The following is a 112,582-nucleotide window of genomic DNA, read 5'->3' as shown; positions in this document are numbered from 1 at the left end:
GCCGCGTTCGCCCCGACCACGTCGACGACCTTGCCGGCCACCGAGGCCCCGAGCGCGACGCCGATCGCCAGCGCGGTGCCGATCCAGGTGAAGGCCTCGGTGACCACCGCCCGGGGCACCAGCACCTCGGCCAGGGTGAACGCGCTGATCAGCGACGGCGAGACGGCCAGCCCGGCCAGCACGACGAACGGGATCATCAGCCACAGCCCGCCCACCACCAGCAGCGGCAGGCTGGTGAGCACGAACAGCCCGAGGACGGCGAGCAGCCGGCGGCGCACCGGGGATCGGAAGTGCACGGTGCCCCAGCCGATCCCCGACACCATGGACCCGATGGCCAGCGCGGCGATGAGCACGCCCGAGTAGGACTTGGCGCCCACCTCGTCGGCGAAGGCGACCAGCGCGATCTCCAGCGTGCCGAGCATGGTGCCCACGGCCAGGCCGACGACGAAGAGCACCCGCAGCCCGGCGGTGCGCATCGCCGAGGGACCCTGCCGGGACTCGTGGCCGTGCGCCGGCGGCTCGGTGCGGCCCTGCGCGGCGAAGGCGAGGCTGCCGACGACGGCGAGGGTGAACGCGGTGACCACGCCGGAGGTCGTGTGCCCGGTGGTGGACAGGAACGTGACGAGCACCGGGCCGACGATGAACACGAACTCGTCGACCACCGACTCCATCGCCAGCGCGGTGGGCAGCCGCGGCGTGCCGCGCAGCAGGTGGGTCCAGCGCACCCGGATCATCGACCCCACCGGCGGGATGCAGGCCCCGGCCAGGGCGCCGGTGGCGAACACGACCCACAGCGGCCAGCCCTCGCGCACCGAGAACAGGAAGCCGAAGCCGGCCAGCACGAAGACCACGAGCACCGGCAGCAGCACCCGGCGCTGGCCGAGGGTGTCGGCCAGCCGGCCCAGGACCGGGCCGCTGATCGCGGTGGCCACCGCACCGGCCGCGGCCACACCGCCGCCCAGGGCGTACGAGCCGGTGTAGTCCTGCACCAGCAGCACGCTGCCCAGCCCGATCATCGACAGCGGCAGGCGCCCGATGAACGCCGCCGCCACCATCGGCAGCACGTGCGGCGTGCGCAGCACGTGCAGGTACGGGTTGGGCACGGGGAGGTGGCCTCCGGCGGGGGTGGGGGATGCGGACCCGACGCTAACCGCCGGGCGGGCCCGGTGCCCGCAGGAGGGTCAGGACGGCGGCAGCGGCGGGCGCTGGTAGGGCTCGGCCCGCGGGTAGGCGTTCGTGCTGGACTCGGGTGAGCGCCAGGCCTGCGGCTGGCCGTCGGGCACCGCGGTGAACCCGTCGTCCTCGTCGTCGTCCCGGCGGCGGGGACGACGCCCCTGCGGGACCAGCGACAGCAGGACGAGGACGCCGCCGACCACCAGCGCACCGCCGAGGGCGCCGAAGGTGCGGAGCCCGTCCAGCGCCGCGCCGGCCGCGGGGAGCTCGGTCCCGGACAGGGTCCCCGGGGCCACCTGGGCGAGCACGCCGAGGGCGAGGAACGGGGCGCCGGCGAGGAAGGGCACGAGCGGGGACACCCGGCGCGCGGCCGCGGCCAGCCCGAGGACCCCCGCCCCGACGGCGAGCCAGACGAAGCCCTCGGTGCTCGTGGCGTTCGCCGCCACGGCGGTCGCCAGCCGCACCACGCCCTGCCCGACGGCCAGCAGGGCGCCCGCGGCGAGGACGAGCCCGAGGACGAAGCCGGCGACATGCCTCATGCGACGGACCGTAGCCGCGCCGGGCCCGACCGTCGACGCGAACGGCCCGGCCCGGCGTGGCGGTCAGGCGAGGCGGCTCCGGAGGATCTCCAGCTCGTCCCACATCGTGGTGGGGAGCTTGTCGCCGAACTTCTCGAACCACTCGGTGATCTGCGGGATCTCCTCGCGCCACTCCTCGGGCCGCACCGCGAGCGCGGCCTCGACCTGCTCGGGGGTCATGCCCAGGCCCTCGACGTCGAGGGAGTCGGCGGTGGGCACGTGGCCGACCGGGGTCTCCACGGCCGAGGCGGTGCCCTCCAGCCGTTCGACGACCCACTTGAGCACGCGGGAGTTCTCGCCGAAGCCCGGCCACAGGAAGCCGCCCTCGTCGTCCCGGCGGAACCAGTTGACGTAGAAGATCGCCGGCAGCTTGGTGGCGTCGGCGGACTTGCCGGTCTCCACCCAGTGGTTGAAGTAGTCGCCGGCGTTGTAGCCGATGAAGGGCAGCATCGCGAACGGGTCGCGGCGGATGACGCCGACGGCGCCGGTGGCCGCCGCGGTGGTCTCCGAGGACAGCGTCGCGCCCATGAACACGCCGTGGTTCCAGTCCCGGGCCTGGGTGACCAGCGGGATGGTGGTCTTGCGGCGGCCGCCGAACAGGATCGCCGAGATCGGCACGCCCTTCGGGTCGTCCCACTCGGGGGCGAGGATCGGGCACTGAGTGATCGGGGTGCAGAACCGGCTGTTCGGGTGGCTGGAGGGCTCGTCGGACTCCGGCGTCCAGTCGCGGCCCTTCCAGTCGGTGAGGTGGGCCGGGGGCTCGTCGGTCATGCCCTCCCACCAGACGTCGCCGTCGTCGGTGAGCGCCACGTTGGTGAACACCGAGTTGCCCTGCTCGATGGTGCGCATCGCGTTGGGGTTGGTGTCCCAGCCCGTGCCCGGCGCGACGCCGAACAGGCCGAACTCGGGGTTGAGGGCGTAGAGCCGGCCGTCCTCGCCGAACCGCATCCAGGCGATGTCGTCGCCGAGGGTCTCGACCTTCCAGCCCGGGATGGTGGGCTCCAGCATCGCCAGGTTGGTCTTGCCGCAGGCGCTGGGGAACGCGGCGGCGATGTAGTGCACCGCGCCCTCGGGGTTGGTGAGCTTGAGGATCAGCATGTGCTCGGCCAGCCAGCCCTCGTCGCGGGCCATGACCGAGGCGATCCGCAGCGAGTAGCACTTCTTGCCCAGCAGGGCGTTGCCGCCGTAGCCCGACCCGTAGGACCAGATCATCCGCTCCTCGGGGAACTGGACGATGTACTTGGTCGTGCTGCACGGCCACGGGACGTCGGCCTGGCCGGGCTCCAGCGGGGCGCCGAGGGAGTGCATGGCCGGCACGAAGGGCCGGTCGGTGCCCATGGCCTGCAGCGCTGCGGTGCCGATGCGGGCCATGACCCGCATGGAGACCACGACGTACTCGGAGTCGGTGAGCTCGACGCCGAACATCGGCGACTCGGCGTCGATGGGGCCCATGCAGAACGGGATGACGTACATGGTGCGGCCGCGCATGCAGCCGCGGTACAGCCCGGTCATGACCGACTTCATCTCGGCCGGGTCCATCCAGTTGTTGGTGGGACCGGCGTCGGCCTCGTCGACGGAGCAGATGTAGGTGCGGTCCTCGACCCGGGCGACGTCGCTGGGGTCGGACTGGGCCAGGAAGGAGTTGGGCTTGGCGGCCAGCCGGGTGAAGGTGCCCGCGGCCACCAGCTGCTCGGTGAGCCGGGTCCACTCCTCGTCGCTGCCGTCCACCCACACCACGCGGTCCGGGGTGGTCAGCTCCGCCATCTCGGCCACCCAGGCCAGCAGCCGGGAGTGGGTGGTGGGGGCGTTCTCCAGACCGGGGGTGGCCACGGACGTCACGGGCGTCTCCATCCATCGTTGCCGCCGGTGCGGAGCTCGCCCCGGCGCTGGTGCGATCGGACGAGGCTAGCGCCGCAGCAGGGCCACGGACAGATGGAACGGGTGAGACGTATCTGACGTCTTGTCCGTGACCAGACGTCTGGGACGTCTTGCAGGTCCGGTTGGCGACGGCCCTGCGCGGGCACGGGGTCGGCCATGACCGTCACCGACCCCGACGTCCCCGACCCCGCCGCCGACCCGCGCACCACCCAGGCCGACCCCGGCGCCCTCGCCGAGGGCGCCGACCTCGCCTCCGCCGAGGACGACGACCTGGCCGCCGGCGAGGACGAGCTGTCCGACGACCCGGCCGGCGAGGCCGACGAGCAGCTGACCGAGCAGCAGCCCCCGGGCTAGGCCCGGGCCAGCGCCGCGAGCGCCCCGGCCACCTCGGCCGGGGCCTCCAGCGCGGTCAGGTGCCCGGAGCCGGGCACCACCACCGCGGTCGCGTCGGGCCGCAGCGCGCGCAGCTCCGCCAGCCGGTCCTCCGGCGGGGTGGGCGCGTCGTGCTCGCCGAAGAGCAGCAGCACCGGCGCCGGGAGGTCCCGGACGGCGGCCGAGGTGTCCGGCCGCGCGGCCAGCGCGCGGCAGACCCAGGCGACGTCCGCCGGGTCCTGCGAGCGGATCATCGTGGCCACCCGCTCGGCCAGCTCCGGGCCGGCGTGCGGGCCCAGGCCCTCGGCGACGGAGTCCAGCACCGCCCCGATCCCGTGCTGCTCCAGGTCGTCGGCGACGGCGAGGCGGTCGGCGGGCACGTCGGGCGGGCCGACCTCGGTGGTGGTGTCGCACAGCGCCAGGGCCGCCACCCGCTCCGGGGCGCGGCCGGCCAGCATCGCGGCGACGTACCCGCCGGTGGAGAGCCCGGCCACGACCGCCCGGTCGGCGCCGAGCTCGTCGAGCAGTTCGAGGACGCCGTCGACGGCGAGCTCCAGCGACGGCTCGCCGGAGGCCGGGGAGCCCAGGCCGGGCAGGTCGACGGCGACCGGCCGCAGCGGGGCCGGCAGCAGGGCCGCGACGTCGTCCCACAGGCGGTGGTCCAGCGGGAAGGCCGGCAGCAGGACGACGACCGGGCCGGGCCGGTCGGGGAAGGGGTCGGCTCGGTTCAGCACCGTCGGCCACTACCCGGCGGCTCAGAACCGGAAGCGGCCGACCTCGTACGGGTACCGGACGACGACGTCGCCCATCGAGACCTTGCCGCGCACCACCAGGTGCAGCTGCCCGTGCTGCGGCCCGGCGGGCACCTTGCTCTTCACGCTGCCCATCCCCGCCGAGACGCCGTCGACGTCCGCGGTCGCGCCGTCGGGGAGGATGAACCTGGCGGTGCCGGCGCCGAGCTTGACCCGGACCTCGACCACCTGCTGGGGCAGCACCGCCCGGGTGAAGTCCAGGACGGCGTCGCCCATCGTGCTCTGCACCTCGAGGACCGGGGGCACCTGCCAGGCGCCGGTGCGCTTGATGTCGCCCATCCCGGACTTCAGCACCACCGGCGCGGGGCCCGCGGGGGGCGCGGGCTGCCAGGTGGTCGGGGTGGCCGGGGGTACGACGGCCAGGCCCGACGGCGCCGGGGGGTGCTCGGGCGGGAGGTCGGCCAGCGGTGGCTGGAGGTCCTCGGCGTACCGGGCGGCGTAGACGGTGGTCAGCCGCTCGTCGAGCTCGGCGAAGCTGATCCGCCCCTCGGCCATGGCGGTGTGCAGCCGCTGCGCGGCCCGCTCCCGGTCGGCGTCCGAGATACGGATCCGCGGCGTCCCCTCCATGACCGCGACCCTAGGTCACACGGTGCAGCTGTCGCCCTCGCAGCCCGCGGCCGGCGGCACGGTGGCCAGCGGGTGGCTGTCGGCCCAGGCCCGCTCCAGCAGCTGCAGCAGCACCGACGGGTCCTGGGCGCCCGCGGCGCCGTAGGTGCGGTCGACCACGAAGAACGGCACGCCGGTGGCGCCGAGGGCCTGCGCGGTGGCGATGTCCTCGCGGACGGCGTCCAGGTACCGGCGGTCGGTCAGCGCGGCGCGCACCTCGTCGGCGTCCAGGCCGACCTCGGCGCCCAGGCCCACCAGCGAGTCCAGGTCGAAGACCGACACCTGCTGCTCGAAGTGGGCGTGCAGCAGGCGCTCCTTCATGGCGTCCTGCTTCCCCTGCTCGGCGGCCAGGTGGATGAGCTGGTGGGCGAGCAGGGTGTTGCCGCTGACCCCGTTCGCCAGGTCGTAGTGCAGGCCCTCGCGCAGCGCCAGCGCGTCCAGCGAGGTCATCTGCTCGCGCATCTCGTCCTCGGAGCGGCCGTACTTGCGGGCCAGCGCCGGCAGGGTCGGGTGCACGTCGCCCTCGGCGACGGTGGGGTCGAGCTGGAAGCTGCGCCAGACCACCTCGACGGCGTCGGCGTGCTCGAACCGCGACAGGGCGGTCTCGAACCGGCGCTTGCCGATGTAGCACCAGGGGCACACGACGTCGGACCAGATCTCCACCTTCACGCGCGGCCCAACACCCCTTCCGCCCGCGGTGTTCCCCGGGCCAGGATCGGGGCCGTGCTGGACCACCTGGGCATCCCCTGCGCCGACCCCGAGGCCGCGCTGCGCTTCTACCTGACCGCGTTCGCCCCGCTCGGGTTCCGGGAGGCGGCGCGGTTCGGCACCCCCGCCGGGCCGGTGATCGGCGTCGCCGGCGCCGACGGCGTCCCGCACTTCTGGCTGGCCCCGCACGGGGGCCGCACCGACGGCGAGGTGCACCTGGCGTTCACCGCGCCGGACCGGGCCGCGGTCGACGCCGTGCACGCCGCTGCGGTCGCGGCCGGCTTCGAGGTGCTGCACGCGCCGCGGGTGTGGCCCGAGTACCACCCCGGCTACTACGGCACGTTCCTGCGCGACCCCGACGGCAACAACGCCGAGGCCGTGCACCACTCCGTCGGCTAGCGCACGCCGACGAGGTCGACGACGAAGACCAGCGTGGCGCCGGGCTTGATGACCCCGCCCGCGCCGCGGTCGCCGTAGGCCTTGTGCGGCGGGATGGTCAGCCGGCGGCGGCCGCCGACCTTCATGCCGGCGATGCCCTCGTCCCAGCCGGTGATGACCATGCCGACGCCGAGGCGGAACTCCAGCGGGTCGCCGCGGTCCCAGGAGGCGTCGAACTGCTCGCCGCCGTCGTGGGTCACGCCCACGTAGTGCGCGGACACCAGGCTGCCGGGGGTGGCCTCGGCGCCGTCGCCGACGGTGATGTCCTCGACGACGAGGTCGTCGGGGGCCGGGCCGGTGGGGGGCTCGACGTCGGGACGGGTCAGCTCGGCCACGCGGTTCTCCTCGGGTCGGGTGCCGGGGAGGTCCCGGCGTCCGTGGACCACCCAACCAGACCTGCCGGTGTGAAGCCTGCGTTACGTCTGGTCGCGGGGCCTTGCCGGCTGCCGGGACCCCGGTTCGAATGGGCCGCAGAGCCGCGGCAGCTGCCGTGCGGCCACCCCTCGGGGGTCCCCACCATGAGCACGCCCACCCTGTCCGAGCTGGCCCGCGAGTCCCGGATGGGTGCCCCCGGCACCCTGACGACCGACCGCGAGGTCCGCCGCATCTCCCTCGCCGACCTGGCCACCCGCCGGGCCGAGGTCACCGAGCAGCTGTGGTCGGCCGCGACCGACATCGGCTTCTTCCAGGTCGTCGACCACGGCATCACCCCCGCGGAGGTGGACGGCGCCTTCGCCGCCGCGCGGGCGTTCTTCGCGCTGCCCGCCGAGGTCAAGGCGCGCTACCCGATGAAGAAGGGCCTCAACGCCGGCTACGAGTTCAAGTCCCAGGTGCGACCCTCGGTCGGGACGCCGGACCAGAAGGAGTCCTGGCAGCTCACCCGCCCGCACATGGAGGGGCTGTGGCCCACCGACGGCGAGGTGGCCGGGTTCCGCGACACCGTGCTGGCCTTCGAGGCGCACTGCCACGAGGTGGCCATGACCGTGCTGTCCTGCTTCGCCGACGTGCTCGAGCTGCCGCGCGACTTCTTCGCCGGCGTGCACGACCCGGCGAACCCGCAGTACCAGTCGTGCCTGCGGCTGATCCACTACATGGCGTTCCCGGACGAGCTGGTCGGCGTCCCGGGCACCTGGCGGGCCGGCGCGCACACCGACTTCGACTGCCTGACCCTGCTCTTCCAGCGGGCCGGGCAGGACGGCCTGCAGGTGCTCCCGGGCGCCGAGGCGGCCCGGCCCTCGGCGGTCGGGTACGCCTGGACGCCGGTGCCGGCCACCGACGAGGCCATCACCTGCAACATCGGGGACATGCTGGAGCGCTGGTCGGGCGGGCGGCTGCCGTCGAACTTCCACCGGGTGGCCGCACCCGGCCCCGGGGACCCGACCGACCCGCGCTTCTCGATCGCCTACTTCGCCCAGGCCGACAAGGACGCGGTGATCGAGGCCCCGGGCGAGGAGCCGATCACCGCCGGGGACTTCCTGCTGCGTCGCATCCAGGCCAACTTCCGCACCTGAGCACGCCTCCGCCCCGGCCCCCGTGCGGGGGCCGGGCCGGAGCGCAGGGGGTGGATCAGTCGCCGAGCCCGGCGCGGTCGACCTTGCGGTGGAACCGCATGCCGGCCAGGCCACCGAGGACCGAGCCGACCAGGGCGACACCGGCGACGACCAGCGCCACGACGATCGCGGTGGTGCTCAGGTCACCCTCGTTGACGGGCAGTCGGGGGAAGGCGTTGAGCTGGCCCAGCACGTCGTACTGGTTGCCGGCGACGGCGGCCAGCACCGCGACGACGACCGCGACGACGACGGCCCAGACCCACACCGCGATGCCCTGGCGGGCGCCGTGGAAGCGGGCCATGCGGCCGGCCACGTAGCCACCGGAGTAGTAGGAGAGGAACAGGATCACCAGGAGGGCGATGCCCCCGGCCCAGCCCACGGCCTGCGGGTTGTTCGTGGCGTCGTCGGCGGCCTGCGACAGCGAGGTGTCGGTGGCCAGGCCGACGGCGGTGCCGGCGGCGGCGACGAGGGCGGTCAGCAGCACGGCCATGCCGGTGGCGGTCAGCCAGCCGAAGAAGGCCGAGCCGATCTTCACGCCGCCGGCGCGCTGCTTCTCCGCGGCGACGACGTCACGACGGGTGGGGGTGGCGGCCACGGTGGTGTCGGCGGGCGCGGCGTGGGCGCCCGGCGTGGTCGCGGGGCGGGGGTTCGGGTCGATGGACACGGTCACTCCTGGGACGGGTTCCCGCTCCGGGCGGGGGTGGACGGGTGGACGGGTGGTGCGGGGCCGGGGCCGGGCGGTCGTCGCCCGGCCCCGAGGGCGGCCTACTTGAAGACGTCCTTGACCTTCTCGCCGGCCTGCTTGGTGTTGGCGGAGGTCTGGTCCGCCTGGCCCTCGGCCTGGAGCTTCTCGTTGTCGGTGGCCTTGCCGATGGCCTCCTTGGCCTCCCCGACCAGCTCCTCGGCCTTGTTCTTGATCTTGTCGAGACCGCTCATGGCGTTGCTCCCGTGGGTCGGGCACCGTGGGTGGTGCCGGTTCCGGCAGAGCGGTCGCCCTGCCGGGCCCGGAGGGACGGATGAGTCCGCAACCGGATCGTCCGCAATGGTTCCTACGTCGTAAGCGCCCTGCGGACAGGGCTTCATTACGCCGTAAGCGCGCCGGCCAAACATGTGCGGGACAGATCACACCCCCCGCGTCTCGACGTGCGGCGCCCCCGTGTGCAAGGCAACCTCGACCGGACGGCACGACGGAAGGTGGACCAGTGGCAGCCCCCGGGGACGACCAGCCGGGTACGGACGTGGGTGCGATCCAGGACGGCGGGCTCGAGGCGCCCGACCACCCGGACGACCCCGACCTGCCCGAGAACCGGGGTCGACGCGCGGCCGAGGACGCCACCGGGCCCCCCAGCCTGGGCACCCGGGTGCCGCTGGACCGGGAGCGGATCATCTCCGCGGCCATCGACTACATCGACGCCCACGGCCTGCCCCTGCTGACCATGCGCCGCCTGGGGTCCGCGCTCGGGGTCGAGGCGATGAGCCTGTACCGGTACGTGCCCGGCCGCGACGACCTGCTCGACGGCGTGGTGGACACCGTCGTCGACGAGCTGTTCGCCGACGAGGAGGTGCTCTTCGAGCCGAGGTTCGGCTGGCAGGACTACCTCCAGCGGCTGGCCCACGGCGTCCGGCGCATCGCCCTGGCCCACCCGGCGCTGTTCCCGCTGGTGGCCACCCGCCCGCCGGCCGCCCCGTGGGTGCGCCCGCCGCTGCGCAGCCTGAAGTGGGTCGAGTCGCTGCTGCGCGCCCTGCACACGCACGGGTTCACCAGCGTGCAGGCCGTGGTGGCCTACCGTGCCTACACCAGCTTCCTGCTCGGGCACCTGCTGCTCGAGGTGGCCCAGCGCGGGGTGTCGGTGCACCCGGAGGACGACCCGGACGGCAAGCCGTCGACCAAGCAGCTGGACCTGGTCGAGTTCCCGCTGATCACCGAGCTGCAGCCGCTGCTGTCCCTGGACGAGACCCTCACCGAGTTCGAGGAGTCGCTGGAGAGCCTGCTCGACCGGCTGCAGACGATGCTGGAGACCGGCGCGCACCACCTGCCCCCGCCCACCGAGGACGCCGAGCTCCTCACCCCGCCGCCCACCGGCATCTGACCCGATCCGTCCGGACCGGTTCCGAACCCCGGGGGTCCGGGTAGGCCCGGGCGATGAGTCTCCTGGGCTTCCTCGACCGCATCGCCGACTCCCCCGCCCTCGACGGCGCCGACCGCCCCGCCCGCGCCGCCGTGCAGCGGGCGCTGCGGCCGCGCGCGGTCGAGGACGCGCTGCACGGCACCTGGCTCGGCCACCCGCTGCACCCGGTGCTGGCCCAGGTGCCGGTCGGCAGCTGGGTGGCCGCCGGCCTGCTGGACGCCGTCCCTCCCCTGCGGCCGGCCGCGACCCTGCTCATCGGCACCGGGGTGGCCGCCGCCGTCCCCACCGCCCTGGCCGGGTCGGCCGACTGGTCGCAGCAGGAGGTGGGCGTGCGCCGGGTCGGGCTGGTGCACGCCGCGCTGAACTCCGTCGCGCTGGGCCTCTACGCCGGGTCGCTGGTCGCCCGCAGGCGCGGCGCGGGGACGGCGGGGCGGGTGCTCGCCTACGCCGGGCTGGCGCTGGCCGGCGGCTCGGCCGCGGTCGGCGGGCACATGAGCTACGCGCAGAGCTCCGGGGTCTCCCACGCCGCCACCGCCGCCCGCTCGCTCGGCCACGACTGGGTGGACCTCGGCCCGCTGGAGGACCTGCCCGACGGCCGGCCCGCCCGCCGCACCGGCCCGGGCCAGGGCACCCCGGTGCCGCTGGCCGTCGTCCGCCGCGGCGACCGGGTGGACGTGTTCCTCGACGCCTGCGCCCACCTGGGCGGGCAGCTGTCCGACGGCGCGGTCGAGCAGGTCCGCGGCCGGGACTGCCTGGTGTGCCCGTGGCACGACTCGGCCTTCGAGCTCGACGCCGGCCAGCCCACCCGCGGCCCGGTCGCCGTCCCGCAGGAGAAGCTGCTGGTGAAGCAGGAGGGCGGCCGCGTGCTGGCCCGCCTGGCCGGCCGCCACACCGGCGACGACTGACCCGGCTCAGCCCAGGGCGGCCCGGGCGGCGGCGCGGACGGCGTCGGCGAGCGCGTCCAGGCTGGGCGAGCGCAGCTTCCACTGCTGCCACCACAGGACGACGTCCACCGCACCGGCCGGGTCGAGCTCCACCAGGCCGTCGTCCGGGCCGGTCTGCAGGTCGGGCACCATGCCCCAGCCCAGGCCGAGCCGGACGGCGGCCAGGTAGTCCGCGCTGGCCGGCACGAAGTGCGTGGGCGGGGTGGGCCGGTCGTGGGTGCGCCGGCGCAGGTAGGCCGCCTGCAGGTCGTCGGTGCGGTCGAACACCACCACCGGCGCCCGCCGCAGCTCACCCGGCGTCGCACCGCCGGGGAACCAGGCGCGGGCGAAGGCGGCGGTGGCCATCGGCCGGTAGGTCATCGACCCCAGCCGGTGCACCGAGCACCCGGGGACGGCGACCGGGTCGGCGGTGACCGCGGCCATCACCGTGCCGTCGCGCAGCAGCGCGCTGGTCAGCGACTGGTCGGCGACCCGGAGGTCGAGCTGCACCCGGTCGGCCAGCGGCGCGACCGCCGGCAGGAACCAGGTGGCCAGCGAGTCGGCGTTGACCGCGACCGGGAGCGCGGGCGCCCCGGGCGCGGTGCTGCCGCCGAGCTGCGCGGTGGTGTCGGCGACCAGCAGCTCCACCTGCCGAGCCAGCCGGAGCACCGCGGCACCGGCCTCGGTGGGGACGACGGGCCGGCTGCGGACCAGCAGCACCTGGCCGGTCGCGGACTCCAGGGCCCGCAGCCGCTGGCTGACCGCGGACGGCGTGACGTGCAGCAGCCGGGCGGCGCCGTCGAGGGTGCCCGCCTCGACGGCGGCGGCGAGCGCCTGCAGCTGGGCCAGGTCCATCGACAGCACAGCTTACGGTGCCGCAGAACCGTGCGCGGAACTGTTGCGCCGGGCCGCCTAGCGTCGGGCCCGTGGGAACCGCTGTGCTCGCCGGGCTGGGCCTGGGTCTGTCGCTGATCGTCGCCATCGGGGCGCAGAACGCCTTCGTGCTGCGCCAGGGCCTGCGCCGGGAGCACGTGGCCGCCGTCGTGGCCGTCTGCGCGGTCTCCGACGTGGTGCTCATCCTCGCCGGCGTCGGCGGGACCGGGGCGGTGCTGACCCGGGTGCCGTGGCTGGTGGACGTGGTCCGGGTGGCCGGGGCGCTGTTCCTCGGGGGCTACGCGGTGCTCGCCGCCCGGCGTGCGCTGCGACCGGCCGCGCTGGCCGCCGACGCCGGTGGCTCCCGGGCCGGGGCGGGTGCGGTGGTGGGCACGGCGCTGGCGCTGACCTGGCTGAACCCGCACGTCTACCTGGACACCGTGCTGCTGCTCGGCAGCGTCGCCGGCACGCACGGCGGGGACCGCTGGTGGTTCGCCGCCGGCGCCTGCGCGGCCAGCCTGCTGTGGTTCACCGGGCTGGGCTCCGGCGCCCGCGTGCTGCGCCCGGTGTTCGCCCGCCCCGCGGCCTGGCGGGTCCTCGACGGCGTCATCGCCGTCGTCATGGCCACCCTCGCGGTCTCGCTGCTGGTCGGGCCTGGTGGGATCACCGGGTGAGCGAGCTGCGCTGGCTGACCGACCCGGCCGAGGTGGACCCGTCGCTGCGCGCGGCGCTGCTGGCCTGCTGGCGGGACGTCACCAACACCGGCGGCGCCGTCGGGTTCCCCGTCGTCCCGGTGGACGACGCGACCGTCGCCCCGGTGCTCGACGCGCTGGTCGGCTCGCTGTCCGGCGGCGTCCAGCTGCTGGTCGCGACCGGGGACGGCGGCCTGGCCGGGTGGCTGGTGCTCGAGCGCAACCCGCAGCCGATCTTCGCGCACTGGGCCACGCTGAAGCGGGTGCAGACGCACCCGACGGCCCGGGGCACCGGTGTCGGCGGCCGCCTGCTGACCGCGGCCGCCGACCGGGCGCGGGGGCTGGGCCTGCACTCCCTGCACCTGACCGTCCGGGCGGGCACGGGCGCCGACGGCTTCTACGCCCGGTACGGCTACCGCGAGGTGGGCCGGTGGCCGGGCGCGATCCGGCTGGGCGACGGCGAGCTGCGCGACGAGCTGCTCATGCACCTCCCGCTCGGCACGGACCAGCCCGGCTGATCAGCGTGCGTCCTGGGTCACCGGCTCCGGCGCCCCAGGACGGACGTCGGCGGTCTCCGCCGGTCTCCGCCGGGCCTCCAGCAGCCGCCGCCCCACGGTCAGCACCAGCACCACCCCGGCCACCGACACCGCGTGCTGCACGTCGGCGATGCCCTGGTCCAGCACCAGCCCGCCGACCATCACCAGCGCCAGCGCCGCCCCGGCCCACCGCCGCCACCGCCCGGCCGGCAGGGTCACCACCAGCGCGGCGACCAGCGCCCAGCAGCCGGCCGAGGTGCCGCCGTCGACCTCGTGCAGCTGCAGCCGGGCCGGGTCGAAGCCCAGCGCCGCGGCCACCCGGGTGCCCACCAGCACCGGCACGGAGCCCAGCAGGTCGCCGGCGAAGAACCCGACGGCGGTCCACCGGCTGCCCAGCCGCGCCTCGGCCACCGGGAGCACCGCCAGGAGCAGCACGTTCACCCACACCAGACCGGGGCTGGCCTGCACGACCGGTGAGGTGAGCAGCCGCCAGACCTGGCCGTGGGTCAGCAGGTCCCACGACGACCCGGCGGCCTGGAAGAGCTGCTGGTGCACCTGCGGGTCGTAGGCGCTGGACAGCATCAGCCACAGCTGGACGGCGACGGCCGCCGCGGTGACCGGGAACCGGCGCGCCAGGTCGGCGGCCCGCACCAGCGGGTTGCGGCGGTCGGGGAGCTCGCCGAGCCGGGCGACCGCCACGGCCACCCGCGGCAGCGCGCTCTCCGACGTCGTCACCAGGTAGCGGGGCTCCCAGCGCGGCGCCCACTTGTCCTTGAACGACCGCAGGCCGGCGTAGTCCAGCAGCGCGCCGCCGTGCTCGTAGAGCAGGCGCATCACCCGGGCGGGCACCCCGGGCTGGCCCTCCAGGCCGGTGAACGGGGCCAGCCCCAGGTTCATGCCGGTGCCGCCGTCGGCGCGGAACCGGTCGGCCATGGCCACGAAGAGCTGGTCCATCACGCCGTTGACCGAGCCGGGCCGGCGGCGCATCAGGTCGAAGCTGCGCTCGCGGCCGCGGTAGGGCGGCAGCGTGTTGGCGAAGGCCTGCACCCGGTCCTCCGCGTCGACGACGGCGAGCACGGGGGTGGCGCGCAGCTGGTCGGCGTCGAACTGGCCGAGGGTGAAGGTGCGCTCGCGGTGCTCGCCGTCGGCCGACCAGGCGTCGGAGACCTCGCGCAGCCGGGCCAGGTCGGCGTCGGTGAGCGGGTGCTCGAGCGCGACCACCCGGTAGCCGGCCCGCTCGCAGCGGCGCACTGCGGAGCGGATGGACTTGCCGAGCCGCCCGGCCGGGGGCACCTCGGCGTCCAGCGGGACGACGGCCTCCTCGCCGATCTTGTACGCGCGTAGGCCCAGCGCGGCCAGGTCGTCGAGCTCGTCACCGGTGACCTGGTGGAACCCCGCGGTCCACCCGTTGCGGCGGCACAGCTCGAGGAACTCCCCGGCCACCGCGCGCCGGCTGCCCGGGGCGCCGACCGGCCCGCCGAGCGCGACCGCCGTCCGGCCGCGCAGGCCGTAGCCGACGAAGGCCTGCCCGTCCCGGCCGATCAGCCACCGCTTGTCCGGCAGCAGCTGGAAGTGCGCCAGCGAGGTGGTGGCGTGCTCGGCCAGCAGCCGGGCGACCACCGCCCGGTCGGCGCCGTGCTGCCGGCCGCCGGAGACCGCGGCCACCAGCAGCCCCGCACCCACCAGCACCACGGCCAGCGCCGCGCCGCGGGAGGCCGACACCAGCCACTCGGCGTGCCGGGTCAGCGGTTCGTCGTCCACCGGCAGCATGAGCAGCAGCCGGGCGGCCGAGCGGACCGAGCCCAGGAACGTCGTCCCGCCGCGGAACTGGCCGTCCAGCTCGTAGAGCCCGACGGTGGCGACGACGCCCACCAGCGCCGCGCCGCCGACCAGCACGGCGCCGCCGCGCCGGACCAGCATCGGGTCGCCGCGGGCCACGAACGACCGGCCGTTGAGCGCGACCCCGACGGTGAGCAGCGCGAGCACCACCGACACGGGGAGGTGCCGGTGCACCACCAGCGACCCGGCGGTGGCGGCCACCAGCGCCGCGACGGCGGCCACCCAGGCGGCCCGGCGGCCGCGCAGCAGCGCCCGGACCACCAGCAGCAGCACCAGCCCGGCGCCCAGCAGCAGGTACCGCCCGCCGTCGACGGCGGCCACGGCGCTGTCGAGGGGCCGCAGGCCCGGGGGGCGGCGGTGGTGCGGCTGCGGCAGCACGGCGGCCACCGAGGCCAGCGCGGACAGGCCCACGACCAGCGCCACCACGGCGTTGCTGCGCCGGACCCAGCGGCCGGCGGACACGACGTTCACGACTCCTCCTCGCGCAGCGCGACCCAGGCCAGCCCGCCGACGGCGAGCGGGACCCAGAACTCGGCGACCCGGAACAGCAGGGTGGCCGCGGCGGCGGTGCCCAGCGGCACCCCGGCGACGGCGAGCGCGGCGGCCGCGCCCAGCTCGGCCGCGCCGATGCCGCCGGGCAGCGGGCCGAGGATCGCCGCGACCGAGGCCAGCACGTAGGCCGACAGGGCCAGGCCCAGGTCGCGGGGTCCGCCGACGGCAGCCAGCGCCGCCCAGAGCATGAGCACCCCGGCCACGTCGACCGCGGTCGCCGCCAGCAGCGGCGGCACCGCCCGCACCGGGCGGCGGGTCAGCACGTCGGCGGCCTCGACCAGCTCCCGGGTGCGCGCCTGGTCCGGCGGAGCGGCCGGACGGCGCAGCACGGCGGCCCGCACCCGCGCGGCCCGGGCGGCCAGCGCCTCCAGGGCGGCCGGGCGGCGGACGGCCAGCACGGTGAGCGCGACCCGGGCGACCGACAGCAGGCCGAACAGCCCGCCGGCCAGCCGGTCCAGGCCGGTCAGCTCGCCGCGGGCGCCCAGCACCCCGAACCCGGCCAGCATCACCAGCAGGAAGCCCAGGTCGGTGACGGTGGCGGCCAGCAGGTACCCGGTGGCCACCTGCGGGCCGGGCATCCCGCGGCGCCGTCCGGCCCGGGTCATCGCGGCCAGCCCGGCCAGCCCGGCGGAGGTGACGACGGAGTTCAGCGCGACGGCGGCGACCGCGCCGCCGGCGACCGCGGGCAGGTCGGCGGCGCGCACCCGGGTGACCCCGGCCAGCGCGGCGGCGTGCAGCGCGGTCCAGGCGGCCCACCACAGCAGCAGCGCGGCGCCGAGGACCAGCAGCCAGCGCGGGTCGGCCAGGTGCACCCCGCGGACGACGCCGGCCAGGTCGCGCCGCTGGGTCCAGGCCGCACCGAGCACCACGGCGGTGACGACCGCGGCGACGGCCAGCCGCCGGCCCGTCGTCGTCCCCCGTGCGCTCACGTCGGGCGACGGTAGGTCGCGCGCAGCCGTTCGACGCCCGCTCCCAGGAGACCCACAGCCGGATCTGCCCGGTTGGCAGCGTTCTCCCAGGCCCCGGGCGGTAGAACGGGGCCATGAGCAGCAGCAGGAGGCAGTTCCTGGGCCGCGCCGGGCTCGGGATCGGCGGCCTGGTGGTCGGCGCGGCGGCCGGCGGGACGATCGGCACGGTCGTGGCCCGCGACGACGACCAGGTCCGCGACGAGGCCCGGCAGGCGGCCGAGGCCCGCTTCGCCGAGGCCGGCGGCGCCGCCGACGAGGGCGAGGCGGTCGCCCGGCTGGGCACGCACCGCGTCGTCTGGAGCACGACGGTGACCTCACCCGTCGCCTGCATCAGCTTCGACGACGGCCCGACGCCGGAGTTCACGCCGCGCATCCTGGAGGCGCTGGCCGCCGCCGGGGTGACGGCGACGTTCAACGTGATGGGCTACAACGCCGTGCAGCACCCCGACCTGCTGCGCGAGGTGCTGGCCGCCGGGCACGAGATCGGCAACCACACCTGGACGCACAAGGACCTGACCACGCTCACCGCGGCGCAGACCCGCGACGAGCTGGTGCGCTGCCGCGACGAGGTCGCCGCGCTGGTCGACCAGCCGTTCACCAGCTTCCGGCCCCCGCGCGGGGAGATCACCGGCTACGCGCTGCGGGTCGCCGCCGAGCTGGGCTACGACACCTACATCTGGTCGGTCACCCGCGGCCCCGGGGACAAGAAGGAGGTGCGCGAGATCGGTGACTACATGGGCGCGACGGTGGTCGCCGGCGACGTGCTGGGCCTGCACGACGGCATCGGCCAGGGCACCTTCGACCCCACCGCCTCCTTCGCGCAGGCGCTGTCGGAGCGGCGCGAGCTCGAGGTGCGGGCGCTGCCCTCGGCGCTGCAGCAGATCGCCGACCGCGGCATCACCCTGATGAGCGCGAACCGGCTGCTGGCGATGAGCGAGGCCGAGCCGGTCGGCGGCCAGCCGGCGACGACGGTCGACTGACCGCGGCGCAGCGGGCCCCCAGGTCGGCGAACGCCCGGGCCAGCTCCGGCGGTCGGACGTCGGAGACGTCGGCGTCCAGGCGCAGCAGCGCGGCCGCCAGGCCCACCCAGGACCAGGAGCCGGCCGAGACCCGGCAGCGGCCGCCGTCCAGCGGCTCGACGGCGCCGTCCCCCAGGTACGGCGCGACCGCCTCAGCCGGCGCGGCCAGCACCACCCGGCCCCGGCACGGCCACCCGGCGGCCGGGTCGCGCGAGCCGCGGAAGAGCGCGGCGACGAACGCGCCGGGGTCCCCGCCGGGCACCTCGCGCGGGGTGAACCGGGCGCCCAGCGGGGTGCGCGGGGTGATCCGGTCCAGCCGGAAGGTCCGCCAGTCGTCGCGGTCGAGGTCCCAGGCCAGCAGGTACCAGCGACCCTCCCGGGCGAGGACGGCGTGCGGCTGGGTGCGGCGCACCGCGTCGCCCAGGTCGAAGCGCAGCTCCTGCCGGGCCCGCACCGCGGCGGTGACCGCGACCAGCACCTCCTGGTCCACCTCGGCGACCGGCCGGCCCGGGACGGCGGCGACCTGCACGGCGTCCAGCCGGTGCCGCAGCCGCGACGGCATGACCTGGCGCAGCACGGCCAGCGCGCGGTGCGCGGCGTCGTCGGCGGACAGCTGCAGCGCGAGCGCGACCGCGACGGCCTGCTCGTCGTCCAGCAGCAGCGGCGGCAGGTCGGCCCCCGCGGCGAGCCGGTAGCCGCCGTCCGGGCCCATGGTGGCCTGCACCGGGTAGCCCAGGTCGCGCAGCCGGTCGACGTCCCGGCGCACCGTGCGGGGGCTGACCTCCAGCCGCTGCGCCAGCAGCGAGCCCGGCCAGTCGCGACGGGACTGCAGCAGCGACAGCAGGGACAGCAGCCGGCCGGGGGTTCCGCTCACCGGTCCAGGATCGCGCACGTATAGGTCAGGACCTGACCTACACTGCCGTCAGGCTGGGTGCATGAGCATCACGACGACCACCCACCTCAACTTCCGCGGCCAGGCCCGGGCGGCCCTGGAGCACTACGCCGACGTGTTCGGCGGCCAGGTGCAGGCCTTCACGTTCGCCCAGGGCGGCACCGACCGGGACCGCGCCGACGGCGCCGTCGACGACCAGGTCATCTGGGGCGGGGTGACCGCGCCGAACGGGTTCTCCGTCATGGCCTTCGACGTGCCGCCCGGCCGCTCGTACGACCCGGGCACCGACGCGGTCTACGTCTCCGTGCGCGGGGACGACCCGGAGGAGATCACCCGGTTCTTCCGCGGCCTGGCCGAGGGCGGCACCGTGCGCGCCGACCTGGGCCCGGCCGGGTTCTCCCCGCTGTACGGCATGGTGACCGACCGCTTCGGCGTGACCTGGGTCCTGGACGTCGCCGCCTCCTGGTGACGCCTGCCCGGGGCACGATGGCGCGGTGAGCACCTGGGACCACGCCCGCAACGCCGAACGTCGAGCAGCCGTCCGGGCCGTGGCCGCCGTCCTGGGCCTGCTGCTGGTGGTCTCGCTGTTCTCGACGTGGCTGACCGACACCTCGGCCGAGCCCGTCCAGGACGTGCTCGGGCTGGGCTACGGCCCGGCCGCGAGCGCGCGGGACGCCGACGGGTCGGTCGCCGCGGCACTGGCGTCGTCGCTGCCGCCCGTGCTGGTGCTGGCCACCGCCGTGGCCGCCGGCCTGGTGTCGAACGACCCGGGCCGGCGGCGCTGCCGGGCACTGGCCGGACTGGGCGTCGCCGCCACGCTGGCGCTGCTGCTGGTCGTCCTGGGTGTGGCGGTCGACGACGACGTCGTGGGCGGGCACCCGGGTCTGCCCCTCGCCCTGCTCGGCTGCGCCGCGGCCGCCGTCCTGGGGTTCCGGGCCGCCGCGTTCCCGCTGACCCGCAACCGCGACGCGGTTCGCTGATCGCCGGGGGGCGACCGGGCCCGGCTCAGACCCGGACGACGACCCCTCGCCGGGCCAGCACCTGGCACACCGCCCACACCACGACGACGGAGAACGCGGCGTACAGGTAGGCCGACGCCGTCGCGCCGGCCAGGTCGGTCAGCCACCGGTCGACGGCGGGCTGCACGTCGTGCCGGAGCACCGCACGGAACAGCAGCTCCGAGGTCACGAACGCCACGATCGCGTTCAGGCCCAGCACCTCGGCGGGACGGACGGGCCGGCGCACCCCGCGGACGTCGACCAGCCAGAGCGCCGCGGCCAGCACCACCAGCCCGATCCCGCCGGTGACCAGCACGAACGACGGCGTCCAGAGCCGCTTGTTCACCGGCAGCAGGGGGGCCAGCGCCAGGCCGAGCACCAGCAGGACGGCGGCGCCGGCCAGCATCCGCGGGAGCGTGGCCCGCACCCCGCGCTCGAGCAGCACCCGGCCGGCCAGCACGCCGATGAACACGGTCACCGCGCTGGGCAGGTAGGAGTGCGGGGCCTCGGCGGAGAAGTCCAACCCGAGGGTCTGGTCGAACCAGTGCGCCCACGACAGGTCGGGGTCGACCGCCGTCCGGCCGCTGCCGGGGACCGGCACCCACACCGCGACCGCGGTGAGGACGGCGAGCACCGCCGCGGCCGCGGGCACCTGCGCCCGCCGGGGCAGCCGCAGCAGCAGCCAGCACAGCAGGTAGGCCCCGGCGACGTGCCCGAGCACGCCGGCGCCGACGGCCCCGAACCCGTACTTGGCGGTGACCACCCCCCAGCCGAGCAGGCCGAGCTTGAGCACCCGGACCAGGACGGCGCGGGACCGGTCGCCGCGCCGGGAGAACGGCATCGACACCCCGACGACCAGCAGGAACACCGGGAACACCACGTCGGCCAGGTGCAGCCCGTGCCACGGCGCGTGCACCAGCTGCTCGCCGATCTGCGCGTTGCCGCGGTTGTCGACGAACAGCATGCCGACGACGGCGAGGCCGCGGGCGACGTCCACCCCGTGCAGCCGTGTGCGTTCCACGGTCCCCATCGTGTGCGCGCACAGGCGTCCTGCACCGGCCCGGCAGCGAGCTCGGAGCAGGTTCACAGCCCGTTCCCGGGTCCGGGGCGTCAGGTTGACCCGTACCACCGATCCGAGGGAGGACGTCATGCAGTCGACCACCACGATGCTGCGCGAAGAGGCCCGCGTCGTCCCGCTGGGCACCGCCCCCGACCAGCTCGCCGCCACCCTGGACGCGCTGGCCGGCTACGAGCAGGTGGCGCTGACCAGCGTCGCCACGCTGATGGGCGACCCGAGGGTGGCCGAGCTGCGCACCTGCGTCGCCGCCACCCAGGACGCCGCCGACCTGGCCGCGGTGTGCCGCCGGGTGCTGGCCCGCAACACCCCGGCCGCCAGCGCGGTGTGGCGCTCGGTGCTGGGCACGACCGTGCACGCGCTGGACCGCGCCGCGCACCTGGGCGCGCAGAACCTGGAGTGGCGCACCTGCCGGTTGCAGGCCGAGGCCGCCGCGGAGACCGCGCACCGCTGCCGCCAGCTGCGCGCCCAGCTCACCTGAACGGTCCGCCGGCCCAGCGTTGATCAGGGGAATTGATCGACGTCCGTCCTGGTGCACGAGATCTGGTGGACCAGGACGGAGTTGGATCAACCTCCCTGATCAACGCTGGCCAGGGAGCAGGAGGGCGGGGCGTCAGGTGAGGGGGGAGCGCGGGAGCATCCGGTCGCTGATGATCCGCTTCTGGATCTCGCTGGTGCCCTCGAAGATCGTGGTCAGCCGGGCGTCGCGCCAGTGCCGCTCCACCTGCCGCTCGGTGGTGTAGCCGTTGCCGCCGTGCAGCTGCATGGCCTGGTTGGTCACCCGCACCGCCATCTCGGTGGCCTGCAGCTTCACCATCGCGGCCTCGCGCTCGCACGGGACGCCGACGTCGAGCAGGTGCGCCACCTGCCGGTAGAACGCCCGTGACTCCTCCACCTGGGCGGCCATCTCGGCCAGGGCGAAGCGCAGCGCCTGGAAGTCGCCGATCGGGTGGCCGAACTGCTCGCGCTCCTGCAGGTAGGTCGTGGAGTCCTCGACCGCCGCGCGAGCCAGGCCCACCGCGCGGGCGGCGGTGTGCACCCGGGCGGTGTTGAGGAAGGCCTGCGCCTCGGCGAACCCGGCCCTGGACCCGCCGTCGCCGTCGCCGTCCCCGGGGCCCACGATCAGGTCGTCGGCGGGGATGCGGACGCCGTCGAACCGCAGGTCCCAGGTCAGGAAGCCGTGGTAGCCGACCTTGTCGATCGGGTAGCCGGACAGGCCCTCCGGGAAGGAGCCGCGCTCCTTGGCCAGCAGCACGTTGCGCAGCCCGCGGGAACGGGACTCCCCCGGCTGCGGGTCGGCCACCCGCACCAGCACCTGGATGAAGTCGGCGGCCTTGGCGTTGCCGCACCAGCGCTTGTGCCCGGTGATCACCCACTCGTCGCCGTCGCGGACGGCGCGGGTCTGCACGTTGGCCAGGTCCGAGCCGGCGTCGGGCTCGCTCAGCGCCACGGCCCCGATCCAGGAGCCCGCGGCCGACTTCGCCAGCAGCTCCGCGCGCCGGGTGGGGTCGGCGACCGACGTCCCCATGCCCTGCGAGCGGGCCAGGATCGAGGCCACGCTCATCCAGGCGCGGGCCAGCTCCTCGCTGACCATGCAGTACTCGAAGACGCCGAGGCCCATCCCGCCGTGCTCGCGGTCGATCGTGATGCCGAAGTAGCCCAGCTCGCCGAGGCGCTCCAGCAGGTGCTGCGGGATCTCGCCCTTCTGCGGGTCGAGCTCGTCGGCGACCGGGAGCACCTCGTCCATCGCGAACGCCCGGGCCTGCAACTGCAGCGCCTCGCGCTCGGGGGTGTGCCACGGCGGCAGCAGGTCGGGCCGGCGCGGCTCCATCTCGACGGTGCCGGTGGTGGTCTCGTCGGTCGTCACAGCGGTCTCCTGCACGTCGTCGGGCGGGGTCGGTGCCAAGTTACCGGCGGGTAACCGTCCGGGCACCCGCTCCGGCGAGGATCACACCGGTCAGCGGGCGCCGCGCTCCCGGGCGAGCTGCACGTAGTGCTGGACCACGTCGGCGTCGTCAACGGCGCCGAGGTTGAGCGCCTTCTCCGGCGGGACGCCCTGGAACAGCCGCTTGAGCGGGACCTCCAGCCGCTTGCCGGTGCGGGTGTGCGGCACGCCGGGGACGACGACCACCTCGTCGGGCACGTGCCGGGGGCTGGCCTCCCGCTTCACCGCCCCGCGGATCTCGGCGACCAGCGCCTCGGTGAGCTCGAACCCCGGCGCGAGCTGGACGAACAGCGGCATCCAGTAGCCGCCGTCGCGCTGCTCCACGCCGAGGACGACGCAGTCGGCGATCGCCGGGATGCTCTCCACCGCGGCGTAGAGGTCCGCCGTCCCCATCCGGACGCCGCCGCGGTTGAGGGTGGAGTCCGAGCGGCCGGTGATGATGCAGCTGCCGGTGGGGGTGATCTCCAGCCAGTCGCCGTGCCGCCACACCCCGGGCCAGGGCTCGAAGTAGGCCTCCCGGTAGCGCGAGCCGTCCTCGTCGCCCCAGAACCGCAGCGGCATGGTCGGCATCGGCTCGGTGACCACCAGCTCGCCGAGCTCGCCCACCACCGGGTGCCCGTCCTCGTCCCAGGACGCCGCGGCCACCCCGAGCATCGGCCGCTGCAGCTCCCCGGCCACCACCGGCAGGAGCACCGACGAGCCGATGAACCCGGTGGCGACGTCGGTGCCGCCGGACAGCGACCCCAGGAACACGTCGGGCTCGACCGCGGCGTACACCCACTCGAAGGTCGAGGCCGGCAGCGGTGACCCGGTCGACCCGATGCCCCGCAGCGCCGACAGGTCGTGGTCGTCGCCGGGGCGCAGGCCGGCCTTCTCGCACGCGGTCAGGTAGCCCGCGCTGGTGCCCAGGTAGGTGGTCCGGCAGGCCGCCGCGACGGCGAACTGCGCGTCCAGCGTCGGGAACCCGGGGGCGCCGTCGTGCACCACCAGCGTCGCGCCGGTCAGCAGCGAGCAGGAGGCGATGTTCCACATGATCCAGGCGGTGGAGGCGTACCAGGAGAACCGGTCGCCGGCCCCGACGTCCAGGTGCAGGCCACCCTGCTTGAGCTGCTCGAGGGCCACCCCGCCGTGCCCGTGCACGATGCCCTTGGGCAGCCCGGTGGTGCCCGAGGAGTAGACGATCCACAGCGGGTGGTCGAAGGGCAGCTCCTCGAACACCGGCTCCTGGACGTCGGCCACCGCCTCGGACCAGGCCAGCGCGCCGTCCGGGAGTTCGTCGCGCAGGCGGGGCAGCGCGATCGTCGTCCGCACCGTGGACAGCGAGCTGCGCAGCTGCTCGACGACGTCGCGCCGGTCGTGCTCGCGGCCGCCGAACCGGTAGCCGTCGACGGCGACCAGCACCACCGGCTCGATCTGGGCGAACCGGTCGAGGACGGCGCGGGGGCCGAAGTCGGGCGCGCAGGCCGACCAGACCGCGCCGACGGAGGCGCAGCCGAGGAACGCGACGACGGCCTCGGGCACGTTGGGCAGGTAACCGGCCACCCGGTCCCCGCGCTGCACGCCGAGCCGGCGCAGGGTCGCGGCGAACGCGCCGACCTGGCCGCGCAGGTCCGCCCAGGACAGCTCCTCGGGGGCGGACAGGCCGTCGGCGGTCTCCCGCACCGACACGATCGCCGGCCGGTCGGCCACCCCGTGCCGCAGCGCGAGCCGGGCCAGGTTCGTCGTCCGGCCGGGGAACCACTCGGCCCCGGGCATGGCCCGGGACCCGAGCACCTCGTCGTCGTCCACCGGGGTGTCGAAGACCTCGAACCAGGTGGCGACGTCGGCCCAGAACTGGTCGAGGTGCTGCGTCGACCATGCCCAGACCGCGTCGTAGTCGGTGCCGAGCGAGAGCCCGCGGCGCCGGTCGACCCAGGCGGCGAAACGGCCCAGCTGGGAGGCGGCGGCGGACTCGGGTGTCGGGGACCACAGCGTCACCCCGGGCACCCTGCCAGAACCGCGGCGGTTCGGGAGGCCCTCACCCGGGCAGGGGCTGGCCGTGAAGCGCTCCTTCGTCGTGCTCGGTGGTTCCGGAGACCTGACCGGGCGGTTGCTGCTGCCCAGCCTGGCCGAGCTGTACGAGCTCGGCGTGCTCGACGGCGACGTCGAGGTCCTCGCGGTCAGCCAGCAGGAGTGGGACGACGAGCGGTACCGGGAGTGGGCGCGGGAGCGGCTCACCGCGCACGCCGCCGACCTCGCCGAGGACGCCCGGGAACGGGTGGTCGCCCAGCTCGGCCACCAGCCCGGCGACGTCACCTCCCCCGACGACCTGCGGACGGCGCTGGCCCGGGTGGACGGCGTCCCCGTGGTGTACCTGGCGCTGCCCAACACCGTCTTCCTGCCCACCCTGACCGCGCTGCGGGAGGTGGGGCTGCCCGAGGGCGCGCGGGTGGTCGTGGAGAAGCCCTTCGGCACCGGCATCGAGGACGCCCACGAGCTCAACGAGGTGCTGCACGGCCTGGTGCCCGAGGAGGCGGTCTTCCGGATCGACCACTTCCTGGCCAAGCAGACCGTGCTCAACGTGCTGGGCCTGCGGTTCGCCAACCGGATCTTCGAACCGGTGTGGAACGCCCAGCACGTCGAGTCGGTGGACGTCGTGTTCGACGAGGACCTGGGGCTGGAGGGCCGCGCCGGCTACTACGACAAGGCCGGTGCGCTGCGGGACATGCTGCAGAACCACCTGCTGCAGCTGCTCGCCGTCGTCGCCATGGAGCCGCCGCAGGCCCTGGACGCCGCCACCCTGCAGGCCCGCAAGGCCGACGTGCTGCGCGCGGTGCGGGCCGACCCGGCGCACAGCGTGCGCGGCCGGTACACCGCCGGCCGGATCGGGGACCGGGAGCTGCCCGCCTACGTGGACGAGGACGGCGTGGACCCGGCGCGGATGACCGAGACCTTCGCCGAGTTCACCGTCACCGTGGAGAACTGGCGGTGGAGCGGGGTCCCGTTCCGGTTGCGCACCGGCAAGGCGCTCGGGACCAAGCGCAAGGAGATCGTGGTCCGCTTCAAGCCGGTCCCGCACCTCGCCTTCACCGACGAGCAGCCCCAGCCCGACGTGCTGCGCCTGCAGCTGTCCCCCGACGGCATCGCGCTGGAGATCAACCTCAACGGCGCCGGCGACCCGTTCGACCTGGAGCGGGAGGTGCTGCGGGCGGCCTCGCCGGAGCAGGACCTGCCCGCCTACGGCCTGCTGCTGCGCGAGATGCTGGCCGGTGACCCGACGCTGTCCATCTCCGACGTGGAGGCCGAGCAGGGCTGGCGGATCGTGCAGCCGGTGCTCGACGCCTGGGCCGCCGACCGCGTGCCGATGGTCGACTACCCGGCCGGCTCGGACGGCCCGGCGTGAGCGGCCCGTTCGTGCCCGGTCAGCTCAACGTGCTGGGCGGGCCGCTGGAGCAGTGCGGCACCGACCCGGTGACCGGCTTCTACCGCGACGGCTGGTGCTGCACCGGCACCGAGGACATCGGCAGCCACACCGTGTGCGCGGTGGTGTCCGCGGAGTTCCTCGCGCTCCAGGCCGGCCTCGGCAACGACCTGACCACGCCGCGGCCGGAGTTCGGCTTCCCGGGGCTCGAGCCCGGGGACCGGTGGTGCGTGGTCGCCGTCCGGTGGCGGCAGGCCTACGAGGCCGGCGTCCCGGCCGGGGTGGTGCTGGCCGCGACCAACATCGCCGCGCTGGAGGTCGTGCCGCTGGAGATGCTGCGGGCGCAGGCGGTCGACGTCCCCGACGACCTGTCCGGGCTGGAATCGCCGCCGCCCCCCGCGGGTTCGCCCTGACCATGACCGACCTGAACGCCGCACCCGTCACCACCCTGCAGGGCGAGCCGACCACCCTCGGCGAGCTGACCGGCCGCCGTCCGGCGCTGGTGGTGAACGTGGCCAGCCGGTGCGGGCTGACCCCGCAGTACACCCAGCTCGAGCAGCTGCAGCAGGAGTACGGCGACCGCGGGTTCACCGTCATCGGCGTCCCGTGCAACCAGTTCGCCGGCCAGGAGCCGGGCACGGCCGAGGAGATCGAGGAGTTCTGCTCGGCCACCTACGGGGTCACCTTCCCGATGACGGCGAAGGTCGAGGTCAACGGCCCGGACGCCGACCCGCTGTTCCGGTCGCTGACTGCCGCCCCGGACGCCGCCGGCGAGGCCGGGGACGTGCAGTGGAACTTCGAGAAGTGGTTGGTGAGCGCGGACGGCGAGGTCGTCGCCCGGTTCCGGCCGCGCACCGAGCCCACCGCACCCGAGGTCCGCGCCGCGATCGAGGGCCTGCTGACGACGTAAGTCACCTCGCCGCGGACGATTGCGCGCGACCCATCCGGGGCATGGGCGCGGGGACCGGCCCCGGACCAGGGGCCCGCGAACACGGAGGCCCCGTCCATGATCCCCGCTGGCAACATCCGCGACTGGCGCGGCGAGAACGTCGTCGACCCCGAGGGCCACAAGATCGGCACGCTCGAGTCGATCTACGTCGACGTCGTCAGCGACGAGCCCTCGTTCATCGGGGTCGAGGTCGGCGGGTTGATCGGCGGGAAGTCGCTGGTGTTCATCCCGCTCAAGGACTCCACCGTCGGCCCGCGCGAGGTCCGGGTGGCCTACTCCCGCGACCTGGCCAAGGCCGCGCCGAGCATCGACACCGACGGCGAGCTCACCGCCGCCGACGAGCCGAACGTCTTCGCGCACTACCAGCTGCCCTACGCCACCGGCCCCAACGGCGAGCGCCAGCTGGCCCGCCGCTGAGCTGAGGGGACGGCCCCCTCGCAGGGCCCCGCCGCGAGCGTGCTCGGGTCGGGGGCGAGGGGGCCCTTCCGCCGTCAGCCCTGCAGGGCCGACGGGTCCATCCAGACCGCCTCCCAGACGTTGCCGCTGGGGTCGGCGAAGCTGGTGCCGTACATGAAGCCGTGGTCCTGCGGCTGGTTGAACTGCCGGCCGCCGTGGGCCACCGCCTTCGCGAGCAGGTCGTCGCACTCCTCGCTGCTGTCGGCCGACAGCGCGTTCATCACCGACACGTGCTGCGCCGGGTCGCCCGCCGTCACGCCCTCGGGCAGGAAGCCGGCGAACTTCTCGCGGCTGAGCACCATCGCGGTGATCGTGTCGGAGACGACGAAGGACGCCGTGGTCTCGTCGGAGAACTGCTCGTTGAGCTGCCACCCGAGGCCGGCGTAGAACGTCCGGGCCGCGTCGACGTCGGACACGGGCAGGTTCACGAAGATCATGCGCACGGGGTGCTCCTCGGATGCTCGGGCCGGCCCTCCCGGCCCCGTCACACCCTCTGACGGGCCCACCGCCGAGAACTCATCGCCCGGGCTCAGCCGATGCGCACCAGCTTCTTGTTCACGAACTCCTCGGCGGCCAGCAGGCCCATCTCGCGGGAGGTGCCGCTGCGCTTGATCCCGCCGAAGGGCAGCTCCGGGGAGTCGGCGAGCACCAGGTTGACGTAGACCATGCCGGCCTCGATCCGGTTCGCCACCCGCTCGCCCTGATCGGCGTCCGTGGTGAACACGTAGGAGCCCAGGCCGAAGCCGGTGTCGTTGGCCAGCTCCACCGCGGCGTCCTCGTCGGGGACGGAGTGCACGACCGCGACCGGGCCGAAGAACTCCTCGCCGTAGGCCGGGTTGTCCGGGCCGACGCCGGTGAGCACGGTGGGCTCGAAGAACGCACCCTCCCGCTTCCCGCCGGCGACCAGGGTGGCGCCGGCGGCCACCGCCCGCTGCACCTGCTGGTCCAGGGTCTCCGCGGCACGCAGCGAGGACAGCGGGCCCAGCTCGGTCGCGGGCTGCGTCGGGTCGCCGGGCCGGATGGCGGTCATCCGCTCGGTGAGCTTGGCCAAGAACTCGTCGTACAGGTCGGCGTGCACCACGAACCGCTTGGCCGCGTTGCAGGACTGCCCGCTGTTGTCCATCCGGGCGTCCACGGCCGAGCCGACGGCGGCGTCCAGGTCGTCGGTGGACAGCAGGATGAACGGGTCGGACCCGCCCAGCTCGAGTGCCACTTTCTTCAGGTTCCGCCCGGCGACCTCGGCCACCGCGGTGCCCGCGCGCTCGGAGCCGGTGAGCGAGACGCCCTGCACCCGGGGGTCGCCGATGATCGTCGCGGCCTGGTCGTTGCTGGCGTAGACGTTGACGTAGGCACCCTCGGGGAACCCGGCGTCGAGGAAGACCTGCTCGATCGCCGCGGCGGACTCCGGGCACTGCGGGGCGTGCTTGAGGATGATCGTGTTGCCGACCACCAGGTTCGGGCCGGCGAACCGGGCCACCTGGTAGTACGGGAAGTTCCACGGCATGACGCCCAGCAGCGGGCCGAGCGAGGCCCGCCGGATGACCGCGGTGCCCTGCGAGCCCTCGGCCAGGTCGATGGGCTGGTCGGCGGTGATCCGCTCGGCGACGTCGGCGTAGTACTCGTAGATGTCGGCGGCGAAGTCGACCTCGCCCTCGGCGGCGGTGATCGTCTTGCCCATCTCGCGGACGATGAGCGCGGCCAGCTCGGCCCTGCGCTCCCGGTGCAGCTGCGCGACCCGGCGCACCAGCTCGCCGCGCTCGGCGGCGGTGGAGCTGCGCGACCAGCCCCGGTGGGCGGCGGTGGCCGCGGCGATCGCTGCCTCGACCTGCTCGTCAGTGGCGGTGGGGTAGCTGGCCACGGTCTCGCCGGTGGCGGGGTCGACGACGGCGTACTCGCTCATGGTGGGCTCCGATCGGGGGGACGACGCGGCTCGACGCCGCCGCTGGCAACGGATAGCGTCGCTGCAGCACACCGTATCGACGGTTTCCGTCGTGAGCTAGGGGGAGAGATGGCGCGCTACGGTCCGCAGTTCGGCCCGGACATCACCTACCTCGGCGTCGACCGGTGCGACCACACCGACCCCGCCTCGATGGCCGGCGCCGACGTCGTCGTCCTCGGCGCCCCGTTCGACGGCGGCACCTCCCACCGCCCGGGCACCCGGTTCGGCCCGCAGGCGATCCGGATGACCGACTACCTGCCGCACGACGGCTCGCGGCCCTCCCTGGCGCTGCGCACCGACGGGCTGCGCGACCTGCGCGTGCTGGACGCCGGGGACGTCGAGATGTACTCCGGCGACATCGAGACCGCCCTGCCCGCGCTGCGCGCCGCGGTGGCCGACGTCGTCCGGGCCGGGGCGATCCCGGTGGTGCTGGGCGGTGACCACTCCATCGCCTTCCCCGACGCCGGCGGGGTGGCCGACGTCCTCGGCCACGGCCGGGTCTCGATGATCCACTTCGACGCGCACGCCGACACCGGGGACATCGAGTTCGGCTCGCTGTGGGGCCACGGCCAGCCGATGCGCCGGCTCATCGAGAGCGGCGCGCTGCGCGGCGACCGGTTCCTGCAGATCGGGCTGCGCGGCTACTGGCCGCCGCCGGAGACGCTGGACTGGATGGCAGCCCAGCGGATGCGCTCCTACGAGATGACCGAGATCGGCCACCGCGGCCTGCAGACCTGCCTGACCGAGGCGTTCTCGATCGCCACCGACGAGTGCGACGGCGTCTTCCTCTCCGTCGACATCGACGTCTGCGACCCCGGCCACGCCCCGGGCACCGGCACCCCCGAGCCCGGCGGCCTCACCGCCCGCGAGCTGCTGGACTCGGTGCGCCGGATCTGCCTGGAGCTGCCGGTGGTCGGCATCGACGTCGTCGAGGTCTCCCCGCCCTACGACCACGCCGACATCACCGCCGCCCTGGCCAACCGGGTGGTGCTCGAGGCGCTGTCCGCCATCGCCCGCCGCCGCTCGGCCCTCCCCCCGTTCGACCCCTCGCTCCCCCTGCTCGCAGATCGGAACCTGCCGTGACCGCACACCCGCTCGACCCGCTGTCCGCCGACGAGTTCCGCGCCGCCGCGGCGGTGCTCCGCCGCGACAGGGGGGTCGGCGACGGCTGGCGGTTCGCCGGCATCGAGCTGCGCGAGCCCGCCAAGGACGTCGTCCGCAGCTGGGTGCCGGGCACCGTCGTCCCCCGCGAGGCGCGGGTGACCTGCTTCGACCGGGCGTCCAACTCCGCCTACAAGGCCGTCGTCTCGCTCACCGACGACGCCGTCCTCGAGTGGACGCCCGTCCCGGGCGAGCAGCCGAACATGACCGTCGACGAGTGGCACGAGGCGCACGAGACCCTCATCCGCGACGAACGGGTGCTGGCCTCGCTGGCCGGGCGCGGCATCACCGACCCCGAGCTGGTGCTCATCGACACCTGGGCCTACGGGCACTCGCTCATCCCGCAGCAGTTCGCCGGCCGCCGGGTCGGCTGGACCGACGTCTGGGTGCGCGAGACCCCGAACGGCAACCCCTACGCGCACCCGGTCAACGGCCTGCACCACGTGGTGGACCTCAACACCATGGAGCTGCTGGACATCGAGGACACCTTCCGCGTCGAGGCCCCGACCGGCGCGATGGGCGAGTACGTCCCCTCCCTCGTGCCCGGCCTCGTCGAGCGCACCGACGTGAAGCCCTTCGAGCTCACCCAGCCCGAGGGCGTCTCGCTGTCGATGGAGGGCAACGAGCTGCGCTGGCTGGACTGGTCGATGCGCATCGGGTTCAACCACCGCGAGGGCCTGGTGCTGCACCGGGTGTCGATCGACGGCCGCTCGGTGGCCCACCGGATGAGCTTCGCCGAGATGGTCGTGCCCTACCGCGACCCCAGCACCGACCACTACCGGCGCACCGCCTTCGACATCGGCGAGTGGGGCCTGGGCTTCATGACCACCTCGCTGGAGCTGGGCTGCGACTGCCTGGGCGAGATCACCTACCTCGACGCCGTGCTGCACGACAGCCACGGCGAGCCGTACACGATCACCAACGCCGTGTGCATCCACGAGGAGGACGACGGCGTGCTGTGGAAGCACGTCGACGAGCACGCCGGCGCCGAGGTGCGGCGCTCGCGGCGGCTGGTGGTCAGCTTCCACGCGACCGTGGCCAACTACGAGTACCTGACCTACTGGCGCTTCTACCCCGACGGCCAGATCGAGTGCGAGGTCCGCGCGACCGGCATCATGGTCACCTCGGCGTTCGAGGGCACCCCGCCCGAGCACGGCACCGTCGTCGACGACCACACCTACGCCCCCGCCCACCAGCACTTCATCGTGGCGCGGCTGGACTTGGAGGTCGACACCCCCGACAACACGGTGGTGCAGTCGCACACCGAGGTGCCGCCGATCGGCCCGGACAACCCCTACGGGATGGCGCTGACCCCGCGGAAGCAGCCGATCACCACCGAGGGCGGGTTCGACCTGGACTGGGCCTCGCAGCGCGGGTTCTCGGTCACCTCGGCGTCGCGGCGGAACGCGTGGGGCGCGCCGACGTCCTACAAGCTGGTGCCGACGGCGGCGATCCCGGCGCTGGCCGGGCCGGAGTCACCGCTCATGCAGCGGGCCGGCGTGGTGGCCCACCCGGTGTGGGTCAGCCCGTTCGACCCCGAGGAGCGCTGGCCGTCGGGCGAGTTCTGCAACCAGAGCTCCCGGGACGCCGGCCTGCCGGAGTGGACCAGGGCCGGGCGCTCGGTGGAGGCCACCGACGTGGTGCTGTGGCACGTGTTCGGCCTGCACCACGTGCCGCGGGTGGAGGACTGGCCGGTCATGCCGGTGGACGTCGTGCGGTTCGAGCTCAAGCCCACCGGGTTCTTCGACCGCAACCCCACGTTGGCCATGCCCCCGTCGGCGTCGGGCAAGCCGCACTGCCACTGAGCCCGGGTCAGGCGGTGGGGTAGCGGACCACCGCGCCGGGCTCGCCGAGGCGGGCCAGCACCAGGCCGAGCGCGGCCAGGCGGAGGACGTCGGGGGCGGCCCGGTCGGCGGTCACCGGGCACAGCCCGGCCGACGCCCCCGACGGCAGCGCCGCCAGCAGCCGCGCGGCGGTGGCCGGCATCGGTTCCTCGGTGACGACGGCGAACGCGTCGGCGCCGTGCCGGGCCAGCCACTCGCCGGGCAGCAGCGCGGCCGACAGCGCGGCGGCGGCCTCGACCAGCTGGGCGGCGCCCAGCGGCAGGCCGGCCGGGGCCGGCAGGCCGACCAGCACCAGGCCGGTCGTGGGGGTCGCCGGCGGGGTGGGCCGGCGCAGGGCGAGCACGTCCAGCAGCGCTGCCCGGCCGGGCAGCAGCGTGGTGGCGTCGACGTCGAGAAGAGCGGTCACGCCGGAGATGTCGGCCCGTCGCGCGGGTCCTGCAGGGCGCATCCCCCGCAGGGGTGATCAGTCGGAGGAGGCGGTGACCGGGCGGAACGCGCCGGTGGCGGGGCCGGGCCACAGGGCCTCGAGCACCTCGACGGTCTCGTCGCGCGACGCGGAGGCGGCGCCGACCGTGCGGTACCGGGTGGGCGGCCGGCCGTCGACCATGTCGTCGAGGACGTCGGCGACCACGACGGTGACGTTGTCCGAGGCGGGGGCGGCGAGCGCGGCGCCGAGCAGGGTGGCCGCCGCCTGGTCGGCGTTCTCGGCCACCGCCAGCAGCTCGGCGATGACCTGCGCGGGCAGCGCGCCCGACAGGCCGTCGGAGCAGACCAGCAGCCGGTCGCCGGGGCGGACGTCCAGGGCGAGGACCTCCAGGCCCTCGACGTCGTCGGTGCCGCCGTGCAGCGCCGCGTAGACCGCCGAGCGCTGCGGGTGCACCAGCGCCTCCTCGGCGGTGATCGAGCCGGCGTCCATGAGGGCCTGCACCAGGGTGTGGTCGCGGGTGAGCTGCACCAGCTCGGGCGCGCGCCAGCGGTAGGCCCGGGAGTCCCCGATGTGGGCGAGCACGGCGGTGTCGCCCTGCACCCCGACGGCGCACAGCGTGGTGGCCATGCCCTCCAGCCGGGGCCGGTGGGTGACCGCGGTGCGGATGCGCTCGTTGGCGGCGGCGATCAGCCGGGCCAGGCCGCCGTCGGGCTCGTCGGCCATCAGCCCCGTGCCCAACGGCGCGAGCCAGGAGACGACCAGGCCGGACGCCGCCGCACCGCCGACGTTGCCGCCGACGCCGTCGGCGACCGCGACCAGGGCCGGGGAGACCAGCCCGGAGTCCTGGTTGTCCGGCCGCGGCCCGGTGTGCGAGCGGGCGGACGCGTGCAGCGACAGCGCCACGTCCACCCCCGTCCCGGCCGCACCCTGCGGCCGGTGATCAGTAGACCAGCCAGGGTGCGCCGTCGCCCGCGCGCCGGGCGCGGGTGCGACCCGGTGGGGGTGGGTCAGGGGGCCGGGCTGAGCACCCAGAGCACCTCGGCGGGCTCGTCGGTCGACCCGTTGCGCCAGGTGTGCGGGGTGCGCCCGGGGAAGGTCAGCGCGTCGCCGGGGCCCAACGAGACCGTCTCGTCCGCGAGGACGACGTCCAGCCGACCTGCGACGACGTAGACGAACTCCATCGTGGAGCGCAGCGTGTACAGGTCGGCGCCACCGGTACCGCCGGGGTCGAGGCGGGAGTGGATGACCTGCAGCTCGCGCTGGGTGCCGGGGGTGAGCAGCGTCTCGTGCACCCGCTGGCCGCCGAAGGCGATCGGCGGGCCGGTGCCGGCCCGCACCAGCTGGGTGGTCGGCGGGTCGAACAGCTCGCCCATGCTGATGCCGAGGACGCCGGCGACGGCGACCAGCGAGGCCACCGACGGCGACACCTCGTCGCGCTCCAGCCGGGACAGGAACCCCTTGGTGAGCTCGGCCGCGGCGGCGACCTGCTCCAGGGTCAGCCCGCGGGCCTGCCGGGCGGCCCGCAGCCGGCCGCCGATCCGGGCCTCCGGCGGGGTCACGGGGCCAGCTCCATCGCCACCGCGCGGACGGGGGCGCCGTCGGCCCCGGTCAGCCGCAGCGGCAGCAGCGAGACGAAGGGGTCGGCGAAGTCGACCGCGGCCAGGTTCGTCAGGTTCTCGCAGATGACGCCGCCGGCCGCGGCGAGCAGGTGGTGCACCGGGTAGCCCTCGCCGGGGTCGTCGTCGGTCGGGGTGAGGTCGAGGTTGGGCGCGTCCAGGCCGATCGTGCGCACCCCGGCCTCCAGCAGCCGGCGGGCGGCCCCGGCGTCGAGGTACGGGTGGTCGAAGTAGGCCGGGGTGCCGTAGTGCGCCGACCAGCCGGTGTGCAGCAGCACCAGGGTGCCGGGGGCCAGGTCGGGTTCGCCGAGGTCGGCCCAGGTCAGCCGGGTGCGGGGGGCCCGGCCGCGGACGTCGAGCAGCACCGCCGGGCCGGTGAACAGGGCCAGGTCCAGCTGGTCGATGCGCGGGCCGTCGTCGGCGAAGTGGAACGGCGCGTCGACGTGCGTGCCGGTCTGCGAGCCCATGCTGATGGCCTGCACGTGGAAGCCGTCGGCGGCGACGGTGGCGTGCGGGTGCGAGCTGAACACCGGGTCACCCGGGTAGACCTGGGTGCCGGTGTCCACGGGCACGGAGAGGTCGACCAGCCGTGTGACGCGCACGTGTCCTCGTTTCGCGCTGGTGAACTTTCGTTGCCTACAGGGCAACCGGGGCTCTACGGTACCGCTCGGTGGCCCCCGTCACCCCGAGCGAGGAGAGCCGCGATGGCCAGTACGCCCACCCCGACCCGCCGCCCGCGGGCGCTGGAGGTCGAACAGCACGGCATCGACACCATCCCCGACGCCGAACGGACGTCGCGGCCGCTGGACCTGCTGCGCATCCAGTTCGGCGGGGCCAACACCTTCGCCACCATCATCCTGGGCACCTTCCCGGTGCTGCTGGGCCTGTCCTTCGCCCAGGCCGCCGCGGCCACCGTGCTCGGCGTGGTCCTCGGCGGGCTGATCCTCTCGCCGATGGGCCTGTTCGGGCCGCGCACCGGCACCAACAACGCGGTGTCCTCCTCGGCGCACTTCGGCGTCCGCGGGCGGATCGTCGGGTCGTTCCTGTCGCTGCTGACCGCCATCGCCTTCTACTCGATCTCGGTGTGGGTCTCCGGCGACGCCCTGGTCGCGGCCGGCAACCGGCTGTTCGGCCTGCCGGACGGCGACCTCACCCGCGCGCTGGTCTACGCCCTGCTCGGCGGCCTGGTCATCGTGGTCGTGGTCTACGGCTACCAGTTCATGCTGCTGGTCAACAAGGTCGTGGTCATCGGCAACACCGTGCTGATCCTGCTCGGCCTCGTCGCCTACGCGGGCGTCTTCGACGCCGGCTACGACCCCGGCCCGGACGCCTACGCGCTGGGCTCGTTCCTGCCGACCTTCGTGCTCAGCGTGCTCATCGTGATGGGCAACCCGGTGTCCTTCGGCGCCTTCCTCGGCGACTGGTCGCGCTACATCCCGGCCGCGACGTCCCGGACCCGGCTGCTGGGCGCCACGGTCGCCGCGCAGCTGGCCACGCTGGTGCCGTTCCTCTTCGGCGTGGCGACGGCGACGCTGGTGGCCGGCGAGGTCGACTACGTGTTCGCGCTGGTCCAGCTCTCCCCGCTCTGGTATGCCCTGCTGCTCATGGTGGTCGCCGTCCTCGGTGGCCTGTCCACCGGCGTGACCTCCCTCTACGGCACCGGGCTGGACTTCTCCTCGGTCTTCCCGCGGCTGGGCCGGGTGCGCGCCTCGCTGGTCATCGGCGCGCTCAGCTTCGCCTTCATCCTGGTCGGCCGGCTGGCCTTCGACCTGGTCGGCAGCGTGAACGCCTTCATCGGCGCGATCGTCATCTGCACCACGCCGTGGATGGTGATCATGGCGCTGGGCTACGTGGTGCGCCGCGGCTTCTACGACCCGGCCGCCGTCCAGGTGTTCAACCAGGGCCGCGAGGGCGGCATCTACTGGTTCTCCGGCGGGGTCAACTGGCGGGGCATGGTCGCCTGGATCCCCTCGGCGGTCATCGGCCTGCTGTTCGCCAACTACCCGCCGCTGATCGTCGGGCCGTTCACGAACGCCTTCGGCGGGGTCGACGTCAGCCTGCCGGTGGCGCTGCTGCTGGCCGCGGTCATCTACCTGGGGTCGCTGTACGCCTTCCCCGAGCCGCGCTACGTCTTCGGCCCGCAGGGCCCGCGGTGGGTGCCCAGCACGCCCGGCGAGGCGCCGCCGATCACCGACCCGGTCCGCCCCGCCGGCGCCGAGACCCCGGCGTGACCCCGCTGGAGGCCCTGGACGGCCTGGTCGCGGCGTTCGCCTCCTCCGACGAGGACGCCTACTTCGCCTGGATGCACCCCGACGCCACCTTCGTGCTGCCCGGCAGCCCGCGGTTCGGCTCCCGCGAGGAGTACCGGACGGCCTGGCGGTCGTGGGTGGCCGACGACGGCTTCCGGGTGCTGGCCTGCACCTCCGCCGACCAGCACGTGCAGCGGGTCGGGAAGACTGCGGTGGCGACCCACGCCGTCCTCACCACGGTCGCCACCCACGGGGGCGAGGTGACGACGCACGAGCGGGAGACCGTCGTCCTCGTCCCGGACGGCGACCGCTGGCTGGTCGTCCACGAGCACCTCTCACCGTCTGGAGCAGCGCAGTGACCACCCCCATCGGCCCGGTCGACGCGACGAAGGTCCCCCGCTACGGCGGCCCGGCCACCTTCGCCCGGCTCCCCCGGCTGGACGAGGTGTCCCGCGCCGACGTCGCCGTCGTCGGCATCCCGTTCGACTCGGGCGTCAGCTACCGGCCCGGCGCCCGGTTCGGCCCCGGCCACGTGCGGGCGGGCTCGAAGCTGCTGCGGCCCTACAACCCGGCGCTGGACGCGATGCCCTTCGGCACCCAGCAGGTCGCCGACGCCGGTGACCTGGGGGTGAACCCGTTCGACATCGAGGAGGCCATCCAGACCATCGACGACGGCATCTCCGCGCTGCGGGCCGACGGCGCCCAGGTGCTCACCCTGGGCGGTGACCACACGGTGGCGCTGCCGATCCTGCGCTCGGTGGCCCGCGACCACGGCCCGGTCGCCGTGCTGCACCTCGACGCGCACCTGGACACCTGGGACACCTACTTCGGCGCGCCCTACACGCACGGCACCCCGTTCCGGCGGGCCAGCGAGGAGGGGCTGATCGACCTGGAGCGGTCGATGCACATCGGCATCCGCGGCCCGCTGTACTCGAAGCAGGACCTCGAGGACGACGCCGTCCTCGGCTTCCAGGTGGTGCGCAGCGACGACTACGAGGTCGACGGCGTCGCCAGCGTGGTGGAGCGGATGCGCCGCCGGCTGGGCGACGGGCCGGTCTACGTGTCGGTGGACATCGACGTGCTCGACCCCGCGCACGCGCCGGGCACCGGGACCCCGGAGGCCGGCGGGCTGACCAGCCGCGAGCTGCTGCACACCCTGCGCGGGCTGGTCGGCCTGGACGTGGTCGGCGCGGACGTCGTCGAGGTCTCCCCCGCCTACGACCACGCCGAGCTCACCGCGGTGGCGGCCTCGCACACCGCCTACGAGCTGCTCAGCGTCCTGGCGCTCAACCGCCGCTGAGCTACCCGACCGCGCCGCCCACCAGGGCGCCGATCCCGAACGTCACGGCCATCGCGATGGCCCCGCCGACCACCAGCCGGACGACGGCGGTGCGCACCCTGGACCCGCCCAGCGTCGCGCTGACCGCACCGGTGAGCGCCAGGGCCAGCAGCACCACGACGAAGGTGACCGGCACCCGGACGCCGGTGGGGGCGAGCAGGATCGCGGCCAGCGGCAGCAGCGAGCCGAGCGTGAACGACAGCGCGGAGGCGCCGGCGGCCTGCCACGGGTTGGTCAGCTCGTCGGGGTCGATGCCCAGCTCGGCCTCGACGTGGGCGGCCAGCGCGTCGTGCTCGGTGAGCTCCTCGGCGACCCGGCGCGCGGTGCCCGGCGACAGGCCCTTCGTCTCGTAGATCGCGGCCAGCTCCTCGAGCTCCTGCTCGGGCATCTCGGCCAGCTCGCGCTTCTCCTTGCGCACCAGCGCGCGCTCGCTGTCGCGCTGGCTGCTCACCGACACGTACTCGCCCAGGGCCATCGACACCGCACCGGCGACCAGGCCCGCGGCGCCGGCGGTGAGCACCGGGCCGTCGGCGGCGGTCGCCCCGGCGACGCCGACGACCAGGCCGGCCGTGGAGACGATGCCGTCGTTGGCGCCGAGCACGCCGGCGCGCAGCCAGTTCAGCCGGGAGCTCAGGGCGCCGGCGTGCGGCTCGCCCTCGTGGGTCGGTGCGTCCTGCGTGGTCACGGCGGCGACGGTAGGTCGCGGATGATCACCGTGCCAGCGAGGGAAGGCTGGGCTACCGGGAGCTCAGGCCTCCGGGGGACGGGTGCCCCAGGCGTAGGTCTGCTTGGCCAGGCCCAGGTAGAGGAAGGTCTCGGTGGACTCCACGCCCTCCACCGCCCGGATCCGGCTGACGACGTCCAGCAGCTGGGTGTCGTCGACGCAGACCACCTCGACCAGCAGGTCCAGCGAGCCCGCGGAGATGACGACGTAGTCGACCTCGTCGAAGGCGGCCAGCGCGTCGGCGACCACCCGGCTGTCCCCGCGCACCCGCACGCCGACCATCGCCTGCCGCGGGAACCCGACCTGGCGGGGGTCGGTGACGGCGACGATCTGCATGACCCCGGCGTCCAGCAGCCGCTGCACCCGCTGCCGGACGGCGGCCTCGCTGAGCCCGACGGCCTCGGCGATCCGGGCGTAGGGACGGCGGCCGTCCTGCTGGAGCTGCTCGATGATCGCCCGCGACGTGTCGTCCAGGGCCACCGCGTGCCGCTCGGCCATGCTTCCCCCTACGGATCCCGTCGTCCCACCGTGCCCGGACGACGGGAATCGTAGCCGTCCCGGGTGGCTCAGTCCCGCAGCGTGGCGCGCCGGCGGACCCGCCGCTCGAAGCGGTCCAGCCGCCCGCCGAGGGGGCGGCCGAGGTAGCGGCCGAGCACGACGCCGGCGGCCAGGGCCAGCCCGACGGCGGCCGCGCCGACCAGGCCGGAGGTGCCGGCGGGGACGTCGCCGTCCACGACGACGGCGAACAGCCCGCGGTAGATGGCCAGCCCCGGCAGCAGCGGCACGATGCCGCAGACCGCGACCAGGAGGGGCGGCACCCGGAGCCGGTCGCCCAGCGCCTCCCCGGCGAACCCGACGACGGCGGCGGCGACCGCGCTGGACACGGCGGGCCCGGCGCCGAGGACCGCGGCGCCGGTGGTGGTGGCCCAGGCCAGCCCGCCGGCGAGGACGGCGACGGCGAGCCCGCGCGGGCCGGCGTAGGAGGCCAGCGCCCACGCCCCGCCCATCACCGCGGCGGCGGCCAGGGAGACGGCGAAGGGAACGCTGACCGTGGCGGGGTCGACCACCCGCAGCGGCACCTCGAACCGGCGGGCGACGTCCAGCACCGCGGCGATGCCGACGACGATGCCGGTGGTCAGGGTGACCACCTCGAAGGCGCGGGCGGCGGCGGTGACCGGGAAGCCGCTGATGGCGTCCTCCGCGGCGCCGACCAGCGAGAGCCCGGCCAGCAGCACCACGATCCCGGCGGCGACCACCAGCGACGCGCGGATCTCCACCCCGGCGACCACCAGCCCGACCGCGGTGCCCGTCGCGATCGCGGCGCCCGCGGCCTGCTGGAAGAACACCGGCAGCCCGCGCCGGTTGAGCGCCCGGATGGTCCGCTCGACCACCGCGGTGGTGACGGCGGCGACGAGGGCGACCAGCCAGCCGCCCCCGAGCAGGAAGGCCACGCTGCCGGCCACCCCGGGCCAGCCCAGTGCGTGCAGCGCCCGCCGGTAGGGGTGCGGCGCGGCGAGGACGTCGTCGAGCCGGCGGTGCGCCTCGTCCAGGCCGACCCGGCCGGCGGTGACCTCCGCGGTGAGGTCGGCGACGCCCTGCAGCCGGGTGTAGTCGACGCCGCGCGGCCGGACGATCCGCATGAGCACCAGCGGCGGGACGTCGTCGGGGTCGTAGCCGATGGTCAGCGAGGTGAACGTCATGTCCACCTGGCAGTCGGTGAGGCCGTAGGCGGCGGCCACCCGCAGCACGCCGGCGGTGACGTCGGCCGCCGACGCCCCGACGGCCATCATCGCCTCGCCGACCCGCAGGCCGAGGGAGAGCACGGAGCGGGCGGTGTCCTCGTCCACCCCGCCGGGCCCGGCCCGCAGCGCCAGCGGCTCGGTGGGCGGGCCGGAGCCGCTGACCGCCCGCCGCGCCCGGTCGGGCAGCCGCCGTCCCCACCCCTCGCCCGCCACCCCCGCAGGCTACGGAGACCCGGTCAGGCGGCCGGGTGGTGGCACACCGCCTCCAGGTTGATCCCGTGCGGGTCGTCGACGAAGCCGCCGTAGTAGTCCGGGTGGTACTCCGTGCGCACGGCCGGCGCCTCGCGCGCGGTGGCCCCGGCGGCCAGGGCCGCGCGGTGGAAGGTGTCGACCTCCGCGCGGGTGTCCACGGTGAACGCCAGGTGCATGTTGGTGCCGACGGTCCCGCCGTCGACCAGCCAGAAGTAGGGCTTGCGGTCGGGCCAGCCGTAGCCGGTCATCGCCGGGCCGTGGTCACCGGCGGGGACGACCAGCATCTGCGCGATGCCGATGGAGGCGAGGACGGGCCGGTAGAAGGCCATGGCCGCCCGGATGTCGGGGACGGCGATGTTGAGGTGGTCGATGCGGGATCCGGAGCGGTCGGTCATGCGATCACCTTCGGAGGCATCGCGGACACCGGTTGTCCGCGACACTGACCGCGTGCCGACCACATCCGCCCGGGCGCTCACCCTGCTCTCCTTGCTGGCCACCGGTCGACCGCGCACCGGCGCCGAGCTCGCCGGGCGGCTGGAGGTCAGCGAGCGCACGGTGCGCCGGGACGTCGAGATGCTGCGGTCCCTCGGCTTCCCGGTCGCCGGCACCCCGGGCCCGACCGGGCGCTACCAGCTGCGGGCGGGCAGCACCCTGCCGCCGCTGCTGTTCGACGACGAGCAGGCGGTCGCGGTCACCCTCGCGCTGCAGACCGCGCCGGTCACGGTGACCGGGACAGGGGACGGCGCGGCCCGCGCCCTGGCCACCCTGCGCCAGGTCATGCCGGCCCGGCTGCAGCCGCAGGTCGACGCGCTGCGGGTCACCGCGGTGCCCAACGCCTGGGACTTCGGCGCCCCACCGGTCGAGCAGTCCGTGCTGGCCGCGGTGGGCGACGCCGTCCGCCGCGGGCACCTGCTGCGGGTCCGGCTCCCGGGTGCTGGCGACCCCGTGCTGGTCGAGCCGCACCACCTGGTCGTGTGGGCCGGCCGCTGGTACCTGGTCGCGCACGGGCCGTCGGGCTGGTGGGTGCACCGGGTCGACGCCCTGCACGTCCACGGCCCGACCGGGCTGCCCTTCGCCCGGCGGGCGCTGCCGGCCGACGACGTCGCCGAGTACGTGATGGGCCGGCACGACCGCGGGGACACCGTCGGGGCCTGGCCCTGCACCGGCCGGGTCACCATGGCGCTGCCGGCCGACGTGGTGGCCCGCTGGGTGCCGGCCGGCGCCGTCGTCGAGGCGCTGGGCGACCGGTGCCGGGTCACCCTCGGCGCCTGGTCGTGGGCCGGCGTCGTGGGCATCCTGGCCACCTTCGACGCCGACCTCACCGACGTGGCCCCCGCCGAGCTGCGCGACGCGATGGCGCACACGGCCGCCCGGTTGTCCGCGGCCGCGCAGCCGGGCGGGTCAGGCGAGGCCGAGGGTGGCGCGGGCCTGGCGGGCGACGGCCTCGTCGAGCAGCTTCCCGTCGGCGCCGACCGCGACCCCGGGTGAGGCCTCCAGGCGGGCGAGGACGTCCCGGGCGGTGGCGACGTCCTCGGCCGTTGGCCGGCAGACCCGCTCGACCACCTCGACCTGGGCGGGGTGGATGCAGGCCCTCCCCCGGAAGCCGAGGGCCGCCAGCCGGCGGGTCTCGGCCTCGAAGGCGGCCAGGTCGCGGAACTGCGTCGACACCGCGGCCGGCGGCGGCGCGATCCCGGCCGCGGCCGAGGCCAGCACCACCGACGACCGGGCCAGCAGCAGCTCGGCGCCGTCCGGTCCGGGGACGACGCCGAGGTCGGCGGCCAGGTCGACCTCACCCAGCTGCAGGCAGCGCACCCGCGGACCGCCGGCCAGCGCCGGCGCGGCCAGCACGCCGGCCGCGCTCTCCACCAGCGGGCTCACGCCCAGGCTGCACGGGGCCCGGCCGGTCGCGGCCTCGGCGGCCAGCAGCTGGTCGTGCACCCGCTCCAGCAGCGCCCGGGACGACGCCTTGGGCAGCACCACCCCGGTGAGCCGGGCGCCCCGGGCGACCGCGGCGACGTCGTCGGCACCCCGCTGCCCGGTGTTCACCCGCACCCAGACCTGCACGTCCTCGCGCGGGCCGGCCAGCCAGTCCACGACGGCGGCGCGGGCGTCGTCCTTGCCGGCCGGGGCGACGGCGTCCTCCAGGTCCAGGACGACGGCGCCGGCGCCGGTGGCCACGGCCTTCGCGAACCGGTCGGGCCGGTCGCCGGGCACGTAGAGCCAGGACCGGACGGTCACCCGACGACCGTCTTCCCCGCCACCAGGGACTTGGCGATGACGGTGCGCAGGACGTCGTTGGTGCCCTCGCCGATCGCCATCAGCGGGGCGTCGCGGTAGAGCCGCTCGACGACGAACTCGGTGGAGTAGCCGTAGCCGCCGTGGATGCGCATCGCCTCCAGGGACAGCGCCAGCGCGGTCTCGGAGGCGAAGACCTTGGCCATGCCGGACTCGGCGTCCACCCGCTTCCCGGCGTCGGCCTGCGAGGCGGCCCAGTAGGTGAGCAGCCGGGCGGCCTGCAGCTGGGTGGCCATCTCGGCGAGCTTGAGCGCGATGGCCTGGAACTCCGCGATCGGGTGCCCGAACGCCTCCCGCTCGCCGGCGTACTTCAGTGCCGCGTCGTAGGCGGCCTGCGCGACCCCGACGCTGCGCCCGGCGATGTTGAGCCGGCCGATCTCCAGGCCGGACAGCGCCTGCTGCATGCCGCGGCCCTCGACCCCGCCGAGCACGGCGTCCACCGGCACCCGGACGTCGACCAGGTTGATCTCGCAGGACTCGGTGCCTTTGTAGCCGAGCTTGCCCAGGTCGCGGCTGACCTCGAAGCCGGGGGTGCCGGTCGGGATCAGCAGCAGGGACATGCCGCGGTGCCGGGGCTGCGCGTCGGGGTCGGTCTTGACCAGGACCGGCAGGACGTCGGCGTGCCGGGCGTTGGTGATCCACGTCTTGGTGCCGTTGACGACGTAGCTGTCGCCGTCGCGGACCGCGCGGGTGGCGATGCCCTGCAGGTCCGTGCCGGCGCCGGGCTCGGTCAGGCCGACCCCGGTGCGCCACTCGCCGCTGGCCAGCTTGGGCAGGTAGTGCTGCTTCTGCTCTTCGGTGCCGTGCTTGGCGATCATCCAGGCCGAGAGGCCGTGGCTGCCGAGGATGCCGGCGATGCCCATCCAGCCGCGGCTGATCTCCTCGTAGACCAGCGTGAAGCTGACCATGTCCAGCGCCAGGCCGCCGTACTCCTCGGGCGTGGTGAGCCCGAACAGGCCGAGGGCCTTGAGGTGGTCGACGATCTCGGTCGGGTAGCGGCCGGTGCGCTCCCAGTCCGAGGCCACCGGCACGATCTCGCGGTCGACGAAGCGGCGCAGCGTCTGCTGGAAGTCGCGCTGCTCCTCGTTGAGGGTGAAGTCCACCGGTCAGCTCCCCTGCTGTCCGAACGCGCCGGCGGCCTCGAGCTCGGCCACGCGCTCGGCCGAGTAGCCGAGCAGGTCGCGGGTGATGCGGTCCTGGTGCTCGTTGCGGTGCGGCGCCCGCACGTGGTCGGTGCGCTGGGGGCCGAACCGGACGGGGCTGCCCACCTGCTTCACGGTGCCCCAGTGCGGGTGCTCGGTCTCCAGCAGCAGGCCGCGGGCGGCGGCCTGCGGGTCGGCCAGGGCCTGGCCGACGTCGTTGATCGGGGACGACGGCACCCCGGCGGCCTGCAGCTGCGCCAGCCAGTGCTCGACGGTGTCGCCGAGGAAGGCCTCCTTGAGCTGCGGCAGGAGGGCCTCCCGGTTGCGGTCGCGCAGCGCGAAGGTGGCGAACCGTGCGTCGTCCCCCAGGTCGGGCCGGCCGATCACGGCGACCAGCCGCTGCCAGAACTTCTCCTTGGCGCAGCCGACGACCAGCCAGCCGTCGGAGGCGGCGAAGGCCTGGAAGGGCACCAGCGAGGGGTGCGCGGAGTCGACGGTGCGGACCGGTTCGTACCCCGCCGTCATCGCCCAGGTCGCCGGGTAGGTCAGCAGGGAGACGGCGGTGTCGTAGAGGGAGACGTCGCAGTCCCCGCCCACGCCGTCCCGCCGCGCGACGTGCAGGCCGGCCAGCAGGCTGAGCGCGGCGACGAAGCCGCTGGAGAAGTCGACGAGGCTCAGCCCGGTCTTGGTGGGCGGGCCGTCCGGGTCGCCGGTGAGGCTCATCCAGCCGGCGATGCCCTGCAGCACGTAGTCGTAGCCGGGCTCGTTCCGCCTGGGGCCGGTCATGCCGAACCCGGTGAGGCTGCAGCAGACGATCGCCGGGTTGAGGTGGGCGAGGTCGGCGTACCGGATGCCGATCTTGGCCGGGACGTCGCCGCGCAGGTTGGACCAGACCGCGTCGCTGGTGCGCACCAGGTCCTCGAAGACCGCGCGGCCGGCGGGGGTGGAGATGTCCAGGGACAGGCTCTGCTTGTTGCGGTTGAAGGTCTCGTAGAACAACGAGTCCTCGCCGTGCACGTAGGGCGGGACGTAGCGGCCGATGTCGCCTCCGGTGCGCGGGTCCTCGATCTTGATGACCTCGGCGCCGAGGTCGGCCAGGTGCACGCTGCCGAAGGGACCGGCGCCGTACTGCTCGAGCGCGATGATCCGGACGTCCTCGAGCGGCCTCATGCGGTGATCGGCCCGTTCTTCGCCGTCGGGAAGTGGCCCTGCCCGATGCCGGACTCCCTCGTCGCGACCATGACCGACCGCTTGAGGGAGATGCACTCGTCGCCCTCGGCGTTCAGGCCGCGGGTGACCATCGAGACGATCCCCGCGTACGGCCGGGACCTCGACGCCCGCAGCGCGGTGCAGAGGCTCTCGGCGTAGAGGGTGTCGCCGACGTAGACCGGGTGGGTCAGCTTGACGTCGGTCATCTCCAGGTTGGCCACGGCGTTCTGGCTCATGTCCAGCACGCTCAGGCCCAGCACCAGCGCGATCGTCAGCCCGGAGTTGACGATGACCCGGCCCCCGGTGATCGGGTTCTGCGCGGCCAGGTGCGCGTTGACGTGCTGCTGGTTGGTGTTCATCGTCAGCATCGTCAGCCAGGTGTTGTCGGCCTCGGAGATCGTGCGGCCGAGCGGGTGCTGGTAGACGTCGCCGACGACGTAGTCCTCGAAGAACCGCCCCAGGACGGCGGGGTGCGTGGCCATGATGGACCTCCCTCGACAGCCGCACGCTAATTGTCTGATGATTCGGAGCGCAAGCCCCCTGCGACGTCTGGAGTGCCGGTGGACGACCACGTGAACGCGGTGATCCGGTGGGTCGACCGTCCCGGCGGCCCCGGCCCGCTCGCCGGGGTCCGGGTGGGCGTCAAGGACAACGTGGACATCGCCGGCGGGCCCACCACGTGCGCGTCCGCGTTCTTCGCCGACCGGGTCCCGTCGCACGACGCCGAGGTCGTGCGCCGACTGTCCGACGCCGGGGCCTCGGTCGTGGCGACGCTGAACCTGAGCGAGTTCGCCGTCGGGGTGACCAACCAGAACTCCGCGGCCGGGCCGTGCCGGAACCCGTGGGACCTCGCCCGCATCCCGGGTGGGTCGAGCGGCGGGTCGGGGGCCGCCGTGGCGGCGGGGATCGTGGACCTGGCGCTGGGCACCGACACCGGCGGCTCGATCCGGCTGCCCGCGTCGGCCTGCGGGGTGGTGGGACTGCGACCGACGCACGGCTCGATCCCGATGGACGGCGTCTTCCCGGTCTGCGACGACGTGGACACCGTGGGACCCCTGGCGCGCACCGTCGACCTGGTGGCCCGGGCGCAGCGGGTGCTGACCGGGTCGTCGGCGCCCCTGCCTGCTGCGGCCGCCCCGAGGCGGATCGGCATCCCGGTGCAGCTGCTGACCGACGTCGACCCGGGCGTGCAGCAGGTGGTCGACGCGGCGGTCGCGGTGCTCGGCGCCGAGGTCGTGCCGGTGGAGGTCGAGGGTCTGCTGGACGCGCAGGACATCGTCTACACGCTGGTCTACGCCGACCTGGCGCGCATCCACGCCGGCCGGCTCGCGTCGGAACCGCAGCGGTTCCACCCCGACAGCCTGGTGCGGATCGGCCTGGGCCGGGACCTGACCTCCTTGGACCACGCCGCTGCCGTCGAGGCCCGACGGGGTCTGCAGTCCCGCATCTCCGCCGCGCTGGACGGCGTCGACCTGTTCCTGACGCCGACGCTGCCGGTCGACGTCCCCCGCGCCGACCCCGACGACGTCCTGCGGGTGTCCCGCCGGCTGGGGTCGCTGACCTACCCGTGGTCCCTGCACGCCGGCCCGACGCTGGCGCTGCCGGTCGGCTTTCACCCGGTGTCGGGGATGCCGGTCGGCGTCCAGCTCACCGCCCCGGAGGACGCCGAGGACGTCCTGTTCGCCGCCGGCGAGTGGTACCAGCAGCAGACCGCGTGGCACACCCGCCGCCCACCGGCCGGGCCGGCACTGCCTCCCAGTTGATCATCGTCATCGGCAGGTCGGGCACGCCGGCCCGCGGCGTGTCCCAGCTGCACCTGGCGATGATCAACAGGCGCGACGGCGTTCCCGCGGGGACGCCCGAGGGTCAGCCGGCGCGGATGACCAGCTCGTTGCCCTCCGGGTCGGCGACCCGCCCGCCGCCCAGCAGCCGCCCCCCGGCGACCTCGGCCGTCGCGAGCCGTTCCTCGACGGCGTCGGCCGGGACGGTGAGCACGAACGAGGTGCGGTTGCGCTGGCGACGGCGGTCCCCCTCGGCCGGGTCCAGGGGCTGGAACACGACGACGGGGCCGACCCGGCGCGGGTCGTGGATCTCGGTGAGCCCTGGCCGGGGGTCGGCGACGTAGCCCAGCGCCGCGGCCCAGAACGCCTGCACGGCAGGGACGTCGGCGGCGTCCAGGAACAGCTGCACGAACACCGGCGCCGCCGGGTCGGCCACCGCGCCCAGGTCGCGGGCGGCGGCCTGGATGCGGGAGGCGACGGCGAGGACGTCGGCGGCGGGCGCGACCACGCCGTCCTCCCACTGGTCCTTGCCGCTGTCCAGCACGACCAGGCCCGGGCGGAGGTCGATGCCCAGCGGCAGGTCGCCGACCAGCTCGGCGACGGCCGCGGCCAGCCGGGCGGGCTCCGGCGTCCGGTAGACGGCCATCGCGCTGAACACGGCCTGCCAGTCCTCGGCGCCCTCGCCGAGCGGCCCGCCGGGCACCACGTCGACCTCGTTGCCCTCCGGGTCGGCGTGCCGGACCCCGTACGGGCCGCCCGCCTCGCCCAGCCCGAGCTGCTCGACCACGCCGGCCGGCCGGACGACGTCCAGGTGCGCCCGCTGCCGCAGCGGCCGGTGCTCGCCCGACGGGACGACCTGGAACGACGGCTCGCGCCGGAACGGGTCGACGAGGTCGGCCCGGCCGAGCACCGGACCCCAGAAGCCCGCCGCCGCGGCGGGGTCCGCCGCCTCCAGGACGACGCCGAGCCGCTGCAGGCCGGCCGGGTCGACGAGCACGGGCAGCGCGGCGGAGGTCCGCACCAGGACGCCGGTGGCCCGCAGGTCGAGCGCGGCGTCCGGCGCCTGCTCCAGCACGACGCGCGCCAGCTCCACCGACTCCCGCAGCGAGGGCGTGGCGGACCAGCCCGTCACGTCGCCGTCGAGGGTCCGCCAGCCGTCGTCCGGGTCCGCCATCCCGGCACCGTAGTGCCGGGGGCCCGTGCGGGGAACCCGCTCAGGACGCAGCACTGCGGCCGTGGCCGCCCCCGAAGCCGGGCTCGGCCCCCAGGTCGGCGTAGAGGGAGTGGACGGCGTCGATCGCGGCACCGATCGCACCGGAGAACGAGCCCAGCGCTGCCGGCACCAGCCGCGGCGCGACCTGCAGCGTGGCGCCGAGCGTGGCCTGGTACCGGTCCAGGTCACCGGCCAGCGACTCGGCGATGCCCCCGCCGAGGACGACGACCTCCGGCTCGCTGGCCACCGCGACCGCGGTCAGCACGATCTGCAGTGCGTGGTCGAACTGGGTGCGCAGCGGTGAGAGCCGGTGCTCGTCGTCGAAGAGGTCCTGCGGCCGGGCGAGCGGCACTCCGGCCTCCTCCGCCCGGCGCAGGATGCCCGGGCCGGTGACCATGTGCTCGAGCCGGGTACCCATGGGCCCGGCCGGGAGCTGCCCGAACTCCCCGATCAGCCCGTGCCGGCCGTGCAGGATGCGGCCGTCGATGGCCAGCGCGGCGCCGAGCCCCGCCCCGATGGTGACCATCGCGGCGTCCCCCGCGTCGGCGGCGGCGCCGCGACGCTGCTCGCCGAGCAGCGCGTAGTTGACGTCGTTGTCCACCCGGATGCCGACTGCGCCGGCCCGGCGCAGGCCGGAGGTGAACTCGGCGTCCATCACCTGGGGCAGGTTCGGGGCGTTCGACACCGCCCCCGACTCGGCCACCGCTCCCGGGAGGCCCACCGAGACCGCCGCCAGGCCGGCACCGAGACCGGCCGACCGCCCGGTCACCATCCCGGCCAACCAGTCGGCCAGGGCCGCCGCCGGCAGGTCGCTCCGGGTCGGCTCCTCCCACCGCCGCAGCTCGGCCCCGGCGAAGTCGGCCAGCACGACACGGGTGGTGCTGGCGCCGAGGTCGACGCCGGCCACGACGCTGCGCTCGCCCACGAGGTCGAGGGCGACCGCGCGGCGACCGCGGTTGGCGGACACGACCTCCGACACCTCGCGGACGACACCGTCGGCGACCAGGACCTCGACCGCGCGGGAGATGGTCGCGGCCGAGAGCCCGGTGCGCTGCGCGATGGCCGTCCGGGTGGTCGGCCGGTGCACGAGCAGGTCCGACAGCACGGCACCACGGTTGGCCTCACGCAGGTCGGTCATGGCTCCACTCCACTCGATGTGAGAGCAAAAGTATCGGGATCGACCCGGATCACCTAGTCGCACCCGCCTGCAACGTGATCGTTACGACATTCGACCTTGACTTTGCTTGCGAGCAGAAAGCAAACTCCGCAGCACCACCCAGCACACCCCTTCGAGAGGTCCCCCATGCAGCTCTCCCGTTCCCGGCGGCTGCGGCCCCTGGCCGCCGCGCTCGTCGGCACGACCCTGGCCCTCAGCGCCTGCTCCGGCGGTGGCGACACCCCGTCCTCGTCGAGCGACGCCGCACCGGCGAGCGAGCCGAGCCTGGAGTTCCAGGGTCCCAACGGGGAGCAGCCCGGGGACCTCGACGAGCTGTCGCTCACCGACGAGGAGGAGGCCACCGTCCGCGGCGGCTCCTACACCGCGGCCTTCGTGTGGCACACGTCGTCGGAGTTCGTCTCCGCCGTCGAGGACGGCGCCCGCCAGGAGTTCGAGGACCTCGGCATCGACGTCGTCGCGAGCACCCAGGCCGACTTCGACGCCGCCACCCAGGCCAACAACGTGCAGAGCGTGCTGGCCCTGGACCCCGACATCATCGTGACCATCGCGGTCGACCCGACCTCGGCCGCAGCGGCCTTCCAGCCCGCCGTCGACGCCGGCAAGACCCTGGTCGTCATGACCACGCCGCCGGCCGGCTACACCGCGGGCGACCAGTTCGTCTCCATCGTCACCGAGTCGCTGACCGAGGCCGGGCGGGCGAACGCGGAGATCCTGGGCGACGCGCTCGACGGCTCCGGGCAGGTCGGCTACATCTACCACGACGCGGACTTCTGGTTCACCAACCAGCGCGACGAGGCCTTCCGCAACTGGCTGGGCTACGAGTACCCCGGCATGGAGATCGTGGCCGAGGAGGGCTTCGCCGACGAGGCGCGCACCGAGGAGATCGCGCAGGCGATGATCGCCCGCAACCCGAACATCACCGGCATCTACGTCTCCTGGGCCACCGCCGCCCAGGGTGTCGTCTCGGCGCTGCGCAACGCCGGCCGCTCGGACATCAAGGTCGTGACCAACGACCTGGACGCCACCCTCGCCGCGGACATGGTCGACGGCGGCAACGTCGTCGGCCTGGTCGGCAACGGCTCGATCGACATCGGCCGCGGCCTGGCCCTGGCCGCCGCCTACGGCGTGCTGGACAAGGAGGCCCCGGCACTGGTGGCCTCGCCGCCGGTCAAGGTGACCACCGACAACCTCGAGGACGCCTGGCGCGAGGACTACGGCACCGACCTGCCCGACAGCGTCAACTGATCGCCGGTGGGGCGGCCCGCCCGGGCCGCCCCACCCCCACAGGCAGGGACCCCATGCCCCACGTACAGACCGTCCTCGGCCCGGTGCCGGCCGACGAGCTCGGCCGCGTCATGCCGCACGAGCACCTGCTCTCCCTCTCCCCCGGTCCGTGGACCGCCGACGACGCCCCGCTGGGCGACCCGGTCGAGCTCGCCGTGCACGCGCTGCGCGGCCTCGCCGACCGCGGGTTCGGCACCGTCGTCGACCTCTCCCCCTACGGCGTGGTGGGCCGCGACGCCGACGGCGAGAACGTGGCCCTGCTGGCCGAGGTCTCCCGGCGCAGCGGCCTGCACGTGGTCAGCGGCACCGCCCTCTACCTGGAGTCCTGGGCTCCGGCCTGGGCCCGCGAGGCGACCGTCGAGCAGCTGACCGACCGGCTGGTCGCCGACCTCACCACCGGCTTCGGCGGCACCGGCATCCGGGCCGGCGTCCTCGGCGAGCAGGCCACCGGCCTGGGCGAGATGTCCGCCTTCGAGGAGCGCGCCCTCCGCGCCTCGGCCCGCGCCGCGCTGCGCACCGGCACGGCCCTCATGACCCACACCACGCACGGCACCCTGGCCCTCGACCAGGTCGACCTCCTCGTGGCGGAGGGCCTGGACCCGTCCCGTGTCGTCGTCGGGCACCTCGACACCCAACTGGACCCCGACCTGCCGCGCCGTGTGCTGGCCACCGGTGCCTGCGTCGCCGTGGACACCATCGGCAAGCAGGAGTGGGAGTTCTTCCTCGGCCCGCCGCAGACCGGCCGCGCCGACGGCGAGTTCGCCAAGCGCTGCTTCCACCGCTCCGACGCCGGCCGCGCCGACCTCGTCGCCGGGCTGGTGGCCGACGGGTTCGGCGACCGCGTCGTGCTCGCCCAGGACCTCACCGGCGCCGAGGCGTGGATGAACGCCGGCACCCACGGCACCGCCGGCTACCGCTACCTCGCCGACGTCTTCGTGCCCATGCTCACCGACCGCGGCGTCACCGACGAGCAGGTCGAGCAGCTCCTCCGGCACACCCCGGCCCGGCTGCTGGCGGTCGCCGCGTGAGCGCCGGCTACGTGGTCGGCGTCGACCTCGGCGGCACGAAGATCCACGCCGGGATCTCCGGCCCGGACGGCGCCCTGCTGGCCGAGACCCGCGTGCCCACCCACGGCGACCTTGCGGGCCGCATCCTGGAGGTCGAGCACGCCCTCGTCCGCGAGGTGGGTGTACCGCTGTCCGCGGTCGAGGTGACCGCCGTCGGCGGGGCGGGTGCGGCCGAGGACGACGGGTTCGACCTGCACCCCAACCTCGACCTGCCGACCGGCGCGTCCTTCGGCCCCGACCTGGCCCGCCACCTCGGCCACCCGGTGGTGCTGGAGAACGACGTCAACGTCGCCGCGCTCGGCGAGCTGCACCACGGCGTGGGCACCCGGCACGACTCCTTCGTGGTCGTCGCCTCCGGCACCGGGATCGGCATGGGGGTCGTGGTCGACCGCCGGCTGGTGCGCGGAGCCCGCGGCGCAGCCGGCGAGATCGGCTTCCTGCCGCTGGGCACCGACCCCTTCGACCCCGCCCACCACCGGCGCGGTCCGCTCGAGGAGGCGGTGGCCGGCGACGTGCTGGCCGGCCGGGTCCCGCCGCGTGCCGGCGACGGACGCAGCTGGACGGCGACGGAGATCTTCGACGCGGCCGCGCGCGACCGGGCCGCCGCGCACGCCGTCGCCGAGCACGCCCACTGGTTGGCCCTGGCCCTGGTCGCCGTCCGCGCCGTCCTGGACCCCGAGGTCGTCGTGCTGACCGGCGGCATCGGGTCCCGGCCGGAGCTCCTCCCCCCGCTGCGACGCACCCTCGGCGAGCTCGGCGCCGCCGACCTCGCCGTCCAGGCCAGCACCCTCGGCCCGCAGGCCCCCGTCCTCGGGGCCATCCACCTCGCCCGCGCGCACGCCCCCGGACCCGCCCTGGAAGGAACCCGATGAGCACCACCGACACCGACACCCGCGAGGGCACGACCCGGAGGCTGCCGGCGGTCGACTGGCGCGCGAGCGTCGTCTACGTCGGCTTCGTCCTGACCTTCCTGTTCTTCGCCGTCACCCAGTCGCAGTACTTCCTGACGCCGACCAACCTGACCAACGTCGTGATCCAGGCCGCGCCGATCGCGATCATGGCGGTCGGGGCCGTCTTCGTGCTGAGCACCGGTGAGATCGACCTGTCGATCGGCTCGACGGTCGCGCTGGCCTCCCTGGGCGCCGCACTGGTGCTGGAGTCCACCGGCAACTGGCTGCTGGGGGCAGCGGCCGGGCTCGCGGTCGGCGCCGCGGTCGGCGCGGTCAACGGGGTCTTCGTGACCTACGTCCGGCTGCCGTCGTTCCTGGTCACGCTCGCCTCGATGGGGCTGGTCACCGGCATCGCCCGCCAGCTCACCGACCTGCAGTCGGTGCCGGTCACCGACGACGCGTTCGTGTGGATCTTCGGCGGGGGCGACCTGCTCGGTGTCCCCACCATCATCTGGTGGACCGTCGTGGTGACGATCGTGGGCGCGCACCTGCTGCGCCAGCGCCGCTTCGGCGCGCACGTGCTCGCCGTCGGCAACAACACGCCCGCGGCCCGCGTCAGCGGCGTGCGGGTCGACCGGGTGCGGATGTGGGTGTTCGTGCTCAGCGGGATGACCGCCGCGATGGCCGCGCTGCTCTACTCCGGCCGCCTCCAGGGCGCCCGCTACACCCTCGGCGAGAGCGACCTGCTCTCCGTGCTGGCCGCGGTCATCGTGGGCGGCACGGCGTTGACCGGCGGCAAGGGCTCGATGGTCGGCGCCCTGATCGGCTCTCTGCTCATCAGCATGATCAACAACGGCCTGATCCTGGCCGGGCTCAACGTGTCCCAGCAGATGATCGTCCGCGGGATCATCATCCTGCTGGCGGTTTCCCTGTCCCTCCGCGGCAAGAAGCAGGGCTGACCCGTGTTCCTCCCCCTCCTCCGCCGGCGCGCGGTCCCGCTGCTGCGCGCGGCCCACGCCTTCCACCGGGCCGGTGTGCTGCCGCCCAACACCTACGTGCTCGACCTCGACGCGGTCGAGCGCAACGCAGCGGCGGTCACCGCCGAGGCGCAGCGTCTGGGCCTGACACCGTTCGCGATGACCAAGCAGATCGGCCGCAACCCCGACGCGTCCCGGGCCATCGCCGCCGGCGGCATCAGCCACGCCGTCGGGGTCGACCTGGAGTGCGCGGTCGCCGCCGCAGCCGGCGGTCTGGGCATCGGCCACCTCGGCCACCTGGTGCAGATCCCGCGGCACTCGGCGGACGACGCCGCCGCACTGGAGCCGTCCTTCTGGACGGTCTTCTCCGAGGCCAAGGCCCGGGAGGCCGCTGCGGCGGCCGAGCGGGCAGGGCGGGTGCAGGACCTGCTGATCCGGGTCGCCGCTCCCGGCGACCGCTTCTACCGGGGCCACGAGGGCGGGATCGCCCCCGAGGACGTCGCCGCGCTGGCCGACCTCGTCGACGGCCTGCCCGGTGCACGGTTCGCCGGCGTCACCAGCTTCCCGGCCACCCTGTTCGACCCGGGGTCGGGCACGGCGCGCTCGACGCCCAACCTGGGCACGCTCACCCGGGTCAAGCGGGCCCTCCTGGCCGCCGGCCGCACCGACGTCGAGCTCAACGCCCCCGGCACCACCTCGGTGTCGGTGCTGCAGACGCTGGCCGAGGCCGGGGCCACGCAGGTCGAGCCCGGCCACGGGCTGACCGGCACCACGCCGCTGCACGCGGTGCAGGACCTGGTCGAGGACCCCGCGATCGTCTACCTCTCGGAGGTCTCGCACACCTGGGACGGCGACGCGTACGTCTTCGGCGGCGGGCTCTACGTCGACCCCGTGCTCGGTGACGTGCCGACCCGGGCGCTCGTGCTGGGCGACGACGTCGACGTGGCCGACGCCGCCGAGCTGGACGTCGAGATGCCGGCGCCCTCGGCCATCGACTACTACGCCGTCGTCCCGGGGGCGGCCGGCCGGGCGCGCCCCGGCGACACCGTGCTCTTCGGCTTCCGACCCCAGGTGTTCGTCACCCGGGCGCTCACCGCGGGCATCCGCGGCCTGTCCACCGGCCGGCCCGAGCTGGCCGGCATCTGGGCGGCCGACGGGTCCGCCCCCCTCACCGTCACCGCAGCCCTGGGAACCGGAAGGCCGTCATGACCACCACGACCGCAGCACCCCTCCGCCTCGAGGGCGTCAGCAAGCACTTCGGCGGCGTGACCGCCATCCAGCGCTTCGACCTGGAGGTCGCCCCCGGTGAGATCGTGGCGCTGGTCGGCGACAACGGGGCGGGCAAGTCCACCCTGGTGAAGATCATCTCGGGGCTCTACCAGCCCAGCGAGGGCAGCATCGAGATCAACGGCGAGCAGGTCACCTTCCGCGACGCCGCCGACGCCCGCGCCAAGGGCGTCGAGGTCGTCTACCAGGACCTCGCGCTGGTGGACCTGCAGCCGGTCTACATGAACCTCTTCCTCGGCCGGGAGCTGCGCCGGGGCCCACTGCGGGTGCTCGACCGCAAGGAGATGGCCCGCCAGACCCAGCAGCTGGTCGACGACCTCGACGTCCGCATCCCCTCGGCCCGGGCCCTGCTCGGCGACCTCTCGGGCGGGCAGCGGCAGGGCATCGCGATCGCCCGGGCCACCCACTGGGCCTCGGGCCTGGTGCTGATGGACGAGCCCACAGCAGCCCTCGGCGTGGCCGAGACGGCCAAGGTGGAGGAGGTCATCCTCAAGCTCAAGCAGCGGGGGGCAGCCGTGCTGATCGTGTCGCACAACCTGGACCAGGTCTTCCGCATCGCCGACCGGGTGACCGTGCTGCGCCGCGGCACCCAGGTGGGCACCCGGCCCACCGCGGGGACCGACAAGAACGAGGTCATCGGCATGATCACCGGGCTCTCGTCGTGACCGCCGTGCTGCCCGGCGGCCTGCTGCGCCGGGAGATCGAGGAGCAGCCCGCGGTCTGGGCGCGACTGGTCGGCGAGGGCGCCGCCGGCCTGCAGGCGGCCGCCGACCTGCTCCGGGACGTCGACCCCGAACTGGTCGTGCTGGCCGCCCGGGGCACCAGCGACCACGCCGCGACCTACGCCCAGTACCTGATCCACTCCCGGCTCGGCGTCCCGGCGATGCTGGCCACGCCGAGCGCGTTCACCGCCTACCGGGCGCAGCTGCGCTACCCGCGCACGTTGATGGTCGCGGTGTCGCAGTCCGGGGAGTCGCCGGACCTCATCGAGACGGTGCGGTCGGCGAAGGCCGCCGGGGTCACCGTCCTGGCGATCACCAACACCCCGGGCAGCACGGTCGCCCGGCTCGGCGACCTGCACCTGGACCTCGGCTGCGGCCCCGAGCTCTCGGTGGCGGCGACCAAGACCTACACCGCCAGCCTGCTCGCCCTGCACGTCGTGGTCGGCCTGGCGGCCGGGGATGCCTGGGAGACGCTGCGGGCACGGGTGGGCGCCGCCGTCGAGGCGGCCGAGGACCTGCTGCACGACGACGTCCCGGAGCCGGGTCTGCTCGACGCGGCACTGACCGCCGACCGGATGGTCGTCGTCGGGCGGGGCCTGTCGATGTCGAGCGCCCGCGAGGGTGCGCTGAAGCTGATGGAGACCAACCGGGTAGCCGCGTCGGGGTGGAGCGCGGCCGACGCAACGCACGGCCCGCTGGGCCAGGTGGGTCCGGGCACGCTGGTCCTGCTGCTGACCGCCGGGGAGGCCACCCGGGCCTCGGTCGTCGACTTCGGACGCCGGGCGGCGGACCTGGGCGGGGTCGTCGTCACCGTCGGCCCGGCGGCACGGCTCGCGCCCTCGTTCGAGGTGCCGCTGCCCGACGGCGTCGACGAGACCTTGCTGCCGCTGCTGGAGATCCTCCCGTTCCAGCTGCTGGCCCACGCCGCCGCGCTGGGCCGCGGTCTGGACCCCGACAACCCGCCCGGTCTCGCCAAGGTCACCCGGACGACGTGACGGTCACCCGCGGCTGAGGCGGTCCATCTGCTGGTACGCGCCGGTCAGGTGGTCCAGGTGGCGGCGCATCGCGGTGACCGCGCCGTCGGCGTCGCGGGCGGCGACCAGGTCGTGCAGCTCCGCGTGGTCGTCGGCGACGCAGGCCCAGAAGCCGTCCGGGGCGTGGTCGCGGCCGAACCGGGTGGCCAGCACCCGGAACAGCGGTGCGGTGATGACCTCCAGCAGCGGGTTGCCGGTGGCCCGCAGCAGCACCAGGTGGAAGTCCTGGTTCGCCGCGTAGGTCGCGTCGCCGGAGTCCACGGAGGGGTCGAACTCGGCCCGGCGCAGGTCGTCGAGCTGCTCGTCGGTCCGGTGCTTGGCCGCCTCGCCGGCCGCGGGCACCTCCAGCAGGTGGCGCAGCGACATCAGCTGCCCGACCGTCACCCGTTCGGCGGCCGCCATCAGCGCCACCCCGGTCTCCAGGTGCGCCGACAGGTGCGCCGCGGTCGGCACGCTGACGAAGCTGCCACCGGACACCCCGCGGGTGGTCTGGATCAGGTCCTGCGAGGCCAGCGACCGCAGCGCCTCGCGCACCGTGGACCGGCCGACCCCGAACTCCGCCGACAGCTCCTGCTCGTTGGGCAGCCGCTCCCCCGGCACGAGCTCGCCGGACAGGATGCGGGCGCGGATGCTGCCCGCCAGCACGGCGTACGCGGGGCCGGTCACCCTGCGCAGTCTGCCAGCGGGACGGGTTCACACGGTGTTGACACCGGGGGCGTTGACGACGCCAATCGTCTGACACTTGGATGGAGCCTCCCGAGCAGAGGAGCTCCCCCGGTGCCCGTCACCCCCCGCATCACCGTCGTCTTCTACTCCGCCACCGGCAACCTGGCCGCGATGGCGGAGGCGATCGGGAAGGGCGCGGAGGAGGCCGGTGCCGAGGTCCGGCTGCGCATCGTCCCCGAGCTCGCCCCCGCCGAGGCCATCGCGGCCAACCCGAGGTGGCAGGCCTTCGTCGACGCGGCCACCTACGAGACGGCCACCCTCGACGACCTCGAGTGGGCCAACGGCATCGCACTGGGCAGCCCCACCCGCTTCGGCCTGCCCTCGGGCCAGCTCAAGGAGTTCCTCGACACCACCGGCGGCCTGTGGTTCCAGGGGAAGCTCGCGGACAAGGTCGGCACCGCCTTCACCAGCGCCAGCACCGGCCACGGCGGCCTGGAGTCCACGATCCTGGCGATGAACAACGTGCTCTACCACTGGGGCTCGCTCGTGCTGCCCCTCGGCTACGGCGAGCGGCACCTGATGAAGGAGTCGGGCAACCCCTATGGCGGCTCGTTCGTCTCCCGCTCCGGCGCCGCCCCCGACGACGTCTCACTGGAGGCCTGCCGGCTGCAGGGCGTCCGCCTCGCCCGGTTCGCCGGCGCCGTGGCCACCGGGCTCGCCGGGTGACCGCCGAGGCGGTCCGGGTCGGCGTCGGCCGGCTGGACACCACCGAGCGCCCCGGCCTGGTCCTGGTCGACTGCCAGAAGCTGTTCACCCTCGACCCCGCGGTCGACGACGCCGCGCTGGCCTGCGGCCGGGCGGCCGCGGCGGCTCGGGAGGCCGGCGTACCCGTCGTCTGGCTGCGCGTCGTCTTCGACGAGGGCGAGGACCTCGGCCCGGTCTGGACGGCGAAGGCCCCCGCGCTCACCCAGCTGCGCCCCGGCGCGGACCTGGCGGGGTTCGACCCCCGCGTCGGCTACGCCGAGGGCGAGCCCGTCGTCACCAAGAAGCGCGCCTCGGGCTTCGTCCGCACCGACCTCGACGACCTGCTGCACGACCTGGACGTGCACACCCTCGCCGTCGCCGGGTTCACCACCGCCGGCTGCGTGCGGGCCACCGTCGTCGACGCCGCCTCGCTGGACTACGCCCCCGTCGTCCTGGCCGACGCGGTGGCCGACCGGTCTACCGCCATCCACGACGCCGCGCTGGTCGACCTCGACGCCCGGTACGCCGACGTCGTGCCCGACGGGGTGGCCTGGTTCCGGGCGCTGGGGTCTTCCCAGCCCTAAACGTCTGACCTATGGTCGCGATCACAGGAGGGAGCCCCATGAGCATCGCCCGACAGGTCGCCGACGTCGTCGCCCGCACCACCTGGGACGACGTCCCCCCACCCGTGCTGCAGCGCGCCCGCCACCTCGTGCTCGACGCCGTGGGCCTGGCCTTCGCCTCGTCCGCGCACCCGTTCGCCGACGTCGCCGCCGACGCCCTGGCCACCTTCGGCACCGGCGACGTCCCCACCCTCGGCTCGGGGACGCGGCTGTCCGCGCGCGACGCCGCCGTGCTCAACGGCGTCCTCGTGCACGGGCTGGACTTCGACGACACCCACATCGGCGCCGTCACCCACGTCTCCGCCGCGGCCCTGCCCGCCGCCATCAGCGCGGCCGTCGCCGCCGACGCCTCCACCCGCGACCTCCTGCTGGGCTACGTGCTCGGCGTGGAGGTCGCAGCGAGAGTCGGCCTGGCCGGGGCAGGCGCCTTCCACGACCTGGGCTTCCACCCCACCGCGGTGGCTGGCGCGTTCGGCTCCGCCGTCGCCGCGGGGAAGATCGCCGGGCTCGACGCCGACCAGCTGGTCGCCGCACAGGGCGTGGTCGGCTCGATGGCCGCCGGGCTGCTGGAGTTCCTCGAGGACGGGTCGTGGACCAAGCGGCTGCACCCGGGCTGGGCCGCGCAGTCCGGCATCACCGCCGCCACCTTCGCGAAGGCCGGCTGGAGCGGGCCCGAGGCGGTGTACGAGGGGCGGTTCGGCCTGTTCGCCAGCCACCTCGCGGGCCGGGACACCCACCCCGAGCTGGTCGCCGACGGCCTCGGGCAGCGGTGGGAGACCCCCGAGACGGCCGTCAAGCCCTACCCGGTCTGCCACTTCGCGCACGCCTTCGCCGACGCCGTCCTCCTGCTGCGCGCCGAGCACGGCCTCACCGCCGCCGACGTCGCGTCCGTTCGGTGCGCCATCCACCCGGTGCCGGGCAAGGTGGTCTGCGAGCCCGCCGCGGCCAAGTGGGCGCCGCGCGACGAGTACGACGCCAAGTTCTCGCTGCCCTACATCGTCTCCACCGCCCTGGCCCGCGGCCGGTTCACCCTGGCCGAGCTCTCGGACGAGGCGCTGCGCGACCCCGAGGTGCTCGCCCTGGCCCGGAAGGTCGAGGTCGTCCCGGACGACGAGAGCGCCTTCCCGCAGGCCTACTCCGGCTGGGTGCAGGTCACCACCGCCGATGGCCGGGTGCTCACCCACCGCGAGCAGGTCAACCGCGGCCACGCCGACCGGCCGCTCACCGACGCCGACGTCGTCGCCAAGTACCGGGAGTCCATGGCCCCGGTCGCCGACGACGCCACCACCGAGCGGGTGCTCGCCGCCGTCCTGTCCCTCGGGGACGGCGGCTCCGCCCGCGACTTCGCCGAGGCCTGCGCCGCCGGCTGATCGCCCCAGACCCCGGCACAGGCGCCGGAACACCCACCTTCCAGAGAAGCGGAGCAACGGTCATGGACTTCGGCGTCTTCATCCCGATCGGGAACAACGGCTGGCTGATCAGCGAGAACGCACCCCAGTACATGCCGAGCTTCGACCTCAACAAGCGCATCGTGCAGGAGGCCGAGGCGCAGGACTTCGCCTTCGCGCTGTCGATGATCAAGCTGCGCGGGTTCGGCGGGAAGACCGAGTTCTGGGACCACAACCTGGAGTCCTTCACCCTCATGGCCGGCCTCGCCGCCGTCACCGAGCGGATCAAGCTCTACGCGTCGACCGCCGTCCTCACCCTGCCCCCGGCCCTGGTGGCGCGGATGGCCACCACCATCGACTCGATCGCCCCCGGCCGGTTCGGCGTCAACATCGTGTCCGGCTGGGCGTCGGGTGAGTACTCGCAGATGGGCCTGTGGCCCGGCGACGACTACTTCGGCTACCGCTACGACTACTCCACCGAGTACGTCCAGGTGCTGCGCGACCTCTGGGAGAAGGGGACCTGCGACCTGGACGGGCAGTACTTCCAGATGACCGACTGCAAGCTGTCCCCGAAGCCCAGCGGGCACGTGGACATCGTGTGCGCCGGCCAGAGCGAGCGCGGGATGCGGTTCTGCGCCGAGCACGGCGACTACAACTTCATCCTCTCCCCGGGCATCAACACCCCCGAGACCTACCGGGAGCCCACCGAGAAGCTCGCCGAGGCGGCCGCGAAGACCGGCCGGGACGTCGGCTCGCTGCCGCTGTTCATGGCGATCATCGCCGACACCGACGAGGAGGCCCAGGCCAAGTGGAGGAGCTACCACGACGGCGCTGACCTGGCGGCGCTGGGCTACATGGCCGACGAGGGCTCGAAGGACACGACCGCCGACGAGGGCGGCACCGCGCGGACGATCAACTTGCCCGAGGGCGCGGTCAACTTCAACATGGCCACCCTGGTGGGCTCCCCGGAGACCGTCGCCCGGCAGATCGACGAGGTCGCCAAGATGCCCGGCGTGAAGGGGATGATGTTCACCTTCGACGACTTCGAGCAGGGCGTGAGGACCTTCGGCGAGAAGGTCAAGCCGCTGCTCGGCTGAACGCCGGCGGGGCTCCCGCTCCCCCGTGCGGGAGCCCCGTCGGCCCGCTCCTCGTGGAAAGGACCTCCGTGACCTCGTTCGTCGCCCCCCGCACCAACCCGCGCGCCCGGCTCCGTGAGCTGCTGGCCGCCCCCGGTCCGCTGGTGGCCCCCGGCGCCTACGACGCGCTGAGCGCGCGGCTGGTGCAGCAGGCCGGCTTCGACGTCGTCTACATGACCGGCTTCGGGACGTCGGCCTCGCTGCTCGGCCGGCCCGACATCGGCCTGCTCGGCGGGGCGGAGATGACCGACAACGCCCGCCGGATGGCGCAGGCGGTCGAGGTCCCGCTCATCGCCGACGCCGACACCGGCTACGGCAACGCGCTCAACGTCGTCCGCACCGTGCGGGAGTACGAGCAGGCCGGCGTCGCCGGGCTGCAGCTGGAGGACCAGGTCTCGCCCAAGCGCTGCGGGCACATGACCGGCAAGGCCGTGGTCGACGTCGAGGAGGCGGTGTCGAAGGTCCGTGCCGCCGTCGCCGCGCGGACCGACCCCGACCTGGTGGTCATCGCCCGCACCGACGTCGCGCAGGTCGAGGGCACCCGCGCGGCGATCGACCGGGCACTGCGGTTCGCCGACGCCGGCGCCGACGTCCTGTTCGTCGAGGCCCCCCGCACCGCCGAGGACGTCGAGCTGGTCGCCACCGAGCTCGAGGGCCACCACCTGCTGTTCAACTGGGTGGAGGGCGGTGCGACCGAGGGCCTGACCATGGACACCGTCGCCGAGCTGGGCTTCTCGCTGGTGCTGTTCCCGATCAGCACGCTGCTGGCCGCCACCCAGGCCATGCAGACGGCGCTGTCGACGCTGAAGCGGACCTCCTCCACCGAGGGCGCCCCGATGGGCGACTTCGGCGGGTTCCTGGAGACCATCGGCCTGCCCGCGATCCGCGAGGACGAGGCCCGCTTCGCCGTCTGAGGCCCACCCCACCGGGGGTAGGGCCCGGGGTCCAGCCGATCCCCCTGGAGGCACCCGTGATCGTGCACGTGGACGACGACCGGACGACGGTGACCGTGCAGGCCCCCGACGTCCTGACCGACCTGCGGGTCAGCGCGCCCGACGGCGACGGGTGGCAGGCCGCCCTCGGGCCGCTGGGCGAGCTGGACGGGGACCACGTCTGGCTCGACGTGGACGAGCTGCGCTCCCGCGCCGACACCGGGGACCCGGCCTGGGCGGACGGGTTCGCCGCGATGGTGCAGTACGCCGCCGGGGCCGGCTGGCTGGACACCACCGGCCGCCGGGTGCGGGCCCACGTGGAGGTCCGCCCCGGCGGCTGAGCGCCTCAGTAGGTGAAGGCGCCCACGCTGGTGCGCAGGTCGGCGGCCATCCGGGACAGCTCGTCGACGGCCACCCGGGTCTGCGACAGCGCCTGGGTGGTGGAGTCCGCGGCGGTGGAGACGCCGGTGATGTTGGCGGCGATCTCCGTCGTCCCGCCCGCGGCCTCGGCCACGCTGCGCGACATCTCGTTGGTGGTCGCCGTCTGCTCCTCGACCGCGCTGGCGATGGTCAGCTGGTAGTCGTTGATCTGCCCGATCACCTCGCCGATCCGCCCGATCGCGGCCACCGCACCCCCGGTGTCGGCCTGGATCGCCTCCACCCGCCGCGCGATGTCCTCCGTCGCCCGCGCGGTCTCCTGCGCCAGCTCCTTGACCTCGTTCGCCACCACCGCGAAGCCCTTGCCCGCCTCGCCCGCCCGCGCGGCCTCGATGGTGGCGTTGAGCGCCAGCAGGTTGGTCTGCTCCGCGATGCTGGTGATCACCTTGACCACGTCGCCGATCTCCTTCGAGGAGACGCCGAGCTTGGTGATGGTGGCGTTGGTCGCCTCGGCCTCGGTGACCGCCTCGGCGGCGACCCGGGCGGCCTGGTTCGCGTTCTGCGCGATCTCCCGGATCGACGCGTTCATCTCCTCCGCGCCGGCGGCGACGGTGGCGACGCTGCGCGAGACCTCCTCCGCGGCACCGGAGACCGCGCCGGACTGCACCGACGTCTCCTCCGACGACGCCGCGATCTGCGCCGCCGAGGCCGACAGCTCCTCGCTGGAGGCGGCCACCGCGTCGGCCGACCCGGCGACCTGGGCCATCACCACCCGCAGGTGGGCCAGCGCCTGGTCCAGCGACGCCCCCATCCGGCCCAGCTCGTCCTTGCTGGTCAGGCCCACCTGCACGGTGAGGTCGCCGGCCGCGAGCCGGTCGGCCGCGACCTGCACCTGGCGGACCCGGCCGGCCACGCCGGCGGCGACCCACCAGCCGATGGCCAGCGCGAGCAGCACGCCGAGCACCAGCACCACCAGGTCGGTGGTCTGCGCCGACGTGGCCGACGACCGCGCGTCCTCGGCGGCCTGGGCCGCGGCCTCGTTCTCCATGGTGTCCAGCTGCTGCAGGTCGTCCTGGGCGGCGTCGAACAGCGGGCCGACCTGCTGGGAGTTGGCGTCGACCCAGCCGGCGTAGTCCTTGGCCTCGGCCAGGGGCACGAGCACCCGGTCGCTGACGGCAGCGGCGTCGTCGAGCTTCGAGACCGCGTCGGAGACCAGGCGCTCCTGCTCGGCGTCCAGGCCGGTGGCGCGGTAGGCCTCGACCGTCTCGTCGAACTGGGCGCGGGCGGCGTCGACGGCGTCCAGGGCGGCCCGCGTCCCGGCGGCGTCGCCGGCCAGGATGGCGTTGCGGTTCTGCACCCGGATGGACTGGACGTCGTTCTCCAGCGAGGCGATCGCGCTGACCGCGACGAGGCTCTCGGAGTACATCTGCTCGGTGGTGCTGGCGCTGTCCTGCAGCGCGTCGACGCCCACCAGGCCGATCGTCACGGCGACGGTCGACGCCGCGGTGACGGCGGTCAGGACCTTGACGCGGACGCTGCGGTCGGCCCAGAAGCGGGCGGGGCCGGTCAGGTGGGGCACGGGGATCTCCTCCGGGTCGCGATGCCGACCCGTGGCTGGGGTCCCGGCATCCCCGGGCCAGCGCCCGGGCGTCCCCGTGAACGGCCGAAGTCGTTCCGGTGTTGAGCGCAACCTGGGAGGCCGCTGGAAGTTCCTCGGTGACCGTCCGCGGCCGGTCGACACGTCGACCGGGTGGGTCAGCCGCGGCGGCGGGCCAGCAGCTCGCAGACCACCAGGACGTCGAGCCGGACGGCGTCGGGACGGCGGCGCAGCCAGGTGGGCTCCTCGCCCCGGAGGAACCGGACGGCCACCGACAGCGCGCCCTCGTCGGCCTCGCGGCCCGCGCCCAGGACCTGCTGGAAGCGCGCGAGGACATGGGTCAGGGGTTCCACGGCAGCAGCCGACACACCAGCACCGTCTTCCAGCTCGGGACGCACGCCACCCGGCGGTGCGCGATCGAGTCTGCCCGACATCCGGGACAACCCCGACCGCAAACGGCGGCGTGTCGGCCCGTCAGCCCAGGACGACGAGCAGGTCCCCGCCCTCGACCTGCTGCACCTGCCCGATCGCGACGCGGGAGACGGTGCCGGCCCGCGGTGCGGTGATGCCGGCCTCCATCTTCATCGCCTCGATGGTGGCCAGGGTGTCCCCGGCGGCGACCTGGTCGCCCTCGGCCACCTGCAGCGTCACCACGCCGGCGAACGGCGCGGGCACCTGGCCGGGGTCGGCGCGGTCGGCCTTCTCCGCGGCCTTCACGGCGGAGTCCACCGACCGGTCGCGCACGCTCACCGGCCGCAGCTGGCCGTTGAGGGTGCACATGACGGTGCGCATGCCGCGCTCGTCGGGCTCGCTGACCGCCTCGACCCCGATGAGCAGCCGGACACCGGGCTCGAGGTCGACGGCGTGCTCGGTGCCCCGCCGCAGGCCGTAGAGGAACTCCTTGCTGGGCAGCACCGAGGTGTCGCCGTAGGTCTCCCGGTGCGCCTCGAACTCCCGGGTGGGCGCGGGGAACAGCAGGCGGTTCAGCGTCGGTCGGGGGGTGTCCCGCAACCCGGCCCGGTCGCCGTCGGACAGCTCCGCGGCGGGCTCGGCGGCGCGCCGGCCCTCCAGCGCCCTGCTGCGGAAGGGCTCGGGCCAGCCGCCCGGCGGGTCGCCCAGCTCGCCGCGCAGGAAGCCGACGACGGAGTCGGGCAGGTCGAACTTCCCGGGGTCCTCGGCGAAGGCGGTGACGTCGACCCCTGCGCCGACCAGCTGCAGTGCCAGGTCGCCGACCACCTTCGACGACGGGGTGACCTTGACCAGGTGGCCGAGCAGCCGGTCGGCCGCGGCGTAGGCGTCCTCCACCTCCTCGAACCGCTGGCCCAGGCCGAGCGCGATGGCCTGCTGGCGCAGGTTGGACAGCTGCCCGCCCGGGATCTCGTGCGTGTACACCCGCCCGGTGGGGCTGGGCAGCCCGGACTCGAAAGGCGCGTACACCCGCCGCACGGCCTCCCAGTACGGCTCGAGGTCGTTGACCGCGGCCAGGTCCAGGCCGGTGGCCCGCTCGGTGTGGTCGGTGGCCGCCACGACCGCGCTCAGCGGCGGCTGCGACGTCGTCCCCGCCATCGAGGCGACCGCGCCGTCGACGGCGTCCACCCCGGCCTGCCAGGCCGCCATCAGGGTGGCCAGCTGACCGCCGGCGGTGTCGTGGGTGTGCAGGTGCACCGGCAGGTCGAAGCGCTCGCGCAGCGCGCTCACCAGGGTGGCCGCGGCCGGCGGGCGCAGCAGGCCGGCCATGTCCTTGATGGCCAGCACGTGCGCCCCGGCGGCGACGATCTGCTCGGCCAGCCGCAGGTAGTAGTCCAGCGTGTACAGCGGCTCGGCGGGGTCGGACAGGTCGCCGGTGTAGCAGAGCGCCACCTCGGCCAGCGCCGTCCCGGTCTCCCGGACCGCCTCGATCGCCGGCCGCATCTGCGACACGTCGTTGAGCGCGTCGAACACCCGGAAGACGTCGATGCCGGTGCGGGCGGCCTCGTCCACGAACGCCGTCGTGACCTCGGTCGGGTAGGGGGTGTAGCCGACGGTGTTGCGGCCGCGCAGCAGCATCTGCAGCGCCACGTTGGGCACCGCCTCGCGCAGCGCGGCCAGCCGCTCCCACGGGTCCTCGTGCAGGAACCGCAGCGCGACGTCGTAGGTGGCCCCGCCCCAGCACTCCAGGCTGAGCAGCTGCGGGGTGGTGCGGGCGACGTGCGGGGCGACGGCGATCAGGTCCTTGGTGCGCACCCGGGTGGCCAGCAGCGACTGGTGCGCGTCGCGGAAGGTGGTGTCGGTGACCGCCAGCGCGGTCTGCTCCCGCAGGGCGCGGGCGAACCCGACCGGGCCGAGGTCGCGCAGCCGCTGCCGCGACCCGGCCGGGGGCTGCGCCGCGAGGTCGGCGGCGGGCAGCTTGTCGGTGGGGTCGACCAGGTGCGGCCGCTCGCCGTGCGGGGCGTTGACGGTGACGTCGGCCAGGTAGGCCAGCAGCCGGGTGCCGCGGTCGGCGGACTGCCGCGCGGTGAGCAGCTCGGGCCGCTCCTCGATGAAGGACGTCGTCACCCGGCCGGCGCGGAAGTCCGGGTCGTCCAGCACCGCCTGCAGGAACGGGATGTTGGTGGCCACCCCGCGGATCCGGAACTCCGCCACCGCCCGCCGGGCCCGGGCCACCGCGACGCCGAAGTCGCGCCCGCGGCAGGTCAGCTTGACCAGCATCGAGTCGAAGTGCGCGCCCACCTCGGCGCCCATCGACGAGCCGCCGTCCAGCCGGACGCCGGCACCGCCGGGCGAGCGGTAGGCGGTGATCCGGCCGGTGTCGGGGCGGAAGCCGTTGGCCGGGTCCTCGGTGGTGATCCGGCACTGCAGCGCCGCGCCCCGCAGGTGCACGGTGTCCTGGGACAGGCCGAGGTCGGCGAGGGTCTCGCCCGAGGCGATGCGCAGCTGGGCCTGCACCAGGTCGACGTCGGTGACCTCCTCGGTGACCGTGTGCTCGACCTGGATGCGCGGGTTCATCTCGATGAACACGTGCTTGCCCGACTCGTCGAGCAGGAACTCGACCGTGCCGGCGCAGGAGTAGCCGATGGCCCGGGCGAAGGCGACCGCGTCGGCGCAGATCCGCTCCCGCAGCTCGGGGTCGAGGTTGGGCGCGGGCGCCAGCTCGATGACCTTCTGGTGGCGGCGCTGCACCGAGCAGTCGCGCTCGAACAGGTGGATGACCTCACCGGTGGTGTCGGCGAGGATCTGCACCTCGATGTGCCGCGGGTTCACCACGGCCTGCTCGATGAACACGGTGGCGTCGCCGAAGGCGGACTCGGCCTCGCGCATGGCCGCCTCGATGGCGCCCTGCAGCTTCTCGGCCTCGTCGACCTTGCGCATGCCCCGGCCGCCACCGCCGGCGACGGCCTTGACGAAGACGGGGAAGTCCATGCCGCGGGCGGCGGCGAGCAGGGCGTCGACGTCGTCGCTGGGCTCGGTGGAGCCCAGGACCGGCAGGCCGGCGTCCTGGGCGGCGGCGATCGCGCGGGCCTTGTTGCCGGTCAGCTCCAGCACCTCGGCGCTGGGGCCGACGAAGGTGATGCCGGCCTCGGCGCAGGCCGCGGCCAGGTCCGGGTTCTCCGAGAGGAAGCCGTAGCCGGGGTACACGGCGTCGGCGCCGGCCCGGCGGGCGGCGGCCACCACGGCCTGCACGTCGAGGTAGGCCCGCACCGGGTGGCCGGGCTCGCCGATCTCGTAGGACTCGTCGGCCTTGAGCCGGTGCACCGAGTTCCGGTCCTCGTGCGGGAAGACCGCGACCGTGCCCGCGCCCAGCTCGTAGGCGGCGCGGAACGCCCGGACGGCGATCTCCCCGCGGTTGGCGACCAGGACCTTGGTGAACACGCGCGCCTCCGGTGATCCGTGTGTGGGCACGGTAGCGGCCGGGCAGGGGCCAGCGGTGACCTCTCCCCGCACGGCCCTGATCACCGGCGCCTCCAGCGGCATCGGCCGGGCCACCGCCCTGCTCCTGGCCGCCGAGGGCGCCTCGCTCGTGCTGCTCGCCCGCGGCCGCCCCGCGCTGGAGGCCACGGCGCAGGAGTGCCGTGCCGCCGGCGCCGCCGACGTCGTGGTCGAGCCGTGCGACGTCAACGACCGCGAGGCCGTCGCCGACGTCGTCCGCCGGGCCGGGGCGCTGGACCTGGTCGTGCACTCGGCCACCGTGATGGCCTATGGCGACGTGGAGGACCTGCCCGCCGACGTGTTCGACCACGTGGTCGACACCGCGATCAAGGGGACGGCGAACCTGGCCCGCCCCGTGCTGGCGACCTTCCGCCGCCAGCAGCGCGGGGACCTGGTCATCGTCAGCTCGCTGCTGGCCTCGGTCACCGCGCCCACGATGGGCGCCTACTGCACCGCGAAGTGGGGCCAGCTGGGGCTGATCCGCACGCTGCAGCAGGAGACCCGGGACGTGCCCGGCATCCGGGTCGGCGCGGTCGCCCCGGGCGGGGTGAACACCCCGATCTACTACCAGGCCGCGACGGTGCTCGGGAACACCGGTCACCCACCGCCGCCGGTGTACTCCCCGCGCCGGGTCGCCCGCGCGGTGCTCGACGTCGCCGGGTCGCACCGCCGGCTGCGCCAGTCCGGGTTCGCCAACCCGCTGGTCATCGCCGGTTTCCGGCTGGCGCCGCCGGTGTACGACGCGCTGGTCGGGCCGCTGCTGAAGGTGTTCGGCATGGCCCGCGACTCGGTGCCCGCCACCGAGGGCAACGTGTTCGCCTCGGTGCCGGGCAGGAACGCCGAGAAGGGCCCCTGGCACGACCTCTGACCCCGCTACGGTGCGGGCGTGGAGCTGCTGGGCACGCTGACCGCGGTCGGGTGCGCGTTGGTCGGCGGGGTGTTCTTCGCCTTCAGCGGGTTCGTCGTGCCCGCCCTCGCCCGGGCCCCGGACGGCGCCGGCGCGATGCGGGCGGTGAACGTGGCCGCCGTCCGCCCGCCGCTCATGGTGCTGCTGTTCGGGACGGCGGCCGCCTGCGTCGCGGTGCTGGTGGTCGGCCCCGAGGCGCTGGACCGGGTGGGCGCCGCGCTGTACCTGGTGGGCACGGGCGGGGTGACCATCGCGGCGAACGTGCCGCTCAACGACGCGCTGGAGCGCGACCCGGGCACCTGGCCGCGCTACCTGCGCCTGTGGACGCGGTGGAACACGCTGCGCACCGCCGCCGCGACTGCCGCCGCCGTCCTGCTGCTGCTCGGCTGAACCCGCACGATGGGGAGGTGGTGAACCCCTTCGACGCGGCGCGGGCCGCCTTCCGCGGACGGGTGTCCGGGGACCCCACCGGCGCACCGGACTGGGTCCGGGAGATCGCCACGGTCGGCTCCGGCGCGGGCTGGTACGACCCGGACGGCGTGGTGTGGCGGGTGCACGGCGACCTGTCGACGCTGGTCGGCGGGGTGGCGGCGTTGCTGGGCCAGGGCGCGCACCCGCTGGCGCTGGCCGGGGTGCAGCGGCACTCGGCCTACCGCGAGGACCCGTGGAAGCGGCTGGCCGGCACCGCCCGCTGGCTGGTGGTGACCACCTTCGGCTCGGCCGAGCTGGCCGAGCGGGAGTCCGCCCGGGTGCGCGGCATGCACCGCCGGGTGAAGGGCACGCTCCCCGACGGCCGCGCCTACTCCGCCGGCGACCCCGACCTGCTGCGCTGGGTGCACCTGGCCTTCACCGACGCCTTCCTCGCCGCGCAGGACGCCGTCGGCCGGTCGATGACCCGCTACGGCCGCCGCTGGCACGACGACTACGTGCACGACTGGGCGCGCTCGGCCGAGCGGTTGGGCGCCACCGACCTGCCGCACACCCGCGCCGAGCTGGCCGAGGCCATCCGTGCCTGTGCGCCGGTGCTGGAGCCGGTGCCCGACGCCCTGCTGGCCTTCCTGCAGGGCCCGCCCGGGCTGTCGGCGCCGGAGAAGGTGGTCTACGCCGGGTTCTCCGCCGGGGCCGCCCGGCTGGTCTCCCCCACCATCGCCCCGCTGGCCCGGGTGCCGGGCCGGGCGTCGCGCACCCCGCGCGACCGCGCCCAGCTCCTGGTCACCGAGGCCCAGCTGCGCGCCCTCAACCTGGCCCTGGGCTCGCACAGCCCCAGCGAGGAGGCAGCCAGATGGCGCCTGGGGGTGGGCCCCGCCCCCGCCTGGGCCGCACGCACCCCTCCCCCGCCCCGTTGATCATCGTCATCCGCAGCTGAGGACACGCGGCGCCGGGCGCGTCCGGCCTGCACCTGACGATGATCAACTGCGGGCAGGGGAAGATGTCCCCTCGTGGACTTCACCCGCCTCGTCCGCGACGCCGTCGACCGGCTCGACGGCATCGCGCTGCCGACGCCGGTGCAGCGGCTCCCGCGGTTGTCGCAGCTGACCGGCGCCGAGGTCTGGACCAAGCGCGAGGACCTGCAGGTGGGCCGCTCGTACAAGGTGCGCGGCGCCTACAACACGATCGCCCAGCTCGACCCGGGCACCACGGTGGTCACCGCCAGCGCGGGCAACCACGCCCAGGGGTTCGCGTACGCCTGCGCCTCCCTCGGCGTCCGGGGCACCGTCGTCGTCCCCGGCACCACGCCCAAGCAGAAGCGGCAGCGCATCGCGGCCCTCGGCGGCGACGCGATCACGCTGCGGGTCGAGGGCGACACCTACGACGACTCGGCCCGGGTCGCCGCCGAGCTGGCCACCGCGTCGGGCGCCGTCGTCGTCCCCGCCTTCGACGCGCTGTCCACGGTCGCCGGGCAGGCCACCGTCGCCGTCGAGTTCCTGGCCCAGCTGCCGGTCGCGCCCGACGTCGTCGTCCTGCCGGTCGGCGGTGGCGGCCTGCTGGCCGGCTGCGCGACCTGGCTGCGGGAGCACTCCCCCGCCACCCGGGTGGTCGGCGTGGAGCCCGCCGGGGCCGCCGGGATGGCCGCCGCGCTCACGGCGGGCGAGCCGGTCACGCTGGCCGAGATCGACACCTTCGTCGACGGGGCCGCGGTGCGCCGGGCCGGCGAGGTCACCTTCCCGTTGATCCGGGACGCCGGGGTGGAGCTGGTCGCCGTCCCCGAGGGCGCGGTCTGCACCGAGATGCTCGAGCTGTACCAGGTGGACGGCGTGATCGCCGAGCCCGCCGGGGCCCTCGCGACGGCGGCGCTGGCCAGCGGCGCGGTGGCCGTGGAGCCGGGGCAGACGGTGCTGGCACTGCTGAGCGGCGGCAACAACGACGTCAGCCGGTACGCCGAGGTGGTCGAGCGCTCGCTGGTGCACCGCGGGCTCAAGCACTACTTCCTGGTCGAGTTCCCCCAGGAGCCGGGCGCGCTGCGCCGGTTCCTGGACGAGGTGCTCGGCCCGGACGACGACATCGTGCTGTTCGAGTACCAGAAGCGCGACAACCGGGAGACCGGCGCGGCGCTGGTCGGCATCGAGCTCGGCGCCGCCGCCGGGCTCACCCCGCTGCTGGCCCGCATCGCCGCCGGCCCGCTGCGCATCCAGCACCTGGCCCCGGGCACGACGGCCTACCGCTTCCTGGTCTGAACCCTGCGCGCGGCGGCCACCGGGTCGCGCGCAACGGATGGTGCGGCAGGTGTGACCGTCGACACCATCGGGCCGCGGCGGTCGAGACGCGGCCGCCCTGATGCGGAGGTCATCGATGACGCTGCCCATGCACCAGGCCGACGGACTGCTCGGCCACTACAAGCCGGTCACCGAGAATCCGGTCTTCAACGACCAGAAGCTGAAGCTGGGGGTGTTCTCGTCCAACTGCTCCGGTGGCGTGATCATGAGCGACGCGCCCACCGGCTTCCGGGTCACCTGGGACCAGCAGCTCGAGATCGCCCGGACGGCGGACCGGCTGGGCATGGAGGCGATGGTCCCGGTGGGCCGCTGGACCGGCTTCGGCGGCAACACCGACTTCAACGGCGTCTGCTTCGAGACCTACACCTGGGCCGCGGGCCTGGCGCAGGCGACGGAGAACATCGGCATCTTCACCACCACCCACCTGCCCACGATCCACCCCATCGTCGGCGCCAAGATGGCCGCCACCATCGACCACATCTCCAACGGCCGGTTCGGGATGAACGTGGTGATGGGCTGGTTCACGCCCGAGATGGAGCTGTTCGGCAAGAAGCAGCTGGAGCACGACGAGCGGTACGCGTTCGGCCAGGAGTGGCTGGACTTCGCCATGAAGCTGTGGAACGAGGAGGGAACCTTCGACGTCGACGGGACGTACTTCACCTCCCACGGCGCCAAGGCCTTCCCCAAGCCCGTGCAGGCACCCCGTCCGGCGCTGCTGAACGCCGGCGCCTCACCCGCCGGCCAGCGCTTCTCCGCGAAGAACGTCGACATCAACCTCATCGCGCTGCCCACCGAGGAGGCCCCGGCCTACATCAAGGGCATCAAGCAGATGGCCAACGACGAGTACGAGCGCGACATCGACGTCTGGACCTACTGCCTGGTCATCTGCCGGGAGACCGAGAAGGAGGCCAAGGCCGCGCAGCAGGCGATCATCGACGCCGGCGACTGGCCGGGCGCCAACATCATCATGGACGTCCTGGGCATCCAGTCGCAGAGCTTCGGCAGCCAGATCAAGCAGTTCCAGGAGCGCTTCATCGCCGGCTGGGGCGGACCCAACCTGGTCGGCACGCCGGAGCAGGTCGCCGAGCAGTTCCACGAGCTGAGCGAGGCCGGCATGGGCGGGGCCATCTTCGGCTTCCACGACTACGCCAAGGAGCTCGAGGAGTTCGGCGCCGAGGTCATGCCGATCATGAAGAAGAACGGCCTGCGCCACTGACCTCCCGCGGCCGCAGCGTGGATCAACCTCCCTGATCAAGGTTCGTCCTCCTGCACCAGATTTCGTGCAGGAGGACGGACTTCGATCAACTCCCCTGATCAACGCTGGCCGCGCGGGGGCCTCAGTCGAGGAGGTCGAGGGCGGCGGCGACCACCGAGTCGGTGTCGATGCCGTGGTGCCGGTAGACGCTGGCCAGGTCGCCGGACTGCCCGAACCGCGTCACGCCCAGGTGCACGGCCGGGACCCGGTGGATGCCCGCGAGGAACGCCAGCGTGTGCGGGTGCCCGTCGAGCACGGTGACCATCGGTGCGGCCCGGTCGGCGGGGAAGGCCTGGTCGAGCACCGCGGTGGGGGCGTCGTCCTGGCCGCGGCGGGCCTGCAGCGCGCGGAACAGCAGCCCCGGCGAGGTGAGCACCACGACGTCGGCGGGGTGGCCCAGGCCGGTGAGCCGGTCGGCGGCCTGGATCCCCTCGGGGACGAGCGCACCCATCGTCACCACGGTGACCGCGGGGTCGGGCACCCGCCGCAGCGCGTACGCCCCGGCCACCACCTGACGACGGCGGCGCTCGCGGGCCGCCGGGTCCTCCGGCACCGCGGCCAGGCTCTGGTCCACCGGCCGGGTCGACAGCCGCAGGTAGGCGCTGGTCCCGCCCGGCTTGCCCAGCCGACCCAGCGAGGCCAGCAGGCACCACTCGGTGTCCAGGGCGAAGGCGGGTTCGTAGGTGACGACGCCGGGCTGCTCCAGCCCGATGGACGGCGTGGTGATCGACTGGTGCGCGCCACCCTCGCCGGCCAGCGTCACCCCCGACGGCGTCCCGACCAGGATCGACTGGCCCCCGGCGTAGACCCCGAAGCTCCACGGCTCCAGCGCCCGGGAGACGAACGGGTCGTACATGACGCCGATCGGCAGCAGCGGCTGCTCCCACCGGTTCCACGTGGAACCCAACTCACCCATCAGCCCGACCAGGTTGACCTCGGCGATGCCCAGCTCCACGTGCTGGCCGCTGGGCCGCTCCCGCCAGTGCAGGATCGTCTCGGGGTCGTCGGAGAACCAGTCGCGCCGGTCCTCGGCGGCCCACACGCCGACCTTGTTCACCCAGCCGCCCAGGTTGGTGGAGCTCGAGACGTCGGGGCTGACGGTCACGATGCGGGCGCCGGCCTCGGGCGCGGCCCGGTTCAGGTCCAGCAGCGTGCGGCCCAGCGCGGCCTGGGTGGTGCCGGTGCCGTTCGGCGTCCGGCCCAGGTCACCGGGGACCGACGGCGCCGGTGCGCCCTGGTGCGGGGTGCGGTGCAGCCGGTCGGCGGCCGCGGCCAGCAGCCGGCCGGGGCCCGATGCCGGGTCGAAGCGCTGCCACGGGTCGGCCGGGTCCACGCCCACCCGGTCGGCCAGCTCGTGCAGCTGGGCCTCGGTGAGCAGCGCGGAGTGGTTCTGCGGGTGGCCCTCGATGGCCAGGCCGTAGCCCTTGAGCGTGTACGCCAGCACCACGGTGGGGCGGGTGTCGTCGATCTGGGCGAACGCCGTCCGCAGCGCTGCCAGGTCGTGCCCGCCGAGGTTGCGCACCGCGGCGACCAGGTCGTCGTCGGCGACCCCGGCGATCAGGCCGGCGATCGCGGCGGCCCCGGCGCCGTCCCCGGGCAGGTGCTCGCGCAGCTCGCCGGCCGAGCGGCGCAGCATCCGCTGGTACTCGGGGTTGGTCATCTCGTCGATCCGGTCGCGCAGCTCGGGGCCGCCCTCGCGGGTGTAGAGCTCCTCGAGCAGGGCGCCGTACTTCACGGTGAGCACCTGCCAGCCGGCCGCGGCGAACATGCCCTGCAGCCGGGTCGCGCCGAAGGTCGGGACGACGCGGTCCAGGGACTGCCGGTTGAGGTCGACGACCCAGCAGACCTCGCCCAGCTCGGCCACCATCGGGTCGACCACGGCCTCCCACACCGCGCCCTCGTCGAGCTCGGCGTCGCCGACCAGCGACCACTGCCGGCCCGCGCCGCCCGTGCCGAACTGGGTGTTGACGTAGCGGCGGGCGATCGCGCCCCAGATCGGCGCGGTGGCCCCGATGCCGACCGAGCCGGTGGAGTAGTCGGCGGGCACCGGGTCCTTGAGCCGCGAGGGGTAGGACTGCAGGCCGCCGAACTCACGCAACGTGGTCAGCGCCGACGCCGGCAGCTGGCCGAGCAGGTACTCCAGGGCGTGCAGCACCGGCGAGGCGTGCGGCTTCACCGACACCCGGTCCTCCGGGCCCAGGGTCTCCAGCCACAGCGCGGTCATGATCGTGGTGATCGACGCCGACGACGCCTGGTGGCCGCCCACCTTGAGCCCGGTCGGGTTGGGCCGCACCCGGTTGGCGTGGTCCACGATCGCGCTGGCCAGCCAGAGCACCCGCTGCTCGACCTCGCGGAGGGCGGCGTCGTCGGTGCTGGTGCCGGCAGCGTTGGCGAGGGTGGCGGTCATGCACCCAGCTTGACCGACCGTCCGGGCCCCCGGCCAGCCGCATGCTGCAGCCCGGCATCCGCCCCGTGCGCTGCGCGGACACCGCCGCGCGCCCAGCGGCTGGCGTTCCGGTGGTGCACGACCTAGATTGCGGGCGCCAGCTGTGGCCCGTGCCACATCCGAGACGACGTCGTCCGTGCGGAGGTGACCGTGGACCAGCCCCTGTCGCGGTTCCCGGTGGTCGGCACGCGCAGCCTCGAGGAGGCGCAGGACGCCGTCACCCGGGTCTACCTCCAGCACGACCTGACCGCACGCGGGGACCAGGTCGCGATGCACCTCAACGCCGTCACGGACCGGAACTTCACCCTCGGGTACCTGACCTACGGTGCGCAGACCGAGCTGGTCATGCCACCCACCGAGGACTGCTACCACGTCAACCTCACCACCGCGGGCTCCACCGACGCCGACAGGTCCGACGGCGCCCGCACCCGCACCGAGGCCCGCACCTCGGGGGCGGTGCTCAACCCCAAGCAGCGCAACACCGTGCGCTGGACCCCCGACGCCGAGCAGCTGATCCTGAAGATCCCCCGTGCCAGCCTGGAGTCCCACCTCGGCGACCTGATCGGCCGGTCGGTGGCCGAGGTGGTCGACTTCGACTTCGGCCTGGACCTCACCGACCCGGCCGGGCAGTCGCTGCTGAACTCGGTGGAGTTCCTGGCCCGCGAGCTCGACCGCCCCGGTGGGCTCGCGGAGATGCCGCTGGCCCGCGAGCAGCTCGAGGCGTTCGTGATGACCCAGCTGCTGCACGCCGGCCGGCACCAGTTCTCCGACGCCCTCGCCGCCCCCGCCCGGGCCCTCGAGCACGGCCGGCTCGCCCCGGTGGTCGCCTACCTCGAGGAGCACGCCGACGAGGCGCTCACCCCGCAGGAGCTGGCGCGGGTGGGCTGCATGAGCGTGCGCACCCTGCACGCGGCCTTCCAGCAGCAGTACGGCGAGTCCCCGATGAGCTACCTGCGCCGGGTCCGGCTGGACCGGGTGCGCACCGAGCTCGTGCACGCCGACCCCAGCACGGTGCGGGTCACCGACGTCGCCGTGCGCTGGGGCTTCTTCCACCAGAGCCGCTTCGCCCAGCAGTACCGGGACCGCTTCGGCGAGCTCCCGTCCGCCACCCTCCGCCACTGACCCGGGAGACCACACTCGTGGACTACGACGAACTGTCCGCCGCCTTCCTCGCCGAGCCCTCCGCCGGCCGGCCCGCCCCGCGCATCCCCACCGGCGCCGCCCGGTCACTGCGGGACGCCGCCGAGCCGCTGGCCACCATCGGCTTCTGGGGCAAGCCGGCCTACGCCGCGATGGAGGCCCTCGGCCTGGAGTTCCTGACCGGCTACGTCTGGGGCCGCACCGCGCCCATGGGCGAGCCCACCCCGCCGGTCGTCGTCGCCGCGTTCGGGGTGTTCGAGCCCGGGCTGATCGCCTCCCTGTACGACCAGGCCCGCGGGATCGCCTCGCGCGAGGACGTGCTGGCCGCCCGGGAGAAGGGCGCGGTGGACTCGCTGCACGAGGTGCTCGGCGACGTCCCGACCGGCGAGGTCGAGACCGCCGTCGCGCAGCTGCGCCGGGCCACCGACGTCGCCGTCGCCGACGTCACCGGCCGGCCGCTGGTGGCGGGCCTGGCCTCGCTGGAGTGGCCGACCGACCCGTGGGGCCAGCTGTGGCACGCGCTGAACATCCTGCGCGAGTACCGCGGCGACACCCACCAGGCGGCCAACGTCGCCGCGGGGCTCTCGGGCGTGCAGATGAACCTGGTGACCGAGTACTGGATCGGCTGGGAGCCCCGCGCCTACGCCGGCACCCGCGCCTGGGCCCCGGAGGTCATGGACGCCGCCGACGCCGACCTGCGCGAGCGCGGCTGGCTGGCCGACGGCGAGCTGACCGCCACCGGCCGGGCCGAGCGCGACCGCATCGAGCAGGTCACCGACGAGGCGATGACCCGGGTGCTGGCCCCGATCGGCGACGACATCGCGTCGCTGACCGCGCAGCTGGACGGGTGGAGCAACCGCATCGTCGCCGCGGGCGCGGCGCCGTCCGACCCCTACAAGCGCGTCAGCGGGTAGCCGACCCAGGCAGAGGAGCCCATGCACCCGGCCACGGGCCTCGTGAGCGGGTGCATGGGCTCCCATGCCTGGTGGAGCGGGGGCGTCAGGGCTCGAGCAGGACCTTGATGGCGCCGTCCCGCTTGGTGCTGGCGACCTCGAAGGCCTCCGGGGCCTCGTCGAGGGAGAACCGGTGCGTGACCAGCGGGGACAGGTCGACCCGGCCGGCGCGGATGAGCTCCAGCGAGCGCTCGTACTGCCCGCGCCCGCCGTTGCCGCCGACCCCGAACACGGTCGCGGTCTTGAGCATCATCGGGACGACGGGGATGCCCGGGAGGTCGTTGGCGTAGCCGATGAAGCTGGCCTTGCCCTCCTTGCGCACCAGGTCGATCACCGACGCCGACGCCGCGGGCGCGCCCGAGGTCTCCACGACGATGTCGGCACCGCGCCCGCCGTGCATCTCCAGCACCCGGTCGACCAGGCCGTCGGTGCGGCTGTCCAGGCAGTCGGTCGCCCCGAAGGCCCGGGAGACCTCGAAGACCTCCTCGCGGACATCGGTCACGGTCAGCCGGCCGGCCCCGGAGAGCGCGGCGAACCGCGCCACGGCCAGCCCGATCGGGCCCTGGCCGAGCACCAGCACCGAGTCGCCCAGCTTGATCTGCAGCCGGTCGATGCAGTTCAGCGCGACGGCGAAGGGCTCCAGCAGCGCCGCGCCCCAGATCGGCACGCCGTCGGGGATGGGCACCAGGTTCACCCGCGGGACGGCGACCAGCTCGGCGAAGCAGCCGTCGCTCCACAGCCCGATGAGCTTCTTGTTCGGGCAGTCCAGCGAGGGCCCGTCGACGCAGGCCGCGCAGTTCCCGCACGGCAGCGAGGGCTTGACCGCGAACTGCTGGCCCACCAGCGACTCGTCGACGCCCTCGCCGACCGAGACCACGGTGCCGGCGAAGTCGTGCCCGGGCACCCGGGGGAAGGGCGAGTCGATGCGGCCCTCGAACTGGTGGGCGTCGGTGCCGCACAGCGAGGCGACGTCGACGTGCACCACCACGTGCAGCGGGTCGGCGGTGGGGTCCGGGCGCTCCTGGACCTCGACCTGCCCGACCCCGGTGAGGACGACGGCCTTCACGCGGCGTCCTCGCCGGTGTACCCCTCGGGGACGACGAACCGCTCGGGCAGCTTGCCGCGGGAGGCGAGGACGGCGTGCAGCTGGTCGCGGTGGTGCACGACGTGGCCGACGATGATCGGCAGCCACTCGGCCACCGTCATCCGGCCCAGCGTGGTGATCTCCACCGAGCGCTCGAGGATCTCCGGGGTGTGGTTGGGCATCGTCGAGACCATCGTGCGGCGCAGCGAGGCGATCTTGTCCGCGGCCTCGGCTGCGGTGGGCGGGATGGCCCCGATGGTGTCGTGACCGATCTCCTCCCGGAAGAAGAAGTCCAGGTCGGGGTCGGCCTGCAGCCGGGCGACGTCGGCCACCCAGAGCAGCCCGGCCAGGGTCATGTGGCTGACCACGGTGGCGCCGGTCCAGCCGCCGCCCGGGTCGGCCACGTGCAGGTCGCCGTCCGGGATGCTGCGCAGCAGCTCCTCGACGGCGGTCAGGGTGCGGTCGGCGATCCGCGTCTGCGTCTCGACGATGTCGGACATGGTGCTCCCGTCGTCTGGCCGGGCTGCGGTGCCCGGCGTCACGGGGAAAGGTAGGGCGCAACGCATGTGGGGTCCAGAGGGCCTCCGCAGGCGTGCGCTCTGCGGATGCAGGTCCGCCGGGCGCGGATGGTCCGGGCCCGGCGGCCTCCCTACCGTCGGCCCCGTCCCCGCACGACGACGTGAGGAGCTCGATGACCGCCGGAGCGCTGGAGGGCATCCGGGTGCTGGAGATCGGCACCCTGATCGCCGGGCCGTTCGCGGGGCGTCTCCTGGGTGACCAGGGTGCCGACGTGATCAAGGTCGAGGCCCCCGACCGGCCCGACCCGCTGCGCACCTGGGGCCAGGCCCACGAGGACGGCCGCGGCTTCTTCTGGACCGTGCACGCCCGCAACAAGCGCTGCATCACCCTGGACCTGCGGAGCGCGCGGGGCCAGGAGCTCTTCCTGGCCCTCGCCGCCGACGCCGACGTGGTGGTGGAGAGCTTCCGGCCCGGCACGCTCGAGCGCTGGGGCCTGGGCTACGACCGGTTGTCGGCGGCCAACCCCGGCCTGGTGCTCGCCCGGGTGTCGGGCTACGGGCAGACCGGGCCGATGGCCGCCCAGCCCGGCTACGCCAGCGTCGCCGAGGCCCGCGCCGGCCTGCGGTTCGTCACCGGCTTCCCGGGCCAGCCGCCGGTGCGGATGGCGCTGTCGATCGGCGACTCGCTGGCCGGCATGTTCGCCTGCCAGGGCATCCTCACCGCGCTGGTCGCCCGGGCCCGCACCGGCCGCGGCCAGGTGGTCGACGCCGCGCTGACCGACTCCTGCCTGGCCGTCACCGAGTCGATGGTCCCGGACTACTCCCGCGCCGGGTTGGTGCGCCAGCCCAGCGGCACCCGGCTGGACGCGATCGCGCCGTCCAACAGCTACCGGACCGCCGACGGCACCTTCGTCATCATCGCGGCCAACCAGGACACCCTGTTCCGCCGGCTGTGCACCGCGATGGGGCGGCCCGAGCTCGCCGACGACGAGCGCTACGCCACGCACACCGCCCGCGCCCGGCACCAGGACGAGCTCGACGACCTCATCGGCGCCTGGGCGGTGCAGCTCCCGCCCGAGGAGGTGGTGGCCCGCTGCAGCGGCGCCGGCGTCGTCGTCGGCCCGGTGGCCACGGTCGCCGACGTCGCGGTGGACGAGCAGTTCCTGGCCCGGGGCATGCTGGTGGACCACCACGACCTCGGCGTGGACGCCGACGTGCTCGGCCCCGGTGTGGTGCCGCAGCTGTCGGCGACACCGGGGACGGTGAAGTGGGCGGGCCCGCCGAGGCCGGGGTGGCACAACACCGAGGTCTACGGGGAACTGCTGGGCCTCTCCGAGTCCGACGTGGCGGCACTGGCCGCCGAAGGGGTGATCTGAGTGCAGCTGCCACCGAGGGTCGACGTCCGCGAGGTCGGGATGCGCGACGGCCTGCAGCTGGAGGACCCGGTCCCGCTGGAGGCCAAGCTCGAGATGCTGGAGGCCCTCGTCGCCACCGGCGTGCAGCGCATCGAGGTGACCTCCTTCGTGTCCCCGAAGGCGGTGCCCGCCCTGGCCGACGCCGACCAGGTCGCCGCGGCGCTGGGCCGGTACGAGGGTGTGCACTTCTCCGCGCTGGTGGCCAACCTGCGCGGCGCGCAGCGCGCGGTGGACGCCGGGATCCCGCACCTGGAGTACGTGGTCAGCGCCGCCGACTCGCACTCCCGGGCCAACGCCGGCAAGCCCACCACCGAGGCCGCCGACGCCATCGGCGCCATCGCCGAGGTCTCGCACGCCGCCGGCGGGTCGCTCGAGGTCATCATCGCCACCGCGTGGGACTGCCCGTTCGACGGACGGACCGATCCGTCCCGCACCCTGGAGGTCGTCGCCACCGCGGTGGCGAACGGTGCCGACCAGCTGTGCCTGGGCGACACGATCGGCACGGTCACCCCGCGGCGCACCGTCGACCTGCTGGATGCCGTCCGCGCGGCCGCACCGGGTCTGCCGCTGGGCGCGCACTTCCACGACACCCGCGGCACCGGCCAGGCCAACGCGCTGGCCGCCGTCCAGGCGGGGGTGACCCAGCTGGACGCGTCGGTCGGCGGGCTCGGTGGGTGCCCGTTCGCCCCCGGGGCCAGCGGCAACATCGCCACCGAGGAGCTCGTCTACTGGCTCGCCGACTCCGGCGTGGAGACCGGCATCGACCTGGACCGGGTGCTGGCCGCGGCCGCCGTCACCGAGCGGGCCGTCGAGCACCCGTTGCCGAGCTCGCTGTACCGGGCGGGCGGGGCGAACCAGCCGCGCGGGGAGTACCGGTCGTGAAGGTGCTGGGCGTCGTCGGCAGCCCCTCGGTCGGGGGCCGCACCGACGCCGGCGTCGCCGGCGTGCTGGCCGGCTGCGAGGGTGCGGAGACCGATCGGCTCAGCCTGGCCGACACCGACATCGCCACCGTGCTCGACGCGGTGGAGGCCGCCGACGCCGTCGTCTTCGGCAGCCCCACCTACCGGGCGTCGTTCTCCGCGCTGCTCCGCAGCCTGTTCGAGTCCGCCGAGCGCGGCCGGTACACAACCGAGACCAAGGCCCACCTGGCCGGCACGACGGCCGCGGTCGTGATGACGTGCAACGCCGCCGAGCACTTCCTCGCACAGGACTCGCTGCGCAGCCTGCTCGCCGGGTTCTACGGCTGCCAGGTGCTCAGCCCCGGCCTGGTGCTCACCCACCCGCACTTCGACGGCACCGAGCTCACCGCCGACGCCGCCGAGCTGGCCGCCTCCCACGGGCGCGCGCTGGTCGACCTGACCCGTGCCGTCCAGGGGTCGGCGGCCATCCGCGCACTGCAACCGCAGGTCTAGCGCTGCGCGGACACAGGTCGGCGGACAACGGATGGTCGCCGACCGGCACGTCTCCCTACCGTTGCCGTGACCGGCACTACACCGAGAAGGAGCAGTCGATGACGACCGCGACGTCCACCGAGCTCGAGTCCTTCGGGCTGTTCATCGGCGGCAAGACCGTCGACGCCCGCTCGGGCAAGACCTTCGAGTCGCAGAACCCCTACACCGGCCAGGCCTGGGCGGTGCTCGCCGACGGCGCCCCCGAGGACGTCGACGAGGCCGTGGCCTCGGCCCGCACCGCCTTCGAGGGCGAGTGGGGCCAGATGACCGGCTTCCAGCGCAGCGCGATCATGCGCAAGTGCGGCGACGCGATCCTGGCCAACGCCGAGCGGCTGGCCCAGCTCGAGGTCAACGACTCCGGCAAGCTGATGCGCGAGATGCTCGGCCAGCTCAAGGGGCTGCCGAACTGGTACTACTACTTCGCCGGGCTGGCCGACAAGATCGAGGGCCGCACCGTCCCGCCGGTCAACCCGAACTACTTCGGCTACACCGTGCGCGAGCCGGTCGGCGTCGTCGGCGCCATCACGCCGTGGAACTCCCCGCTGCTGCTGCTGACCTTCAAGCTGGCCCCGCTGCTGGCCGCCGGCAACACCTGCGTGGTCAAGCCCTCGGAGCACTCCCCCGCCTCCACCGTCGCCTTCGCCCAGGTGCTGCACGAGGCCGGGCTGCCCGCGGGCGTGCTCAACGTGGTCACCGGCTGGGACCGCTCCACCGGTGAGGCGCTCGCTTCCCACGAGGGCGTGGACAAGGTCGCGTTCACCGGCTCCACCGCCACCGGTGCCGCCGTCGCCCGGGCCGCGGTGAGCAACCTCAACCGGGTCACCCTGGAGCTCGGCGGCAAGAGCCCCCAGATCGTCTTCCCCGACGCCGACCTCGACGCCGCCGCCAACGGCCTGGTGGCGGGTGTCTTCGCGGCCACCGGGCAGACCTGCATGGCCGGCTCGCGGCTGATCGTGCACGCCGACGTGCACGACGCCCTGGTGGAGAAGATCGCCGCCCGGGCGAACGAGATCGTGCTGGGCGACCCCAACGACGCCGACACCGAGATGGGCCCGGTCGCCAACCGGCCCCAGTACGAGAAGGTGCTCGGCTACCTCGAGGGCGCCGCGGCCGAGGGCGCCACCTTCGCCTGCGGCGGCGAGCCGGCCGCCGAGCTGGGCGGGCTGTTCGTCAAGCCGACCGTGGTCACCAACGTGACGCCGGAGAACACCATCGTCCGCGAGGAGGTGTTCGGGCCGGTGCTCGCCGCCTACACCTTCACCGACGAGGACGAGGCGCTGAAGCTGGCCAACGACACCCCCTACGGCCTGGCCGGGGCGGTCTGGACCAAGGACGTGCACCGGGCGCACCGGGTGGCCGCGAAGCTGCGGGCCGGCACGGTGTGGGTGAACGCCTACCGCGTGGTCGCGCCCAACATGCCCTTCGGCGGGTTCGGCAACTCCGGCATCGGCCGGGAGAACGGCGTGGACGCGGTCAACGAGTACACCGAGAACAAGTCGGTGTTCATCGAGCTGACCGGCGGGACCCGCGACCCGTTCCAGCTGGGCTGAGCCGTGCTGGCCGAGGCGTTCCGCGAGGTGATGGCCGGGGTCGCCACCCCGGTCTCGGTCATCACCGCGGTGTCGGCCGACGGCGTCCCGCACGGGACGACGGTGTCGGCGTTCGCGTCGCTGTCGATGGACCCGCCGATGGTGCTGGTCTCCCTCGACCGCGGCTCGGACCTGCTGGCCCTGGTCCGGGGCACCGGCCGGTTCGGCGTGAACGTGCTCGGCTCCACCCAGTCGGCGCTGGCGCTGTCCTTCGCCCGCAAGGGCCCGGACAAGTTCGCCGACGTCGACTGGGTGCCCGACTCCGGCCTGCCCCGGCTGCCCGGCGCTCCCGGGTGGCTGGCCTGCGACGTGGAGTCCCTGGTCGAGGGCGGCGACCACGTCGTCGCCTTCGGCCTCGTCCGGGCCGCGGCCACCGTCGACGGGCAGCCGCTGACCTACCACTCCCGGGTGTTCGGCACCCACGCCGCACTGGAGGTCGCACCGTGAAGCGCACCCCGACCGAGGCCGTGCAGACCGCCGTCGCCGCGCTGGCCGCCGGCGGCATGGTCGTCGTGGTCGACGACGAGGACCGGGAGAACGAGGGCGACCTCATCGTGGCCGCCGAGCTGTGCACCCCGGAGCAGATGGCCTTCGTGGTGCGGCACACCACCGGCATCGTCTGCGCGCCCATGCCCGCCGCGCGGGCCCGGGAGCTGCAGCTGCCGCTGATGGTCACCGACAACACCGACGCCCACGGGACGGCGTTCACCGTGACCGTGGACCACCTCGGCACCTCCACCGGGGTGTCGGCGGCCGACCGGGCGCTCACCGTCCGCTCGCTGACCTCGGCGCCGGCGGAGGAGTTCCGCCGTCCCGGGCACGTGTTCCCGCTGATCGCCCGGGAGGGCGGGGTGCTGGTGCGCGCCGGGCACACCGAGGCCGCCGTCGACCTCACCACCATGGCCGGGTTGTCCGGGGTCGGGGTGATCGGGGAGATCGTCGACGAGGACGGCTCCATGCGCGCCGGGGCCTCCCTCACCGACTTCGCGGCCGAGCACGGGCTGCCGGTGCTGGCGATCGCGGACCTGGTGCGGCACCGCCGGGCCACCGAGACCCTCGTCGAGCTGGTCGGGTCGGCACAGATGCCCACCGAGTTCGGCGAGTTCCGGGCCCTGGCCTACCGCACCACCCTCGACGGCACCGAGCACCTCGCGCTGGTCATGGGCGACCTGGCCGCGGCCTCCCGCACCGGCGCCGGCGCGCTGGTGCGGGTGCACTCGGAGTGCCTGACCGGCGACATCCTCGGCTCGCTGCGCTGCGACTGCGGCGCCCAGCTCGAGCAGGCCCTGGCCACCATCGCTGCCGAGGGGGTCGGGGCGGTGGTCTACCTGCGCGGGCACGAGGGCCGCGGCATCGGCCTGGGACACAAGATCCGCGCCTACGCCCTGCAGGAGCAGGGCCTGGACACCGTGGACGCCAACACCGCCCAGGGCCTGCCCGTCGACAGCCGCTCCTACGGCGTCGGCGCGCAGATCCTCGGCGACCTGGGCGCCACCCGGATCCGGCTGATCACCAACAACCCGGCCAAGTACGGCGGCCTGGAGGGCTACGGCCTCACCATCACCGGCCGGGTCCACCTGCCCACCGCCGAGACCCCCCACAACCTCCGCTACCTGCGCACCAAGCGCGAACGGATGGGCCACGCGGGGGCGCCGGCGCCCGGGCTGTCCACCGTCGTCGACCTCCCCGTCGCCGGCACCTGAAGCCCAGGTCAGGGCGCCGTATCGAGGTCTGCGGCGAACGGTCAGGCGGGTGCGCTGGGCGGCTGTCGGGCGCCGTCCACGGCTCCTAGCGTCGGTGCTGAACGTGGCCCAGCGCACACCGCGCGCGGCCCGCCGACCTGTTGAGGAGCCCCGCGTGACGACCACCGACGACCGTCCCACCCAGCGCGCCAACGAGCGTCTGGGGCTGGCCCCCACCGACCCGCGCCCGCCGGCCGAGACCCAGCCGCGCGCGGACCGCACGACGACCAACCCGCTGTTCAACGACCAGGGCATGAAGCTGGGCCTGTTCGGCACGAACTGCTCCTACGGGCTGATCATGAGCCACGCGGCCAGCAGCTACGAGATCACCTGGGAGCACACCAAGGCGATCGCGCAGAAGGCCGACCGGCTGGGCTTCGAGGCGATGGTGCCGGTCGCGCGCTGGAAGGGCTTCGGCGGTTCGACCAACTTCAACGGCAACTGCTTCGAGACCTACACCTGGGCCGCGGGGCTGGCCGAGGCCACCGAGAACATCGCGATCGCCGCGACCTCGCACCTGCCCACCATGCACCCGATCGTCTCGGCCAAGCAGGCGATGACCATCGACCACATCTCCGGCGGGCGGTTCGTGCTCAACCTGGTCATGGGCTGGGTGACCCCGGAGATGGAGATGTTCGGCCGGGAGCAGCGCGAGCACGACGAGCGCTACGCCTTCGGGCAGGAGTGGATCGACTACGCGGTCAAGCTGTGGACCGAGGAGGGCAGCTTCGACGTCGACGGGAAGTACTTCAACGGCATGGACGTCGAGGCCTACCCCAAGCCGGTGCAGGGGCCCCGGCCGGCGCTGATCAACGCGGGCAACTCCAAGGCCGGCATCGAGTTCTCCGCCCGCAACGTCGACGTCAACTTCGCCTCGCTGGACACCCTGGAGAACGTCACCACCTACACCTCGACGCTCAAGGAGAAGGCCCGCACCGAGCACCAGCGGGACATCCAGACCATGACCTACGGGCTCATCGTCTGCCGCGACACCGAGGCCGAGGCCAAGGCCGCGTTCCAGAACGTGATCGACGAGGGCGACTGGGGCGCCGCCGGCAACGTCATCAAGATCGCCGGATCGGGCGCCTCGCAGTCCTTCGACCACGTGGTGAAGGAGTACCAGGAGCGCTTCATCGCCGGCTGGGGCGGCTACCCGATCGTCGGCACCCCGGAGCAGGTGACCGAGGAGCTGGTGAAGCTCAACCGGGCCGGCATGGACGGCATGATCATGGGCCTCATCGACCCGGTGCAGGAGCTCGACGTCTTCGAGAGCGACATCCTGCCGCTGATGGTGCAGGCGGGCATCCGCCACTGAGACGACGAGGGGCCCCGGGTGCGCGCACCCGGGGCCCCTCGCGCGTGCAGGTCAGGGTTCGACGGTGACCTTGATGGCCTTGCCGCTCTTGACGATGTCGAAGGCCTCCAGCGCGCGCTCCAGCGGGATGCGCTCGGTGATGAGGTCCTTGACCGGCACCTGACCGGAGGCGATGTACTCCAGCGCGCGCTTGTTGTGCTCGGGGGCCGAGCCGTTGGCGCCGTGGATGTGCAGCTGCCGGTAGTGCACGACGTTGGAGTCGCAGGTGATCGTCGGGTTGGTCTTGGGCAGCCCGCCGAAGAAGGAGATGCGGCCGTTGCGGGCCGCCATGGCGATGGCCTGCTCCTGGGTCACGTTCGCGGCGGTGGCGGTGATGACCACGTCGGCCCCGCGGCCCCCGGTCAGCTCCATGACCCGCTCGACGACGTCGACCTCGGCGCCGTTGATGACCTCGTCGGGCTGCACGGCGTCGGCGCTCATCTGCAGCCGCTCGGCGTTGACGTCGACCAGGAACACCTTGCCGACCTTGTGCACGCCGCGGGCGATGCGGATGTGCATGCACCCGATCGGGCCGGCGCCGAAGACGACGAGGGTGTCGCCCTCCTCGATGTCGAGCAGCTCCTGGGCGTTGATCGCGCAGGCGAAGGGCTCGGCGGCCGAGGCCTCGTCGAAGCCGACGCCCTCGGGGATGCGGTTGAGCCCGTCGACCTTGAGCACCTGCTCGGGCACGACCATGTACTCGGCGAAGCCGCCGTCGTACTGGTAGCCCACGGAGGTCTGGTTCTCGCAGACGGCCATCCAGCCCTTGCGGCACTCGTGGCACTCACCGCACGGCACGGCGGCGATGACCTGCACCCGGTCGCCGGGGGCCCAGCTGGTGCCGAAGGCGCTCTCCACCTCGGCGCCGACCTCGACGACCTCGCCGGCGATCTCGTGACCGATGGTGCGCGGCGGGCTGAGGTTCTGGTGCCCGTTGTGGAAGATCTTGACGTCGGTGCCGCAGGTCGAGCAGTTGCGCACCTTGATCTTCACCTCGCGCGGACCGCACTCCGGCTCCGGCACGTCCTCGAGGCGGACGTCCTCCGGGGCGTAGAAACGCAAGGCCTTCATGTGTCCTCCACAGGGTGCGATCGCGCGGATGTGCCCGCGATCACTGTAGTGACGGGGCTCTTCGCATCCGATCGTACGCATCCGGGCCCCGGGTCGGCCCGGGTTGGTCGGACCGGACCCCTTGACCGGGCCGGAAACAACTTGTACAAACTCAAACGCAGATCCGTGACAGCTGTCACAGACTGTGCCTACGATCCGATCCACCGCCGTCCGCGGACAGCTGGCCGCGGCTGCACCCTCCCGAGAAGAAGGTCATCCATGGCCACAAGCACCGACACCGCGCAGCGGGGTTCGGCCCGCCTGCGCGTGCAGCGGTTCGGCACGTTCCTGTCGAACATGGTCCTGCCGAACATCGGCGCGTTCATCGCCTGGGGCCTGATCACGGCCCTGTTCATCCAGACCGGCTGGATCAAGCTGATCGGCGACGCCTTCGGCTACGAGGGCAGCTACGGCTTCGTCTCGCAGCTGGGTGCGTGGACCAACGCCGACGGCACCCCGATGCACGAGGGCACCGGGATCGTCGGCCCGATGATCACGTACCTCCTGCCGCTGCTCATCGGCTACACCGGCGGCCGGATGACCTACAACGACAACCTGCGCGGCGGTGTCGTCGGCGCCATCGCGACCATGGGCGCCATCGCCGGCGCCGCGGGCACCCCGATGTTCCTGGGCGCCATGATCATGGGCCCGCTCGGCGGCTGGTCGATGAAGAAGCTCGACGCGCTGTGGGCGCACAAGATCCGCCCGGGCTTCGAGATGCTGGTCAACAACTTCTCCGCCGGCATCTGGGGCGGCTTCCTCGCCGTCGTCGGCTTCGTCATCGCCGGCCCGTTCGTCAGCGCCTTCAGCACCGCTGCCGGCAACGTCGTCGACTTCCTCGTCGAGCGCAACCTGCTTCCGCTGACCTCGATCTTCATCGAGCCGGCCAAGGTGCTGTTCCTCAACAACGCCATCAACCAGGGCATCCTGACCCCGCTGGGCACCAACGAGGCGGCCAGCGCCGGCCAGTCGATCCTCTTCCTGCTCGAGGCCAACCCCGGCCCCGGTCTGGGCCTGCTGCTCGCCTTCGCGCTGTTCGGCCGGGGCGCGGCCAAGTCCTCGGCCCCCGGCGCGATCCTCATCCAGTTCATCGGCGGCATCCACGAGATCTACTTCCCGTACGTGCTCGCCAAGCCGAAGCTGATCGTCGCGCTGATCCTCGGCGGCATGGCCGGCGTGGCCACCAACCTGGCCTTCTCCTCCGGCCTGCGGTCCCCGGCCTCGCCCGGCTCGATCATCGCCGTCTGGGCGTCGTCGCCGCCGAGCAGCCTGCTGGGCGTCACCGCGTCCGTGGTCGTGGCGGCCGGCGTCTGCTTCGTGGTCGCCTCCTTCCTGCTGAAGATCGACAAGAGCGACGACGACGGCGACCTGGCCGCCGCCACCGCGCAGATGGAGGCCAACAAGGGCAAGAAGTCCTCGGTCGCCGGCATGCTCGGCGGCTCGGCCGCGGCGGGCTCGACCGGCCCCATCCACTCCATCGTGTTCGCCTGCGACGCCGGCATGGGCTCCTCGGCCATGGGCGCCTCGGTGCTGCGCAAGAAGGTCCAGAGCGCCGGGTTCTCCGACGTCACCGTGGTGAACAAGGCCATCTCCAACCTGGCCGACGACGTCGACCTGGTGGTCACCCACCGCGACCTGACCGACCGCGCCCGCTCGAAGTCGCCGTCGGCCGCGCACGTCTCGGTGGACAACTTCATGGGCAGCCCCCGCTACGACGAGATCGTCGAGCTGCTGCGCGAGCGCAACGGCGCCGGCGCCGGTGCCGGTGCAGCCGCGGCGGCCCCGGCCGCCGGCGGGGCGAGCGGTCTGCTGGCCCGCGAGTCGATCGTGCTGGACGCCAGCGGTGACCGCGCCGCCGCCATCCAGCAGGCCGGTGAGCTGCTGGTGGCCGCCGGGGCCGTCGAGTCCTCCTACGTGCAGGCCATGCACGAGCGGGAGACCTCGGTGTCGACCTACATGGGCAACCTGCTGGCCATCCCGCACGGCACGAACGAGGCCAAGTCGGCGATCCGCCGCTCGGCGATCTCCTTCGTCCGCTTCCCGCGCGGGGTCGACTGGAACGGCTCGGAGGTGCGCTTCGTGATCGGCATCGCCGGCGCCGGCGACGACCACCTGGCCCTGCTCGCCCGCATCGCCGAGGTGTTCAGCGACCAGTCGCAGGTGGCCCGCCTGGAGCAGGCCCGCACCGAGGACGACGTCCTCGCCGTCCTGGGGGCCATGCAGCCCGCCTGACAGGTGCACCCGCAGCGGCCCCGGTCCTCCTGGACCGGGGCCGCTGTGCGTCCGGGGCAGGATGCCGGCATGGACCGCCCGCTCACCGTCGTCACCGGGGGCAGCCGCGGCATCGGCGCCGCCACCGTCGCCGCGCTCGCCCGCGCCGGCCACGACGTCGTGGTCGGCTACCGGTCCGGCGCGGAGGAGGCCGCGCGGGTGGTCGCCGACGCCGAGGCCGCCGGGGTCCGGGCGGTGGCGGTGCGGGCCGACGTCACCGACCCCGACGACGTCGACCGCCTGTTCGACACCCACCTGGGGACGCCGACCGGGCTGGTCGCCGACGCCGGGCTCACCGCCCACCTCGGCGACCTGGCCGACACCCCGGTGGACGTCGTCCGGCACGTGCTGGACGTCAACCTGCTCGGCGCGGTGCTCTGCTGCCGCCGGGCCGCGCAGGTGATGGCCACCGACCGCGGCGGTGCCGGCGGCGCGGTGGTCTGCGTCTCCTCCGCCGCCGCCACCCTGGGCTCGGCGCACGAGTACGTGCACTACGCCGCGGCCAAGGCCGGCGTCGACGCCCTGGTGGTGGGGCTGGCCAAGGAGCTGGCCACGTCGGGCGTGCGGGTCAACGGCGTGGCGCCGGGCCTGGTGCGCACCGGCATCCACGCCGGCGCCGGTGACCCGGACCGGCTGCAGCGGGTGACCGCGCGGGTGCCGATGGGCCGGCCCGGCGAGCCGGACGAGGTGGCGCCGGCAGTGGTCTGGCTGCTGGGCCCCGACGCCGGTTACGTCACCGGCACGGTGCTGCGGGTGGCCGGCGGCCTGTAGACCGTTGCGGCACGTTGCACACAGGCAATTCGTGGTGACCGCCGTCACCATCGTCTGACGAATGCGTTTATGGTCACACCGGCACGTGACACCAGGTGCCACCAGGCCGAGCGAAGCAGGAGCAACGATGCCCACGACCACCCGCGCCTCGATCATCCGCCAGTCCCCCGGCGAGTACGAGACGGTCACCCTCGAGCTGGACGACCCGAAGAAGGGCGAGGTCCAGGTCAAGATGGCCGCCTCGGGCCTGTGCCACTCCGACGACCACCTGCAGACCGGCGACCTCCAGGTCATGACCTACCCGTTCTGCGGCGGCCACGAGGGCTCCGGTGTCATCACCAAGGTCGGCCCCGACACCCCCGGCTTCGAGGTCGGCGACCACGTCGTCTTCTCGTTCGTGCCCTCGTGCGGCCAGTGCTCCGCCTGTCGTCGCGGCGACTTCAACCTCTGCGACAAGGGCGCACTGCTGCTGGTCGGCTCGCGGGCCGACGACGCCGAGGACTTCCGGATGAAGCTCGACGGCCAGAACGTGGGCCAGATGTGCGGCATCTCGACGTTCTCGGAGTACACCACCGCCGACGTCGCCTCGGTCATCAAGATCGACAAGGACATCCCGCTCAAGTCCGCCGCTCTCGTGGGCTGCGGTGTCCCGACCGGCTTCGGCACCGCGGTCAAGGCCGGCGGGGTCAAGCCCGGCGACGTCGTCATCGTCATGGGCATCGGCGGCATCGGCATCAACGCCGTCCAGGGCGCCGCGCACGCCGGCGCCACCCGCGTCATCGCCGTCGACCCCACCCCGTTCAAGCGCGAGATGGCGCAGGAGTTCGGCGCCACCGACGTCTTCGAGAACATGGAGCAGGCGACCGAGTTCGCCCAGTCGATCACCGAGGGCCAGGGGGCCGACGTCGCCCTGGTCACCGTGGGCGTGCTCGAGGCCGACCACCCGGCCCAGGCCCTGGCCTCGATCCGCAAGGGCGGCACCGTCGTCGTCACCGGCCTGGGCAAGATGACCGAGCTGACGCCGATCTCGGCCTTCGACCTCACCCTCATGCAGAAGCGGCTGCAGGGCGCGATCATCGGTGCGCAGTCGCCGCACTCGGACATCCCGAAGCTGCTGCGCATGTACCAGGCCGGTCAGCTCAAGCTCGACGAGCTGATCACCAAGGAGTACACCCTCGACCAGGTCACCGAGGCCTACGAGGACATGCACGAGGGCAAGAACATCCGCGGCGTCATCGTCTTCGACGACTGACGGACGGGGCCGCCGTCCGCTACCTCGCGTAGCGGGCGGCGGCCTTCTCGCGCGCCCGGGCCGCGAGCACCTCGCGGTCGCGCGGCGGTGCGCTGGTCACCAGGTCCTCCAGCAGGTGCCGGGTGGCGTGCGCGATCTCGGCGACCGCGCGGTCGAACGCCGCCTGGTTGGCCTGCGAGGGCTTGACCGACCCGCTCACCTTGCGGACGAACTGCAGCGCGGCGGCGTCGACCTCGTCGGGCGTGGTGGCCGGGGCGAGGTTGTGCAGGACGCGGATGTTGCGGCACATGCCCCTCAGGCTAGGACGGCGGTCTGCGCCGGGACACCCTTCGCCAGCGCCCGGCTGACCACCAGCCGCTGGATCTGGTTGGTGCCCTCGAAGATCTGCATGACCTTGGCCTCGCGCATGTAGCGCTCGACCGGGAAGTCGCGGGTGTAGCCGTACCCCCCGAGCACCTGGACGGCGTCGGTGGTCACCTTCATCGCGTTGTCGGTGGCCACCAGCTTGGCGATGGAGGCCTGCCGCGAGTAGGGCAGGCCGGCGTCCTTGAGCCGCGCCGCGTGCAGCGTCATCGCCCGGGCGGTCTCGGTGCCGGCGGCCATGTCGGCCAGCAGGAACGCCAGACCCTGGTGGTCGATGATCGGGACGCCGAAGGTCTCGCGCTCCTTCGCGTATGCCAGCGCGTCGTCCAGCGCGCCCTGGGCCAGGCCGACGGCGACCGCGGCGATGCCCAGCCGGCCGGCGTCCAGGCCGGACAGCGCGATCGGCAGACCCTCGCCCTCCTCACCCAGCCGGCGGTCGGCGTCGACCCGCACGCCCTCGAACCGCACGAGCGCGGTGGTCGAGCCGGTCAGGCCCATCTTCCGCTCGGCCGGGTCGGCGGACAGGCCCTCGGCGTCGCCGGGCACCAGGAAGCAGGAGATGCCGCGGGAGCGGTGGTCCGACGTCCGGACCATGACCTTGTAGAAGTCGGCCTGGCCGCCGTGGGTGGTCCATGCCTTCTCGCCGGTGACCACGTACGAGTCGCCGTCCCGCACGGCCCTCGTGCGCATCGCGGCCGGGTCGGAGCCGGCGTGCGGCTCGGAGAGGCAGTAGGCGCCCAGCAGCTCACCGCCGAGCATCCCGGGCAGCCAGCGCTCCTGCTGCTCCCGGGTGCCCTTCGTGGCCAGCCCGAAGCAGGACAGCCCGTGCACGCTCACCCCCACGCCGACGCTGGCCCAGACCGCGGCGATCTCCTCGAGGACCTGCAGGTAGACCTCGTAGGGCTGCCCGCCACCGCCGAGCTCCTCGTCGTAGGGCAGGCCCAGCAGGCCCGCCCTGCCCAGGGTGCGGAAGACGTCGCGGGGGAACGCCTCCTCCGCCTCGGCCTGCACCACCTTCGGCGCGAGCTCCTCGCGGGCCAGCTCGCGGGTGAGCTCGAGCAGGTCGGCGGCCTCCTGGGTGGGGACCAGACGCTGGACCGGCATGGCGGGTACCTCTCATCAGTACTGCAGGACGCTTCGCAGTACCGAAGATAGCCTGGGCGCCATGACCGCCGCCAGGACCGCCACCCGCGGTCCGGCCCGTCGCGCCGAGCTGCTCGACCAGCTCGTCGAGGTGTTCCTGGCCGAGGGCTTCGCCGCGTTCACCCTCGACGAGCTGGCCCGCCGGCTGCACTGCTCGAAGTCCACGCTGTACGCCGTCGCGGGCAGCAAGGAGCAGCTGGTGGTGGCCGCCGTCCGCCGGTTCTTCGCCCGGGCCACGGTCGCGGTCGAGGAGCGGGCCGCCGCACCGGCCACGGCGGGCGCGCGGATCGAGGCCTACCTGCTCGCGGTCAGCGAGCAGCTGCGCCCGGCGTCGGCCGCCTTCTTCGCCGACCTGGCCGCCTTCCCGCCCGCGGCCGAGGTCTACGCCGCCAACACCCGCACGGCGGCCCGGCGGGTGCAGGAGCTGGTCAGCGCCGGGGTCGGCACCGGGGAGCTGCGCCCAGCGCACGCCTCGTTCGTCGGCGCCGCGGTCACCGAGGTGATGGCCGCCATCCACGCCGGCCGCATCGCCGCGGCCACCGACCTGGACGACGCCGCGGCCTACGCCGAGCTCGCCGCCCTCGTCGTGGCGGGGCTGCACCGCAGCTGAACCTTGACCGCGCGGGACGCGTGGGTAAGGTGAGGCTTACCGACCATGGTCCGTCCGGGCCAGCCCGCGACCGTGCCAGGAGATGCCCGTGGCCTCAGCCGTGCGCCCGGCGCCCGCTGAGCTGGCCGAGCAGGTCGCCGCCGAGCAGCGCCGCCGCGGCCTGCTGCGCGGCCCCGCCACCCGCATCGGCGGGCTGTGGCTGCTGCTGGCCCTGGTCGTCGTCGCCGCCGGGCTCAGCGTCGCCGTCGGCACCCGCGCGGTCGACCTCGGCACCGTCTGGCACGCCCTCACCGACTCCTCCGCCACCGGCGACGACGTCGTGGTCATCCGCGAGCTGCGGGTGCCCCGCACCGTGCTCGGCATCCTCGTCGGGCTCTCGCTCGGCGTGGCCGGCGCGCTCATGCAGGGCCACACCCGCAACCCGCTCGGCGACCCGGGCCTGCTCGGCGTCGCCGCCGGTGCGTCGGCCGCCGTCGTCGGCGCGATCTTCCTGCTCGGCATCACCACGCCCTCGGGCTACGTCTGGTTCGCCTTCCTGGGCGCGCTGCTCGGCTCGGTCGCGGTCTTCCTCATCGGCTCCAGCGGCCGCGGCGGCGCCACCCCGGTCAGCCTCGCGCTGGCCGGCGCCGCGCTCAGCGCGCTGCTGTACGCCCTCATCCGCACCGTGCTGATCACCGACCAGCAGACCCTCGACAGCTTCCGGTTCTGGGTGGTCGGCTCGCTGGCCGGCCGCGACTCCGCCGTCGCCTGGCAGGTGCTGCCCTTCGTCGTCGTCGGCCTGGTGCTGGCGATGGTCAACGCCCCGGCGCTGAACCTGCTCGGCATGGGCGAGGACGTCGCCCGCGGGCTGGGCCAGCACGTGCTGCTCGCCCGGGTCACCGGCATCACCGCGATCACCCTGCTCACCGGCGCGGCCACCGCGGCCTGCGGGCCGATCGGGTTCGTCGGCCTGGTGGTGCCGCACATCGCCCGGGCGATCACCGGCCCCGACCACCGCTGGCTGGTGCCCTACTCCGGGCTGCTCGGGGTCGTGCTGCTGCTGGTCGCCGACGTGGTGGGCCGGGTCGTCGTCCGGCCGGGCGAGCTGCAGGTGGGCATCGTGCTGGCCCTGGTCGGCGCGCCGTTCTTCATCGCCCTGGTCCGCCGCCGCCGGCTGGTCGCGCTGTGACGGTGCTGCGATGACGTCGACGATCACCACCCGCGGGCCCGGGGTGCGCACCGACCGGCGGCGCACCGTCCGGGTCGGCCCGTTCTCCGGCGTCGTGCGCACCCGCCAGCTGCTGCTGCCGGTGGTGGCCCTGGTCGTCCTGGTGCTGGTCAGCGCGGTGAGCCTGGGCCGGGGCGACTACCCGATCGGCCTGGGCGACGTGCTGCGCACCCTGGTCGGCCTCGGCGACCCGACGCAGCAGTTCATCGTCACCGAGCTGCGCGCCCCCCGGATCGTCGTCGGCGTGCTGGTCGGCCTGGCGCTCGGCCTGTCCGGCGCGCTCATCCAGACCTTCGCCCGCAACCCGCTGGCCTCCCCCGACACCCTCGGCATCAACGCCGGGGCCTCGGCCGCCGCGGTCGGCGTCATCGTGCTCGGCGGGGGCTCCGGCGCCGCCGCGGGCCTGCTCGGCGGGCTCGGCCTGCCCCTCGCGGCACTGCTGGGCGGCCTGCTGGTCGCGCTGCTGATCTTCGCGCTGGCCTGGCGGGGCGGCGTCGACGGCTACCGGCTGGTGCTGGTCGGCGTCGGCCTGTCCGCGGTCGGGTTCGCCCTGGTCGACTGGCTGCTCACCCGCTCCGACATCACCGAGGCCGCAGCCGCCACCGTCTGGCTGACCGGCTCGCTCAACGCCCGCACCTGGGACCAGGCCTGGCCGCTCGGGCTCGCGCTGGCCGTGCTGCTGCCGGTGGCCCTGGCGCTGTCCCGCCAGCTGGGGGTGCTGCAGTTCGGCGACGACACCGCCCGCGCGCTCGGCGTCCGGGTCGGCGCCACCCAGGCGGTCGTCGTCCTGGTCTCCGTCGCACTGGCCGCCGCCGCGGTGGCCGCCGCCGGACCGGTGCAGTTCGTCGCGCTGGTCGTACCGCAGGTCGCCGTCCGGCTGGCCGGCGGGTCCCGGCCGCCGCTGCTGGCCTCGGCCCTGCTGGGCGCGGTCCTGGTCGTCGGGGCCGACCTGCTGGCCCGCACCGTGCTGCCCGTCGCCCTGCCCGTCGGCATCGTCACCGCCGTCGTCGGGGCCCCCTACCTGCTCTGGCTGCTCGTCCGCGGCCGCCGATCGATCACCGCGTGAAGGAAGAAGGACCCCCATGCCCCCCACCACGCGCTACGCACGCGGCGGGTCCCTGCATGCGGGCCGAACCGCACATCGGAACGAGGTACCTGCCATGACCGCCACGCTGGCCCACCCCGACCTGCGCTCGTCCGCCACGCCCCGGGTGCGGCTGGCCGCCGAGCAGGTGCGGCTGGCCTACGGCGAGCACGTGGTCGTCGACGGCCTGGACCTCGAGCTGACCGACGGCTCGTTCACCGCGATCGTGGGCCCCAACGGCTGCGGCAAGTCCACCCTGCTGCGCGCCCTGGGCCGGCTGCTGCGCCCGACCTCGGGCCAGGTCGTGCTCGACGGCCGGCCGATCGCCAAGACCCCCACCCGCGAGGTCGCCCGGGTGCTGGGCATGCTGCCGCAGACCCCGATCGCCCCCGAGGGCCTGACCGTCGCCGACCTGGTGGCCCGCGGCCGGCACCCGCACCAGTCCTGGCTGCGGCAGTGGTCCCGGGACGACGAGGACGTCGTGGCCGAGGCGCTGCGCTGGACCGACATGGAGGAGTTCGCCGACCGCCCGGTGGACGCGCTGTCGGGCGGTCAGCGGCAGCGGGCCTGGATCTCGATGGCGCTGGCGCAGGGCACCGACCTGCTGCTGCTCGACGAGCCCACCACCTACCTGGACCTCTCGCACCAGATCGACGTGCTGGAGCTGGTCGCCCGGCTGCACGCCGAGCGCGGCCGCACCGTCGCCGTCGTGCTGCACGACCTCAACCTCGCCGCCCGCTACGCCCACCGCCTGGTCGCCATGAAGGACGGCGTGGTCGTCGCCGCGGGCACCCCCGCCGAGGTGCTCACCGAGCAGCTGCTGGCCGACGTGTTCGACCTCGAGGCGCGGGTCATCACCGACCCGGTCTCGGGGACCCCCATGGTGGTCCCCGTCCGCCGGCTCCGTTGACCTCGTCAACCGCATAACCGCTGGTGAGGGCAGCCTTCCTTCGCTGGCGGAGTGCGCGCACCTCTGTCACCGTCAGCCCATGACCAGCACCCAGGAGATGCCCCAGGTCCAGGACTGCTCGGTGAGCGCCTGCTCCTACAACGCCGACTCCGGCTGCCACGCCGGGGCCATCACCATCGGCGGCGACCACGCCCACTGCGGCACGTTCGTCGAGATCTCGTTCCGCGCCGGCATGGAGCGCACCGGCGTCGTCGGCGCGTGCCACCGCACCGACTGCCGGCACAACGAGAAGCTCGAGTGCACCGCGTCGGCCGTGCAGGTGGGGTCGGCGTCGGACCAGGCCGACTGCCTGACCTACTCCGCCCGCTGACCTCCGGCCGCTAGGCCAGCAGCGCCGCCACGTCGGGCAGCGGCTCCAGCTCGACGCGGCCGTCGGCGTGCGCGCGCAGCGCCGTGTCGGCCACCGCGAGCGCGGCCACCGGGTCGACGTCGTCCACCAGCACGGTGGCGCCGTGGCCGGCCAGCGCGCGCAGGGCACCGAGCAGGGTGCGCCGCTGCGCCGCGGGCAGGCCGTCGGTGAACCGCTGCACCAGCACGACCGCGGCGTCGACGCCGTCCACCCGGGCCAGCCGGTCGGCCAGCGGCTCGTGCGCCGGGGCGGTCAGGCGGACGACGCCCAGGCCGCCGTGCCCGTCGGCGCAGCGCGCGCTGCCCTCGTCGAGCGCGCCGCACACGGCCGACCGCACGGGGGCGGGGCCGAGCAGGGCGACGACGGACGAGACGGGCAGCTTCAGGGACACGCAGGACCTCCAGGACGGATGAGGTAAGGCTAACCTCGCCCCACCCGTCCTGTCGACGGTCAGTCCCGGGGCTCCTGCGGGCGGCCGGCGCCCACCGGCTCCTGGGCCATCAGGTCGACGTCGGACGCAGTGTTGGGCCGCCCGGTGCGGGCCTGCACGGTGCGCGACGGGGTCGGGCCGTCGGCGACGCCGTCGCCGTCCTCGTCCGGGGCGTGCTGCACGGTGAGGACGAAGTCGTCGCCGTGGGTCTGCAGCCCGTGCACCACGGCCTGCTCGACCGCCTCGGTGGCGACCACGCTGCGCAGCACCATCGGGTCGCTGCGCAGGTCCTTGGCCAGCGAGACGGCCAGCCCGACCATGACCAGCACGAACGGCAGCGCCACGATGATGGTCAGGTTCTGCAGGCCGGTGAGCGCCTCGTCGCCGCCGATGAGCAGCATGATCGCCGCGACCGAGCCCATCACGACGCCCCAGAACACGACCACCCAGCGCGAGGGCTCCAGCGTGCCGCGCTGCGACAGGGACCCCATCACGATCGAGGCGGCGTCGGCGCCGGACACGAAGAAGATCGCCACCAGCACCATGACCAGCACCGTCGCGACGGTGGCCAGCGGGTACTGCTCGAGGACGCCGAACAGCTTGCCCTCCTCGGTGGCCTGCCCGGCGATGTCGGCACCGTCCTGCTGCGCGGCGATCCCCGCGCCGCCGAAGACGGCGAACCAGACGAGGCTGACCACGCTGGGCACCAGCAGCACGCCGGTGACGAACTGCCGGATGGTGCGGCCGCGGCTGATCCGGGCGATGAACAGCCCGACGAACGGCGTCCAGCTGATCCACCAGGCCCAGTAGAAGACGGTGTAGCCCTGCAACCAGGTCGCCATGGCGTCACCGCCGGAGGCCTCGGTGCGGGCGGCCATCTCGCCGAGGTCGGAGAAGTAGCTGCCGAGAGCGGTCGGCAGCAGGTTCAGGATCAGCACGGTCGGGCCGACCACGAACACGAACACGGCCAGCACCAGGGCCAGCACCATGTTGGTGTTGGACAGCCACTGGATGCCGCGGGAGATCCCGGACACCGCGGATGCCACGAAGGCCATGGTCAGCACGGCGATGATCACCACGAGGACGCCGCTGCCGACGTCGCCGGCCCAGCCGAGGATCTCGACCCCCGAGCCGATCTGCAGGGCACCCAGGCCCAGCGACGCCGCCGAGCCGAACAGGGTGGCGAAGATGGCCAGGACGTCGATGACCTTCCCGGCCGGGCCCTCGGTGCGCCGCTCACCCAGCAGCGGGGCGAAGGCGGCGCTGATCAGCTGCTTGCGGCCGCGCCGGAACGTGCCGTAGGCGATGGCCAGCCCGACGACGGCGTAGATCGCCCACGGGTGCAGCGTCCAGTGGAACAGCGTGGTGGCCATGGCGGTGGAGACGGCGTCGGCGCTCTGGCCCTCGACGGTGCCCGGCGGCGGCTCGGTGTAGTGCGCCAGCGGCTCGGCGACGCCGAAGAACATCAGCCCGATGCCCATGCCGGCGCTGAACATCATCGCGATCCAGGAGACCGTGCGGAACTCCGGCCCCTCGTCGTCGCGGCCGAGCGGGATGCGCCCGTAGCGGGAGGCGGCCAACCAGATCACGTAGACCACGAACGAGGACGCGGCGAGCACGAAGAACCAGCCCAGGTTCGACTCGATCCAGCCCAGTGCGGACGAGCTCGCCGAGCCCAGGCCGGCCGGGCTGGCGAAGCCCCAGGCCACGAAGGCGAGCGCGAGGACGGCGGCGACCCCGAACACCACGGTGTCCAGGTGGCCCTTCTCGTCGGCCCGCGCGGGGGGCGGGTCGGCGATGGCGGGGTGGGAGCCGGTGCTCTCGGGGCTGTCTGCGGTGGTGCTCACGATGCGCGGCGCACGGTCTCGGCGCTCTCCTGTCCGGGTCGGGGAACCAATTGCGGTCTCCCACCGTCCGCCCCACCTGCACCACAGCGCAAACCGAGAAGGGTCACAGCAACCCTTCCGTGACACGACGACGCCCCGCCCCGGAGCCGGGGCGGGGCGTCGCGGTGGGGCTCAGGAGCCGAGCGCGTCCTGGATCTGCGGCACCAGCTGGTCGAGCGCGAACGGCACGCTGACCACGTCGTTGTAGCTGATCGCGCCACCGCCGGACAGCGGGTCGGTGTAGATGACCCGGCCGGCCTGCACGGCCGGGACGGTGGCGAACACCGGGTCGGCCTCCAGCGTGGCGCGGGTCTCCTCGACGCTGTCCAGCGCGAGCACCACCACCAGGTCGGCGTCCAGCAGCTGCACCTGCTCGGCGGAGATCGTCACGAAGAAGCCGCCCTCGGCGTCGATGTCGGCGATGCCGGGGGTGAGCTCGAAGCCGAGGTCCTCGAAGAAGGAGACGCGGGTGTCGCCGCTGACGTAGGCGGAGTAGCCGCCGCTGCCGTCGGTGGCGGGCAGGGTGACCACGACGGTCTTGCCGGCGAAGTCGGGGTTGGCGTCGCGGGCCTCGGTGAAGGCGTCCTCGACGCCGTCGACGAGCTCCTGCGCCTGGTCCTCCTTGCCGAGCGCCTGGCCGATGGCCAGGGTCGCGTCGTCCCGGTCGACCAGGTAGGCCGTCGAGCCCTCGGGCCGGGCGAGCACCGGGACCACCGCGGAGAGCTGGTCGTACTCGTCCTGCTCGATGCCGCTGCCGACGGCGACGACGAGGTCGGGCTGCAGCGCCAGGACCTCCTCGACCCCGGGCGGGGAGGAGACCGGGAAGACCTGCATCTCGGCCTCGCCGGCCAGGTCCTCCGCCCACGGGCCCAGGCCCGGAACGGCGGCGTCGGGGAAGGTGACGAACTCCTGGAAGGCCACCGGCTGCACGCCCAGGGCCAGCAGGGTGTCGACCTCGGTGTAGCCGATGACGACGATGCGCTCGGGCTCGGCGTCGATCGTGGTCTCGCCGAACGCGTTGGGGATGGTGACCGGGAAGGCGCCGTCGGCGGCCGCGGAGCCACCGGCCTCCTCGGACGAGCTCCCGCCGGAGGAGCCGCCGCAGGCGGACAGGGCGAGGGCGGTGACCGCGGCGAGCGCGGCGAGGGTGGTGCGGTGTGTCATGGTCGGTCTTCCTCCGGTCAGGCGGTCGCAGCCAGCGCCGAGGCCAGCAGCGGGGTCAGGTTCTGCGCCAGGTAGGGCGCGGAGAGCACGGTGTTGTAGGACATCGCGCCGCGGACGTCACCGGCGTCGACGAGCAGGCCGCCGCCGGCGACCACGGGCACCTGCGCGAGCAGGGCGTCGGACTCGACCGTGGCGACCGAGTCGGGGTCGGTGAGGACGACGAGCACGTCCCCGTCGAGCAGGTCCAGCCGCTCGGCGGACAGCTCGACGTAGAAGCTGTCGCCGGTGTCCTCGGCGAGCACGGCCTCGGGCGCGGTGATGCCGAGGTCGCCGAGCACCCGTCCGCGGGCGTCGGCGGGCAGGAAGGCGTAGTAGGTGCCGCCGGAGTAGAGCGCGGCGGTGCCGGTGGCGCCCTCCAGCTCGGGGTGCTCGGCCAGGGCGTCGGCGAAGGCCTGGTCGGCCTCGGCGATCAGCTCCTCGCCGCGCGCCTCCTCACCGACCGCCTGGGCGATCATCCGGGTGGCGGTGTCCCGGTCCACGCCGTAGGCCACCGTCCCCTCGGGGCGCACCAGCGTGGGCGCGATCTCCGACAGCTGCGCGTAGACGGCCTCGTCGAAGCCGGCGGAGACACCCACGATCAGGTCCGGCGCCAGCGCGGCGACCGCCTCGACGTCGACCTCGGCGGAGGTGAACACCTCGGGCTCGACGTCGCCGAAGCGGTCCTCGGCCCAGGGCCCGACGCCCTTGGAGTCGGCGTAGAAGACGAACGGGGTGACCGCGACGGGCACCACGCCCAGCGCGAGCAGGGGGTCGGTGTCGGTCACGCCCAGCGCCACCACCCGCTCGGGCCGGTCGGGGACGGTGGTCTCGCCCCAGATGTGCTCGACGGTGACCGGGAAGGCGTCGTCGCCCGCCGTCGGGCCGGCCGCGGGGTCGGTCTCCTCGGGGGAGCCGCCGCAGGCGGTCAGGGCGAGGGCGGTGACGGCGGCGAGCGCGGCCAGGGTGGTGCGGCGGGACACGGATCTCCTCGGAGTGGGCGGACGGTAAGGCTAGCCTCACCTGACCCCTTCGTCCTGACCAGGTCCCTCCGCCCGCCGAGACCGGATCGTGATCAACCCACCCCGCCGAGCCGGTGCAGCAGCGCCGCCTTGATGGCCGGGCGGGACCCGAAGACGAGCAGGAAGTGCGCCTCGCGTGCCAGCCGCTCCGCCGGGTGCCCGGCCGAGACCGACCCGCTGCCGACGGCGACCGCCAGCAGGCCGGCGGCCCGGTGCGCCAGCGCGGCCGCGGCGGCGCGGGCGTCGGGCAGCTGGTCGGGTCCGGCGGCGTCCAGCCGGGCCCGGACGGCGGCCAGGTCGGCGTCCAGCTGCGGCAGCTCCGCCAGCCGGGCGCAGCGGGCGGCCAGGCCCAGGGCCAGCGACCCGTTGGCGCGCAGGTTCCCCGGGTCGCGGGCCTGCCACGCGGCCAGCGGCACGGAGCGGACCAGCCGGGAGGCGGGGACGACGTGCCCGGACACCCGGAACTCCACCGTGGAGCTGGCCTGCACCGCGACCAGCTGCTGGGGCACCGCGGTCAGCGTCGGGCCCTCCTCGGCGTCGACCAGCAGGAAGTGCACGACGTCGTCGTCGTCGCGGGCGGCGACCAGGACGACGTCCACGTGCTCCCAGCCGGTGACCCAGGGGACCCCGCCGTCCAGCACGAACGTGTCCCCCTCCCGGCGGGCGGTGATGGCCACCGGCTGGGGGCGGGTGGCCGCGAGCAGCGCGATGCCCGACCGGCGCCGCCCGGCGCAGAGGTCGGCCAGCCACTCGTCGGCCAGCGGGGAGCCGGTGACCATGGCCGGCACGGTGAGGTGCTGCAGCCAGATGAAGGCGGTGGAGAGGTCCCCGCCGGCCATCGCCTCGGCGACGGCGTGCACGGTGGCGGGGTCGGCGGCCAGGCCCCCGTGCGAGGCCGGTCCGGTGAGGCCGTAGAGGCCCTCCCGGGCGAGGGTGTCCAGGGTCACGGAGGGGACGGCGCCGGCGTCGTCCACCGCTCCGGCCTGGGGGAACAGCACGTCGTCGGCGAGGACCCGGGCACGGGCGACGATGTCGGACACCCGGACATGCTGCCCCGGCCCGGACGGCGGCACACTGGGGTGGATGGACGTCGTCGCGCTCGCACCGCTGTCCGGCCTGGGCGATTGGGTCCGCGGCCGGGGTCTGGCGGTGCTGCTCATCGTCATCGGCGCGGTGCTGCTGGCCCGCCTGGTCACCTGGGTGGGCGGCAAGGTCACCTCCCGCATCGACGCCAGCGCCGGCGGCGGGGACGCCCTGGTGCGCTCGGAGGCCGCCAAGCACCGGCACTCGCTGACCCAGGTGCTGCAGTGGGTCGCGGTGGTGGTGATCTACACCGTCGCCACGGTGACCGTGCTGTCCACGCTGGGCCTGCCCGTGACCAGCCTGGTCGCCCCCGCCACCGTGCTCGGTGTCGGGCTCGGGTTCGGCGCGCAGCGGGTGGTGCAGGACGTGCTCGCCGGGTTCTTCCTGATCACCGAGCGGCAGTACGGCTTCGGCGACGTCGTCTCGATCGCCGTCGTCGGCGGCGGCGACCCGGCCGAGGGCACCGTCGAGGACGTCACGCTGCGGATCACCCGGATGCGGTCGATAAACGGCGAGGTGGTGATCATCCCGAACGGCCAGATCGTCAAGGTGATCAACCTGTCCCGCGACTGGGCCCGGGCGGTCATCGACGTCCCGGTGCCCGCGTCCACCGACGTCAGCCACGTGCAGGACGTGCTGCGCGAGGTCGGCGAGCAGGCCTTCGCCGACGAGCAGCTGGCCAGGCTGCTGCTCGACGCCCCGAGCGTGATGGGCGTGACCAGTCTGGGCCTGGACGAGGTGAACGTGCGCATCGTCGCGCGGACCCTGCCCGGCAAGCAGTTCGACGTCGGCCGTGACCTGCGCTCGCGCATCGCGCTGGCGTTCCGTCGGGAGGGCATCGTGGTGCGCCCGCAGAGCCCCGACGACCCGGTGACCAGCCACGACCCCCGCGAGGTGAGCTCGTGACCGACCGTCAGCCGACCACCCCGGTGCCGACCGTGACCGCCGAGCCCGCCACCCGCCGCCGTCCGCGGCTGCTGCCGAAGCGGGTGCCCGCGCGGATCGGCCGGGCCCGCACCTCGACCGTCGTCCTCGCGGTGCTGTTCGTGGCGCTGTTCTTCGCCTGGGACCCCTCCGCGATGTCCGCGTCGTTCACCAGCCCTGCGCCGGCCACCACCGAACAGCCCGCGCCCACCAGGGAGACCCCGGCGCCGACCACGACGTCCGAGGTGCCGACCACCACGCCGGAGGGGACCACCCCGTCGTCGGTGCCGACCACGACGTCCCGGCCGACCACCACGGCGCCGAGCACCACCACCGAGGACGACGACCCCACCACGACGGCGCCGACGACCACGACCGCACCCCCGGCCACCACCACGCCGGCCCCGCCGACCACCACGGCCCCCGAGCCCACCAGCAGCCCGACGGGCTAGAGGTCCCCCGTGTAGCTGCCGAGCGGGAAGGTCTGCACGACGCCTTCGGGGAAGGCGGCCGCGACCGAGGTGGTGCCGTCGGGGAACGGCCCGACCGCGGCACCGCCGGACGGGACCAGGGTCGCCAGCGTCGTGCCGTCCTCGTCCAGCGCGGTGACCGCGGTGACCCCGTCGGGGACGGCGACGACCAGGCTGCGGACGGTGCCCTCGCCGCCGTTGCCGCTCACGGCGGCCTCCATGGGCAGCACCAGGTCGGTGGCCGGGCCCCCGGCCGGGAGCACCTGGAACACCGACTGGCCCGCTCCGTAGGTGGGCGCGTCGGTGGCGCTCGTGCCCGCGGAGAGGAGCCGGACGTCGCTGCCCTGAACGATCCGGGCCCCGCTCGGGAGGGTGGCCACCATGAACGACGCCCAGGTCGGGTCGTCGCCCGGCCCCGGGACCGCGCCGGACCAGACGACCTCGAACCGGACCTGGTCGGCCGGCAGCCCGGTCAGGCTCAGCACGTCCCCGGCACGGTCCTGGTCCAGCACGTCGGGCCCCTCGACCCGGCCGCGCGGGTAGGCGATCGGCACGTCGACCACCGTGAACCCGTCGGCCGGGCCGAACTGGTCGGGCGACCGGTCGAGCACCTGGATGCCGTCGCGGGTGACCCGCACGTGCCCGGCCCTGCTGTAGGTGGACGTCGGTGCGGCGACCTCGAAGCGGTCGACGGCGAGACCGTCGGTGACCTCGGCCTGGCGCCAGGCCCGGGTCACCGTGCCGTCGGCGCGCACCTCGGGCCGGTCGGACAACGCCACGTCGTCCCCGGGGGCGGCCAGCACCACCACGTCCCCGGTCAGCGGGTCGCCGAGGGTCTGCACCTGCTCCGGGTCCAGCCCGCGCGGGTAGGTGACCGGCTGCATCTCCTCGGGCGTGGCCCCGGCGGGGCCGACGAACCACACACCGGTCACCGCGCTCATCGCGCCCAGGTCGGTCTGCTGCTCGGCCGGGAGGGTGGACGGCGCCGGGTTGGTGCCGACGACGAGCGCCCACCGTCCGGTGCCGACGTCGCCGGCGAACACGACCCGCCGGCTGCCCACCTCGGCGACCGGCGCGTCGGCCGGGACGTCGCCCCAGCCCCGCTGGACGAGGCCGTCCAGGAAGGCCTGGTCGCCGGCGAGGGAGCCCCGGGTCGGACCGGCCAGCACATCGACGGCCGAGGTCGACGGCGCGGCGACCGTCGGTGGGTCGGTGCGCAACGAACCGAGCCCGACCGGCACGGCGACGACGACCGCGGCGACGGCCACCCCTACGGTGATGGAGCCGAGACGGCGACGCCGACGCCGCTGCGCGGTCAGCCGGAGCCCGGCGGCCAGCACGCGATGGGGCACGACCGGTTCGCCCAGGTCGTCGGCGGCGTGCCGCAGGGCGGTGCGGAGCTGGTCCTCGACGGTCACCGGTTCTCCTCCACGAGGTCGTCGGCGGGCAGGTGGGTGCGCAGCCGGGCGAGGCCGCGGGAGGTCTGGCTCTTGACGGTGCCGACGGAGCAGCCGAGCAGCTCGGCGGTGGCAGCCTCGCTGAGGTCCTCGTAGAAGCGGAGGACAAGGACCGCACGCATGCGGGCGGGCAGGGCGGTCAGCGCCCGCCACAGGTCGAGCCGGTCGGCCGGCCCGGTGTCCTCCCGCCAGGTGTCCGGCGGCGCGGCGACGACCTGCTCGCGGAAGGAGAACCGCCGCGCCCAGCTGGTCTGCGTGGTGACCAGCACCCGCCGCACGTACCCGACGGGGTCGATCTGGTCGTCGAGGCCGTCCCAGCGGCGGTAGGTCTGCAGGAGCGAGGTCTGCAGCAGGTCTGCAGCAGGTCCTCGGCCAGCCCGCGGTCCCCGGTGAGCAGGTGCGCGGTGCGCAGCAGCGCCCCGTACCGCCGGACGACGAACGCGTCGAACGCGTCGTCCCGCTCGTCGTCCACCCGGTTCCTCCCCGCCCTCGTCCCTGCATCCAAGACGCGGTGGGACCACCAGGAGGTTGCGAGGCGCTCAGGTGTGGTCGGACAGGGGCGGGTCGGGTTCTCGGCGGTGGTCGATCGGCTCGCCGGTGGTGTCGGTGAGGACGCCGGTGATGATTTCCCGGCCGTCGGGGCGGTAGGTGCGCCAGCACCCGTCGTCGGGGTCCCGTTCCAGGCGGTAGCCGTGGTGGACCTGGGTGTGGTGCCGTTCGCACAGCAACGCCGTGTTGGCCAGCGACGTCTCGCCGTCGTCGATCCAGTGCACCAGGTGGTGGGCGTCGCACCACCAGGCCGGTGCGTGGCAGCCGGCGAACACGCAGCCACCGTCGCGGACCTCGGCGGCCCGCCGGATGTGGGCGGGCACCAGCCGGTGGGCCCGGCCGACGTCCAGCGGCAGGCCATCGGGGCCGAGCAGGATGCGGGCCACGTCGCCGTCGCACGCGGCCTGCCGGGCCACCGTGTTCGACGTCGTCGCGCCGGAGCCCAGGCGGGTGGCGGCGGGGCGGGTGTCGGGGTCGGCCAGGTCCTCCAGCTGGATCAGCGCGGTCACCTGCGGCTTGGTCTTGCGCAGCATCGGCAGGTCCCCGGCGGCCAGGTGCAGCGCCGCCAACTGCACCAGGGCGTCGGCGGCCCGCTGCTCGCGGGAGCGCAGGTCACCTTCGCAGCGCCCGGCGGCCGCGATCGCCTCGAGCGCGGCCTCGACCTGCTCCCCGCCGGCGGCGTCGAGCTGCCCGCGGATGCCGCGGGACCCGTCGGCACGGCGGCTGATGCGCAGCCCCCGACCCTCGGTGGGATCGACCTGCGGTGGCCCGTCGGGGTCGATCGCGTCGGCGATCCGCCGGCACACATCGGCCAGCGTGCGGGGCGCGTGCACCGCGGTGTGCGCGACCAACGCATCCAGCGCGGGCAGGTCGGCACCCACCGCGGCGCCGGTGGCCCAGACGTCGTCGGTCAGGATCCGCCCGATGAGCGCCAGCTGGCCGGCGGTGATGCCGCCTGCAGCTGACCCGGCACCGACGGCGGGCATCCGCCGGGCCAGCCGCCCCGCCGCCAGCACCGCGGCAGCCTCCGGGCCGGACAGGTGGGCGTGGCCGCGCAGCCACGGCTTCATCCCGGTCAACCCATCGGCGTAGGCGGCATCCACCGACTCCGCGTGCGCGGCGGTGCGGGCCAGCTCGGCCTGGGCCAGGTTGACCAGGCGCGCCAGGCCACGGGCACGGTCCAGCAACTGCGCGCTCGACGTCCCGCCGTCCAGCGGGCTCTGCCCGGCCGCGAGCACTGCCTCGATCGCCGCACACACATCTGCCGGCGGCGGCTCCGGCCGCCGGGACGCTGCCGCCATCGGCGAGGGCGCCGGCGGACGGTCGGCGCCCAGCGCGCCGGGGGCGAGGGGTTCGGGCACCCAGGGCTGCGTCTCGTCGAGACCCACCAGGCACCTCCACCCACCCGTTCGATCAGGTGTTCGAAGTCTACCGCGTCGAGCCGCCACCCGCGAGGTGAATCCCCAGGTCAACCGTCGTATGACGCTCACGCACCACTCAGGCCAGACCCGCGCCCACCGGGGCGTGATCTTGCGGTTCTGCAAGATCAACGAGAACCGGGGTGGGCGGGCGACGAGGGTCAGAACGAGGTGAGCACCGTGACGCCGGAGATGCGACCCACGTCGACCAGCGCCGGGCCTGCCTCGGTGAGCGGCAGCTCGCGGGTGACCAGGTCCTGCGGCCGCAGCCGGCCGGCGGTGATCATCGACAGCATCGCGGGGTAGTCCTGCGCGGCCATGCCGTGGCTGCCCAGCACGGCGAGCTCGCGGGCCACCACCAGCTCCATCGGCACGGCGGCCCGGCCCTGCGCCGGCGGCAGCAGCCCGACCTGCACGTGCCGGCCCCGCGGGCGCAGCGACCGGATCGACGCCTCGCAGGTGGCGGGCGAGCCCAGGCAGTCCAGCGCCACGTGCGCCCCGCCGCCGGTCAGTTCGACCACGCCCCCGGTCGAGGCCAGCACGTGCTCGGCCCCCATGGCGACGGCGAGCTCACGGGCACCCGGCGAGGGGTCGACGGCGACCACCCGGGCGCCCACCCCGACGGCGACCTGCACGGCCGACAGGCCCACGCCGCCGCAGCCGACGACCGCGACCCACTCCCCCGGCGCGGCCCGGCCGACGCCGGTGACCGCGCGGAAGGCGGTGGCGAACCGGCAGCCCAGGGCGGCGGCGACCGGGAAGGACATGTCCTCGGGCAGCGCGACCAGGTTGACGTCGGCGGCGTCGAGGGCGACGTACTGCGCGAACGAGCCCCAGTGGGTGAACCCGGGCTGGGTCTGGCGCAGGCACACCTGGCCGTCGCCGTCCCGGCAGGGCGGGCAGGTCCCGCAGGCGCAGACGAAGGGCACCGTCACGCGGTCGCCCACCGACCAGCCGCGCACCCGGTCGCCCACGGCGGCGACGGTCCCGGCCAGCTCGTGCCCGGGCACGTGCGGCAGGACGACGTCGGGGTCGTGGCCGGACCAGGCGTGCCAGTCGCTGCGGCACACGCCGCTGGCCCCCACCTCGACCACCACGCCGTCGGGGGCGGGTGCCGGGTCGGGCACCTGCTGCACCGTCAGCGGGCCGCCGAACTCCTCGAACACCAGGGCGCGCACGCCCGAGAGGGTGTCAGAGGGCGGCGTCGGCGCGGGCGCGGGCCGCGCGGGCCCGGGCCTCCAGGGCCACGGCCTCGGCCTCGGCCGCGGCGGCCTCCAGGTCCTCGGGGGACGCCGGAGGGGAGGACTGCGCCGCGGCGGCGCGGCGCTGGTCGTCGGCCATGCCGCCCATCTCGCCCTTGAAGATGCGCAGCGAGCGGCCCAGCGACCGGGAGGCGTCGGGCAGCTTCTTGTAGCCGAACAGGACGAAGACGGCCAGGATGATCAGGCCGATCTCGGGTGCACCCAGGTTCATGCCCCCAGGGTGCACCACACGTCTGGACGGCAGCTGTCGGTCAGCCGTCCAGGAAGCGGCGGAGCAGCCGGGCCAGCTCGGCCCGGTCCTCGGCCGGCAGCCGGGACAGCGCTGCCTTCGCGTCGGCCGCCCGCGCCGCGGCGACCTCGTCGCGCACCCGGGTGCCCTCGGCGGTCAGCCGCACCAGCACGGCCCGCCGGTCGGTGGGGTCGGGGACCCGCTCGACCAGCCCGCGCCCGGCCAGTCCGTCGACCACCTCGGTCGCCGACCGGGGCGCGATGTGCAGCCGCTCGGCCAGCCCGGACAGCCGCAGGCCGTCGTCCCGACCGGCCGTCATCAGCGCCCTGACCTGGTGCGGGGAGAGGTCCCACGGCTCGAGCACCGCCCGCCAGCGACCGCGCAGCGAGCGCGCCGCGCGGACGATCAGCTCGCCCAGGTCGTCGTCGGTCGGCACGGCGGGAATGCTAGCGGCAGCAGCGTGGTTGCCTCACCGTGAGGTAACCTCAGCATCAACCGCGACAGAGAGGGGGACGTGGATGCCACGCCCCGGGACCCGCACCGACCCCGCCGACCGCACCCAGCTCGAGCGCTCCCCCGTGCCGCTGCGCCGGGTGGTCGCGCTCTTCCGACCCTTCCACCTCCAGGTGGGCACGGTGGTGGCGCTGATCGTGACCAGCTCGCTGATCGCCCTCGCCACGCCCTTCCTGGTGCGCACCGTCATCGACGACGCCCTCCCGCACTCCGACGTCCGGCTGCTGGCCTGGGCCGTGGCCGGCATGGTCGCCGTCGCCGCGGCGACCGCCCTGCTCGGCGTCGTGCAGACCTGGATCTCCACCACCGTGGGCCAGCGCGTCATGCACGGCCTGCGCACCGCCGTGTTCACCCACCTGCAGCGCCAGTCGCTGGGCTTCTTCACCCGCACCCGCGGCGGTGAGGTGCAGTCCCGGCTGACCAACGACATCGGCTCGATGCAGTCGGTGGTCACCACCACCGCCACCAGCCTGGCCTCCAACGCCACCACCGTCGTCGGCACCGCGGTCGCCATGGCCGCGCTGAGCTGGCGCCTGTCGCTGCTGTCCCTCGTCGTCCTCCCGCCGGCCGTGTGGCTGACCCGCAAGGTCGCGCTGATGCGCCGCGAGGTCACCGGCGAGCGGCAGCGGCGGATGGCCGACATGCAGACCCAGGTCGAGGAGGGGCTGTCGATCTCCGGCGTCCAGCTGAGCAAGACCCTGGGCACCGGCCCGGCCCAGTCCGAGCGCTTCGCCCGCACCTCGCAGGAGCTGGTCGCCCTCGAGGTCCGCTCGCAGCTGGCCGGCCGCTGGCGGATGGCCTCGATGAGCATCGTGTTCGCCGGCATCCCCGCGCTGATCTACCTGTTCGCCGGGCTCCCGGCGACGTCGAGCGGCATGACCATCGGCACGCTGGTCGCCTTCACCGCCCTGCAGGGCACGCTGTTCCGCCCGCTCATGGGCCTGCTCGACGTCGGCGGGCAGGTCATCACCTCGATGGCCCTGTTCAGCCGGGTGTTCCAGTACCTCGACCTGCCCGTCGACATCGACGACCCCGCCGAGCCCGTGGTGCTGCCCGAGGTCCGCGGCGAGGTCCGGCTCGAGGGCGTCGGGTTCTCCTACGGGGACCGGCCCGCGCTCACCGACGTCGACCTCGTGGTCCCCGCCGGCACGACCCTGGCGCTGGTCGGCGAGACCGGCTCGGGCAAGTCCACCCTCGCCTCGCTGGTCAGCCGGCTGAACGACGTGACCACCGGCCGGGTGACCGTGGACGGCGTCGACGTGCGCGACCTGCCGCTGGCCGAGCTGTCGCGGGTGGTCGGCGTGGTCAGCCAGGAGACCTACCTGCTGCACACCACCATCCGGGAGAACCTGCGCTACGCCAAGCCCGACGCCACCGACGCCGAGATCGAGGACGCCGCCCGCCGGGCGCAGGTGCACGACGTCGTCGCGGCGCTGCCCGACGGCTACGACACGCTGGTCGGGGCCCGCGGCCACCGGTTCTCCGGCGGGGAGAAGCAGCGGCTGGCCATCGCCCGCACGCTGCTGCGCGACCCGAAGGTGCTGGTCCTGGACGAGGCCACCAGCGCGCTGGACAACGAGACCGAGCGCGCCGTGCAGGCCGCCCTGGACGAGGTCGCCCAGGGCCGGACGACGATCACCATCGCGCACCGGCTGTCGACCGTGCGGCACGCCGACGCCATCGCCGTCCTGGAGCACGGCCGAGTCGTCGAGCAGGGCACCCACGACGAGCTCGCCGCCGCCGGTGGGCGGTACGCGGCGCTGGCGGGTGCGGTGGCCCTCGCCGCCTGACCCGGGCATCACCTACCATCGCTCCTGGCTCACGAGAGGCAGCGACAAGCACCTGGCTTGCTGCCCGGCAACCGCTACTCCGTCTGCGGTGCTCCCAGGGGAAGAGCCGGCCGCCCGGCACCCGCCGGGGGAGCAAACGACGGAGTGCCTGCGCGCCGCGGGCCCTCCCGACACCGAGGAGGACGGCGCAGATGAGCGATTCCTGGAGCTTCGAGACCCGGCAGATCCACGCCGGCACCAGCCCCGACCCCACGACCGGGGCCCGCGCGCTGCCGATCTACGCGACCACCAGCTACCAGTTCCGCGACTCCCAGCACGCCGCGGACCTGTTCGCCCTCGCCGAGATGGGCAACATCTACACCCGGATCATGAACCCGACGCAGGACGCGCTGGAGCAGCGCGTGGCCTCCCTCGAGGGCGGCGTCGCCGCGCTGGCGGTGGCCAGCGGGCAGGCCGCGGAGACGCTGTCGATCCTCAACCTGGCCGAGGCCGGCGACCACGTCGTCGCCTCCGCCAGCCTCTACGGCGGCACCTACAACCTGCTGCACC

114 protein-coding genes and 1 riboswitch (2 of these 115 running past the window's edge) are annotated in these 112,582 nt (G+C 74.4%); of the genes, 61 read left to right on the top strand and 53 right to left on the bottom strand.

What is annotated here, in order from left to right; genetic code table 11:
* The 3 genes from BM158_RS03070 to BM158_RS03060 form a co-directional block, all read right to left on the bottom strand.
* Positions 1-1,103, bottom strand: the 5' portion of a protein-coding gene (locus BM158_RS03070; protein ID WP_091554602.1) for an MFS transporter. 112 nt of this gene lie to the left of the window's left edge; 1,103 of the gene's 1,215 nt are visible here — the first part of the coding sequence; the start codon lies at positions 1,101-1,103; its stop codon lies off the left edge, out of view.
* A 78-nt stretch (positions 1,104-1,181) separates the two neighbouring features.
* Complete coding sequence (locus BM158_RS03065; protein WP_091554601.1) at positions 1,182-1,712, bottom strand: hypothetical protein; 531 nt, start codon at positions 1,710-1,712, stop codon at positions 1,182-1,184.
* 63 nt (positions 1,713-1,775) lie between these two features.
* Positions 1,776-3,590, bottom strand: coding sequence for a phosphoenolpyruvate carboxykinase (GTP) (locus BM158_RS03060; protein ID WP_091554598.1), 1,815 nt, complete (start codon positions 3,588-3,590; stop codon positions 1,776-1,778).
* Between the two features lie 195 nt (positions 3,591-3,785).
* Between BM158_RS03060 and BM158_RS03055 the strand changes: the two genes are divergently transcribed.
* Entirely contained in the window at positions 3,786-3,983 is a 198-nt protein-coding gene (locus BM158_RS03055; RefSeq protein ID WP_091554597.1) for a hypothetical protein, read from the top strand.
* Here the strand turns inward: BM158_RS03055 and BM158_RS03050 are convergent.
* From BM158_RS03050 to BM158_RS03040, 3 genes are read right to left on the bottom strand one after another with little or no spacing between them, the layout of a single operon-like run.
* On the bottom strand, positions 3,980-4,735 hold the full coding sequence (locus BM158_RS03050) for an alpha/beta fold hydrolase (RefSeq protein ID WP_091554595.1): 756 nt from the start codon (positions 4,733-4,735) through the stop codon (positions 3,980-3,982). The genes BM158_RS03055 and BM158_RS03050 overlap by 4 nt on opposite strands.
* Before the next feature lie 21 nt (positions 4,736-4,756).
* Positions 4,757-5,380: a DUF1707 SHOCT-like domain-containing protein gene (locus BM158_RS03045; RefSeq protein ID WP_091554593.1), complete on the bottom strand. Its 624-nt coding sequence runs from the start codon at positions 5,378-5,380 to the stop codon at positions 4,757-4,759.
* 15 nt (positions 5,381-5,395) lie between these two features.
* Positions 5,396-6,088, bottom strand: a complete 693-nt coding sequence (locus tag BM158_RS03040; protein ID WP_091554591.1) for a DsbA family oxidoreductase — start codon at positions 6,086-6,088, stop codon at positions 5,396-5,398.
* Between the two features lie 54 nt (positions 6,089-6,142).
* On the opposite strand from BM158_RS03040, the gene BM158_RS03035 reads away from it, so the two are divergent.
* The gene (locus BM158_RS03035) at positions 6,143-6,526 is read left to right on the top strand and encodes a VOC family protein (RefSeq protein ID WP_091554589.1); all 384 of its coding nucleotides are present in this window, start codon (positions 6,143-6,145) and stop codon (positions 6,524-6,526) included.
* On the opposite strand, the gene BM158_RS03030 is transcribed toward BM158_RS03035, so the two are convergent.
* Entirely contained in the window at positions 6,523-6,900 is a 378-nt protein-coding gene (locus tag BM158_RS03030; RefSeq protein ID WP_091556228.1) for an FKBP-type peptidyl-prolyl cis-trans isomerase, read from the bottom strand. The two genes, BM158_RS03035 and BM158_RS03030, sit on opposite strands and share 4 nt — an antisense overlap.
* Before the next feature lie 183 nt (positions 6,901-7,083).
* Between BM158_RS03030 and BM158_RS03025 the strand changes: the two genes are divergently transcribed.
* Entirely contained in the window at positions 7,084-8,076 is a 993-nt protein-coding gene (locus BM158_RS03025) for an isopenicillin N synthase family dioxygenase (RefSeq protein ID WP_091554587.1), read from the top strand.
* A 55-nt stretch (positions 8,077-8,131) separates the two neighbouring features.
* Here the strand turns inward: BM158_RS03025 and BM158_RS03020 are convergent, their stop codons facing one another.
* Complete coding sequence (locus BM158_RS03020) at positions 8,132-8,779, bottom strand: hypothetical protein (protein ID WP_229827486.1); 648 nt, start codon at positions 8,777-8,779, stop codon at positions 8,132-8,134.
* 101 nt (positions 8,780-8,880) lie between these two features.
* Entirely contained in the window at positions 8,881-9,051 is a 171-nt protein-coding gene (locus tag BM158_RS03015; RefSeq protein ID WP_091554586.1) for a CsbD family protein, read from the bottom strand.
* A 266-nt stretch (positions 9,052-9,317) separates the two neighbouring features.
* Here BM158_RS03015 and BM158_RS21270 point away from each other — a divergent pair, with 266 nt between their 5' ends.
* Both BM158_RS21270 and BM158_RS03005 read left to right on the top strand, forming a co-directional pair.
* Complete coding sequence (locus BM158_RS21270) at positions 9,318-10,205, top strand: TetR/AcrR family transcriptional regulator (protein WP_229827487.1); 888 nt, start codon at positions 9,318-9,320, stop codon at positions 10,203-10,205.
* Between the two features lie 53 nt (positions 10,206-10,258).
* Positions 10,259-11,149, top strand: a complete 891-nt coding sequence (locus tag BM158_RS03005; RefSeq protein WP_091554584.1) for a Rieske (2Fe-2S) protein — start codon at positions 10,259-10,261, stop codon at positions 11,147-11,149.
* Between the two features lie 6 nt (positions 11,150-11,155).
* Here the strand turns inward: BM158_RS03005 and BM158_RS03000 are convergent, their stop codons facing one another.
* Positions 11,156-12,022: a LysR family transcriptional regulator ArgP gene (locus BM158_RS03000; protein ID WP_229827488.1), complete on the bottom strand. Its 867-nt coding sequence runs from the start codon at positions 12,020-12,022 to the stop codon at positions 11,156-11,158.
* Between the two features lie 71 nt (positions 12,023-12,093).
* Between BM158_RS03000 and BM158_RS02995 the strand changes: the two genes are divergently transcribed.
* Positions 12,094-12,714 (top strand): LysE/ArgO family amino acid transporter, encoded by a 621-nt coding sequence (locus BM158_RS02995; RefSeq protein WP_229827489.1) that lies wholly within the window; start codon positions 12,094-12,096, stop codon positions 12,712-12,714.
* On the top strand, positions 12,711-13,250 hold the full coding sequence (locus BM158_RS02990) for a GNAT family N-acetyltransferase (RefSeq protein ID WP_091554582.1): 540 nt from the start codon (positions 12,711-12,713) through the stop codon (positions 13,248-13,250). The genes BM158_RS02995 and BM158_RS02990 overlap by 4 nt, the downstream gene beginning before the upstream one ends.
* On the opposite strand, the gene BM158_RS22610 is transcribed toward BM158_RS02990, so the two are convergent.
* Together BM158_RS22610 and BM158_RS02980 are read right to left on the bottom strand one after the other, a co-directional pair.
* Positions 13,251-15,578 (bottom strand): phosphatidylglycerol lysyltransferase domain-containing protein, encoded by a 2,328-nt coding sequence (locus BM158_RS22610; protein ID WP_091554581.1) that lies wholly within the window; start codon positions 15,576-15,578, stop codon positions 13,251-13,253.
* Positions 15,575-16,588 (bottom strand): lysylphosphatidylglycerol synthase domain-containing protein, encoded by a 1,014-nt coding sequence (locus tag BM158_RS02980; RefSeq protein ID WP_165628818.1) that lies wholly within the window; start codon positions 16,586-16,588, stop codon positions 15,575-15,577. Before BM158_RS02980 ends, BM158_RS22610 begins: the two co-directional genes overlap by 4 nt.
* A gap of 113 nt (positions 16,589-16,701) precedes the next feature.
* On the opposite strand from BM158_RS02980, the gene BM158_RS02975 reads away from it, so the two are divergent.
* A complete protein-coding gene (locus tag BM158_RS02975) occupies positions 16,702-17,607 on the top strand; it encodes a polysaccharide deacetylase family protein (protein ID WP_091554578.1) in 906 nt (301 codons plus the stop codon).
* Here the strand turns inward: BM158_RS02975 and BM158_RS02970 are convergent.
* The gene (locus BM158_RS02970) at positions 17,525-18,520 is read right to left on the bottom strand and encodes a helix-turn-helix transcriptional regulator (protein ID WP_091554576.1); all 996 of its coding nucleotides are present in this window, start codon (positions 18,518-18,520) and stop codon (positions 17,525-17,527) included. The two genes, BM158_RS02975 and BM158_RS02970, sit on opposite strands and share 83 nt — an antisense overlap.
* A 61-nt stretch (positions 18,521-18,581) precedes the next feature.
* Between BM158_RS02970 and BM158_RS02965 the strand changes: the two genes are divergently transcribed.
* Both BM158_RS02965 and BM158_RS02960 read left to right on the top strand, forming a co-directional pair.
* Positions 18,582-19,007, top strand: a complete 426-nt coding sequence (locus tag BM158_RS02965; protein WP_091554573.1) for a VOC family protein — start codon at positions 18,582-18,584, stop codon at positions 19,005-19,007.
* A 25-nt stretch (positions 19,008-19,032) separates the two neighbouring features.
* Positions 19,033-19,518, top strand: a complete 486-nt coding sequence (locus BM158_RS02960) for a hypothetical protein (protein WP_091554571.1) — start codon at positions 19,033-19,035, stop codon at positions 19,516-19,518.
* 25 nt (positions 19,519-19,543) lie between these two features.
* Here BM158_RS02960 and BM158_RS02955 read toward each other — a convergent pair whose 3' ends face one another.
* Complete coding sequence (locus BM158_RS02955) at positions 19,544-20,557, bottom strand: heparan-alpha-glucosaminide N-acetyltransferase domain-containing protein (protein ID WP_165628817.1); 1,014 nt, start codon at positions 20,555-20,557, stop codon at positions 19,544-19,546.
* A gap of 127 nt (positions 20,558-20,684) precedes the next feature.
* Between BM158_RS02955 and BM158_RS02950 the strand changes: the two genes are divergently transcribed.
* Positions 20,685-21,092 (top strand): four-helix bundle copper-binding protein, encoded by a 408-nt coding sequence (locus BM158_RS02950; RefSeq protein WP_091554567.1) that lies wholly within the window; start codon positions 20,685-20,687, stop codon positions 21,090-21,092.
* A gap of 132 nt (positions 21,093-21,224) precedes the next feature.
* Here BM158_RS02950 and BM158_RS02945 read toward each other — a convergent pair whose 3' ends face one another.
* Positions 21,225-22,478: an acyl-CoA dehydrogenase family protein gene (locus BM158_RS02945; protein WP_229827490.1), complete on the bottom strand. Its 1,254-nt coding sequence runs from the start codon at positions 22,476-22,478 to the stop codon at positions 21,225-21,227.
* Positions 22,479-22,568: 90 nt separating this feature from the next.
* Positions 22,569-24,533, bottom strand: a complete 1,965-nt coding sequence (locus BM158_RS02940) for an acetoacetate--CoA ligase (RefSeq protein WP_229827491.1) — start codon at positions 24,531-24,533, stop codon at positions 22,569-22,571.
* Positions 24,534-24,594: 61 nt separating this feature from the next.
* Between BM158_RS02940 and BM158_RS02935 the strand changes: the two genes are divergently transcribed.
* The 4 genes from BM158_RS02935 (at position 24,595) to BM158_RS02920 (ending at position 27,322) form a co-directional block, all read left to right on the top strand.
* Positions 24,595-25,938, top strand: a complete 1,344-nt coding sequence (locus tag BM158_RS02935; protein WP_091554563.1) for a glucose-6-phosphate dehydrogenase — start codon at positions 24,595-24,597, stop codon at positions 25,936-25,938.
* The gene (locus tag BM158_RS02930; protein WP_229827492.1) at positions 25,935-26,369 is read left to right on the top strand and encodes a DUF2237 family protein; all 435 of its coding nucleotides are present in this window, start codon (positions 25,935-25,937) and stop codon (positions 26,367-26,369) included. The genes BM158_RS02935 and BM158_RS02930 overlap by 4 nt, the downstream gene beginning before the upstream one ends.
* A 2-nt stretch (positions 26,370-26,371) precedes the next feature.
* Positions 26,372-26,866 (top strand): glutathione peroxidase, encoded by a 495-nt coding sequence (locus BM158_RS02925; protein ID WP_091554561.1) that lies wholly within the window; start codon positions 26,372-26,374, stop codon positions 26,864-26,866.
* A 96-nt stretch (positions 26,867-26,962) separates the two neighbouring features.
* On the top strand, positions 26,963-27,322 hold the full coding sequence (locus BM158_RS02920; protein WP_091554559.1) for a PRC-barrel domain-containing protein: 360 nt from the start codon (positions 26,963-26,965) through the stop codon (positions 27,320-27,322).
* A gap of 74 nt (positions 27,323-27,396) precedes the next feature.
* Here BM158_RS02920 and BM158_RS02915 read toward each other — a convergent pair whose 3' ends face one another.
* Positions 27,397-27,798, bottom strand: coding sequence for a VOC family protein (locus tag BM158_RS02915; RefSeq protein ID WP_091556215.1), 402 nt, complete (start codon positions 27,796-27,798; stop codon positions 27,397-27,399).
* 92 nt (positions 27,799-27,890) lie between these two features.
* Positions 27,891-29,261, bottom strand: a complete 1,371-nt coding sequence (locus BM158_RS02910; RefSeq protein WP_091554558.1) for an NAD-dependent succinate-semialdehyde dehydrogenase — start codon at positions 29,259-29,261, stop codon at positions 27,891-27,893.
* Positions 29,262-29,369: 108 nt separating this feature from the next.
* Between BM158_RS02910 and speB (BM158_RS02905) the strand changes: the two genes are divergently transcribed.
* Both speB (BM158_RS02905) and BM158_RS02900 read left to right on the top strand, forming a co-directional pair.
* Entirely contained in the window at positions 29,370-30,383 is a 1,014-nt protein-coding gene (gene speB, locus BM158_RS02905; RefSeq protein ID WP_091554556.1) for an agmatinase, read from the top strand.
* Complete coding sequence (locus tag BM158_RS02900; protein ID WP_091554554.1) at positions 30,380-32,266, top strand: primary-amine oxidase; 1,887 nt, start codon at positions 30,380-30,382, stop codon at positions 32,264-32,266. The genes speB (BM158_RS02905) and BM158_RS02900 overlap by 4 nt, the downstream gene beginning before the upstream one ends.
* Positions 32,267-32,273: 7 nt before the next feature.
* Here the strand turns inward: BM158_RS02900 and BM158_RS02895 are convergent, their stop codons facing one another.
* The 4 genes from BM158_RS02895 to BM158_RS02880 form a co-directional block, all read right to left on the bottom strand.
* On the bottom strand, positions 32,274-32,711 hold the full coding sequence (locus tag BM158_RS02895; RefSeq protein WP_091554552.1) for a hypothetical protein: 438 nt from the start codon (positions 32,709-32,711) through the stop codon (positions 32,274-32,276).
* A gap of 57 nt (positions 32,712-32,768) precedes the next feature.
* Positions 32,769-33,641, bottom strand: a complete 873-nt coding sequence (locus tag BM158_RS02890; RefSeq protein ID WP_165628816.1) for a PP2C family protein-serine/threonine phosphatase — start codon at positions 33,639-33,641, stop codon at positions 32,769-32,771.
* A gap of 98 nt (positions 33,642-33,739) precedes the next feature.
* Positions 33,740-34,291, bottom strand: a complete 552-nt coding sequence (locus tag BM158_RS02885) for a helix-turn-helix domain-containing protein (protein ID WP_091554548.1) — start codon at positions 34,289-34,291, stop codon at positions 33,740-33,742.
* Positions 34,288-34,950, bottom strand: coding sequence for a cyclase family protein (locus BM158_RS02880; protein ID WP_091554546.1), 663 nt, complete (start codon positions 34,948-34,950; stop codon positions 34,288-34,290). Before BM158_RS02880 ends, BM158_RS02885 begins: the two co-directional genes overlap by 4 nt.
* Before the next feature lie 102 nt (positions 34,951-35,052).
* Between BM158_RS02880 and BM158_RS02875 the strand changes: the two genes are divergently transcribed.
* From BM158_RS02875 to speB (BM158_RS02865), 3 genes are read left to right on the top strand one after another with little or no spacing between them, the layout of a single operon-like run.
* The gene (locus BM158_RS02875) at positions 35,053-36,579 is read left to right on the top strand and encodes a purine-cytosine permease family protein (protein ID WP_091554545.1); all 1,527 of its coding nucleotides are present in this window, start codon (positions 35,053-35,055) and stop codon (positions 36,577-36,579) included.
* Positions 36,576-36,956, top strand: coding sequence for a YybH family protein (locus BM158_RS02870; RefSeq protein ID WP_091554542.1), 381 nt, complete (start codon positions 36,576-36,578; stop codon positions 36,954-36,956). The genes BM158_RS02875 and BM158_RS02870 overlap by 4 nt, the downstream gene beginning before the upstream one ends.
* Positions 36,953-37,897 (top strand): agmatinase, encoded by a 945-nt coding sequence (speB, locus tag BM158_RS02865; RefSeq protein WP_091554540.1) that lies wholly within the window; start codon positions 36,953-36,955, stop codon positions 37,895-37,897. The genes BM158_RS02870 and speB (BM158_RS02865) overlap by 4 nt, the downstream gene beginning before the upstream one ends.
* Position 37,898: 1 nt before the next feature.
* On the opposite strand, the gene BM158_RS02860 is transcribed toward speB (BM158_RS02865), so the two are convergent.
* From BM158_RS02860 to BM158_RS02845, 4 genes are all read right to left on the bottom strand, one after another.
* Positions 37,899-38,621, bottom strand: coding sequence for a VIT1/CCC1 transporter family protein (locus BM158_RS02860; protein WP_091554539.1), 723 nt, complete (start codon positions 38,619-38,621; stop codon positions 37,899-37,901).
* Positions 38,622-38,684: 63 nt separating this feature from the next.
* The gene (locus BM158_RS02855) at positions 38,685-39,158 is read right to left on the bottom strand and encodes an Lrp/AsnC family transcriptional regulator (protein ID WP_091554537.1); all 474 of its coding nucleotides are present in this window, start codon (positions 39,156-39,158) and stop codon (positions 38,685-38,687) included.
* 68 nt (positions 39,159-39,226) lie between these two features.
* Positions 39,227-40,615, bottom strand: a complete 1,389-nt coding sequence (locus tag BM158_RS02850) for a threonine/serine exporter family protein (RefSeq protein WP_229827493.1) — start codon at positions 40,613-40,615, stop codon at positions 39,227-39,229.
* Positions 40,616-40,638: 23 nt separating this feature from the next.
* Positions 40,639-41,049, bottom strand: coding sequence for a VOC family protein (locus BM158_RS02845; RefSeq protein ID WP_091554535.1), 411 nt, complete (start codon positions 41,047-41,049; stop codon positions 40,639-40,641).
* A gap of 52 nt (positions 41,050-41,101) precedes the next feature.
* Here BM158_RS02845 and BM158_RS02840 point away from each other — a divergent pair, with 52 nt between their 5' ends.
* On the top strand, positions 41,102-42,142 hold the full coding sequence (locus BM158_RS02840) for a helix-turn-helix transcriptional regulator (protein WP_091554532.1): 1,041 nt from the start codon (positions 41,102-41,104) through the stop codon (positions 42,140-42,142).
* Here the strand turns inward: BM158_RS02840 and BM158_RS02835 are convergent.
* From BM158_RS02835 to BM158_RS02820, 4 genes are read right to left on the bottom strand one after another with little or no spacing between them, the layout of a single operon-like run.
* On the bottom strand, positions 42,056-42,892 hold the full coding sequence (locus tag BM158_RS02835; RefSeq protein ID WP_091554530.1) for an HpcH/HpaI aldolase/citrate lyase family protein: 837 nt from the start codon (positions 42,890-42,892) through the stop codon (positions 42,056-42,058). The genes BM158_RS02840 and BM158_RS02835 overlap by 87 nt on opposite strands.
* The gene (locus BM158_RS02830; protein ID WP_091554529.1) at positions 42,889-44,052 is read right to left on the bottom strand and encodes an acyl-CoA dehydrogenase family protein; all 1,164 of its coding nucleotides are present in this window, start codon (positions 44,050-44,052) and stop codon (positions 42,889-42,891) included. The genes BM158_RS02835 and BM158_RS02830 overlap by 4 nt, the downstream gene beginning before the upstream one ends.
* Positions 44,053-44,055: 3 nt before the next feature.
* Positions 44,056-45,261: a CaiB/BaiF CoA transferase family protein gene (locus tag BM158_RS02825; protein WP_091554527.1), complete on the bottom strand. Its 1,206-nt coding sequence runs from the start codon at positions 45,259-45,261 to the stop codon at positions 44,056-44,058.
* Positions 45,258-45,782: a MaoC family dehydratase gene (locus BM158_RS02820; protein WP_091554525.1), complete on the bottom strand. Its 525-nt coding sequence runs from the start codon at positions 45,780-45,782 to the stop codon at positions 45,258-45,260. Before BM158_RS02820 ends, BM158_RS02825 begins: the two co-directional genes overlap by 4 nt.
* A 78-nt stretch (positions 45,783-45,860) precedes the next feature.
* Between BM158_RS02820 and BM158_RS02815 the strand changes: the two genes are divergently transcribed.
* Complete coding sequence (locus BM158_RS02815; protein ID WP_229827494.1) at positions 45,861-47,063, top strand: amidase; 1,203 nt, start codon at positions 45,861-45,863, stop codon at positions 47,061-47,063.
* A gap of 103 nt (positions 47,064-47,166) precedes the next feature.
* Here the strand turns inward: BM158_RS02815 and BM158_RS02810 are convergent, their stop codons facing one another.
* Positions 47,167-48,255 (bottom strand): VOC family protein, encoded by a 1,089-nt coding sequence (locus BM158_RS02810; RefSeq protein ID WP_165628815.1) that lies wholly within the window; start codon positions 48,253-48,255, stop codon positions 47,167-47,169.
* 40 nt (positions 48,256-48,295) lie between these two features.
* The gene (locus BM158_RS02805) at positions 48,296-49,432 is read right to left on the bottom strand and encodes an ROK family transcriptional regulator (protein WP_091554523.1); all 1,137 of its coding nucleotides are present in this window, start codon (positions 49,430-49,432) and stop codon (positions 48,296-48,298) included.
* 165 nt (positions 49,433-49,597) lie between these two features.
* Here BM158_RS02805 and BM158_RS02800 point away from each other — a divergent pair, with 165 nt between their 5' ends.
* Genes BM158_RS02800 through BM158_RS02770 form a run of 7 tightly spaced genes read left to right on the top strand, consistent with a single transcriptional unit; the run spans position 49,598 to position 56,693 of the window.
* A complete protein-coding gene (locus BM158_RS02800) occupies positions 49,598-50,716 on the top strand; it encodes a substrate-binding domain-containing protein (protein ID WP_091554520.1) in 1,119 nt (372 codons plus the stop codon).
* Between the two features lie 53 nt (positions 50,717-50,769).
* Entirely contained in the window at positions 50,770-51,783 is a 1,014-nt protein-coding gene (locus BM158_RS02795; protein WP_091554518.1) for a phosphotriesterase family protein, read from the top strand.
* A complete protein-coding gene (locus tag BM158_RS02790; protein ID WP_091554516.1) occupies positions 51,780-52,694 on the top strand; it encodes an ROK family protein in 915 nt (304 codons plus the stop codon). Before BM158_RS02795 ends, BM158_RS02790 begins: the two co-directional genes overlap by 4 nt.
* A complete protein-coding gene (locus BM158_RS02785; protein WP_091554514.1) occupies positions 52,691-53,671 on the top strand; it encodes an ABC transporter permease in 981 nt (326 codons plus the stop codon). Before BM158_RS02790 ends, BM158_RS02785 begins: the two co-directional genes overlap by 4 nt.
* A gap of 3 nt (positions 53,672-53,674) precedes the next feature.
* The gene (locus BM158_RS02780; RefSeq protein WP_091554512.1) at positions 53,675-54,898 is read left to right on the top strand and encodes an alanine racemase; all 1,224 of its coding nucleotides are present in this window, start codon (positions 53,675-53,677) and stop codon (positions 54,896-54,898) included.
* Positions 54,895-55,641, top strand: coding sequence for an ATP-binding cassette domain-containing protein (locus BM158_RS02775; RefSeq protein WP_091554510.1), 747 nt, complete (start codon positions 54,895-54,897; stop codon positions 55,639-55,641). Before BM158_RS02780 ends, BM158_RS02775 begins: the two co-directional genes overlap by 4 nt.
* On the top strand, positions 55,638-56,693 hold the full coding sequence (locus BM158_RS02770; protein ID WP_091554507.1) for an SIS domain-containing protein: 1,056 nt from the start codon (positions 55,638-55,640) through the stop codon (positions 56,691-56,693). The genes BM158_RS02775 and BM158_RS02770 overlap by 4 nt, the downstream gene beginning before the upstream one ends.
* A gap of 3 nt (positions 56,694-56,696) precedes the next feature.
* On the opposite strand, the gene BM158_RS02765 is transcribed toward BM158_RS02770, so the two are convergent.
* Positions 56,697-57,398, bottom strand: coding sequence for a FadR/GntR family transcriptional regulator (locus tag BM158_RS02765; RefSeq protein ID WP_091554505.1), 702 nt, complete (start codon positions 57,396-57,398; stop codon positions 56,697-56,699).
* A 111-nt stretch (positions 57,399-57,509) separates the two neighbouring features.
* On the opposite strand from BM158_RS02765, the gene wrbA reads away from it, so the two are divergent.
* The 6 genes from wrbA (at position 57,510) to BM158_RS02735 (ending at position 62,562) form a co-directional block, all read left to right on the top strand.
* Positions 57,510-58,124, top strand: coding sequence for an NAD(P)H:quinone oxidoreductase (gene wrbA, locus BM158_RS02760; protein WP_091554503.1), 615 nt, complete (start codon positions 57,510-57,512; stop codon positions 58,122-58,124).
* Positions 58,121-58,726 (top strand): isochorismatase family protein, encoded by a 606-nt coding sequence (locus BM158_RS02755; protein WP_165628814.1) that lies wholly within the window; start codon positions 58,121-58,123, stop codon positions 58,724-58,726. Before wrbA ends, BM158_RS02755 begins: the two co-directional genes overlap by 4 nt.
* A gap of 38 nt (positions 58,727-58,764) precedes the next feature.
* Complete coding sequence (locus BM158_RS02750) at positions 58,765-60,135, top strand: MmgE/PrpD family protein (RefSeq protein WP_091554500.1); 1,371 nt, start codon at positions 58,765-58,767, stop codon at positions 60,133-60,135.
* Positions 60,136-60,197: 62 nt separating this feature from the next.
* Positions 60,198-61,250 carry a pyrimidine utilization protein A gene (rutA, locus tag BM158_RS02745; protein ID WP_091554498.1) on the top strand — a complete coding sequence of 351 codons (1,053 nt, stop codon included), beginning with the start codon at positions 60,198-60,200 and terminating at the stop codon, positions 61,248-61,250.
* A gap of 68 nt (positions 61,251-61,318) precedes the next feature.
* Positions 61,319-62,203 carry an isocitrate lyase/PEP mutase family protein gene (locus BM158_RS02740; RefSeq protein WP_191328571.1) on the top strand — a complete coding sequence of 295 codons (885 nt, stop codon included), beginning with the start codon at positions 61,319-61,321 and terminating at the stop codon, positions 62,201-62,203.
* 56 nt (positions 62,204-62,259) lie between these two features.
* The gene (locus BM158_RS02735) at positions 62,260-62,562 is read left to right on the top strand and encodes a hypothetical protein (RefSeq protein WP_091554494.1); all 303 of its coding nucleotides are present in this window, start codon (positions 62,260-62,262) and stop codon (positions 62,560-62,562) included.
* A gap of 5 nt (positions 62,563-62,567) precedes the next feature.
* On the opposite strand, the gene BM158_RS02730 is transcribed toward BM158_RS02735, so the two are convergent.
* The 3 genes from BM158_RS02730 to BM158_RS02720 form a co-directional block, all read right to left on the bottom strand.
* Complete coding sequence (locus tag BM158_RS02730) at positions 62,568-64,178, bottom strand: methyl-accepting chemotaxis protein (protein ID WP_229827495.1); 1,611 nt, start codon at positions 64,176-64,178, stop codon at positions 62,568-62,570.
* 176 nt (positions 64,179-64,354) lie between these two features.
* Positions 64,355-64,549 (bottom strand): hypothetical protein, encoded by a 195-nt coding sequence (locus BM158_RS02725; protein ID WP_091554492.1) that lies wholly within the window; start codon positions 64,547-64,549, stop codon positions 64,355-64,357.
* A gap of 121 nt (positions 64,550-64,670) precedes the next feature.
* The gene (locus tag BM158_RS02720) at positions 64,671-68,045 is read right to left on the bottom strand and encodes a pyruvate carboxylase (RefSeq protein WP_091554491.1); all 3,375 of its coding nucleotides are present in this window, start codon (positions 68,043-68,045) and stop codon (positions 64,671-64,673) included.
* 55 nt (positions 68,046-68,100) lie between these two features.
* On the opposite strand from BM158_RS02720, the gene BM158_RS02715 reads away from it, so the two are divergent.
* The 5 genes from BM158_RS02715 to BM158_RS02695 all read left to right on the top strand — a co-directional run bounded on the left by BM158_RS02715 (position 68,101) and on the right by BM158_RS02695 (position 72,939).
* The gene (locus BM158_RS02715; RefSeq protein WP_229827496.1) at positions 68,101-68,970 is read left to right on the top strand and encodes an SDR family NAD(P)-dependent oxidoreductase; all 870 of its coding nucleotides are present in this window, start codon (positions 68,101-68,103) and stop codon (positions 68,968-68,970) included.
* Positions 68,971-68,988: 18 nt separating this feature from the next.
* Positions 68,989-69,399, top strand: coding sequence for an anthrone oxygenase family protein (locus tag BM158_RS02710; protein ID WP_091554487.1), 411 nt, complete (start codon positions 68,989-68,991; stop codon positions 69,397-69,399).
* A gap of 17 nt (positions 69,400-69,416) precedes the next feature.
* Positions 69,417-70,355, top strand: a complete 939-nt coding sequence (locus BM158_RS02705; RefSeq protein ID WP_091554485.1) for an oxygenase MpaB family protein — start codon at positions 69,417-69,419, stop codon at positions 70,353-70,355.
* 93 nt (positions 70,356-70,448) lie between these two features.
* Positions 70,449-71,684, top strand: a complete 1,236-nt coding sequence (gene ilvA, locus BM158_RS02700; protein WP_091554483.1) for a threonine ammonia-lyase IlvA — start codon at positions 70,449-70,451, stop codon at positions 71,682-71,684.
* A gap of 115 nt (positions 71,685-71,799) precedes the next feature.
* Positions 71,800-72,939: an LLM class flavin-dependent oxidoreductase gene (locus tag BM158_RS02695; RefSeq protein WP_091554481.1), complete on the top strand. Its 1,140-nt coding sequence runs from the start codon at positions 71,800-71,802 to the stop codon at positions 72,937-72,939.
* A 121-nt stretch (positions 72,940-73,060) separates the two neighbouring features.
* On the opposite strand, the gene BM158_RS02690 is transcribed toward BM158_RS02695, so the two are convergent.
* Positions 73,061-75,385: a transketolase-like TK C-terminal-containing protein gene (locus BM158_RS02690; protein ID WP_091554479.1), complete on the bottom strand. Its 2,325-nt coding sequence runs from the start codon at positions 75,383-75,385 to the stop codon at positions 73,061-73,063.
* A gap of 189 nt (positions 75,386-75,574) precedes the next feature.
* On the opposite strand from BM158_RS02690, the gene BM158_RS02685 reads away from it, so the two are divergent.
* Both BM158_RS02685 and BM158_RS02680 read left to right on the top strand, forming a co-directional pair.
* The gene (locus BM158_RS02685; RefSeq protein ID WP_207506122.1) at positions 75,575-76,546 is read left to right on the top strand and encodes an AraC family transcriptional regulator; all 972 of its coding nucleotides are present in this window, start codon (positions 75,575-75,577) and stop codon (positions 76,544-76,546) included.
* Positions 76,547-76,563: 17 nt separating this feature from the next.
* Positions 76,564-77,478 carry an SCO6745 family protein gene (locus BM158_RS02680; protein ID WP_091554476.1) on the top strand — a complete coding sequence of 305 codons (915 nt, stop codon included), beginning with the start codon at positions 76,564-76,566 and terminating at the stop codon, positions 77,476-77,478.
* A gap of 85 nt (positions 77,479-77,563) precedes the next feature.
* Here the strand turns inward: BM158_RS02680 and BM158_RS02675 are convergent, their stop codons facing one another.
* Together BM158_RS02675 and BM158_RS02670 are read right to left on the bottom strand one after the other, a co-directional pair.
* On the bottom strand, positions 77,564-78,583 hold the full coding sequence (locus tag BM158_RS02675; protein ID WP_165628813.1) for a zinc-dependent alcohol dehydrogenase: 1,020 nt from the start codon (positions 78,581-78,583) through the stop codon (positions 77,564-77,566).
* Entirely contained in the window at positions 78,580-79,101 is a 522-nt protein-coding gene (locus BM158_RS02670) for a DinB family protein (protein ID WP_165628812.1), read from the bottom strand. The genes BM158_RS02675 and BM158_RS02670 overlap by 4 nt, the downstream gene beginning before the upstream one ends.
* Positions 79,102-79,292: 191 nt before the next feature.
* Between BM158_RS02670 and BM158_RS02665 the strand changes: the two genes are divergently transcribed.
* The 7 genes from BM158_RS02665 (at position 79,293) to BM158_RS02635 (ending at position 86,631) form a co-directional block, all read left to right on the top strand.
* Positions 79,293-80,495: a CaiB/BaiF CoA transferase family protein gene (locus BM158_RS02665; protein ID WP_091554471.1), complete on the top strand. Its 1,203-nt coding sequence runs from the start codon at positions 79,293-79,295 to the stop codon at positions 80,493-80,495.
* A complete protein-coding gene (locus BM158_RS02660) occupies positions 80,496-81,416 on the top strand; it encodes a hydroxymethylglutaryl-CoA lyase (protein WP_229827497.1) in 921 nt (306 codons plus the stop codon).
* Positions 81,413-81,946, top strand: coding sequence for an NADPH-dependent FMN reductase (locus BM158_RS02655; protein ID WP_091554469.1), 534 nt, complete (start codon positions 81,413-81,415; stop codon positions 81,944-81,946). The genes BM158_RS02660 and BM158_RS02655 overlap by 4 nt, the downstream gene beginning before the upstream one ends.
* 98 nt (positions 81,947-82,044) lie before the next feature.
* Entirely contained in the window at positions 82,045-83,535 is a 1,491-nt protein-coding gene (locus BM158_RS02650; RefSeq protein ID WP_091554467.1) for an aldehyde dehydrogenase, read from the top strand.
* A gap of 3 nt (positions 83,536-83,538) precedes the next feature.
* Positions 83,539-84,021, top strand: coding sequence for a flavin reductase family protein (locus BM158_RS02645; protein WP_229827498.1), 483 nt, complete (start codon positions 83,539-83,541; stop codon positions 84,019-84,021).
* Complete coding sequence (locus tag BM158_RS02640; RefSeq protein WP_091554465.1) at positions 84,018-85,277, top strand: bifunctional 3,4-dihydroxy-2-butanone-4-phosphate synthase/GTP cyclohydrolase II; 1,260 nt, start codon at positions 84,018-84,020, stop codon at positions 85,275-85,277. Before BM158_RS02645 ends, BM158_RS02640 begins: the two co-directional genes overlap by 4 nt.
* A gap of 154 nt (positions 85,278-85,431) precedes the next feature.
* Positions 85,432-86,631 carry an LLM class flavin-dependent oxidoreductase gene (locus BM158_RS02635; RefSeq protein ID WP_207506120.1) on the top strand — a complete coding sequence of 400 codons (1,200 nt, stop codon included), beginning with the start codon at positions 85,432-85,434 and terminating at the stop codon, positions 86,629-86,631.
* 51 nt (positions 86,632-86,682) lie between these two features.
* Here BM158_RS02635 and BM158_RS02630 read toward each other — a convergent pair whose 3' ends face one another.
* Positions 86,683-87,741, bottom strand: a complete 1,059-nt coding sequence (locus BM158_RS02630) for a zinc-dependent dehydrogenase (RefSeq protein WP_091554463.1) — start codon at positions 87,739-87,741, stop codon at positions 86,683-86,685.
* A 258-nt stretch (positions 87,742-87,999) separates the two neighbouring features.
* Here BM158_RS02630 and BM158_RS02625 point away from each other — a divergent pair, with 258 nt between their 5' ends.
* The 3 genes from BM158_RS02625 (at position 88,000) to BM158_RS02615 (ending at position 92,074) form a co-directional block, all read left to right on the top strand.
* Positions 88,000-90,012 (top strand): PTS mannitol transporter subunit IICBA, encoded by a 2,013-nt coding sequence (locus tag BM158_RS02625; RefSeq protein ID WP_091554460.1) that lies wholly within the window; start codon positions 88,000-88,002, stop codon positions 90,010-90,012.
* A gap of 69 nt (positions 90,013-90,081) precedes the next feature.
* The gene (locus BM158_RS02620; protein ID WP_091554457.1) at positions 90,082-90,822 is read left to right on the top strand and encodes an SDR family oxidoreductase; all 741 of its coding nucleotides are present in this window, start codon (positions 90,082-90,084) and stop codon (positions 90,820-90,822) included.
* A gap of 127 nt (positions 90,823-90,949) precedes the next feature.
* Positions 90,950-92,074 carry an NDMA-dependent alcohol dehydrogenase gene (locus tag BM158_RS02615; protein WP_091554453.1) on the top strand — a complete coding sequence of 375 codons (1,125 nt, stop codon included), beginning with the start codon at positions 90,950-90,952 and terminating at the stop codon, positions 92,072-92,074.
* A gap of 19 nt (positions 92,075-92,093) precedes the next feature.
* Here the strand turns inward: BM158_RS02615 and BM158_RS02610 are convergent, their stop codons facing one another.
* Both BM158_RS02610 and BM158_RS02605 read right to left on the bottom strand, forming a co-directional pair.
* Positions 92,094-92,363 carry a DUF2277 domain-containing protein gene (locus BM158_RS02610; protein WP_091554450.1) on the bottom strand — a complete coding sequence of 90 codons (270 nt, stop codon included), beginning with the start codon at positions 92,361-92,363 and terminating at the stop codon, positions 92,094-92,096.
* Positions 92,364-92,368: 5 nt separating this feature from the next.
* Positions 92,369-93,541 carry an acyl-CoA dehydrogenase family protein gene (locus tag BM158_RS02605; RefSeq protein ID WP_091554448.1) on the bottom strand — a complete coding sequence of 391 codons (1,173 nt, stop codon included), beginning with the start codon at positions 93,539-93,541 and terminating at the stop codon, positions 92,369-92,371.
* Positions 93,542-93,602: 61 nt separating this feature from the next.
* On the opposite strand from BM158_RS02605, the gene BM158_RS02600 reads away from it, so the two are divergent.
* The 5 genes from BM158_RS02600 to BM158_RS02580 all read left to right on the top strand — a co-directional run bounded on the left by BM158_RS02600 (position 93,603) and on the right by BM158_RS02580 (position 97,761).
* Positions 93,603-94,190 carry a TetR/AcrR family transcriptional regulator gene (locus tag BM158_RS02600; protein ID WP_091554445.1) on the top strand — a complete coding sequence of 196 codons (588 nt, stop codon included), beginning with the start codon at positions 93,603-93,605 and terminating at the stop codon, positions 94,188-94,190.
* Positions 94,191-94,278: 88 nt separating this feature from the next.
* Positions 94,279-95,358 carry a FecCD family ABC transporter permease gene (locus tag BM158_RS02595; RefSeq protein WP_409359872.1) on the top strand — a complete coding sequence of 360 codons (1,080 nt, stop codon included), beginning with the start codon at positions 94,279-94,281 and terminating at the stop codon, positions 95,356-95,358.
* A 10-nt stretch (positions 95,359-95,368) separates the two neighbouring features.
* Positions 95,369-96,463, top strand: coding sequence for a FecCD family ABC transporter permease (locus BM158_RS02590; RefSeq protein WP_091554439.1), 1,095 nt, complete (start codon positions 95,369-95,371; stop codon positions 96,461-96,463).
* Positions 96,464-96,557: 94 nt separating this feature from the next.
* The gene (locus tag BM158_RS02585; RefSeq protein WP_091554436.1) at positions 96,558-97,391 is read left to right on the top strand and encodes an ABC transporter ATP-binding protein; all 834 of its coding nucleotides are present in this window, start codon (positions 96,558-96,560) and stop codon (positions 97,389-97,391) included.
* A gap of 79 nt (positions 97,392-97,470) precedes the next feature.
* Positions 97,471-97,761: a DUF1540 domain-containing protein gene (locus tag BM158_RS02580; protein ID WP_091554434.1), complete on the top strand. Its 291-nt coding sequence runs from the start codon at positions 97,471-97,473 to the stop codon at positions 97,759-97,761.
* Between the two features lie 10 nt (positions 97,762-97,771).
* On the opposite strand, the gene BM158_RS02575 is transcribed toward BM158_RS02580, so the two are convergent.
* The 5 genes from BM158_RS02575 to BM158_RS02555 all read right to left on the bottom strand — a co-directional run bounded on the left by BM158_RS02575 (position 97,772) and on the right by BM158_RS02555 (position 103,378).
* Complete coding sequence (locus tag BM158_RS02575) at positions 97,772-98,191, bottom strand: hypothetical protein (protein ID WP_091554431.1); 420 nt, start codon at positions 98,189-98,191, stop codon at positions 97,772-97,774.
* 59 nt (positions 98,192-98,250) lie between these two features.
* A complete protein-coding gene (locus tag BM158_RS02570; RefSeq protein WP_229827499.1) occupies positions 98,251-100,077 on the bottom strand; it encodes a BCCT family transporter in 1,827 nt (608 codons plus the stop codon).
* Between the two features lie 171 nt (positions 100,078-100,248).
* Entirely contained in the window at positions 100,249-101,280 is a 1,032-nt protein-coding gene (locus BM158_RS02565) for an iron-siderophore ABC transporter substrate-binding protein (protein WP_091554429.1), read from the bottom strand.
* A 17-nt stretch (positions 101,281-101,297) separates the two neighbouring features.
* Positions 101,298-102,299, bottom strand: coding sequence for an iron-siderophore ABC transporter substrate-binding protein (locus BM158_RS02560; RefSeq protein WP_091554426.1), 1,002 nt, complete (start codon positions 102,297-102,299; stop codon positions 101,298-101,300).
* 92 nt (positions 102,300-102,391) lie between these two features.
* On the bottom strand, positions 102,392-103,378 hold the full coding sequence (locus BM158_RS02555; RefSeq protein WP_207506118.1) for an acyl-CoA dehydrogenase family protein: 987 nt from the start codon (positions 103,376-103,378) through the stop codon (positions 102,392-102,394).
* 43 nt (positions 103,379-103,421) lie between these two features.
* On the opposite strand from BM158_RS02555, the gene BM158_RS02550 reads away from it, so the two are divergent.
* Both BM158_RS02550 and BM158_RS22930 read left to right on the top strand, forming a co-directional pair.
* Entirely contained in the window at positions 103,422-104,327 is a 906-nt protein-coding gene (locus BM158_RS02550) for a mechanosensitive ion channel family protein (RefSeq protein ID WP_091554424.1), read from the top strand.
* Positions 104,324-104,797 carry an Rv3103c transmembrane domain-containing protein gene (locus BM158_RS22930; protein ID WP_479723820.1) on the top strand — a complete coding sequence of 158 codons (474 nt, stop codon included), beginning with the start codon at positions 104,324-104,326 and terminating at the stop codon, positions 104,795-104,797. The genes BM158_RS02550 and BM158_RS22930 overlap by 4 nt, the downstream gene beginning before the upstream one ends.
* On the opposite strand, the gene BM158_RS02540 is transcribed toward BM158_RS22930, so the two are convergent.
* From BM158_RS02540 to BM158_RS02515, 6 genes are all read right to left on the bottom strand, one after another.
* Positions 104,794-106,233: a hypothetical protein gene (locus BM158_RS02540; protein WP_091554418.1), complete on the bottom strand. Its 1,440-nt coding sequence runs from the start codon at positions 106,231-106,233 to the stop codon at positions 104,794-104,796. The genes BM158_RS22930 and BM158_RS02540 overlap by 4 nt on opposite strands.
* On the bottom strand, positions 106,230-106,793 hold the full coding sequence (locus tag BM158_RS02535) for a SigE family RNA polymerase sigma factor (protein ID WP_207506116.1): 564 nt from the start codon (positions 106,791-106,793) through the stop codon (positions 106,230-106,232). The genes BM158_RS02540 and BM158_RS02535 overlap by 4 nt, the downstream gene beginning before the upstream one ends.
* 18 nt (positions 106,794-106,811) lie before the next feature.
* Positions 106,812-108,182, bottom strand: coding sequence for an HNH endonuclease signature motif containing protein (locus BM158_RS02530; protein ID WP_229827500.1), 1,371 nt, complete (start codon positions 108,180-108,182; stop codon positions 106,812-106,814).
* 218 nt (positions 108,183-108,400) lie between these two features.
* Positions 108,401-109,417: an alcohol dehydrogenase catalytic domain-containing protein gene (locus tag BM158_RS02525; RefSeq protein ID WP_091554415.1), complete on the bottom strand. Its 1,017-nt coding sequence runs from the start codon at positions 109,415-109,417 to the stop codon at positions 108,401-108,403.
* A 13-nt stretch (positions 109,418-109,430) separates the two neighbouring features.
* Positions 109,431-109,712 (bottom strand): Sec-independent protein translocase subunit TatA, encoded by a 282-nt coding sequence (locus BM158_RS02520; RefSeq protein WP_091554411.1) that lies wholly within the window; start codon positions 109,710-109,712, stop codon positions 109,431-109,433.
* A 40-nt stretch (positions 109,713-109,752) separates the two neighbouring features.
* On the bottom strand, positions 109,753-110,166 hold the full coding sequence (locus BM158_RS02515; RefSeq protein ID WP_091554407.1) for a MarR family winged helix-turn-helix transcriptional regulator: 414 nt from the start codon (positions 110,164-110,166) through the stop codon (positions 109,753-109,755).
* A gap of 82 nt (positions 110,167-110,248) precedes the next feature.
* Between BM158_RS02515 and BM158_RS02510 the strand changes: the two genes are divergently transcribed.
* Positions 110,249-112,033, top strand: coding sequence for an ABC transporter ATP-binding protein (locus tag BM158_RS02510; protein WP_091554403.1), 1,785 nt, complete (start codon positions 110,249-110,251; stop codon positions 112,031-112,033).
* 27 nt (positions 112,034-112,060) lie between these two features.
* Positions 112,061-112,178: riboswitch (SAM riboswitch) on the top strand.
* 46 nt (positions 112,179-112,224) lie between these two features.
* Positions 112,225-112,582: the beginning of a bifunctional o-acetylhomoserine/o-acetylserine sulfhydrylase gene (locus BM158_RS02505; protein WP_091554400.1), read on the top strand. The gene runs 929 nt beyond the window's last position; only the first 358 of its 1,287 coding nucleotides appear in the window; the start codon lies at positions 112,225-112,227; its stop codon lies beyond the right edge, outside the window.

This window comes from Klenkia taihuensis, from assembly GCF_900112525.1.
Taxonomy (GTDB): domain Bacteria; phylum Actinomycetota; class Actinomycetes; order Mycobacteriales; family Geodermatophilaceae; genus Klenkia; species Klenkia taihuensis.
This window is presented reverse-complemented; position numbering and strand designations above follow the sequence as displayed.

What these genes read in the sequence shown, in the direction of transcription:
- rutA (WP_091554498.1), top strand. Translation starts at nt 60,198, where the DNA reads ATGGACTTCGGCGTCTTCATCCCGATCGGGAACAACGGCTGGCTGATC.
- BM158_RS02915 (WP_091556215.1), bottom strand. Translation starts at nt 27,798, where the DNA reads ATGATCTTCGTGAACCTGCCCGTGTCCGACGTCGACGCGGCCCGGACG.
- BM158_RS02630 (WP_091554463.1), bottom strand. Translation starts at nt 87,741, where the DNA reads ATGAAGGCCTTGCGTTTCTACGCCCCGGAGGACGTCCGCCTCGAGGAC.
- BM158_RS02820 (WP_091554525.1), bottom strand. Translation starts at nt 45,782, where the DNA reads ATGGCCACGCACCCCGCCGTCCTGGGGCGGTTCTTCGAGGACTACGTC.
- BM158_RS03005 (WP_091554584.1), top strand. Translation starts at nt 10,259, where the DNA reads ATGAGTCTCCTGGGCTTCCTCGACCGCATCGCCGACTCCCCCGCCCTC.
- BM158_RS02965 (WP_091554573.1), top strand. Translation starts at nt 18,582, where the DNA reads ATGAGCATCACGACGACCACCCACCTCAACTTCCGCGGCCAGGCCCGG.
- BM158_RS02520 (WP_091554411.1), bottom strand. Translation starts at nt 109,712, where the DNA reads ATGAACCTGGGTGCACCCGAGATCGGCCTGATCATCCTGGCCGTCTTC.
- BM158_RS02625 (WP_091554460.1), top strand. Translation starts at nt 88,000, where the DNA reads ATGGCCACAAGCACCGACACCGCGCAGCGGGGTTCGGCCCGCCTGCGC.
- speB (WP_091554556.1), top strand. Translation starts at nt 29,370, where the DNA reads ATGGCGCGCTACGGTCCGCAGTTCGGCCCGGACATCACCTACCTCGGC.
- BM158_RS03045 (WP_091554593.1), bottom strand. Translation starts at nt 5,380, where the DNA reads ATGGAGGGGACGCCGCGGATCCGTATCTCGGACGCCGACCGGGAGCGG.
- BM158_RS02610 (WP_091554450.1), bottom strand. Translation starts at nt 92,363, where the DNA reads ATGTGCCGCAACATCCGCGTCCTGCACAACCTCGCCCCGGCCACCACG.
- BM158_RS02670 (WP_165628812.1), bottom strand. Translation starts at nt 79,101, where the DNA reads ATGTCCGACATCGTCGAGACGCAGACGCGGATCGCCGACCGCACCCTG.
- BM158_RS02750 (WP_091554500.1), top strand. Translation starts at nt 58,765, where the DNA reads ATGAGCATCGCCCGACAGGTCGCCGACGTCGTCGCCCGCACCACCTGG.
- BM158_RS02600 (WP_091554445.1), top strand. Translation starts at nt 93,603, where the DNA reads ATGACCGCCGCCAGGACCGCCACCCGCGGTCCGGCCCGTCGCGCCGAG.
- BM158_RS02650 (WP_091554467.1), top strand. Translation starts at nt 82,045, where the DNA reads ATGACGACCGCGACGTCCACCGAGCTCGAGTCCTTCGGGCTGTTCATC.
- BM158_RS02665 (WP_091554471.1), top strand. Translation starts at nt 79,293, where the DNA reads ATGACCGCCGGAGCGCTGGAGGGCATCCGGGTGCTGGAGATCGGCACC.
- BM158_RS02510 (WP_091554403.1), top strand. Translation starts at nt 110,249, where the DNA reads ATGCCACGCCCCGGGACCCGCACCGACCCCGCCGACCGCACCCAGCTC.
- BM158_RS02565 (WP_091554429.1), bottom strand. Translation starts at nt 101,280, where the DNA reads ATGACACACCGCACCACCCTCGCCGCGCTCGCCGCGGTCACCGCCCTC.
- BM158_RS02925 (WP_091554561.1), top strand. Translation starts at nt 26,372, where the DNA reads ATGACCGACCTGAACGCCGCACCCGTCACCACCCTGCAGGGCGAGCCG.
- BM158_RS02620 (WP_091554457.1), top strand. Translation starts at nt 90,082, where the DNA reads ATGGACCGCCCGCTCACCGTCGTCACCGGGGGCAGCCGCGGCATCGGC.
- BM158_RS03000 (WP_229827488.1), bottom strand. Translation starts at nt 12,022, where the DNA reads ATGGACCTGGCCCAGCTGCAGGCGCTCGCCGCCGCCGTCGAGGCGGGC.
- BM158_RS02690 (WP_091554479.1), bottom strand. Translation starts at nt 75,385, where the DNA reads ATGACCGCCACCCTCGCCAACGCTGCCGGCACCAGCACCGACGACGCC.
- BM158_RS03055 (WP_091554597.1), top strand. Translation starts at nt 3,786, where the DNA reads ATGACCGTCACCGACCCCGACGTCCCCGACCCCGCCGCCGACCCGCGC.
- BM158_RS02855 (WP_091554537.1), bottom strand. Translation starts at nt 39,158, where the DNA reads ATGGCCGAGCGGCACGCGGTGGCCCTGGACGACACGTCGCGGGCGATC.
- BM158_RS02795 (WP_091554518.1), top strand. Translation starts at nt 50,770, where the DNA reads ATGCCCCACGTACAGACCGTCCTCGGCCCGGTGCCGGCCGACGAGCTC.
- BM158_RS02810 (WP_165628815.1), bottom strand. Translation starts at nt 48,255, where the DNA reads ATGGCGGACCCGGACGACGGCTGGCGGACCCTCGACGGCGACGTGACG.
- BM158_RS02825 (WP_091554527.1), bottom strand. Translation starts at nt 45,261, where the DNA reads ATGAGGCCGCTCGAGGACGTCCGGATCATCGCGCTCGAGCAGTACGGC.
- BM158_RS02590 (WP_091554439.1), top strand. Translation starts at nt 95,369, where the DNA reads ATGACGTCGACGATCACCACCCGCGGGCCCGGGGTGCGCACCGACCGG.
- BM158_RS02615 (WP_091554453.1), top strand. Translation starts at nt 90,950, where the DNA reads ATGCCCACGACCACCCGCGCCTCGATCATCCGCCAGTCCCCCGGCGAG.
- BM158_RS02805 (WP_091554523.1), bottom strand. Translation starts at nt 49,432, where the DNA reads ATGACCGACCTGCGTGAGGCCAACCGTGGTGCCGTGCTGTCGGACCTG.
- BM158_RS02950 (WP_091554567.1), top strand. Translation starts at nt 20,685, where the DNA reads ATGCAGTCGACCACCACGATGCTGCGCGAAGAGGCCCGCGTCGTCCCG.
- BM158_RS02580 (WP_091554434.1), top strand. Translation starts at nt 97,471, where the DNA reads ATGACCAGCACCCAGGAGATGCCCCAGGTCCAGGACTGCTCGGTGAGC.
- BM158_RS02845 (WP_091554535.1), bottom strand. Translation starts at nt 41,049, where the DNA reads ATGACCGACCGCTCCGGATCCCGCATCGACCACCTCAACATCGCCGTC.
- BM158_RS02875 (WP_091554545.1), top strand. Translation starts at nt 35,053, where the DNA reads ATGGCCAGTACGCCCACCCCGACCCGCCGCCCGCGGGCGCTGGAGGTC.
- BM158_RS02585 (WP_091554436.1), top strand. Translation starts at nt 96,558, where the DNA reads ATGACCGCCACGCTGGCCCACCCCGACCTGCGCTCGTCCGCCACGCCC.
- BM158_RS02550 (WP_091554424.1), top strand. Translation starts at nt 103,422, where the DNA reads ATGGACGTCGTCGCGCTCGCACCGCTGTCCGGCCTGGGCGATTGGGTC.
- BM158_RS02785 (WP_091554514.1), top strand. Translation starts at nt 52,691, where the DNA reads ATGAGCACCACCGACACCGACACCCGCGAGGGCACGACCCGGAGGCTG.
- BM158_RS02695 (WP_091554481.1), top strand. Translation starts at nt 71,800, where the DNA reads ATGACGCTGCCCATGCACCAGGCCGACGGACTGCTCGGCCACTACAAG.
- BM158_RS02920 (WP_091554559.1), top strand. Translation starts at nt 26,963, where the DNA reads ATGATCCCCGCTGGCAACATCCGCGACTGGCGCGGCGAGAACGTCGTC.
- BM158_RS02975 (WP_091554578.1), top strand. Translation starts at nt 16,702, where the DNA reads ATGAGCAGCAGCAGGAGGCAGTTCCTGGGCCGCGCCGGGCTCGGGATC.
- BM158_RS02605 (WP_091554448.1), bottom strand. Translation starts at nt 93,541, where the DNA reads ATGCCGGTCCAGCGTCTGGTCCCCACCCAGGAGGCCGCCGACCTGCTC.
- BM158_RS02910 (WP_091554558.1), bottom strand. Translation starts at nt 29,261, where the DNA reads ATGAGCGAGTACGCCGTCGTCGACCCCGCCACCGGCGAGACCGTGGCC.
- BM158_RS02775 (WP_091554510.1), top strand. Translation starts at nt 54,895, where the DNA reads ATGACCACCACGACCGCAGCACCCCTCCGCCTCGAGGGCGTCAGCAAG.
- BM158_RS03025 (WP_091554587.1), top strand. Translation starts at nt 7,084, where the DNA reads ATGAGCACGCCCACCCTGTCCGAGCTGGCCCGCGAGTCCCGGATGGGT.
- BM158_RS03015 (WP_091554586.1), bottom strand. Translation starts at nt 9,051, where the DNA reads ATGAGCGGTCTCGACAAGATCAAGAACAAGGCCGAGGAGCTGGTCGGG.
- BM158_RS03065 (WP_091554601.1), bottom strand. Translation starts at nt 1,712, where the DNA reads ATGAGGCATGTCGCCGGCTTCGTCCTCGGGCTCGTCCTCGCCGCGGGC.
- BM158_RS02800 (WP_091554520.1), top strand. Translation starts at nt 49,598, where the DNA reads ATGCAGCTCTCCCGTTCCCGGCGGCTGCGGCCCCTGGCCGCCGCGCTC.